The organism is Pseudomonas sp. Leaf59 (genome assembly GCF_920984685.1).
Classification (GTDB): Bacteria; Pseudomonadota; Gammaproteobacteria; order Pseudomonadales; family Pseudomonadaceae; genus Aquipseudomonas.
Genome location: NZ_CAKLBR010000007.1, coordinates 115,344 through 229,428, shown reverse-complemented (window position 1 = coordinate 229,428; position 114,085 = coordinate 115,344). Strand labels below are relative to the sequence as shown.

111 protein-coding genes, 1 other RNA gene and 1 riboswitch (2 of these 113 only partly in view) are annotated in these 114,085 nt (G+C 61.1%); of the genes, 38 read left to right on the top strand and 74 right to left on the bottom strand.

Annotation, left to right across the window (positions count from 1 at the left end; all coding sequences use genetic code 11):
* The 16 genes from ftsA to rsmI all read right to left on the bottom strand — a co-directional run.
* A protein-coding gene (ftsA, locus tag LUB09_RS10770; protein WP_057006830.1) for a cell division protein FtsA crosses the window boundary here: on the bottom strand, nt 1-618 show its 5' portion. Its footprint begins 645 nt before the window's first position; 618 of the gene's 1,263 nt are visible here — the first part of the coding sequence; its start codon is at nt 616-618; its stop codon lies off the left edge, out of view.
* A gap of 15 nt (nt 619-633) precedes the next feature.
* Nucleotides 634-1,503 carry a cell division protein FtsQ/DivIB gene (locus tag LUB09_RS10765; protein WP_231422546.1) on the bottom strand — a complete coding sequence of 290 codons (870 nt, stop codon included), beginning with the start codon at nt 1,501-1,503 and terminating at the stop codon, nt 634-636.
* 3 nt (nt 1,504-1,506) lie between these two features.
* Nucleotides 1,507-2,463, bottom strand: a complete 957-nt coding sequence (locus LUB09_RS10760) for a D-alanine--D-alanine ligase (RefSeq protein WP_231422545.1) — start codon at nt 2,461-2,463, stop codon at nt 1,507-1,509.
* A complete protein-coding gene (gene murC, locus LUB09_RS10755; RefSeq protein WP_209990680.1) occupies nt 2,460-3,884 on the bottom strand; it encodes a UDP-N-acetylmuramate--L-alanine ligase in 1,425 nt (474 codons plus the stop codon). The genes LUB09_RS10760 and murC overlap by 4 nt, the downstream gene beginning before the upstream one ends.
* Nucleotides 3,885-3,897: 13 nt before the next feature.
* Entirely contained in the window at nt 3,898-4,968 is a 1,071-nt protein-coding gene (gene murG / locus LUB09_RS10750; RefSeq protein WP_231422544.1) for an undecaprenyldiphospho-muramoylpentapeptide beta-N-acetylglucosaminyltransferase, read from the bottom strand.
* Nucleotides 4,958-6,181 carry a putative lipid II flippase FtsW gene (ftsW, locus tag LUB09_RS10745; protein ID WP_373460488.1) on the bottom strand — a complete coding sequence of 408 codons (1,224 nt, stop codon included), beginning with the start codon at nt 6,179-6,181 and terminating at the stop codon, nt 4,958-4,960. Before ftsW ends, murG begins: the two co-directional genes overlap by 11 nt.
* Entirely contained in the window at nt 6,178-7,524 is a 1,347-nt protein-coding gene (murD, locus tag LUB09_RS10740) for a UDP-N-acetylmuramoyl-L-alanine--D-glutamate ligase (protein WP_231422543.1), read from the bottom strand. Before murD ends, ftsW begins: the two co-directional genes overlap by 4 nt.
* Nucleotides 7,525-7,530: 6 nt before the next feature.
* On the bottom strand, nt 7,531-8,613 hold the full coding sequence (gene mraY / locus LUB09_RS10735) for a phospho-N-acetylmuramoyl-pentapeptide-transferase (protein WP_004371987.1): 1,083 nt from the start codon (nt 8,611-8,613) through the stop codon (nt 7,531-7,533).
* Nucleotides 8,613-9,983 carry a UDP-N-acetylmuramoyl-tripeptide--D-alanyl-D-alanine ligase gene (locus LUB09_RS10730; protein ID WP_231422542.1) on the bottom strand — a complete coding sequence of 457 codons (1,371 nt, stop codon included), beginning with the start codon at nt 9,981-9,983 and terminating at the stop codon, nt 8,613-8,615. Before LUB09_RS10730 ends, mraY begins: the two co-directional genes overlap by 1 nt.
* A complete protein-coding gene (locus LUB09_RS10725) occupies nt 9,976-11,439 on the bottom strand; it encodes a UDP-N-acetylmuramoyl-L-alanyl-D-glutamate--2,6-diaminopimelate ligase (protein ID WP_231422541.1) in 1,464 nt (487 codons plus the stop codon). The genes LUB09_RS10730 and LUB09_RS10725 overlap by 8 nt, the downstream gene beginning before the upstream one ends.
* Nucleotides 11,439-13,181: a peptidoglycan D,D-transpeptidase FtsI family protein gene (locus LUB09_RS10720; protein WP_231422549.1), complete on the bottom strand. Its 1,743-nt coding sequence runs from the start codon at nt 13,179-13,181 to the stop codon at nt 11,439-11,441. Before LUB09_RS10720 ends, LUB09_RS10725 begins: the two co-directional genes overlap by 1 nt.
* The gene (ftsL, locus tag LUB09_RS10715; protein WP_004371991.1) at nt 13,181-13,474 is read right to left on the bottom strand and encodes a cell division protein FtsL; all 294 of its coding nucleotides are present in this window, start codon (nt 13,472-13,474) and stop codon (nt 13,181-13,183) included. Before ftsL ends, LUB09_RS10720 begins: the two co-directional genes overlap by 1 nt.
* On the bottom strand, nt 13,471-14,418 hold the full coding sequence (rsmH, locus tag LUB09_RS10710; RefSeq protein WP_442964096.1) for a 16S rRNA (cytosine(1402)-N(4))-methyltransferase RsmH: 948 nt from the start codon (nt 14,416-14,418) through the stop codon (nt 13,471-13,473). Before rsmH ends, ftsL begins: the two co-directional genes overlap by 4 nt.
* Nucleotides 14,415-14,870, bottom strand: coding sequence for a division/cell wall cluster transcriptional repressor MraZ (gene mraZ / locus LUB09_RS10705; protein ID WP_004371993.1), 456 nt, complete (start codon nt 14,868-14,870; stop codon nt 14,415-14,417). The genes rsmH and mraZ overlap by 4 nt, the downstream gene beginning before the upstream one ends.
* A gap of 354 nt (nt 14,871-15,224) precedes the next feature.
* Nucleotides 15,225-15,578, bottom strand: an RNA gene (gene rnpB, locus LUB09_RS10700) — RNase P RNA component class A.
* 96 nt (nt 15,579-15,674) lie between these two features.
* The gene (gene rsmI / locus LUB09_RS10695; RefSeq protein WP_209990670.1) at nt 15,675-16,580 is read right to left on the bottom strand and encodes a 16S rRNA (cytidine(1402)-2'-O)-methyltransferase; all 906 of its coding nucleotides are present in this window, start codon (nt 16,578-16,580) and stop codon (nt 15,675-15,677) included.
* 175 nt (nt 16,581-16,755) lie between these two features.
* Here rsmI and LUB09_RS10690 point away from each other — a divergent pair, with 175 nt between their 5' ends.
* From LUB09_RS10690 to LUB09_RS10675, 4 genes are all read left to right on the top strand, one after another.
* The gene (locus tag LUB09_RS10690; RefSeq protein WP_209988749.1) at nt 16,756-18,567 is read left to right on the top strand and encodes a penicillin-binding protein activator; all 1,812 of its coding nucleotides are present in this window, start codon (nt 16,756-16,758) and stop codon (nt 18,565-18,567) included.
* Nucleotides 18,567-18,938, top strand: coding sequence for a YraN family protein (locus tag LUB09_RS10685; RefSeq protein WP_209988748.1), 372 nt, complete (start codon nt 18,567-18,569; stop codon nt 18,936-18,938). Before LUB09_RS10690 ends, LUB09_RS10685 begins: the two co-directional genes overlap by 1 nt.
* A gap of 92 nt (nt 18,939-19,030) precedes the next feature.
* On the top strand, nt 19,031-19,624 hold the full coding sequence (locus LUB09_RS10680; protein ID WP_007904374.1) for a phosphoheptose isomerase: 594 nt from the start codon (nt 19,031-19,033) through the stop codon (nt 19,622-19,624).
* Entirely contained in the window at nt 19,621-20,202 is a 582-nt protein-coding gene (locus LUB09_RS10675; RefSeq protein ID WP_004371998.1) for a BON domain-containing protein, read from the top strand. Before LUB09_RS10680 ends, LUB09_RS10675 begins: the two co-directional genes overlap by 4 nt.
* Before the next feature lie 69 nt (nt 20,203-20,271).
* Here the strand turns inward: LUB09_RS10675 and LUB09_RS10670 are convergent, their stop codons facing one another.
* The 6 genes from LUB09_RS10670 to LUB09_RS10645 form a co-directional block, all read right to left on the bottom strand.
* On the bottom strand, nt 20,272-21,045 hold the full coding sequence (locus LUB09_RS10670; protein ID WP_209988747.1) for an OmpA family protein: 774 nt from the start codon (nt 21,043-21,045) through the stop codon (nt 20,272-20,274).
* Between the two features lie 276 nt (nt 21,046-21,321).
* Entirely contained in the window at nt 21,322-24,051 is a 2,730-nt protein-coding gene (locus tag LUB09_RS10665; protein ID WP_209988745.1) for a LuxR C-terminal-related transcriptional regulator, read from the bottom strand.
* 223 nt (nt 24,052-24,274) lie between these two features.
* Entirely contained in the window at nt 24,275-25,639 is a 1,365-nt protein-coding gene (locus LUB09_RS10660; protein ID WP_209988739.1) for a DUF1329 domain-containing protein, read from the bottom strand.
* A gap of 42 nt (nt 25,640-25,681) precedes the next feature.
* Nucleotides 25,682-27,541, bottom strand: a complete 1,860-nt coding sequence (locus tag LUB09_RS10655; protein ID WP_209988735.1) for a DUF1302 domain-containing protein — start codon at nt 27,539-27,541, stop codon at nt 25,682-25,684.
* A gap of 331 nt (nt 27,542-27,872) precedes the next feature.
* Nucleotides 27,873-29,555 (bottom strand): fatty acid--CoA ligase, encoded by a 1,683-nt coding sequence (locus tag LUB09_RS10650; RefSeq protein WP_231422540.1) that lies wholly within the window; start codon nt 29,553-29,555, stop codon nt 27,873-27,875.
* Nucleotides 29,556-29,700: 145 nt separating this feature from the next.
* Nucleotides 29,701-30,333, bottom strand: a complete 633-nt coding sequence (locus LUB09_RS10645) for a LysE family translocator (protein WP_231422539.1) — start codon at nt 30,331-30,333, stop codon at nt 29,701-29,703.
* Nucleotides 30,334-30,421: 88 nt separating this feature from the next.
* Here LUB09_RS10645 and LUB09_RS10640 point away from each other — a divergent pair, with 88 nt between their 5' ends.
* The 3 genes from LUB09_RS10640 (at nt 30,422) to LUB09_RS10630 (ending at nt 33,257) form a co-directional block, all read left to right on the top strand.
* Nucleotides 30,422-31,384 carry a 2-hydroxyacid dehydrogenase gene (locus LUB09_RS10640; protein WP_231422538.1) on the top strand — a complete coding sequence of 321 codons (963 nt, stop codon included), beginning with the start codon at nt 30,422-30,424 and terminating at the stop codon, nt 31,382-31,384.
* A 31-nt stretch (nt 31,385-31,415) separates the two neighbouring features.
* The gene (locus tag LUB09_RS10635; protein ID WP_209988725.1) at nt 31,416-32,414 is read left to right on the top strand and encodes a class I SAM-dependent methyltransferase; all 999 of its coding nucleotides are present in this window, start codon (nt 31,416-31,418) and stop codon (nt 32,412-32,414) included.
* A 50-nt stretch (nt 32,415-32,464) separates the two neighbouring features.
* Nucleotides 32,465-32,585, top strand: a riboswitch (yybP-ykoY riboswitch).
* 87 nt (nt 32,586-32,672) lie between these two features.
* Entirely contained in the window at nt 32,673-33,257 is a 585-nt protein-coding gene (locus tag LUB09_RS10630) for a TMEM165/GDT1 family protein (protein WP_004372026.1), read from the top strand.
* 122 nt (nt 33,258-33,379) lie between these two features.
* Here the strand turns inward: LUB09_RS10630 and LUB09_RS10625 are convergent, their stop codons facing one another.
* From LUB09_RS10625 to LUB09_RS10610, 4 genes are all read right to left on the bottom strand, one after another.
* Entirely contained in the window at nt 33,380-34,198 is an 819-nt protein-coding gene (locus tag LUB09_RS10625) for a M48 family metallopeptidase (RefSeq protein WP_209988721.1), read from the bottom strand.
* Nucleotides 34,199-34,324: 126 nt separating this feature from the next.
* The gene (locus LUB09_RS10620) at nt 34,325-34,945 is read right to left on the bottom strand and encodes an SOS response-associated peptidase (protein ID WP_209988718.1); all 621 of its coding nucleotides are present in this window, start codon (nt 34,943-34,945) and stop codon (nt 34,325-34,327) included.
* A 37-nt stretch (nt 34,946-34,982) separates the two neighbouring features.
* Entirely contained in the window at nt 34,983-35,243 is a 261-nt protein-coding gene (locus LUB09_RS10615; protein ID WP_209988716.1) for a putative signal transducing protein, read from the bottom strand.
* 11 nt (nt 35,244-35,254) lie between these two features.
* Nucleotides 35,255-35,437, bottom strand: a complete 183-nt coding sequence (locus tag LUB09_RS10610) for a CPXCG motif-containing cysteine-rich protein (RefSeq protein WP_209988713.1) — start codon at nt 35,435-35,437, stop codon at nt 35,255-35,257.
* 133 nt (nt 35,438-35,570) lie between these two features.
* Between LUB09_RS10610 and LUB09_RS10605 the strand changes: the two genes are divergently transcribed.
* The gene (locus LUB09_RS10605) at nt 35,571-36,734 is read left to right on the top strand and encodes a 1-acyl-sn-glycerol-3-phosphate acyltransferase (RefSeq protein WP_209988710.1); all 1,164 of its coding nucleotides are present in this window, start codon (nt 35,571-35,573) and stop codon (nt 36,732-36,734) included.
* A 31-nt stretch (nt 36,735-36,765) separates the two neighbouring features.
* Here the strand turns inward: LUB09_RS10605 and LUB09_RS10600 are convergent, their stop codons facing one another.
* Nucleotides 36,766-37,023 carry a hypothetical protein gene (locus LUB09_RS10600; RefSeq protein WP_209988707.1) on the bottom strand — a complete coding sequence of 86 codons (258 nt, stop codon included), beginning with the start codon at nt 37,021-37,023 and terminating at the stop codon, nt 36,766-36,768.
* A gap of 179 nt (nt 37,024-37,202) precedes the next feature.
* Here LUB09_RS10600 and LUB09_RS10595 point away from each other — a divergent pair, with 179 nt between their 5' ends.
* Nucleotides 37,203-37,412, top strand: a complete 210-nt coding sequence (locus LUB09_RS10595) for a hypothetical protein (RefSeq protein WP_209988705.1) — start codon at nt 37,203-37,205, stop codon at nt 37,410-37,412.
* 60 nt (nt 37,413-37,472) lie between these two features.
* On the opposite strand, the gene LUB09_RS10590 is transcribed toward LUB09_RS10595, so the two are convergent.
* Nucleotides 37,473-38,060, bottom strand: coding sequence for a YajG family lipoprotein (locus LUB09_RS10590; RefSeq protein ID WP_209988702.1), 588 nt, complete (start codon nt 38,058-38,060; stop codon nt 37,473-37,475).
* Between the two features lie 181 nt (nt 38,061-38,241).
* Between LUB09_RS10590 and LUB09_RS10585 the strand changes: the two genes are divergently transcribed.
* Nucleotides 38,242-38,475 (top strand): hypothetical protein, encoded by a 234-nt coding sequence (locus LUB09_RS10585; protein WP_231422537.1) that lies wholly within the window; start codon nt 38,242-38,244, stop codon nt 38,473-38,475.
* 727 nt (nt 38,476-39,202) lie between these two features.
* Nucleotides 39,203-40,711 (top strand): malate dehydrogenase (quinone), encoded by a 1,509-nt coding sequence (gene mqo, locus LUB09_RS10580; RefSeq protein ID WP_231422536.1) that lies wholly within the window; start codon nt 39,203-39,205, stop codon nt 40,709-40,711.
* A 56-nt stretch (nt 40,712-40,767) separates the two neighbouring features.
* Here the strand turns inward: mqo and LUB09_RS10575 are convergent, their stop codons facing one another.
* The 3 genes from LUB09_RS10575 to LUB09_RS10565 all read right to left on the bottom strand — a co-directional run bounded on the left by LUB09_RS10575 (nt 40,768) and on the right by LUB09_RS10565 (nt 42,149).
* Nucleotides 40,768-41,055: a PA4642 family protein gene (locus tag LUB09_RS10575; RefSeq protein ID WP_209988692.1), complete on the bottom strand. Its 288-nt coding sequence runs from the start codon at nt 41,053-41,055 to the stop codon at nt 40,768-40,770.
* Between the two features lie 65 nt (nt 41,056-41,120).
* Nucleotides 41,121-41,588, bottom strand: coding sequence for a WbuC family cupin fold metalloprotein (locus LUB09_RS10570; protein WP_231422535.1), 468 nt, complete (start codon nt 41,586-41,588; stop codon nt 41,121-41,123).
* 3 nt (nt 41,589-41,591) lie between these two features.
* Nucleotides 41,592-42,149 carry a hypoxanthine-guanine phosphoribosyltransferase gene (locus LUB09_RS10565; protein WP_004372053.1) on the bottom strand — a complete coding sequence of 186 codons (558 nt, stop codon included), beginning with the start codon at nt 42,147-42,149 and terminating at the stop codon, nt 41,592-41,594.
* Between the two features lie 165 nt (nt 42,150-42,314).
* On the opposite strand from LUB09_RS10565, the gene upp reads away from it, so the two are divergent.
* Entirely contained in the window at nt 42,315-42,953 is a 639-nt protein-coding gene (upp, locus tag LUB09_RS10560) for a uracil phosphoribosyltransferase (protein ID WP_004372055.1), read from the top strand.
* Between the two features lie 2 nt (nt 42,954-42,955).
* Nucleotides 42,956-44,230, top strand: a complete 1,275-nt coding sequence (locus tag LUB09_RS10555; protein WP_004372057.1) for a uracil-xanthine permease family protein — start codon at nt 42,956-42,958, stop codon at nt 44,228-44,230.
* Nucleotides 44,231-44,355: 125 nt separating this feature from the next.
* On the opposite strand, the gene hisC is transcribed toward LUB09_RS10555, so the two are convergent.
* From hisC to LUB09_RS10505, 10 genes are all read right to left on the bottom strand, one after another.
* On the bottom strand, nt 44,356-45,408 hold the full coding sequence (gene hisC / locus LUB09_RS10550) for a histidinol-phosphate transaminase (protein WP_231422534.1): 1,053 nt from the start codon (nt 45,406-45,408) through the stop codon (nt 44,356-44,358).
* Nucleotides 45,409-45,411: 3 nt separating this feature from the next.
* On the bottom strand, nt 45,412-46,731 hold the full coding sequence (hisD, locus tag LUB09_RS10545; protein WP_057006862.1) for a histidinol dehydrogenase: 1,320 nt from the start codon (nt 46,729-46,731) through the stop codon (nt 45,412-45,414).
* A gap of 127 nt (nt 46,732-46,858) precedes the next feature.
* A complete protein-coding gene (gene hisG / locus LUB09_RS10540; protein WP_003188599.1) occupies nt 46,859-47,494 on the bottom strand; it encodes an ATP phosphoribosyltransferase in 636 nt (211 codons plus the stop codon).
* Between the two features lie 301 nt (nt 47,495-47,795).
* A complete protein-coding gene (gene murA, locus LUB09_RS10535; RefSeq protein ID WP_004372068.1) occupies nt 47,796-49,061 on the bottom strand; it encodes a UDP-N-acetylglucosamine 1-carboxyvinyltransferase in 1,266 nt (421 codons plus the stop codon).
* 23 nt (nt 49,062-49,084) lie between these two features.
* Complete coding sequence (locus tag LUB09_RS10530; protein ID WP_231422533.1) at nt 49,085-49,324, bottom strand: BolA family protein; 240 nt, start codon at nt 49,322-49,324, stop codon at nt 49,085-49,087.
* Between the two features lie 114 nt (nt 49,325-49,438).
* Nucleotides 49,439-49,744, bottom strand: a complete 306-nt coding sequence (locus LUB09_RS10525; protein ID WP_231422532.1) for an STAS domain-containing protein — start codon at nt 49,742-49,744, stop codon at nt 49,439-49,441.
* Nucleotides 49,741-50,388, bottom strand: a complete 648-nt coding sequence (locus LUB09_RS10520) for an MlaC/ttg2D family ABC transporter substrate-binding protein (protein WP_209988670.1) — start codon at nt 50,386-50,388, stop codon at nt 49,741-49,743. The genes LUB09_RS10525 and LUB09_RS10520 overlap by 4 nt, the downstream gene beginning before the upstream one ends.
* An 11-nt stretch (nt 50,389-50,399) precedes the next feature.
* Nucleotides 50,400-50,867, bottom strand: a complete 468-nt coding sequence (mlaD, locus tag LUB09_RS10515) for an outer membrane lipid asymmetry maintenance protein MlaD (RefSeq protein WP_003171814.1) — start codon at nt 50,865-50,867, stop codon at nt 50,400-50,402.
* Nucleotides 50,867-51,664 carry a lipid asymmetry maintenance ABC transporter permease subunit MlaE gene (mlaE, locus tag LUB09_RS10510; protein WP_231422531.1) on the bottom strand — a complete coding sequence of 266 codons (798 nt, stop codon included), beginning with the start codon at nt 51,662-51,664 and terminating at the stop codon, nt 50,867-50,869. The genes mlaD and mlaE overlap by 1 nt, the downstream gene beginning before the upstream one ends.
* Nucleotides 51,664-52,473 carry an ATP-binding cassette domain-containing protein gene (locus tag LUB09_RS10505; RefSeq protein ID WP_003216128.1) on the bottom strand — a complete coding sequence of 270 codons (810 nt, stop codon included), beginning with the start codon at nt 52,471-52,473 and terminating at the stop codon, nt 51,664-51,666. Before LUB09_RS10505 ends, mlaE begins: the two co-directional genes overlap by 1 nt.
* Nucleotides 52,474-52,778: 305 nt before the next feature.
* Here LUB09_RS10505 and LUB09_RS10500 point away from each other — a divergent pair, with 305 nt between their 5' ends.
* The 10 genes from LUB09_RS10500 to LUB09_RS10455 all read left to right on the top strand — a co-directional run bounded on the left by LUB09_RS10500 (nt 52,779) and on the right by LUB09_RS10455 (nt 59,778).
* Nucleotides 52,779-53,753 carry a KpsF/GutQ family sugar-phosphate isomerase gene (locus LUB09_RS10500; protein ID WP_209988666.1) on the top strand — a complete coding sequence of 325 codons (975 nt, stop codon included), beginning with the start codon at nt 52,779-52,781 and terminating at the stop codon, nt 53,751-53,753.
* Entirely contained in the window at nt 53,754-54,278 is a 525-nt protein-coding gene (locus LUB09_RS10495; RefSeq protein WP_057006865.1) for a KdsC family phosphatase, read from the top strand.
* Between the two features lie 8 nt (nt 54,279-54,286).
* Entirely contained in the window at nt 54,287-54,859 is a 573-nt protein-coding gene (gene lptC, locus LUB09_RS10490; RefSeq protein WP_004372088.1) for an LPS export ABC transporter periplasmic protein LptC, read from the top strand.
* Nucleotides 54,846-55,379 carry a lipopolysaccharide transport periplasmic protein LptA gene (lptA, locus tag LUB09_RS10485; protein ID WP_032870591.1) on the top strand — a complete coding sequence of 178 codons (534 nt, stop codon included), beginning with the start codon at nt 54,846-54,848 and terminating at the stop codon, nt 55,377-55,379. Before lptC ends, lptA begins: the two co-directional genes overlap by 14 nt.
* A complete protein-coding gene (gene lptB / locus LUB09_RS10480) occupies nt 55,379-56,104 on the top strand; it encodes an LPS export ABC transporter ATP-binding protein (protein ID WP_004372092.1) in 726 nt (241 codons plus the stop codon). The genes lptA and lptB overlap by 1 nt, the downstream gene beginning before the upstream one ends.
* Nucleotides 56,105-56,288: 184 nt before the next feature.
* A complete protein-coding gene (locus LUB09_RS10475; RefSeq protein WP_209988663.1) occupies nt 56,289-57,782 on the top strand; it encodes an RNA polymerase factor sigma-54 in 1,494 nt (497 codons plus the stop codon).
* A 76-nt stretch (nt 57,783-57,858) separates the two neighbouring features.
* A complete protein-coding gene (hpf, locus tag LUB09_RS10470) occupies nt 57,859-58,164 on the top strand; it encodes a ribosome hibernation-promoting factor, HPF/YfiA family (RefSeq protein WP_003171804.1) in 306 nt (101 codons plus the stop codon).
* 9 nt (nt 58,165-58,173) lie between these two features.
* A complete protein-coding gene (gene ptsN / locus LUB09_RS10465; RefSeq protein ID WP_004372099.1) occupies nt 58,174-58,629 on the top strand; it encodes a PTS IIA-like nitrogen regulatory protein PtsN in 456 nt (151 codons plus the stop codon).
* Nucleotides 58,630-58,631: 2 nt separating this feature from the next.
* The gene (gene rapZ / locus LUB09_RS10460) at nt 58,632-59,489 is read left to right on the top strand and encodes an RNase adapter RapZ (protein WP_209988657.1); all 858 of its coding nucleotides are present in this window, start codon (nt 58,632-58,634) and stop codon (nt 59,487-59,489) included.
* Nucleotides 59,490-59,505: 16 nt separating this feature from the next.
* Nucleotides 59,506-59,778, top strand: coding sequence for an HPr family phosphocarrier protein (locus LUB09_RS10455; RefSeq protein ID WP_231422530.1), 273 nt, complete (start codon nt 59,506-59,508; stop codon nt 59,776-59,778).
* Between the two features lie 25 nt (nt 59,779-59,803).
* Here the strand turns inward: LUB09_RS10455 and LUB09_RS10450 are convergent, their stop codons facing one another.
* The 6 genes from LUB09_RS10450 to pmbA form a co-directional block, all read right to left on the bottom strand.
* Nucleotides 59,804-60,697: a ZIP family metal transporter gene (locus LUB09_RS10450; RefSeq protein WP_231422529.1), complete on the bottom strand. Its 894-nt coding sequence runs from the start codon at nt 60,695-60,697 to the stop codon at nt 59,804-59,806.
* Between the two features lie 33 nt (nt 60,698-60,730).
* Nucleotides 60,731-61,342, bottom strand: a complete 612-nt coding sequence (locus tag LUB09_RS10445; RefSeq protein WP_209988648.1) for a superoxide dismutase — start codon at nt 61,340-61,342, stop codon at nt 60,731-60,733.
* A gap of 1 nt (nt 61,343) precedes the next feature.
* The gene (locus tag LUB09_RS10440) at nt 61,344-61,772 is read right to left on the bottom strand and encodes a hypothetical protein (RefSeq protein ID WP_209988645.1); all 429 of its coding nucleotides are present in this window, start codon (nt 61,770-61,772) and stop codon (nt 61,344-61,346) included.
* A 26-nt stretch (nt 61,773-61,798) separates the two neighbouring features.
* Nucleotides 61,799-63,175 carry a class II fumarate hydratase gene (locus LUB09_RS10435; protein ID WP_231422528.1) on the bottom strand — a complete coding sequence of 459 codons (1,377 nt, stop codon included), beginning with the start codon at nt 63,173-63,175 and terminating at the stop codon, nt 61,799-61,801.
* The gene (locus tag LUB09_RS10430) at nt 63,168-63,563 is read right to left on the bottom strand and encodes a FagA protein (RefSeq protein ID WP_209988639.1); all 396 of its coding nucleotides are present in this window, start codon (nt 63,561-63,563) and stop codon (nt 63,168-63,170) included. Before LUB09_RS10430 ends, LUB09_RS10435 begins: the two co-directional genes overlap by 8 nt.
* Nucleotides 63,564-63,714: 151 nt before the next feature.
* Nucleotides 63,715-65,061: a metalloprotease PmbA gene (gene pmbA / locus LUB09_RS10425; protein WP_231422527.1), complete on the bottom strand. Its 1,347-nt coding sequence runs from the start codon at nt 65,059-65,061 to the stop codon at nt 63,715-63,717.
* Nucleotides 65,062-65,169: 108 nt separating this feature from the next.
* On the opposite strand from pmbA, the gene yjgA reads away from it, so the two are divergent.
* Nucleotides 65,170-65,691, top strand: a complete 522-nt coding sequence (gene yjgA / locus LUB09_RS10420) for a ribosome biogenesis factor YjgA (protein ID WP_004372117.1) — start codon at nt 65,170-65,172, stop codon at nt 65,689-65,691.
* Between the two features lie 45 nt (nt 65,692-65,736).
* Here the strand turns inward: yjgA and tldD are convergent, their stop codons facing one another.
* From tldD to mreB, 8 genes are all read right to left on the bottom strand, one after another.
* Nucleotides 65,737-67,179 carry a metalloprotease TldD gene (gene tldD / locus LUB09_RS10415; protein WP_231422526.1) on the bottom strand — a complete coding sequence of 481 codons (1,443 nt, stop codon included), beginning with the start codon at nt 67,177-67,179 and terminating at the stop codon, nt 65,737-65,739.
* A 16-nt stretch (nt 67,180-67,195) separates the two neighbouring features.
* Entirely contained in the window at nt 67,196-68,044 is an 849-nt protein-coding gene (locus tag LUB09_RS10410; protein ID WP_209988630.1) for a carbon-nitrogen hydrolase family protein, read from the bottom strand.
* 46 nt (nt 68,045-68,090) lie between these two features.
* Nucleotides 68,091-71,906, bottom strand: a complete 3,816-nt coding sequence (locus LUB09_RS10405; RefSeq protein WP_231422525.1) for a YhdP family protein — start codon at nt 71,904-71,906, stop codon at nt 68,091-68,093.
* Nucleotides 71,907-71,982: 76 nt separating this feature from the next.
* Entirely contained in the window at nt 71,983-73,440 is a 1,458-nt protein-coding gene (gene rng / locus LUB09_RS10400; RefSeq protein ID WP_209988625.1) for a ribonuclease G, read from the bottom strand.
* Between the two features lie 70 nt (nt 73,441-73,510).
* Nucleotides 73,511-74,107, bottom strand: coding sequence for a Maf family protein (locus LUB09_RS10395; RefSeq protein ID WP_231422524.1), 597 nt, complete (start codon nt 74,105-74,107; stop codon nt 73,511-73,513).
* Between the two features lie 51 nt (nt 74,108-74,158).
* Nucleotides 74,159-74,647 carry a rod shape-determining protein MreD gene (gene mreD / locus LUB09_RS10390; protein ID WP_209988618.1) on the bottom strand — a complete coding sequence of 163 codons (489 nt, stop codon included), beginning with the start codon at nt 74,645-74,647 and terminating at the stop codon, nt 74,159-74,161.
* The gene (gene mreC, locus LUB09_RS10385; protein ID WP_209990667.1) at nt 74,647-75,738 is read right to left on the bottom strand and encodes a rod shape-determining protein MreC; all 1,092 of its coding nucleotides are present in this window, start codon (nt 75,736-75,738) and stop codon (nt 74,647-74,649) included. The genes mreD and mreC overlap by 1 nt, the downstream gene beginning before the upstream one ends.
* Nucleotides 75,739-75,877: 139 nt before the next feature.
* Nucleotides 75,878-76,915 (bottom strand): rod shape-determining protein MreB, encoded by a 1,038-nt coding sequence (gene mreB, locus LUB09_RS10380; RefSeq protein WP_002555108.1) that lies wholly within the window; start codon nt 76,913-76,915, stop codon nt 75,878-75,880.
* 210 nt (nt 76,916-77,125) lie between these two features.
* Here mreB and gatC point away from each other — a divergent pair, with 210 nt between their 5' ends.
* The 6 genes from gatC to LUB09_RS10350 all read left to right on the top strand — a co-directional run bounded on the left by gatC (nt 77,126) and on the right by LUB09_RS10350 (nt 82,388).
* Nucleotides 77,126-77,413 carry an Asp-tRNA(Asn)/Glu-tRNA(Gln) amidotransferase subunit GatC gene (gene gatC / locus LUB09_RS10375; RefSeq protein ID WP_057006884.1) on the top strand — a complete coding sequence of 96 codons (288 nt, stop codon included), beginning with the start codon at nt 77,126-77,128 and terminating at the stop codon, nt 77,411-77,413.
* A 16-nt stretch (nt 77,414-77,429) separates the two neighbouring features.
* Nucleotides 77,430-78,881, top strand: coding sequence for an Asp-tRNA(Asn)/Glu-tRNA(Gln) amidotransferase subunit GatA (gene gatA / locus LUB09_RS10370; protein WP_231422522.1), 1,452 nt, complete (start codon nt 77,430-77,432; stop codon nt 78,879-78,881).
* 10 nt (nt 78,882-78,891) lie between these two features.
* A complete protein-coding gene (gene gatB, locus LUB09_RS10365) occupies nt 78,892-80,337 on the top strand; it encodes an Asp-tRNA(Asn)/Glu-tRNA(Gln) amidotransferase subunit GatB (protein ID WP_209988612.1) in 1,446 nt (481 codons plus the stop codon).
* A 194-nt stretch (nt 80,338-80,531) separates the two neighbouring features.
* Nucleotides 80,532-80,903, top strand: a complete 372-nt coding sequence (locus tag LUB09_RS10360; protein ID WP_209988609.1) for a septal ring lytic transglycosylase RlpA family protein — start codon at nt 80,532-80,534, stop codon at nt 80,901-80,903.
* Between the two features lie 58 nt (nt 80,904-80,961).
* Entirely contained in the window at nt 80,962-82,008 is a 1,047-nt protein-coding gene (locus LUB09_RS10355; RefSeq protein ID WP_231422547.1) for a calcium/sodium antiporter, read from the top strand.
* Nucleotides 82,005-82,388, top strand: coding sequence for a carboxymuconolactone decarboxylase family protein (locus tag LUB09_RS10350; protein WP_209988606.1), 384 nt, complete (start codon nt 82,005-82,007; stop codon nt 82,386-82,388). The genes LUB09_RS10355 and LUB09_RS10350 overlap by 4 nt, the downstream gene beginning before the upstream one ends.
* A 111-nt stretch (nt 82,389-82,499) precedes the next feature.
* Here LUB09_RS10350 and LUB09_RS10345 read toward each other — a convergent pair whose 3' ends face one another.
* The 13 genes from LUB09_RS10345 to rplM form a co-directional block, all read right to left on the bottom strand.
* Nucleotides 82,500-83,441 (bottom strand): AEC family transporter, encoded by a 942-nt coding sequence (locus LUB09_RS10345; RefSeq protein WP_231422521.1) that lies wholly within the window; start codon nt 83,439-83,441, stop codon nt 82,500-82,502.
* Nucleotides 83,442-83,603: 162 nt separating this feature from the next.
* A complete protein-coding gene (garD, locus tag LUB09_RS10340; RefSeq protein WP_231422520.1) occupies nt 83,604-85,157 on the bottom strand; it encodes a galactarate dehydratase in 1,554 nt (517 codons plus the stop codon).
* A gap of 11 nt (nt 85,158-85,168) precedes the next feature.
* Nucleotides 85,169-86,533, bottom strand: coding sequence for an MFS transporter (locus tag LUB09_RS10335; RefSeq protein ID WP_231422519.1), 1,365 nt, complete (start codon nt 86,531-86,533; stop codon nt 85,169-85,171).
* 179 nt (nt 86,534-86,712) lie between these two features.
* Nucleotides 86,713-88,158: an aldehyde dehydrogenase family protein gene (locus tag LUB09_RS10330; RefSeq protein ID WP_209988595.1), complete on the bottom strand. Its 1,446-nt coding sequence runs from the start codon at nt 88,156-88,158 to the stop codon at nt 86,713-86,715.
* A 54-nt stretch (nt 88,159-88,212) separates the two neighbouring features.
* Nucleotides 88,213-89,124: a 5-dehydro-4-deoxyglucarate dehydratase gene (gene kdgD / locus LUB09_RS10325; RefSeq protein ID WP_209988592.1), complete on the bottom strand. Its 912-nt coding sequence runs from the start codon at nt 89,122-89,124 to the stop codon at nt 88,213-88,215.
* Nucleotides 89,125-89,695: 571 nt separating this feature from the next.
* Nucleotides 89,696-90,445, bottom strand: a complete 750-nt coding sequence (locus LUB09_RS10320) for a FadR/GntR family transcriptional regulator (RefSeq protein ID WP_209988589.1) — start codon at nt 90,443-90,445, stop codon at nt 89,696-89,698.
* A 158-nt stretch (nt 90,446-90,603) separates the two neighbouring features.
* On the bottom strand, nt 90,604-91,023 hold the full coding sequence (locus LUB09_RS10315; RefSeq protein ID WP_209988586.1) for a ClpXP protease specificity-enhancing factor: 420 nt from the start codon (nt 91,021-91,023) through the stop codon (nt 90,604-90,606).
* A gap of 17 nt (nt 91,024-91,040) precedes the next feature.
* Nucleotides 91,041-91,658, bottom strand: coding sequence for a glutathione S-transferase N-terminal domain-containing protein (locus tag LUB09_RS10310; protein ID WP_231422518.1), 618 nt, complete (start codon nt 91,656-91,658; stop codon nt 91,041-91,043).
* 149 nt (nt 91,659-91,807) lie between these two features.
* Entirely contained in the window at nt 91,808-92,587 is a 780-nt protein-coding gene (locus LUB09_RS10305) for a cytochrome c1 (protein WP_231422517.1), read from the bottom strand.
* Nucleotides 92,584-93,798, bottom strand: a complete 1,215-nt coding sequence (locus LUB09_RS10300; RefSeq protein ID WP_231422516.1) for a cytochrome b — start codon at nt 93,796-93,798, stop codon at nt 92,584-92,586. Before LUB09_RS10300 ends, LUB09_RS10305 begins: the two co-directional genes overlap by 4 nt.
* Nucleotides 93,798-94,391: a ubiquinol-cytochrome c reductase iron-sulfur subunit gene (gene petA / locus LUB09_RS10295; RefSeq protein ID WP_231422515.1), complete on the bottom strand. Its 594-nt coding sequence runs from the start codon at nt 94,389-94,391 to the stop codon at nt 93,798-93,800. The genes LUB09_RS10300 and petA overlap by 1 nt, the downstream gene beginning before the upstream one ends.
* Nucleotides 94,392-94,647: 256 nt before the next feature.
* Complete coding sequence (rpsI, locus tag LUB09_RS10290) at nt 94,648-95,040, bottom strand: 30S ribosomal protein S9 (RefSeq protein ID WP_003216038.1); 393 nt, start codon at nt 95,038-95,040, stop codon at nt 94,648-94,650.
* 14 nt (nt 95,041-95,054) lie between these two features.
* Nucleotides 95,055-95,483 carry a 50S ribosomal protein L13 gene (gene rplM, locus LUB09_RS10285; RefSeq protein WP_003171742.1) on the bottom strand — a complete coding sequence of 143 codons (429 nt, stop codon included), beginning with the start codon at nt 95,481-95,483 and terminating at the stop codon, nt 95,055-95,057.
* 249 nt (nt 95,484-95,732) lie between these two features.
* On the opposite strand from rplM, the gene LUB09_RS10280 reads away from it, so the two are divergent.
* Complete coding sequence (locus tag LUB09_RS10280; protein WP_209988573.1) at nt 95,733-96,773, top strand: NADP(H)-dependent aldo-keto reductase; 1,041 nt, start codon at nt 95,733-95,735, stop codon at nt 96,771-96,773.
* A 240-nt stretch (nt 96,774-97,013) separates the two neighbouring features.
* Nucleotides 97,014-97,934: a GlxA family transcriptional regulator gene (locus LUB09_RS10275; RefSeq protein WP_209990659.1), complete on the top strand. Its 921-nt coding sequence runs from the start codon at nt 97,014-97,016 to the stop codon at nt 97,932-97,934.
* Between the two features lie 138 nt (nt 97,935-98,072).
* Here LUB09_RS10275 and zapE read toward each other — a convergent pair whose 3' ends face one another.
* The 3 genes from zapE to LUB09_RS10260 all read right to left on the bottom strand — a co-directional run bounded on the left by zapE (nt 98,073) and on the right by LUB09_RS10260 (nt 101,253).
* Nucleotides 98,073-99,167, bottom strand: coding sequence for a cell division protein ZapE (gene zapE, locus LUB09_RS10270; RefSeq protein ID WP_231422514.1), 1,095 nt, complete (start codon nt 99,165-99,167; stop codon nt 98,073-98,075).
* A gap of 79 nt (nt 99,168-99,246) precedes the next feature.
* Nucleotides 99,247-100,599 (bottom strand): tryptophan--tRNA ligase, encoded by a 1,353-nt coding sequence (locus tag LUB09_RS10265; protein ID WP_231422513.1) that lies wholly within the window; start codon nt 100,597-100,599, stop codon nt 99,247-99,249.
* 24 nt (nt 100,600-100,623) lie between these two features.
* Complete coding sequence (locus tag LUB09_RS10260) at nt 100,624-101,253, bottom strand: alpha/beta hydrolase (RefSeq protein ID WP_231422512.1); 630 nt, start codon at nt 101,251-101,253, stop codon at nt 100,624-100,626.
* Between the two features lie 147 nt (nt 101,254-101,400).
* Here LUB09_RS10260 and LUB09_RS10255 point away from each other — a divergent pair, with 147 nt between their 5' ends.
* Entirely contained in the window at nt 101,401-101,838 is a 438-nt protein-coding gene (locus LUB09_RS10255) for a YhcB family protein (RefSeq protein WP_004372274.1), read from the top strand.
* Nucleotides 101,839-102,035: 197 nt separating this feature from the next.
* Here LUB09_RS10255 and LUB09_RS10250 read toward each other — a convergent pair whose 3' ends face one another.
* The 3 genes from LUB09_RS10250 to LUB09_RS10240 all read right to left on the bottom strand — a co-directional run bounded on the left by LUB09_RS10250 (nt 102,036) and on the right by LUB09_RS10240 (nt 105,674).
* The gene (locus tag LUB09_RS10250; RefSeq protein WP_231422511.1) at nt 102,036-103,760 is read right to left on the bottom strand and encodes an ABC transporter ATP-binding protein/permease; all 1,725 of its coding nucleotides are present in this window, start codon (nt 103,758-103,760) and stop codon (nt 102,036-102,038) included.
* A gap of 98 nt (nt 103,761-103,858) precedes the next feature.
* On the bottom strand, nt 103,859-104,419 hold the full coding sequence (locus LUB09_RS10245; RefSeq protein WP_004372278.1) for a response regulator transcription factor: 561 nt from the start codon (nt 104,417-104,419) through the stop codon (nt 103,859-103,861).
* Nucleotides 104,412-105,674, bottom strand: coding sequence for an ATP-binding protein (locus tag LUB09_RS10240; protein ID WP_209988561.1), 1,263 nt, complete (start codon nt 105,672-105,674; stop codon nt 104,412-104,414). Before LUB09_RS10240 ends, LUB09_RS10245 begins: the two co-directional genes overlap by 8 nt.
* A gap of 203 nt (nt 105,675-105,877) precedes the next feature.
* Between LUB09_RS10240 and LUB09_RS10235 the strand changes: the two genes are divergently transcribed.
* The 5 genes from LUB09_RS10235 to LUB09_RS10215 form a co-directional block, all read left to right on the top strand.
* Nucleotides 105,878-106,591 (top strand): SIMPL domain-containing protein, encoded by a 714-nt coding sequence (locus tag LUB09_RS10235; protein ID WP_209988559.1) that lies wholly within the window; start codon nt 105,878-105,880, stop codon nt 106,589-106,591.
* Between the two features lie 433 nt (nt 106,592-107,024).
* On the top strand, nt 107,025-109,439 hold the full coding sequence (locus LUB09_RS10230; RefSeq protein ID WP_231422510.1) for a hypothetical protein: 2,415 nt from the start codon (nt 107,025-107,027) through the stop codon (nt 109,437-109,439).
* 235 nt (nt 109,440-109,674) lie between these two features.
* Nucleotides 109,675-111,276, top strand: coding sequence for an ABC transporter substrate-binding protein (locus tag LUB09_RS10225; RefSeq protein WP_231422509.1), 1,602 nt, complete (start codon nt 109,675-109,677; stop codon nt 111,274-111,276).
* Between the two features lie 258 nt (nt 111,277-111,534).
* Nucleotides 111,535-113,163 (top strand): ABC transporter substrate-binding protein, encoded by a 1,629-nt coding sequence (locus LUB09_RS10220; RefSeq protein WP_209988550.1) that lies wholly within the window; start codon nt 111,535-111,537, stop codon nt 113,161-113,163.
* A 305-nt stretch (nt 113,164-113,468) separates the two neighbouring features.
* A protein-coding gene (locus tag LUB09_RS10215; protein WP_209988547.1) for an ABC transporter substrate-binding protein crosses the window boundary here: on the top strand, nt 113,469-114,085 show its start. Its footprint extends 988 nt past the window's final position; 617 of the gene's 1,605 nt are visible here — the first part of the coding sequence; it begins with the start codon at nt 113,469-113,471; its stop codon lies beyond the right edge, outside the window.

Genomic DNA, 114,085 nt, shown 5'->3' with positions numbered 1-114,085 from the left:
CACGCCCAGTTCTTTCTCGTCGTCGGTGAGTACCGAATACGCCGAAGCCAGTTGCTCCAGAATAATGTCGTCGATTTCCAGGCCGCAGCGACGCACACATTTTTCAATGTTCTGTGCGGCGTTGACGGCGCAGGTCACCACGTGGACCTTGGCTTCCAGACGCACGCCCGACATGCCCAGGGGCTCACGCACGCCTTCCTGGTTATCGATCACGTAGTCCTGCGGCAGGGTGTGCAGCACACGCTGGTCCGCCGGGATCGCCACGGCCTGGGCAGCGTCGAGTACGCGCTCAAGGTCGGCGGCGCTGACCTCACGGTCGCGGATCGCCACGATGCCGTGGGAGTTCAGGCTGCGGATATGGTTGCCGGCCACGCCGACGAACGCCGAGTGAATTCGGCAACCGGCCATCAGTTGCGCTTCTTCGATGGCGCGCTGGATCGACTGCACGGTGGACTCGATGTTCACCACCACGCCCTTCTTCAGGCCCCGGGACGGATGCGTGCCAATACCGACGATCTCGATCACGCCGTCTTCACCGACCTCACCGACCAGCGCCACCACCTTGGAGGTGCCGATATCGAGACCGACGATCATTTTGCCGCTTTGCACGTTTGCCATGGGTCCTGCCTCTTCTTAATTCTTCGCGACAGCGGGTTTGTCTGTCGTCGGCGCAGCCGGTTCACGCCAGCCGACGGCAAGGCCGTTGGCGTAACGCAGGTCGACGCTCGCAATGTTCGTAATCTGTTCTTTCAAGGTCTTGTCGTAGATGGCAATGAAACGGCGCATCTTCTCCACCAAGCGGTCGCGTCCCAGCAACAACTCGATACCCGGGCCGGAACTGCCTGCCCCGGTGGTCAAAAACCAGCTGCCCCGCTCACGCAGTTCCAGGCGTGCAATGGAGAAGCCCAGCGGCCGCAGCATCTGGCTCAAGGCCTGGTACTGCTGCATCACTTGCTGTTGCGCCCGCTGCGGCCCGAACAGCTGCGGCAGGTGCTCATAGTTGGCCAGCTCACGCGGGGTAAACGCCTGGCCCTGGTTGTTCAGCAGCGCCTCGTTGCCCCAACGCGCCACCGGCAATTGTTCTTCCAGGCGAATCGTCACCTGGTCCGGCCAGACACGGCGCACCTCGGCGTGGGCGATCCACGGCATCTGCTCCAGCTCCGAGCGCATCCCGGCCAGGTCGATGGTAAAGAAGCTCGCCGCCAGGTACGGGCCGATGCGCTGCTGTACCGCCTGCTGGCTGATGTAGCTCAAGTCACCCTGCACGCTGATTTTGGTGATCGGCCGGTCGGCATACGGCAGCAGCCGCTGTGCACCTTCATAAGTGCCAAAGCCCAGCACCACCAGCAGCACCGGCCAGAACAGCGCCTTGAGGAAAGCAAAATTGGCTTTCGGCAGGCGCGCCGACATCGGCTCTTTAGCCACCATGCGGCTGGCACCCCGTGGCACCGGCTTGCGGCTCGGTGCTTGGGAGGGCTGATGACGAAGCGATGCGCCTTTCATGTCTTAGCCTCTTGGCTCAATACTTTCGGCAAGGATCGCCAGCACCAACTGCTGGAAATCCAGACCGGCGGCACGGGCTGCCATGGGGACCAGGCTGTGGTCGGTCATGCCCGGCGCCGTGTTGACTTCCAGGAACCAGAAGTTGCCCTGGTCATCCTGCATCACGTCTGCCCGCGCCCAACCGGCGATACCCAGCGCCTCACAGGCTTTGGCCGTGAGGTCCATCAATTGCTGTTCTTTGTCTGCGTCAAGGCCGCACGGGATCCGGTACTGGGTATCGGAAGCCACGTACTTGGCGTCGTAGTCGTAAAAGGTGTGGGGCGTGCCCAATGCGATGGGCGGCAATACCTGGCCACGCAGGGTGGCGATGGTGTACTCGGGACCCTGGATCCACTGTTCAACCATCACTTGCGAATCGTAGGTACTGGCCGCTTTCCATGCGTCGATCAATTCGGCGGCCGAGTTCACTTTGGCCATGCCGATACTGGAGCCTTCATGGGCTGGTTTGACGATCAAAGGCAGGCCCAGTTCCTTGGCTGCAGAAATACAATCGTCTTCGCTGCACAGCACTCGGTGACGCGGCGTCGGAATGCCCAGGCTGTGCCACACCTGCTTGGTACGCAGCTTGTCCATCGCCAGTGCCGACGCGAGGATCCCGCTGCCGGTGTAAGGGATGCCGGCGCATTCCAGCAGGCCCTGCATGCTGCCGTCTTCACCGCCACGGCCGTGCAGGATGATGAAGGCACGGTCGATCTTTTCGGCCTGCAGACGCGCGAGAAAATCATCGCCGACGTCGATACCGAACGCATTCACACCGGCGCTCTGCAGCGCCTGGAGCACCGCGTTGCCGGACTTGAGCGACACTTCACGCTCGGCGCTCGTGCCGCCGAACAACACGGCCACGCGGCCGAAGTCGGCAGGCGTGATGGTGGAGAACAGGGAGGCGTAGTCGGTGATCATTTCGACGCCCCCTTGGCGGACGCAAACAGCGGGCTCGCGAGCAATTTCGGGGCAAGGCCACCGATGTCACCGGCACCCTGGCACAGCAGAATGTCGCCGGCACGCAGCAGCGGCTTGACGATCGGCGCCAGGTCCACGCCACGCTCGATGTAGATCGGGTCCAACTGCCCACGCTGGCGGATGCTGTTGCACAGTTTGCGGCTGTCGGCACCCGGGATCGGCTCTTCACCGGCCGGGTAGACTTCCATCAACAGCAGCACGTTGGCGTCGGCCAATACATTGACGAAATCGTCATACAGGTCGCGGGTGCGGCTGTAGCGATGCGGCTGGTAGACCATCACCAGGCGGCGCTCCGGCCAGCCACCGCGCACGGCCTTGATCACGGCTGCCACTTCGGTGGGGTGGTGACCGTAGTCATCCACCAGCATCACGTCGCCGCCTTCCACCGGCAGTTGGCCGTAGACCTGGAAGCGGCGGCCCACGCCGGCAAAGCGCGACAGGCCCTCGACGATGGCTTCATCGCTGACGCCCTCATCGGAGGCGATGCAGATGGTTGCCAGGGAGTTGAGCACGTTGTGGTTGCCCGGCATGTTGACCGATACATCCAACGGCTCGCGGTCGGGACGCAGCACGGTGAAGTAGGTCTGCATGCCTTCCTGGCGCACGTTGATCGCACGCACGTCGGCATCTTCGCTGAAGCCATAGGTCACGGTCGGACGTTTCACCTGCGGCAGGATTTCACGCACCACCGGATCATCCAGGCACAGCACCGCCAGCCCGTAGAACGGCAGGTTGTGCAGGAACTCGACGAAGGTTTTCTTCAACTTGTTGAAGTCACCGTCGTAGGTGGCCATGTGGTCTTCGTCGATATTGGTGACCACGGCGACCATCGGTTGCAAGTGCAGGAAGCTCGCATCGCTTTCATCGGCTTCGGCGATCAGGTAGCGGCTGGTGCCGAGCTGGGCATTGGTGCCGGCTGCATTCAGGCGGCCACCGATAACGAAGGTCGGGTCCAGGCCACCGGCAGCGAACACCGAGGCGATCAGGCTGGTGGTGGTGGTCTTGCCATGGGTGCCGGCCACGGCGATGCCGTGACGGTAGCGCATCAACTCGGCAAGCATCTCGGCACGCGGCACCACCGGGATGCGGCGCTCAAGGGCAGTGGCCACTTCCGGGTTGGACGTGTTCACGGCGCTGGACACCACCAGTACGTCAGCCTCGGCAGCGTTCTCGGCACGGTGGCCGATGAAGATCTGCGCGCCGAAGGTTTTCAGGCGATCAGTCACCGGCGACTCTTTCAAGTCCGAGCCGGACACCTGGTAGCCCAGGTTCAGCAACACTTCGGCAATACCACACATGCCCACACCGCCGATGCCGACGAAGTGGATACGACGGATGCGGCGCATTTCGGGTTGCGGCATGGCTTTCTGATTCTCAACCACGGGCCACCTCCAGGCAGATATCGACCACGGTGCGGGTTGCGTCAGGTTTGGCCAGGCGGCTTGCGGTGCTCGCCATGCTGTTGAGTCGTTCCGGTTGCATCAAAACCTCGGTCAGGCGTGCGGCCAAATCGGCGGCGCCAGTCGTTCTTTGCGGCAGCAGGAAGGCAGCGCCCTCCCCGGCCAAATATTCGGCGTTGCGGGTCTGGTGATCGTCGATGGCATGGGGCAAAGGCACCAGCAACGACGGCAGACCGGCGGCGGCCAGTTCACTGACGGTCAGCGCACCAGCGCGGCAGACCACCAGGTCGGCCCAGCCATAGGCATGGGCCATGTCTTTGATGAAGGGCTGCACATCAGCCTCCACACCCGCTTCGCGATAACGCTGGGCGGTGACTTCATCGTGATGTTTGCCGGCCTGATGAAACACTTCGGGACGCAGGTCCACGGGCAGTTGCGCCAGCGCTTCAGGCAGCAATTTGTTCAGCGGTTCAGCGCCCAGGCTGCCGCCAAGAATCAACAGGTGCGGCTTGCGCCCTGCGAGTGCCTGACGGGCAATGCCCATGAACAGTTCGGTGCGCACCGGGTTGCCGGTGGTGCGTAACTTGTCCGAGGCACCAAAGGTCTTCGGGAAGGCCTCGCACACACGCGCCGCCAGCGGCACCAGCAGGCGATTGGCGGTGCCGGCGACGGCATTCTGCTCGTGCACGATCACCGGCACGCCGGCGAGTTTTGCCGCCACGCCGCCGGGGCCGGTCACATAACCGCCAAAGCCGAGCACGCACACCGGCTGCAATTGACGGATGACCTTGCGTGCCTGCCACACCGCCTTGAGCAAGACGAACGGCGCTTTGAGCAGGGACAATTTGCCCTTGCCGCGCAGGCCGGTGACATTGATCAGGTGCAACGGCAAGCCGGCATTGGGCACCAGTTCGTTTTCGATGCCACGCGGTGTGCCGAGCCAGTGCACGCTGTAGCCACGGTTCTGGAACTCACGCGCACACGCCAGGGCCGGGAACACGTGGCCCCCGGTGCCGCCCGCCATGATCAGCACATTAGCGCCCATGGGTCGGCTCCTCGGCGAAGTCGCTTTCGCTGAACTCCATCTCTTCGCTGCCCAGGTGGGTTCGACTCTCCCACTCGATGCGCAGCAACAGGCCCAGGCACGCGCAGCAAATCACCAACGAACTGCCGCCGTAACTGAGGAACGGCAAGGTCAGGCCCTTGGTCGGCAGCAGGCCGACGTTCACGCCGATGTTGATCAGGAACTGGCCGATCCACAGGAACGACAGGCCGTACGCCACATAAGCGGCGAAATACTGTTTGGCCTTCTCGGCCCACAAGCCGATGTACATGCCGCGAACGCAGACGAACACGAACAGCGCGACGGTGCACAGCGAACCGACCACGCCGAGCTCTTCGGCGAGTACCGAGAACACGAAGTCGGTGTGGGCTTCCGGCAGGTAGAACTGTTTCTGCACACTGTTGCCCAGGCCCACGCCCAGCCACTCGCCGCGACCGAAGGCAATCAGCGCCTGGGTCAACTGGTAGCCGGAACCGAACTGATCGGACCAGGGATCGGTAAAGGTAATCAGACGGGCCATCCGGTAGGGTTGCGCCTGCACCAGCACGGTGACCGCAGCCACCGCCAGCACCACCATCAAGGTGAAGCGGAACAGACCGACGCCGCCAAGGAACAGCATCGCCGCCGCCGCCCCCATCATCACCACGGTGGCGCCGAAGTCGGGTTCCATCAGCAACAGGCCGGCCATCGGCAGCAGCACGATGAACGGCTTGAAGAAGCCCATCCAGCTTTCGCGCACTTCTTTCTGGCGACGCACCAGGTAGCCGGCGAGGTAGATCACCACGAACACCTTGGCGATTTCCGACGGTTGCACGTTGAACGCGCCGAAGCCGATCCAGCGCATCGAACCGTTCACCTCGCGCCCGATGCCGGGCAGGATCACCATGATCAGCAGGCCAAACGCGCCGATCAGCATCAGCCAGCCCAGGCGTTGCCAGGTGGCGATGGGGATCATCATGGTGACGATGCACGCGCCGAGGCCGATCACCAGGTACACCAGGTGACGGATCATCATGTACAGCGTGTTGCCCGACTGCACGGCGGCCACTTCGGACGACGCCGAGGTGATCATCACCAGGCCCAGGCCCAGCAGCGCGAGGCAGCCGGCGAGCATCGGGAAATCGAGGTCGATGCCGCGCCCGGTGATGATCGGCGACGGGTACGGCTTGATGATGTTTTTCAGGTTGAGGCTCATGCCAAAGCCTCCACGGCGCGGGCGAACAACTGGCCACGCTCTTCATAGTTCTTGAACATGTCGAAACTGGCGCACGCCGGCGATAGCAGCACCGCATCGCCCGGTTGGGCCAGCGCCTTGCACCGGGCAATCGCGTCGTCCAGGGAGGCGGCACGTACGTGCGGCACATCGTTGCCGAGGGCGGCGGCGATCAGGTCCGAATCCCGGCCCATCAACACCACGGCGCGGCAATGGGCGGCGACCGGCGCCTTGAGGTCCTTGAAGTCGGCGCCCTTGCCGTCGCCACCGGCGATCAGCACCAGCTTGCCATCGATGTCGGCGCCCAGGCCTTCGATGGCCGCCAGTGCCGCACCGACGTTAGTGGCCTTGGAATCGTTGTAATAGCCGACGCCGTCGAGGTCGCGCACCCATTGGCAGCGATGCTCGAGACCGCCGAAGGTGCGCAGGCTCGACAGCATGGCGTCGAACGGCAGGCCCACGGCATGCCCCAGCGCCAGGGCCGCGAGGGCGTTGGACTGGTTATGGGCGCCACGGATTTTCAGCTCGCGCACCGACATCAGGTTCTGGAATTCGAAGGCCAGGTATTTCTCGCCGTTCTCTTCACGAATGCCGAAGCCCTTGAAGTCGGGTTTGCCCAGGCCGAAGGTCCAGCACGGCAGGCCTTCGCCCATCAGTGGACGGCTCAGGGCATCCTGGCGGTTGACCACCACTTGCCGTGCACCGCGGAAGATCCGGTGCTTGGCCAGGTGATAGGCCGGCAGGCCGCTGTAGCGGTCCATGTGGTCTTCACTCACGTTCAACACAGTGGCGACTTCGGCGCCCAGGTCGTGGGTGGTTTCCAGCTGGAAGCTCGACAGTTCCATTACGTACAGCTCGACGTCGTCGCTGAGCAAATCCAGCGCCGGCACGCCAAGGTTACCGCCTACCGCCACGCGCTTGCCGGCCGCAGCGGCCATTTCGCCCACCAGGGTGGTCACGGTGCTTTTTGCGTTGGAACCGCTGATGGCCACGATCGGCGCTTTGGCGTTACGCGCAAACAGGTCGATATCGCCGGACAGCTTCACACCACGTGCCGCCGCCGCTTGCAGGGCGGGGGTCGCCAGGGCCAGGCCGGGGCTCACGTAGAGCTCATCGGCGCGGCACAGGAACTCGACGTCCAGTTCGCCACAACGCACTTCCACATGCGGGTAGTCACGGCGCAGCGTGACCAGCTCCGGTGGATTTTCCCGCGTGTCGGCCACGGCAAACGACGTGCCCCGGTTCGCCAGGAAGCGAACCAGGGACATGCCGCTCTTGCCGAGGCCGACAATGATGCGGAAGTGGTCTGAAGCGATCAGGGACACTCGTTTCTACCTCAGTTTCAGGGTGGCAAGGCCGACCAGGACCAGAATCACGGTGATGATCCAGAAACGGACGATCACGCGTGGCTCGGGCCAGCCCTTGAGTTCAAAGTGGTGGTGAATCGGCGCCATGCGAAACACGCGGCGCCCGGTCAACTTGAAGGACGCCACCTGGATGACCACCGACAGGGTTTCCATCACGAACACACCGCCCATGATGAACAGCACGATTTCCTGGCGCACGATCACGGCGATGGTGCCCAGGGCGGCGCCCAGCGCCAGTGCGCCGACATCGCCCATGAAGACCTGCGCCGGGTAGGTGTTGAACCAGAGGAACCCCAGGCCCGCGCCGATCAGCGCGCCACAGAATACGATCAGCTCACCCGCGCCCGGTACGTAGGGAATCAGCAGGTACTCAGCGAATTTCACGTTGCCCGACAGGTAGCAGAAGATGCCGAGCGCGCCGCCCACCATCACCGTTGGCATGATCGCCAGGCCGTCGAGGCCGTCGGTCAGGTTGACCGCGTTGCTGGAGCCGACGATCACGAAGTAGGTCAGCACCACGAAGCCAATGCCCAACGGGATGCTGGCGTCCTTGAGCATCGGGATGATCAGGGTGGTTTCCACGGCGCTTGGCGCAGTGGTGTACAGGAAGATCGCCGCGGCCAGGCCGAACACCGACTGCCAGAAGTACTTCCAGCGGCTCGGCAGGCCCTTGGAGTTTTTCTCGATCACCTTGCGGTAGTCATCGACCCAGCCGATGGCACCGAACAACAGGGTCACCAGCAGCACCACCCACACGTAGCGGTTGTGCAGGTCGGCCCAGAGCAAGGTGCTGATGCCGATGGACGACAGAATCAACGCGCCGCCCATGGTGGGCGTGCCGGATTTGGACAGGTGCGACTGCGGGCCGTCATTGCGCACCGATTGACCAATTTGCAGGTTCTGCAGGGTGCGGATCATCCACGGCCCCAGGAACAGCGACAAGCACAACGCGGTCAGCACACCGAGAATCCCGCGCAGGGTCAGGTACTGAAAGACCGCGAAGCCTTTGTGAAACTGTTGCAGATACTCAGCCAGCAGCAGCAGCATTAATGTTTCTCCGTACTGGAACCGCACAAGGCTGCGACGACGTTTTCCATCACCGCGCTGCGCGATCCCTTGATCAAAAGGGTTGTCTGTGGGTCTTGTTCAGCCGCCGTCAGCGCCTGGATCAACTCGCCCTGAGTCGTGAAATGCTGCGCGCCGGCACCAAAGGCTGCGACGGCGTGGGCCATATTCGGGCCCACGGCGTAGAGCGCGTCGACTTTGCCGGCGGCATACGCGCCGACTTCGCGATGGCCTTGCTCGGCCCAGTCGCCCAGCTCGCCGATATCCCCCAGCACCAGCACCTTGCGCCCGGCAAAGCCGTTGAGCAGGTCGACCGCCGCATTGATGGAAGACGGGTTGGCGTTGTAGGTGTCATCGATCACGCGCATGCCGTTGCCGGCCAATTGCGCGACCGTGCGGCCCTTGACCGGCTGCACCGCGCCCAGGCCGCTGGCAATACCGGCCAGCGAGACGCCCAGGGCATGGGCGGCGGCAGCGGCAGCCAGGGCGTTGGCGACGTTATGGTTGCCCAGCAGATTCAGTTGCACCTGCGCGCTGCCTTGTGGCGTGTGCAAGGTGAAGGACGGGCAGCCACGCGCATCGGCGGCGATGCTGGAGGCGTGAAAATCCGCTGCGGCGTTGAGCACCGCAAACGTCAGTACCTTGCGACCGTCGGCGCGGATGCGCCAGGTCTCGAAGGCCTTGTCGTCGAGGTTCAACACGGCCGTACCCGACGCGTCCAGGCCTTCAAGGATTTCACCCTTGGCCTCGACGATTTTTTCCGGGCCGCCGAACTCACCGACGTGGGCGGTGCCGGCGTTGTTGATCACGGCAACGTGGGGCTTGGTCAGCGCCACGGTGTAGGCGATTTCGCCGACGCGCGAGGCGCCCAGCTCGATCACGGCGGCGGTATGTTCCGGGGCCAGTTCGAGCAGGGTCAGGGGTGCGCCGAAATCATTGTTCAGGTTGCCACGGGTGGCGAGCACCGGGCCGCGCGTACGCAGCACGCCGGCGAGCAATTCCTTGACCGTGGTCTTGCCGCTGGAGCCGGTGATGGCCGCCACGGGTTTATCGAATGCGGCACGGTTCAGCGCACCCAACTGGCCCAGGGCCAGACGGGTGTCGGCGACCAGCAGTTGCGGCAAGGCAGCGTCAGTCACTTCGTGCTCGACCAGAGCGCCAACGGCACCTTTGGCGGCCACGTCGTTCAGGTAGTCGTGGCCGTCGAAACGCGGGCCGGTCAGGGCCACGAACAGTTGCCCGGGGCTGATGTTACGGCTGTCGATACTGACGCCGTCGAAACGGCAGTCGCCGGACAGTACTCGGGCCGACAGGGCCTGGGCCAGTTCGCGGAACGTCATGGCTTTAAGCATGGGCGGCCTCCCAGGCAGTCAGCGCGCGATCAGCCTCGACCAGATCGGAGAAGGCATGGCGCTCGCCGTTGATTTCCTGATAGTCCTCATGACCTTTGCCGGCCAGTACCACCACGTCGTCCGCGCTGGCGCTGGCGATCAGTTGGGCAATGGCGGCGCCCCGACCGGCGACGAACGTCACGTTCGCGGGGTCTTTGAAGCCTTGGCGAATATCATCGAAAATCCGCGCGGGGTCTTCGCTGCGCGGGTTGTCATCGGTCACCAGCACGCCGTCCGCCAGGCGCTCGACAATGCCGGCCATCAGCGGGCGCTTGCCGCGATCACGGTCACCGCCACAGCCGAACAGGCACAGCAGCTTGCCTTTGGCATGCGGGCGCAGGGCCAACAGGACTTTTTCCAGCGCATCGGGAGTGTGCGCGTAATCGACCACCACCAGCGGCTGCGTGCCGCCGCCCAGGCGCTGCATGCGTCCGGCCGGGCCTTCAAGCATTGGCAGCACGTTGAGAATTTCGTCGAGGGCGTAATCCAGTCCGAGCAAGGCGCCGACAGCCGCGAGTACGTTGCTCAGGTTGAAACGGCCGAGCAAGGTGCTGCGCAGGTGGTGCTCGCCTTGCGGCGTCACCAGGGTGGCGCGCACACCTTCGTCGTTGAATTGAGCCTGACGGCAATACAGGTACGCGCTGGAATCTTCCAGGCTGTAGGTGATCAGGCGCGCTTCGCTGTGCTGCGCAGCCAGTTGCCGGCCGAAGTCATCGTCCAGGTTGATCACCCGGCACTTGAGGTCGTTCCAGGCAAACAACCTGGCCTTGGCGGCACCGTACGCTTGCATGGTGCCGTGGTAGTCAAGATGGTCGCGGGACAGGTTGCTCATCACGGCCACATCAAAGGCCAGCGCGCTAACGCGACCCTGGTCGAGGCCGTGGGACGACACTTCCATGGCGACGGCCCTGGCCCCGGCCTTTTTCAGGTCGGCCAGGGTTGCCTGCACGGCAATCGGGTTCGGCGTGGTGTGCAGACCGCTTTGCAGCGCGCCATAAAAGCCGGTGCCCAGGGTGCCGACGATGCCGCAATGCTGACCCAGCAGGTCAAGGGCCTGGGCGACCAGTTGGGTCACGCTGGTCTTGCCGTTGGTGCCGGTGACGCCCACCAGATTGAGGTGACGACTTGGCTCACCGTAAAACCGCCCGGCGATATCCGACAGTTGTCGGGCCAGGCCCTTGACCGGAATCAGCGGCACGTCGGTGATCGGCAGCACGGTGGCACCTTCCACTTCATAGGCGACAGCTGCGGCGCCACGCTGCAAGGCATCGGCAATATGTTCACGACCATCGAACTTGCCACCCGGCACGGCCAGGAACAGGTCACCGGCACGGACATTACGGCTGTCCAGGGTCAGCTCGCGAATCAGCAGATCGCGGCCGGCGTGGGCAAAAATCTTGTTCAGGCTAAGAGACATCAGCCGCGCCCTCCATTGGCTTTGACAGCGGCGGCCGGAGGTGCGGCGTTGGCTTGCTGGGTCGGCGGCAGGTTGTCCGGGGTGATGTTCATCAGGCGCAGGGTGCCGGACATCACTTTGCTGAACACCGGCGCCGAAACCAGACCACCGAAGTAGCCAGCCTTGCTCGGCTCATCGATCACTACGACGATGGCGTAGCGAGGGTCACTCATCGGACCGAAGCCGGCGAACAGCGAGCGGTAGGAGTTCTCGGCGTAACCCTTGGTGCCCACCGACGTTTTACGCGCGGTACCGGACTTGCCGGCCACGTGATACGCCGGCACCTGGGCGCGGAATACACCGCGCGGCGCTTCGATCACCTGTTGCAGCATGCCCTGCATGGTCTTGGCAACTTTCTCCGGAATCACCTGGGTGGCTTTCGGTGCCTCATCGACGTGGATCAGGCTCAACGGAACCATGCGGCCGTTATTGGCCAATACAGAGAAAGCGTGAGCCAATTGGATCGCGGTCACCGACAGGCCGTAGCCGTAGGACAGCGTGGCGGTCTCGGCTTTTTTCCAGTCACGGTAGTTCGGCAGGTTGCCGACGCGCTCACCGGGGAAGTCGAGGCCGGTGGGTTGGCCCAGGCCGATCTTCTGTGCCAGGTGATAGATGGTTTCGCCGCCGATATCGAAGGCGACCTTGCTCATGCCGACGTTACTGGAGTTGATCAGGATACCGGTCAGGTCCAGCACCGGGCCTTCGGTGCGAGATACGTCGCGAATGGTGTATTTGCCCAACTGCAATGTGCCCGGGTACACCTCGACCTTGTCGCTGGGTTTCCAGCGTCCGGTTTCCAGGGCGGCACTCATGGAGATGGCTTTCATGGTCGAACCCGGCTCGAACACGTCGATCATCGCGCGGTTGCGCATCATCGCCGGTTGCAGGTTGCGACGGTTGTTGGGGTTGTAGGTGGGCTGGTTGACCATGGCAAGGATCTCGCCGGTCTTCACGTCCATGATCACCAGGCTGCCGGCCTTGGCGCCATTCTCGATGATCGCGTTGCGCAGCTCGCGGTTGGCCAGGTATTGCAGGCGCAGGTCAATCGACAAAGCCAGCGGCTTGCCGGCCTTGGCGTTCTTGGTGACCTGGACGTCCTTGATCAGCCGACCGCGACGGTCCTTGATGACCTGGCGCTTGCCGGGCACGCCCGCCAGCCACTCATCGTAGGCCAGCTCGACGCCTTCGCGGCCGTGGTCGTCGATGTCGGTAAAGCCGACCATGTGCGCGGTGGTTTCACCGGCCGGGTAGAAACGACGAAATTCCTCGATGCCGTAGACACCGGGGACTTTAAGATCGAGCACCTGCTGGCCCTGCTCGGGCGTGAGGCCGCGCACCAGATAGATGAATTCCTTATTGGCCTGGGCTTCAAGCCGTTCGGCCAGGGCTTTTGGGTCCTGCCCCAGGGCGGCGGCCAGTTGCGGCCATCGGTCCTTGGCTACCTGCAATTCCTTCGCGTTGGCCCACAGGGTGGTCACCGGCGTACTCACGGCCAGCGGCTCGCCGTTACGGTCGGTGATCAGCCCACGGTGCGCTGGAATCGGGATATGCCGCAGGCTGCGAGCGTCGCCCTGGCCGATCAGGAAGTCACGGTCGACCACCTGCAGGTCGATGATTCGCCAGGCGATGGCGCCCACCATCAAGGCCAGCAGGCCGAGCATCAGGCGAAAGCGCCATGGGTAGAGTGCACCCTCGAGCTTCATCATGGCGCCACCATGCGCACGTCAGCCGCGCCGGGGATGTGCATTTTCAATTGTTCGGTGGCCAGCACTTCGATACGGCTGTGGGCCGTCCAGGTGCTTTGTTCCAGGATCAAGCGACCCCATTCGGCCTGCGCCTTGTCACGCACGCTCAGCTCCCCGTAGAGGGTATTGAGCAATTGACGGTTGTAGTGCGCGCTGTAGGACACCGCAATGGCGGACACCAGCACGCCGACAAACAGCAGCAACATAAAGAAGCTGCCGCCCGGCAGGGGTTTGGCGAAAAGCTTGCTCACCGCAACTTCTCCGCGACGCGCATAACGGCGCTACGGGAACGTGGGTTGGCCTTGAGTTCGGCTTCGGAGGCGAACTGCGCTTTGCCATGGACTTTGATTTTCGGCACAAAGGCTTCGAACCGCACCGGCAGGTTGCGCGGCAGGTTGTCGGACTCGCCCTTGACCAGGCGGCGCATGAACAGTTTGACGATGCGGTCTTCCAGGGAGTGGAAGCTGATCACCACCAGGCGACCGCCCACTTCCAGCGCTTCCAGAGCGGCTTCGAGGCCTGCTTCCAGATCGCCCAATTCGTTGTTGACGTGAATACGCAAGCCCTGGAACGCACGGGTCGCCGGGTTCTTGCCCTTTTCCCACGCGGGGTTGGCGACTTTCAGCACTTCGGCGAGGTCTGCGGTGCGCTCGAACGGCTGGATCTCCCGACGCTCGACCACGGCACGCGCCATGCGGCCGGAGAAGCGTTCTTCACCGTATTCCTTGAATACGCGGGCGATTTCTTCCACCGGGGCAGTGGCGATGAACTGCGCAGCGCTGACGCCACGGGTAGGGTCCATGCGCATGTCGAGCGGGCCGTCATTCATGAAGCTGAAGCCGCGCTCCGGATCGTCGAGCTGCGGCGAAGACACGCCCAGGTCGAGCAAAACCCCGGCCACCTTGCCCGCCATGCCGCGCTCGGCCACTTCGGCACCCAACTCGGCAAAGCTGCGCTGCACAACGACAAAGCGGCCGTCTTCGGCCGCTAGCGCTTGCCCGGTGGCAATCGCTTGAGGGTCTTTGTCGAACCCGAGGAGTTTGCCATCGGGCCCGAGCTGGCTGAGTATCAGGCGGCTATGCCCGCCCCTGCCGAACGTGCCGTCCAGATAGCAGCCATCCGCGCGTACGGCGAGAGCCTCAACGGCTTCGTCAAGCAGTACGGTGATGTGGTTAAAGCCGCTATCAATAGTCACAGGATCAGATCACGCAGTTCGTCGGGCATGGCACCCGGTTGTTGAATAGCCGCCAGGTCAGCTGCGGAAACAGCATCCCAGGCATCTTCGTCCCACAATTGGAACTTGTTCAGTTGGCCGACCAGCATTGCGCGCTTGTCGAGCCTGGCGTATTCGCGCAAACGCGGAGGCACCAGGAAACGACCACTGCCATCGAGCTCGAGGTCGACGGCATTACCAATCAGCAAACGCTGCAGACGGCGGTTTTCTTCACGCAATGAAGGCAGGGCACGCAGCTTGGTTTCGATCAGCTCCCACTCATCGAGCGGGTAAACACACAAACAAGGGTCAACAGCGTCAATCGTGATGATTAACTGCCCTGAACTTCGCGAAATCAGCTCGTCACGATACCGGCTCGGCATAGCGAGACGGCCTTTTGCATCGAGACTGATTGCATTAGCTCCGCGAAACACAGGTGCGTTTCTCCAAATTTTAGCGTTTTACGTTCAAAAAACCCACTTTGCGCCACTTTCCGCCACTTGCGCACACTATAGGAATGCGCCCACCACACCGTCAAGGCGCGAATACGCGGAAAAGCCTTACAGAACGGAGATTTAGGAGCGTTAAAGGAGGAGAAATCAGAGTTCGACGGTGTTTTTGGCTAATCAAGCGTAAGTAGCTCAAAGAGCTAGAGCCAAAAGTTAAAGTGATTTATTAAGAGTAAGATTTTTTTGGTATTACGAAGACGCGTCTGCCAATGATTTGGCAGGGAGGGATTCTTGCGTTACTACCGGTTTTCTGCCCTGGAGTCGGACAGAAGGAAAAAGGTGGAGAGTCGATCTGTAAGCCGGGTTCTGTCTTGAACAGTCATTCGTCTACGATGGCCATCACTGGACATCTTTAGCAACCTACCCGGTCCCAGCGCGGGCCACGCCTTGGGACCCTATTTGGTCTTGCTCCAAGTGGGGTTTACCTAGCCACGAACTGTTGCCAGTCGTGCGGTGCGCTCTTACCGCACCTTTTCACCCTTACCGGCACCGAAGTGCTTAGGCGGTTATTTTCTGTGGCACTTTCCGTAGGCTCACGCCTCCCAGGCATTACCTGGCACTTCGCCCTATGGAGCCCGGACTTTCCTCCCCCCCCTAATTTTCATAGAGGGCAGCGACTGTCCAATCGACTCTCCGCCGAGAAGGTTAACGGCCCGGCGGCCTCAGGACAAGTATTAAAAGTGCAGCAATGCCATCACGTTCTGACGAAATGCCGGCTACCCCCCGGAACTATTCGGCTTTCTGTTTATCCAGCGCCACCTGATACAGAACATTCTTGCGCAGCCCGGTAATATCGGCCGCCAGAGCTGCCGCCCGCTTGAGCGGCATCTCCTTGAGCAGCAGGTCGAGGATGCGCATGGCTTCACTGCCGACAGCATCCTCGCTCTCCGGTGCGGTCCACCCCGCGACCAGAACCACGCACTCGCCGCGCTGCTGGTTGCTGTCGCCCTCAACGAAGGCGCGCAGCTCTTCGAGCGGCAAGCCCTTGAGGGTTTCGAACGTCTTGGTCAGTTCCCGCGCCAGCAGCGCCAGGCGATCACCGCCGAATACCAGCTCCATATCCTGCAGGCATTCAAGGATGCGGTGCGGCGCCTCATAGAAAATCAACGTGCGCGGCTCTTCCCTTACCGCCTGAAGACGCGCCCGACGCCCCACCGTCTTGGCCGGCAGGAAGCCCTCGAAGATGAAGCGGTCCGATGGCAGGCCTGCGGCAGATAATGCAGCAATCAGCGCGCACGCTCCGGGAACAGGCACTACAGTAATACCAGCGGCACGCGCCTGACGAACCAGGTGGTAACCCGGATCGGAAATCAGAGGCGTGCCCGCGTCGGAGATCAGTGCAACATCATCCCCAGCCAGCAGTCGGGTGATAAAACGGCTGCCCTCTTCCCGTTCGTTGTGTTCGTGGCACGCCGCCAAAGGCGTGCTGATACCAAAGTGCTGCATCAACCGCTGGGAGTGCCGCGTGTCTTCTGCCGCGATCAATTTAACCTCGCGCAGGATTTTCAGCGCCCGGGAACTGATGTCGTCCAGGTTGCCAATAGGCGTCGCCACCACAAAAAGCGAGCCGGCAGTGGAATTCAAAGGACCTGGAGCAGTCAAAACGCACACCTCGATGTTTGGCAAAAGCCGCATTGTAGCGCGTAGATGCCTTGAGAATGTGCCATCACGGCCTGCCCGTACTCGACAACGGGTGGTCATGAACACCTTTTGCACGACCTTATTCAACGCTTTAACGCCACTAACATCGCGCCTGGGCCAGTGCTTGGGTACACTTCCACGCTAATTTGATCGGTATCAGGACACTTACATGATCGCTTGCCTGCGGCTGCTCTCCGCCCTCTGCCTCGCCGCCTTATTGGCCGCGTGTGCCAGCTCGCCCTCGTCCAGCCTTGGCGACCTTCCACGGACCCCGGACGCCAGTATCGAGCAACTGCTCGAACAGGCGACTACCGCCAAAACGCCCGAACAGGCTGCGCTGCTGCGCCTGAGCGCGGCCGACCTGGCCTACAGGCAGAACAACCCCGGCCGCTCGGCGCAGATTCTTGCGCAGGTGCCCCTGGATGCCCTCAAACCGGCCCCGCAAGTCTTTGCCAGCACCCTGGCGGCCGAACTGGCGATGGCGCGCAACCAGCCAAAGGCTGCGTTGGCCGCGCTGAACCATCCAAGCCTGCAAAACCTGAATCAACTGCCCGCAGAGCAACAGGTGCGTACCGGCACCGTGCATGCACGTGCCTATGAAGCCGATGGCCAGACCCTGGCTGCTGCGCGCGAGCGCGTGGCAATAGCGCCATTGCTCAAAGGCGATGCCGCCAGCAGCAACCACGACGCGATCTGGGCCCTGATTGCCGCACTGCCGGCAGAGCAACTGCAAGCCAGTGGCAATCCGACGCTGGACGGCTGGATCAGCCTGGCCAAGGCGGTCAAGGGTGCTGGCACCCTGGAGCAACAACAGGCGGCAATCGACACCTGGCGCGCACAGAACCCTGGCCACCCAGCCGCCGTGCAGTTGCCGACGCCACTGACCAAGCTCAAGGAACTGGCCAGCCAGCCCCTGAACAAGATCGCCGTGCTGCTGCCCCAGGATGGCCCGCTGGCCGCCGTCGGCAAGGCGCTGCGTGAAGGCTTCATGGCTGCGCACTACCAGGCTGAACAGGCCGGGCAAAAAGCGCCGGTGATCGAGTTCTACGACAGTTCGCGCTTGACCTCCCTTGATGATTTCTATGCCAAGGCTCAGGCCGCCGGCGTGCAATTGGTGGTCGGTCCGCTGGAGAAGCCGCTGGTCAAGCAGCTCAGCGCGCGCCCTCAATTGCCAATCACCACCCTGGCGCTGAACTACAGCGAAGCCGATCAAAGCCCGGCGCAGTTGTTCCAGTTTGGTCTGGCGGCTGAGGACGAAGCCCGCGAAGTGTCGCGCCGCGCCCGCGCCGACGGCCTGCACCGCGCCGCTGCGATGGTGCCTCGCGGCGAATGGGGCGAGCGTGTCTACAAGGCCTTCCGTCAGGATTGGGAAGCCAACGGCGGCACCGTGCTGGGCGTCGAGTACGTCGATCAACCGGTCGCGCTCGCCCAGCAGATCGCCGAACTGTTCCAGTTGCGCAAAAGCGAAGGCCGCGCCAAGAGCCTGCAGAACACTGTAGGCACTGACGTCGCAGCCCAGCCTTCGCGTCGTCAGGACATCGAGTTCATTTTCCTGGCTGTGCCGCCGCAACTGGCCCAGCAGATCAAGCCGACCCTGAACTTCCAGTACGCCGGCGATGTGCCGGTGTATGCCACGTCCCACGTGTTCAGCGCCAGCGGTGACAAAAACCAGTACCTGGACATGACCAACGTGATGTTCTGCGAAACACCATGGCTGCTCAACACCACTGACCCGCTGCGCAACCAGGTGGCGGCACAATGGCCGCAAGCCAATGGCAGCCTTGGCCGTCTGTACGCGATGGGCGTCGATGCCTACCGCCTGGCGCCGCGCCTGGGCCAGCTCAAGGCACTGCCGGACAGCCGCATTGACGGCCTGTCGGGCAGCCTGGGCATCAGCACCAACCAACGCGTCGACCGTCAACTGCCATGGGCGAAGTTCGTCGGTGGCGAGGTCCAGCGCCTTCCCGATACCCCACGCTGATGCCCGAGCGGTCCAGCGCACAAAGCGGCAAGGATGCCGAACTGCAAGCTCTGAATTACCTGCAGCAACAGGGTCTGCGCCTGCTGGCGCAGAACTGGTTGTGTAAACGCGGAGAGCTTGATCTGGTCATGCTTGACGGCGATACAGTAGTATTCGTCGAAGTCCGCTACAGAAAACACGCACAATGGGGTGGCGCGCTCGCCAGTATCGACGGGCGCAAACGTCAGAAGCTGATACTCGCCGCGCAGTTTTTCCTGCTCAAGGAGCATCGCTGGTCAGACGCCCCCTGCCGTTTCGACGTGGTTGCCATAGAAAGCACACGGTCTGGCAAGGCTGATCTGAACTGGATCAAAAGTGCCTTCGACAGCTGATTCGCCCGGCATCTTCACCCCACATTTTTGCTCTTTGCTTTGCGGGCTGCACATTTCTGTGCCAAACAGCCGCGCTACTTAAGGTCACACAGATGGACATGCAATCCCGAATTCGCCAGCTTTTCCAGGCCAGCATCGACACCAAGCAACAGGCGATGGACGTACTTGCACCGCACATCGAGCAAGCCAGTCAGGTCATGGTCAACGCCTTGCTCAACGAGGGCAAAATGCTTTCGTGCGGCAACGGCGGTTCGGCCGGCGATGCCCAGCATTTCTCTTCCGAGCTGCTCAACCGCTTCGAGCGTGAGCGCCCGAGCCTGCCGGCCATTGCCTTGACCACCGATTCGTCGACGATCACCTCGATCGCCAACGACTACAGCTACAACGAAATCTTCTCCAAGCAGATCCGTGCTCTGGGCCAGCCGGGTGATGTGCTGCTGGCGATTTCCACCAGCGGCAACTCGGCGAACATTATTCAGGCGATCCAGGCCGCACATGATCGCGAAATGATTGTCGTAGCATTGACCGGACGCGACGGCGGCGGCATGGCCTCGCTACTGCTGCCCGAAGACGTGGAGATTCGCGTCCCGGCCAATGTCACCGCACGTATTCAAGAAGTCCACCTGTTGGCGATCCACTGCCTGTGCGATCTGATCGACAGTCAACTGTTCGGGAGTGAAGAATGACCGTTAAACGACTCAGCCTGGTGACTATTGCGCTGTGCCTCGGCATCAGCGGTTGCAGCACGGCCATCACCGCGACAAGGGATACCCCCATCCAGGACGACAGGGGCACGCGTACCTTCGGCAGCACCATTGATGACTCGCTGATCGAAACCAAGGTCAAGGTCAATGTGGCCAAAGCCGCGACCGACCTGGGCAATGGCGCCTCGCGCATTGTGGTGACCAGCTTCAACGGCGTTGTACTGCTGGCAGGACAAACGCCGCGCGCCGACCTCAAGGCCCAGGCCGAACAGGCCGCCTCGGCGGTGCAGCGGGTCAAGAAAGTGCACAATGAACTGCAGGTCATGGACCCGATCACGCTGCTGGCCATCAGCAACGACGCCCTGCTGACCACCAAGATCAAGGCGCAGATGCTCACCGACAATGCGGTGCCAGGCTCGCGGATCAAAGTGGTCACCGACAACGGCATCGTTTACCTGATGGGTCTGTTGACCCAGGCGGAAGCGACCCGCGCGTCCAACCTGGTACAGGGCGTGTCCGGCGTACAGAAGATCGTGAAGGTGTTCGAATACATCGACTGATATGAACCCGCCGCCATAAAAAAGGGCGCCGTGCATTGACTGCACGGCGCCCTTTTTAGTGGCCAGCGTTTATTGGTACTGCTGGTACGGATTGCCCTGGAACTGGTTGTTCTGTTGTGGCGCCTGCTGCTGACCGGCAGGTTGGCCGTATTGCTGACCTGGGATCGGGCCGAGGTTGACCTCGACGCGACGGTTTTGCGCCCGGCCATTCACGTCGGCGTTGCTGGCAATCGGGTTATCCGGGCCGGCACCGCGTGCGCTCAGGTTGGTCGGGCTGACGCCCTGGGAGGTCAGGTAGTTGGCCACGCTCTGGGCGCGACGCTGGGACAGGTCCATGTTCAACTGGCGACTGCCGGTACTGTCGGTGTAGCCGACGATCTGGATCGTGTTCTGGCTGAACTGCTTGAGCGAGTTGGCCAGGTTGTTCAGCGGCTGATAGAAGCTGCTGGCGATCGCGTCCGAGTTGGTGGCGAAGGTGATATTGCCCGGCATGATCAGCTTGATCTGGTCACCCTGGCGCTGCACTTCAACCCCGGTGTTGGCCATGCTTTCACGCAGTTTCTTTTCCTGCTGGTCGGCGTAGTAGCCATAACCGGCAGCGCCGGCACCGGCAACCGCCGCACCGATCAGCGCGCCCTTGCCACGATGGTTGTGGTCAATGGCGGCACCGGCCAGGGCACCGGCCAAGGCACCAAGGCCGCCGTATTTGGCGGTCTTGCTCATACCGCCCTCGGAACCACTGCTGGCCTGCCCCTGATTGCCGCTGTAGGGATTGGGAGAGGCGCAGCCGGACAAAAGGGCTACGGCGGTGGCGACAACAAGCAGACGACGCGGAGTGAACATGAAGAGAGCTCCTACTTTTGCATTCTGTGATGCAGAGGACATTGGCAACTGGCCTGTGCCGAGTTTGGATCGCGACAAATGGTAAAGATTCCGTTGCGGCTCACCGAGGTGCATCGAGGGCAACCCGTTCTTGTCGCTTTACAGACCGTAGCAGACCCAGGCTGAACGCGGCCTGCGGTTTTGCTGCAACGCTGCGCGCAAGGCGATACCGTTTTCGGACGAATGTCGCCAGAATAATTGCGCGATGAAACCGGTTGTCCCCCTCCCCCTTTTCCGCTAACCAATCAATCTTAACGCCTGCGCCCGCGCCACGGCCTGCGTCCTGCGCTCCACCCCCAGCTTGCTGTTGATATGGCTCGCATGGGTCTTGACCGTGTGCAGGGAAATAAACAGCCGGTTGCTGATCTCCTGGTTCGAGCAGCCCTGGGCGATCAATTGCAGCACCGCCAACTCTCGGCTGCTCAGGGTTTCATGAGCAGGCGTGGCGTCTGGCGCCAGCGTTGCCGGCAGCAGCGCCAGCAAGCTCTGATTGAGTACGCCGTGGGCGTCTTTGCCCAGTTGCTCGCGCATCCACTCCGGGTACGCGTCCAGCAGTCGCTGGAATGGCAGCAGCGCGCCGCCCGCCCCCGCTTCGAGCGCACGCGACAGTACCGGCCGCGCCTTGACTTCCTGGCCGCAGTCGAGCAGCAATTGCGCCTGCTGGGTCAGCGCCAGCAGGGCGATCATCTGCCGCCCGCTGTCGTGGGCGTGTTGCGCCAGATCGTCGAGACGTTGCAGTGCGGCATCGGGCTGATGGCGGATCGCATCGAGGGTGGCCTGCTGCAGCTCGATATGCTGCGCCAGGTGCGGATGAAATTCCGGCGCAGCGGCCGCCTGCTCGCCGCTGTAGGTTTGCGCGAGCCGCGCCAGCCAGGCTTCGGCCAGGTCAGTGCGGCCCTGGGCCAGCCACAGTTCGCATTTGATCAGGGTGATCATTGCCAGGTAGTAGATCGGCGGCACGTCCCAGATATGCATCAGGCGCTCGGCCTCGGCCAGCTCGGCAAAGGCCTTGGCGAAATCCGCGCGGCGCCCTTCGAAACTGGCGATCACACAATGACCGATCAGTACGCTGATATCGCGGCACGCCCGCGCCTCGGTCAGGCCGGCGCGCAGGCGCGCGATACCGGCGTCGGGCTGATTACGCATCAGCAGTAGATACCCTTCGTACAACGACAGCCGCGCACGCACCGCATACAACCGTTGCGGCGCAAGGCCGTTCAAGCGCTGCAGCCCCTGGTGCACTTCATCAAGGGCCCGCAGGACCTCGCCGCGCGCCTGCAATACCCGCGCGCGGTCGTAATGGGCCAGCGCTTCGAACAACGGGTTGCCGACGCGTTGCGCCAGCTCCAGGGACTCACGGTTCAGACCACGGGCACGCCACAGATCGGCGTCGACGATGGCCAGGTTGGACAGCGTCGACAGGCACATCAGACGCTGGCCATAACGCCGCTGCGGAAGGCTTTCCAACGCTTCGCTGCAATAACGCTGGGTCAACTCGCGGTCGCCCCGACCCCGAGCGATGATCCCGCTCAGCGCCAGCCACTGCGCCAGCATCGACCTTTGCGCCGTGGCCGACGGCGCCGGCAGAAAGCGGCTGAGGTAGCTGGACAATTCTTCCGCCGCATCCAGCTGGCAGGCCAGGCCCAATGCCCAGCTGTACAGCACGATCAGGCGCGGCGTGCTGATCAGCAGGCTGTCGGGCAGGTCCATTTTCCAGCGCAGCAACATGCCGATATTCTGCTCGGCCAATAGCTGTTCTTCGGACAGGTTCTGCACCAGATTGGCCGCTACATCCAGATGGCCCGCGCGCAGCGCCTGCTCCACGGCCTCGTCGATCAAGCCCTGGGCATTGAACCAGCGACAGGCACGCAGGTGCAGACTCGCCGCCGGCAGCACGGCGGCACTGGCACGCCGGGTGCGCAACAGGTCGGAGAACAAATGGTGATAGCGGTACCAGTGACCCTGATCGTCAAGCGGGACGAGAAACACCTGGTGCGATTGCAGGTAGCGCAGGATTTCCGCGCTGTCGTGGGCTTCGCGCACGGCGTCGCACAGTTCGCTGCAGAAGCGTTCCTGGGGGGCGGTATCGAACAAAAAGGCCTGCACTTCAGGCGGCAGGCAGTCGATCACCTCTTCGAGCAGGTAGTCGCGGATCAGTCCCTCGCCGCCGTGCAGACTCTGCGGCAACGCCTCTTCGCTACCGGCTTCGGACGCCGCCAGCAGCCAGAAACGCAGGCCGGCCACCCAGCCTTCGCTGCGGCGAATCAGGTTCTCCAGCGCCTCGCCGCGCAGTGAGCTGCTGTGGTGGTCCAGTACTGCCAGGGATTCGGCATGGGTCAGGCGCAGATCCTGCTCGTTGAGCTCCAGCAAGTGCCGGGACAAACGCAACCGCGCCAGGTGCCAGTCGGGACGCTGGCGACTGGTGACCAACACCACCAGGCCCTCGGGCAAGTGGTTGAGGAAAAATTGCAGACAGCGGTCCAGCACCGGGCCCTGGGCCAGATGGTAGTCATCCAGCACCAGCAACAGCGGCGCACCGGTGGACAGGTGCAGCGCAAGCTCATCGAGCAGGCCGTCGAGCCATTCTTCGAAGGCGAAGGGCTGATGACGCTGGCGCATTTTCAGCAGGCCAAGGGACTGGGCGCCAATGTGCGGGAAATAGTGCTGCAAACCTTCGAGTAGCCGTTCGAGGAATCGGCCCGGGTCACTGTCCCTCGCGCTCAATCCCAGCCACAGGCTCTGCCAATGGGGCGGCAACGCCTGGCAGAACTCCACCGCCAACGAACTCTTGCCAAACCCCGCAGGCGCGCTGACCAGCAGCAACCGCCCTTCGAGCCCCGCGCTCAGCCGTTCGCACAAGCGGGGTCGCGGCACGTAGCCGTCAGGCAGCGGAGGCCTGTAAAAGCGACCTTCCAGAGGCGGCATGACCGCATTGGCAGGCCCCTGGATTCGGGACAGATCAGTCATCGCCGGGCTCTTGTAGAAGGCTGTTGTCGGCATTGCAGATGTCCGCAGACTAGCGGTAAAAGCGCCTGCCTTGTATATCTTTGCAACATTTGCCTTAAAAAGAACTGCGACAAGAAATGTGAAAGGGGCTTGCTCCCAATGGCGGCGGATCAGTCAACCGATGTACCGACTGATCCAACGCCATCGGGAGCAAGCCCCCTCCCACAGTGGTTACCGTTACCGCTTAGCGAACACCATCCTGACGCAGAGCCGCCGGAGTGAAGTCGCTGGTGGTGGCGGTGAAGCCGAAGTCATAGGCCTGTTTCTCTTCGTTCTTCATGCCCAGCGCGAGGTAGCGGCCGGACTGCAGGTCGTAGAGGGTTTCCAGGGCGTACCACGGCACTTGCTTGTCGTAGTAGTTCTCGGCATGGGCCTCGGCGACGCGCCACAGTTGGCCACGCCCGTCGTAATGGTCGATCACCGCAGCCTGCCAGGTGTCTTCGTCGATGAAGAAGTCACGCTTGGCATAGATGTGGCGCTGGCCTTCCTTCAGGGTGGCGACCACGTGCCAGACACGGCGCAGTTCATAACGCGTCAGGTCCTGGTTGATGTGGCCGGCCTTGATGATGTCGGCGTACTTGAGCTTGGGGTCGTCGATCTTGTAGCTGTTGGAGGCGATGTAGATTTCTTTCTTGCCTTCCAGCTTCCAGTCGTAGCGATCCGGTGCGCCGTTGTACATGTCGAGGTTGTCGGAGGTACGCAGGCCGTCGGCGGCAGTGCCCGGCCCGTCATAGGACACTTGCGGCGCCCGGCGCACGCGGCGCTGACCGGCGTTATAGACCCACGCAGAACGCGGCTCCTTCACCTGATCCAGGGTTTCGTGCACCAACAGCACGCCACCGGCCAGACGCGCCGGCGCGGTCACTTGCTGCTTGAAGTAGAACAACACGTTGCCCGGGTTTTTCGGGTCGAAGTCCTTCATCTTGTCGCGGAACACGAACTGGTCGCGGAAGTACACCAGGCTGTAGGAACCGTTGGTTTGCGGCGTAGCCTGGGTGACCAGACGCGTCACGCTGCCACCGCGATAGCGGGTGATGTGGTTCCAGATCACCTCAACGCCGGTCTTCGGAATCGGGAACGGCACGGCCGTTGAGAAGTTCTCCAGGCCGTTGCCGCCGGACACCAGGTTGGTGGTGGTAGCGTTCTTCTTGATCGCGGCGAACACATCAGCCGGCACGGTGGCGCCACGATGGGTCGGGTAAACCGGCATTTTGAAGGTTTCCGGGTAGCGCTTGAACATCGCGTATTGCCCCGGCGCCAGCTTGTCCTTGTACTGCTCGACGTTCTGCGCGGTGATGGTGAATTGTGGTTGCTCACTGGCGTAGGGGTTGGCCAGGAAACCACGGGCATCGACCGCACCGGCGTTGGTTGGCATGGGCGACCATTTCGGAATGGTGCCGGCTGCGTTACCGGCCATTTCGGCGCCCATTGGCGTCAGGCTTGTGCCCAGCTTGGCGGCTTCATCCGCCGAGACGGCCGCCATGACGTGGCTCGCCATGATCGACAGCCCCAGCACCCCGATGTGCAACAGACTTTTGCTTATTTTCATGTTGTTGTTCTTCCTGAAAATGCATGCCGCTTGGAAAAGTGCTTAGAAGTTGGCACCGAAGCTCAAGGCCACGAAGTCGCGGTCATCCACGGTGCTGAACTTGCCACCAAAGAAGTTGGTGTAGGCCAGGCTCGCGGTGTAGGTGTTCTGGTACTCGGCATCCAGGCCCAGGCTGACCGCCTTGCGACCTTCTTCAAAGTTGCCGCCAGGGCCCGGGGAGTAACCCTTGACGTCATGGGACCAGGCCACGTTCGGCTTGAGGTTGACCCCGGCGAACACATCCGGGTATTCCCAGATGGCGCGTGCGCGGTAGCCCCACGAGGTGGCGGTGGTGTAGCCGTCGTTGCTGCAGTTGGTGTTCAGGCCGGCCGCATTGGGCAGACCGGCGCCGTTGGCGGTGGAAGCGTTGAGCGCATTGCAGAAGCCGCCCGGCAAGGTGCCCGGGCCGAAGACCGGATCACGGCCATAACGGGCCTGGGACTTGCTCTCCAGCCCGCCCACATGGGTTACACCGATTTCACCGACGGTGGTCAGACGGCTGGCGCCCATCACTTGGTCGAAGAAGTGCGTGAAGGTGGTCTGGAACTGCGTCACTTCCTTGCGGTTGTAACCGTGCAGGTCCTGGCCCGGGCTGCCCTTGAGCACGGACGCATTGCCAAAGCCCGGAATCGGCGTGACGCCGGCAAACAGGATATCGGTGGTGCTCAGTTGCACCGGTGCATTCGGACGGTAGCTCAGCTCACCGCTCCAGGCGGTGCCGGTAGGCAGCGTGGTGGAGAAGCTCAGGCCGTAGAGGCGGATATCTTCCGGGTATTCGACGAAGTAGTTGGAACTGCCCGCCACGATCAGCGGACGCAGTGCCGCCAGCGGCCCCAGTGGTCGAGTGAACGCCGACGCCGGCGCGCCCTGGGCGCTGAAGATCGGCGCACGGCTGTGGTAGTTCATGAAGTACGCGCCGAACTCGGTGTCCAGCGGCTCGAAGTTGTAGTGCATGGCCATGCCGAACTGGCCGCTGTCGCGCGCATCACGGTCCGGCCCACGGCGCACCAGCACGCCCTCGCCGTTGACGTCCACGCCCAGCGCATTCAGGGTCGGCAATGCTGCGCCCGGAATGGTCGAGCGCTTGTTCAGCACGCGCAGGTTATTGCTGCAGCCGTCGGAAATCACGTCAGGCTGGGAGAAGAAGGTGCCGCAGTTATCGGTAACGGTCTGGTCCCATTCCAGTTGGTAAAACGCTTCGGCCGACAGGTTGTCGGTGAGTGTCTGGGACACATAGAACATGTTGACCGGGATCAGGCCTTCCTTGATCTCGGCACCCGGACGACGGAACGCAGACACGTCGATCGGGTTGATGGAGTTGATGCCGCCGCCGATGAAGGTACTTTCACCCCAGCTCACCACCTGCTTGCCGAACCGCACGTTACCCGGCTGATCGGCAATGCTGTAGTTGTGGTAGATGAACGCATCGAGAATCTGCCCGCCCGAGGACTTGGCGCCCTCTTTGCGGTTGTTGTCACTGATGTCCTTGAATGGCCGGCTTTCGTCTTTGAGCTCGAAGTCATACCAGTATTTGCCACGCACAAACACGCCGGTATCGCCGTATTTCAGTTCCAGGTCGTGAATGCCCTTGAAGATCTTCGAGAAGGTCTCGCCGCGCTTGAAGTTCAGATGGCCGTCATCGGACGTCTGGGACAAACCCCGGCCGCCGTTGTTGGCGCCGATCAGGTCACGATTGGCCTTGGCAGTGGACCAACTGGCGCCCACGGACAGCGACGAGTCAAAGCTCCCTTCGATTTCACCGATATTGAAACTGACGCCGAATGCAGGCCCGGCGAGCGTAGAGGCGAGACTGACGGCCAGGGGCAGTTTTGCCCGGCGCCAGAACTGGTTTACTGAGGTCATCGACGCTACTCCATGTGCATTATTGTTATGGCAGTGAGTTTTTTCGCTGATGCGTGTAACGGCCGGAATACAACGATTCCAATGCCGCCCGGCAACCAGGCCCCCATGGCCTGAAGTGCAACATCCTTGAAAAACTCTGTGAGTGACTATAGCCAGCAGGGCATACCGCTTGATCCCTCTAAAGTGTGATTTGCATCACCACCCCGTCTGCCACAGTCCTTTCGCCACGTCGGCGAAGGCCGACGCGGGAAGGATGGCTGAAAATCGGCAAATCACAAGTAAAGCCGCAAGATAGAGCAGTGCCGTGCCCGAACGGGCACGGCGAACGCACTCAGAGGGTGGACAGGAACGTGCTGTTGTTGGCCTGCCATTCGATGATGTCGACGCGGATACGTTTTTTGTCGAGTTTGCCGACGCTGGTCTTGGGAATTTCCGTAACAACGGCGATCTGGCTCGGAATCGCCCACTTGCTCAGGTGGCCCAATTCCACGAACGGCTTGAGGTGTTCCTTGAGTTCGCGCGCGCCAATCTCATGGCCATCGCGCACCACCAGCAACGCAAACGGGCGCTCGCCCCACTGTGGATCGGCGATGCCCACCACGGCGACTTCGCGCACCGCCGGGTGACGGCTGACCAGGTCTTCGAGGGCCAGGGACGAGACCCACTCGCCGCCGGTCTTGATCACATCCTTGATGCGGTCGCGAATATCGATCACGCCAAACGCGTCCAGGGTGGCCACGTCGCCGGTGTGCATCCAGCCGCCGGCCCACAGCTCGGCGCCCTTTTGCGGCTCGTTGAAATAGCCTTCACTGAGCCACGGCGCACGCAGCACCAGTTCGCCCTGGGACTCGCCATCGGCGGGCAGAAAGTTGCCATCGGCGTCGACAATCGCCGCATCCACCAGTGGCCCCGGCACACCGGCCTTGATGCGATAGGTGGTGCGTTCATCTTCGCTGCCGGCCATCAACTCATCGTTGAGGTGGGCGCAGGACACCAGCGGCCCGGTCTCGGACATGCCATAGGCGGCAGTCAGCTGAATGCCCCGCGCCTTGGCCGCTTCATACAGGGTGCGGTTGAGGGCGCTGCCGCCGATGACGATTTTCCAGCCGCCAAAGTCCACGTCCTGGGCAGCCTTGGCGTTGAGCAGCATTTGCAGAATGGTCGGCACGCAATGGGAGAACGTAACGCGCTCCTTGTGCCATAGCTCCACCAGGTATTCCGGGTCGTAGCGGCCGGGGTATACCTGCTTCAAACCGAGCATGGTCGCCACGTATGGCAGGCCCCACGCATGCACATGGAACATCGGTGTGATCGGCATGTACACGTCGCTGGTGCCCAGCAGGCGCACGCTGTCGACGCTGCCCATGATGGTCGCCACGCCAATGGTGTGCAGCACCAGTTGGCGATGGGTGAAGTACACACCCTTGGGATTGCCGGTGGTGCCGGTGGTGTAGAAGGTGGTAGCGACCGAGTGTTCGTCGAAATCCTCGAAGGTGTACGTGGGGCTGGCAGCGGCCAGCAGGGTTTCGTACTCGCCTACCAGGTTGGGCAACTCGGCGGTGTGGGCGTCGCCGTCGGTGAGCAGCAGGGTCTTGTCCACCGTGGTGAGCTGCCCGGCGATGGCCTGGTAGAGCTCGACGAACTCGCTGTTGACCAGCACGAAGCGGTCCTCGGCATGGTTCATGGTGTAGAGGATCTGTTCCGGCGACAGGCGCACGTTGATGGTATGCACCACCGCGCCGATCATCGGGATGGCGAACATGCATTCCAGGTAGCGGTGGCTGTCCCAGTCCATCACTGCGACGGTGTCACCGGCCCTGACCCCGGCGTCGGTGAGCACATTGGCCAGCCGCGCGACGCGCTCGATCAGCGTCGGGTAGGTGTAGCGCAGTTTGTCGCGGTAGATGATTTCCCGGGTCTTTTCGTAGCGGGTGCCGGACATCAACAGGCGTTTGATCAACAACGGGTATTGGTAAGCGCCTTCGGCGGGCGGGATAACACGGGTCTGCAACATACGAATCCCTTTTTATGACTGCACGGTCTTGGCTTGAAGACTTGCACTGTAGAGACCTTGTGTTTCAACCAAATCAGCCAAAGGAATGATTTGTGGAGCGCTGCAAATGCTAGCTTTGCGCCAGCAGTTGAGGCGCTCAAGCGGGTTATTTCACGCTGGTAAACGCCAATTTCACCCCAATCGCAATCAACACCGCGCCCATCGTCCGATCAAACCAGTGGCCCATCCGCGCAAACCCCGCGCGCACGCGCTGCTGACTGAACAGCATCGCCACCAGGCAGAACCACAACGCGGTCGCCACGGCCAGGTACACGCCGTAACCGGCCTGGATCGCCAACGGTGTGTGCGGGTTGATCACCACGGTGAACAACGAGAGGAAAAACAACGTGGCCTTGGGGTTCAAGCCATTGGTCACGAACCCGGCGGTAAACGCTCCGCGCGGCGTGCGCTCGCCCACTTCTCGGTGCAACTCGCCCTCGGCGACGGGCTTGGCCGGCTGCGCGCGCAGGGCCTTGAAGCCGATGTACAGCAGGTAGGCCGCCGCCGCCCATTTGAGCGCGTTGAACAGCACGATGGACTGGGACACGATCAAGCCAATGCCGAGCAACGAGTAGCCCACGTGCAGGAAAATCGCCGAACCGACGCCCAGCGCAGTCCAGGTTCCGGCGCGACGGCCGTGGGTCACGCTTTCGCGCACCACCACGGCGAAATCCGGGCCGGGGCTGGCCACTGCCAACAGGTGAATCAGAGCCACGGTCAAAAACTCGGCGAGGTACATGTTCGCTCCCTTTACGTAACGGATTATTTCATCTGATAGTCTCGGCAGAGTACGCCTTCGAACTTCGTCGCAAAAGGTACAGTTGAGCATGAACAATCGCCGCGCCGTCTTCCTCGATCACCCTTCCCTCGACCTGGGCGACCTCGACCTCAGCGGTTTGCAGGCCTGCTTCAGCGACCTGCAGCTGTTCGAGCAGACCACCGCGCAGAATCTGATCGAGCGCCTGCAGGGTGCCCAGGTCGCCATCAGCAACAAGGTCGCGCTCGACGCCGACACGCTGGCCGCCTGCCCCGAGCTCAAGCTGATCCTCGTAGCGGCCACCGGCACCAACAACGTTGACCTTGCGGCCGCCCGCGCCCACGGCATCACCGTGAGCAACTGCCAGGGCTACGGCACGCCGTCGGTGGCGCAGCACACGCTGATGCTGCTGCTCAACCTGGCCACGCGCCTGCAGGACTATCAGCGCGACGTGGCTGCCGGCAAATGGCAGGCAGCCGCGCAGTTTTGCCTGCTGGACCATCCGATTGTCGAGCTGCAAGGCAAAACCCTCGGCTTGCTCGGCCATGGCGAACTGGGCGGCGCCGTTGCGCAACTGGCCGAAGCCTTTGGCATGCGCGTGCTGCTGGGCGCCATTCCTGGCCGCCCTGCCCGAGCCGATCGGGTGCCGCTGGATGAGTTGCTGGCGCAGGTCGACGCGCTGACCCTGCACTGCCCGCTCAACGAGCACACCCGCAACATGATCGGCGCTCGCGAGCTGGCGCTGCTCAAGCCCGGCGCGTTGGTGGTCAACACAGCGCGCGGCGGTTTGATCAATGAACAGGCGCTGGCCGACGCGTTGCGCAGCGGCCATCTAGGCGGTGCCGCCACGGATGTGCTGAGCGTGGAGCCGCCGGTCAATGGCAACCCGCTGCTGGCCGGCGATATTCCTCGGTTGATCGTCACGCCGCATAACGCCTGGGGCAGCCGCGAGGCGCGCCAGCGCATCGTCGGCCAACTGGCGGAAAACGCCCGAGGCTTTTTCGACGGCGCCCCGCTGCGGGTCGTCAGTTGATAGACTGCGCCCCTTTTTCAAGGAGCAGACCATGGATCCGCGCAGTGAAGTGCTGCTTCGCCAGCCCGAACTTTTTCAAGGCAACCTGCTGCTGGTCGGTTTGCCGGCCGACGACTTGCTCGGTCGTCTGCCCAATGCCCACGGCTGGTGCTGGCACGCCGGTGACCAGGCGGCGCTCGACGCACGCTTCCCGGAGCGCAGCGCGTTTGGCGTGAATGTGCCTGAACGCGCGTTCGACGCGGCGGTGATCTTCCTGCCCAAGTCCAAGGACCTCACCGATTACCTGCTCAATGCGGTGGCCGCACGCCTGCCCGGTGCCGAGCTGTTTCTGGTGGGAGAGAAAAAAGGCGGTATCGAAAGTGCCGCCAAGCAGTTGGCCCCATTCGGCAAACCGCGCAAGCTGGACAACGCGCGGCATTGCCAACTGTGGCAGATCACCGTGGTCAATGCGCCGCAGAGCGTAGAACTGGAAAGCCTGGCACAGGTGTTCGAGGTGCCGCTGGCCGAGGGCCCGCTGAAAGTGGTCAGCCTGCCAGGCGTGTTCAGCCACGGGCGCCTTGATCGCGGCACCGAGTTGCTGCTGGCGCATCTGGACAAGCTGCCGAGCGGCCATCTGCTGGACTTCGGTTGCGGCGCTGGTGTGCTGGGGGCTGCGGTCAAGCGTCGCTACCCGCACAACAGCGTGACGATGCTGGATGTAGACGCCTTCGCCACCGCCAGCAGCCGCCTCACCCTGGCGGCCAACGGCCTGGAAGCCGAGGTGCTGACCGGCAACGGAATCGACGCCGCGCCGATGGGTTTGAATGCGATCCTGAGCAACCCGCCGTTTCACGTCGGCGTGCACACCGATTATTTCGCCACCGAGAACTTGCTGCGAAAAGCGGCAAAACACCTGGCAAAAGGTGGCGAACTTCGCCTGGTCGCCAATAGCTTTCTCAAGTATCAGCCGCTGATCGAAGAGCACCTGGGCATCTGTGCGGTGAAGGCCGAGGGCAACGGTTTTCGCATTTACCGCGCCAAGCGCCCCTAACGGGCGTTTGAAAAAGAAGGCTTGCCGAATGTGTCCTGGCTAGGCAGAATCCGCTCCGTCCTAGGGGAGTAGTCTCCCACGAGTTCAATCTCGTCCGGCATACGTCAACATACTTGGTCAACAGACCATGGCGTATGCGACCCAGGAGTCCGCACAGACGGACCGGGGTTTGACAAGACCTATGACACGCACACCTTACCCGGGGCGGGAAGGCTGTTCGTGTCATAGCCGTGTCGACCCGCCCCTGGAACCTACCTGATGCTGGATTCTCTGCTCGTCCCCACCGCAATCGTTGCCTTGGCCGAAATTGGCGACAAGACGCAACTGCTCGCGCTCATCCTTGCCGCACGCTTTCGCAAACCCTGGCCGATCATCGCCGGCATCGTCGCCGCGACCCTGGCCAACCATGCGGCCGCCGGTGCCGTGGGCGCCTGGTTTGGCAGCTTTTTCTCGGACGCGGTGCTGCACTGGATTCTCGCCGCAAGCTTCTGTGCCACGGCCTTGTGGACGCTGGTACCGGACAAACTCGACGATGACGAGGCCAGCACCACGCGCAAGTTCGGACCGTTCCTGACCACGCTGATTGCGTTCTTCCTCGCGGAGATCGGTGACAAGACGCAGATCGCCACGGTGATGCTGGCGGCGCAGTACCCGGAGCTATGGCTGGTGATTATCGGCACGACCCTGGGCATGTTGATTGCCAACGTACCGGTGGTGCTGGCAGGGAATTTTGCCGCGGAGAAACTGCCACTGACCCTGATTCGCCGGTTGGCAGCGACGGCGTTTTTCATCCTGGCGATTGTGGCGGTGTACAAGGCCATGCAAAGCAGCGGGTGGATCTAGCGCCAAATGTGGGAGGGGGCTTGCTCCCGATTGCGGTGCGTCAGCCTGGTATTGCTTGGCTGATCCACTGCTACCGGGAGCAACCCCCCTCCCACACTCAGGTCTTCATCAGCGTTGGAACATCAGGATTTTTTGGCCTGTTGGTACAGCGGCATCACTTTCGGAATGGCCGCCTGCAGCGAGGCGATCCGGCTATCGGAGGCCGGGTGAGTGCTCATGAACTCGGGCGGTGAGCCTTCGGAAGCCTTGGCCATCTTGTTCCACAGCGTGATCGCCGCGTTCGGGTTGTAGCCGGCGCGGGCCGACAGCTCCAGGCCGATCAGGTCGGCTTCGTTTTCATTGCTGCGGCTGTTGGGCAAGGTCATGCCGTAGTTGGCCACGGTATCGGCCAGCGCCAGGCTGTCCTGGCCCAGGCCGAATATCGCACCGGCGCCTTGCTTGGCCATCTGGATGCCATAGGCCTTGGACATGGCTTCACGGCCATGCTCGCGCAAGGCGTGGGCAATTTCATGGCCCATTACTGCGGCCAGCTCGTCATCGGTGAGCTTGAGATTGTCGATCAATGCGCTGTACACGAAGATTTTGCCGCCAGGCCCGCAGTTGGCGTTCATCTCGTCGCTCTTGATCAGGTTCACTTCCCACTTCCACTGCGCCGCATCCGGACGGAAGGTGGGCGCCTGGGCGATCAGCCGATTGGCAATCGCCTGCACGCGTTTGGCGTTGGCACTGGTTTTGTCCACCAGGCCTTTGCCACTGGCTTCGCCCAAGGTCTGCTGGTAGGACTGGGCATACATCTGGTCGACTTCCTGACTCGACAGCATGCTGAACATGTATTGCTTGCGCTCAACCCCCACGGCGCCGCCGCTGGTGGTGTTGACCGACTGACACCCGGCCAGCAGCATGGCCGCCGCCAATACACTTACTGCCAATGACTTTTTCATGCGAGACGCTCCCTGAAAACATGGCGCGTATCGTAGGCCCTCGTGTGTATCCGCGCCAGATACACACGACGTTTAACTGCTGTATTTCCGATACATCCCACAAGAGGGTACCGACGGCAGCAACTGTCAGGCCGGGGTCAGGCACTCCGGGCCGTTGAGCTTGGGATCGTTGACCATATTGGCCAGGACCCTTTCGCGCAACGCGGTGGGCTCACTGGCCAGCAGCGCCTGCAATACGTGCAACGGGGTCTCGGGATCGAGCCACGCCGCCTGGCCCGCAGCATCCAGGATCAGCGGCCGGCGCTGGCTTTGCGCGGCCTGGGTGACCACCGCAGTGCTCAGCCACACCTGTTCCTGCACCGGGTAGGCTTCCCAGATCGCCGCGAAAAACAGCGTCGAGCCCTCCCCCGGCGTCAACCAGTACGGGCGTTTGCGCTGAGTACCGCGCCATTCGTAAAAACCGTTGGCCGGCAGCAGGCAGCGACGCTGGCGAAACGCCTCGCGGAACATCGGTTGCTCCGCCAGGGTTTCGGCGCGGGCATGGGCCGGCGTGCGGGAAAGATCAGTCAGCCACGGCGGGGTCAGGCCCCAGCGGGCACGCGCCAGGGTGCGCTGGCCTTCGCTCTGGCGCTGGATCAGCACTGAGTCATTCGGGGAAATGTTCCACTGGGCCTGCTGGTCCGCCGGAAAGCCCGGCAGGGCGGCAAAGCCGGGATTCCAGCGAAACAGGGCATAACGTCCACACATGGGGCAACACGACTCTTGGGGTAAACCGACCGACAGCCTAACAGACCAGCACGTCGGGAAAGCTGTCGGGTTCATCACCGGGCAGGGGCTGCGCGCCGATATAGGCGGTGATCAGCTCACGGGCATAGGCAGCGTGATCATTATCGACCTCCAGCCCCAGCAGGCCGAAAATCGGCAACTCGCCAGTGCCACCGAGCAGATGGCGCCCCACCAGATGTGCCTCGATACCCTCGCTGGCGAGCATCTGTTGCAGCAACTCGCCTTCCATGAGGTTTTCCGGTTCGTAGATTCGCTGCATGGGCGTGCCTGCTATTCGTTCTCGGCGTGGACTTCAAGCATCCATTCATGGCCATCCGTTTGCAGGATGAAATTGATCGGTCGGCAACAGACCGGGCAATCCTCGATATAGCACTGATCGCCACCGGAAAGATCCAGCACCGCCTCCGCCGGCTCACCACAATAAGGACAATCATACGGTTCAGTTTCCAGCATCGCAGTCTCCCAGGTGACTTGTGCGTATAATCGCCGGTCTATTGACAGGGCTATTGATCGGCCGGGCCAATTACCCGCGCCGCACCCTGGTATTTCCTCTACTTATCCTAGCCGTTTCCAACAAGAGAGCATGATGGGCGAATTCGATACCATCCGACCTTACAACGACAGCGAAGTCCCGGCAGTGCTGGCACGTCTGTTCAGCGACAAGGCCTTTCTGGACATCCTGACCCACTTCCGCTTCCCCCGCTTCGCCGGCACCCTGGGCTGGCTGCTCAAGCCGATGATTGCCCGCAAGCTGCGCCGTGAATTCGCCGGCGTCACCACCGTGGCCACGCTGCAGGACAAGGTCGAGTACTACGTCGACCACACCATCGACCGCGCGACCGACGGCGTGACCTACACCGGCGTCGAACAGCTCAAGTCCGGCACCGCGTACCTGTTCCTGGCCAACCACCGCGATATCGTGATGGACCCGGCGTTCGTCAACTATGCCGTGTACCACGCCGGTCTGCCGACGCCACGCATCGCCATCGGTGACAACCTGCTGCAAAAGCCGTTTGTCAGCGACCTGATGCGCCTGAACAAGAGCTTCATCGTGCACCGCTCGATCACCGGGCGAAAGGAAAAGATGGCGGCGTATCATTTGCTGTCGGCCTACATTAATCATTCGATCCGCAATGACTGCCAGTCCATCTGGATCGCCCAGGCCGAAGGCCGCGCCAAGGACGGGGATGATCGCACCGAATCGGCGATCCTCAAGATGTTCCACGTGAGCCGCAAGGATGAGCCGTTTGCCGAGGTCATCCAGTCGTTGAACCTGACGCCGGTATCCATCAGCTACGAGTACGACCCCTGCGATACCGCGAAGGCGCGCGAGCTGTATATCCGCGCCACCACCGGCACCTACAGCAAGGCGCCGGGCGAGGACGATGTGAGCATCGCGCTGGGTATCACCGGCTACAAGGGCCGCGTGCACATCAACTTCGCACCGCCGATCACCGAGCGCTTCGAGGACACCAAGCTGCTGGCCGTGGAAATGGACCGGCAGATTCTCGGCGGTTATCGGTTGTTCCCGGTGCATTACCTGGCGTATGCGCAGTGGGCCGATGCAGACCCGCAGTTGCAGGTGCCGACCGCGGCTGAAGTCTTCCCGGCCGATGAGCTGGCCAAGGCGAAAACGGAATGGGAAAGGCGTTTGAATGAGTGCCCAGCGGAACACCGGCCCTACCTGGTGACGCAGTACGCAACGCCGGTACGCAACCAGTACCGCGTCAAAGCCGGAATCCCTCTGTAAGCACCTTCACACAGGGGGTATTGCAGTGATCTTAAAAATGGGTGCTGAGCCAGGACAGGACCAGCGCCAGCCCGAGACCTGCAAACCCTATACGGTAAGCCAGGCGATGCGCCCGCTCGATGCGCACATCCAGAAACAGCATGGGTTGGTCGATCGCGCGCTCTTCGCTCTGGGCGGTGAGGTCGGCCATTGCGCGCTGCTCGCAAAAACGCGCAACGAACAGCAGCGCCGCCGCGAGGCCGGCCAGCAATAGAGCCATGACATTGATCAACAGTGCGGGCAGCGCCATCGCAAACCTCGGTGAACCCATACGCTGATATCCATTCGGACACACCTGAACGGTAGTGGCGCCCTGCGCCTGTAACGATCCCGTCCACTTGCGATTAATGTATCGAGTAATTTACAGCGTCACCTGAACGTCACCTTAACAAGCCATTCTGTTGCCCTTCGAACGCCCGGGAGCTTGTCATGTTGCATGCGCAGAACCAGGACCGGTTGTATCTGGTCGCCCAAAGTGATGAACAGGAGGCGCTGATCGGCAGCCTGGCGTTCAACGTTCAGGACCGCCACTGGCTGGTGTATTGCGCCCTGGGCGGGCATCAACATGCGGATTGGCCGGAGATGGATCTGCTCACGGGCGTGAGCATGCTGGACTTCCACGTCGACAGCGCCGCGTGAAGAAACGCCCGGCGAAAAAAAACCGGGCTCAGCGATGAGCCCGGTTTTTTTGTGAACGGCTTACTGCTGCGAGCTGAGCAACTGGCCGATGCTGGGGTCCTTGAACAGGCGGGTCAGCGCGTCGCTGAGCACGTCACTGACCAGCTTGGTGTTGGTTTCCTGGTTCGGCGACATGCCGAAGCGCTGGTTGAGCGACGCCGCGTAACGGCCGCTGTAGCGACGGGTACCGGCGCTGACATCGGACTTGAACGTGGCACCGATGGAGGCTTCAGTCACGTACAGGCCTTCCTTGGGCGACTGGTATTTCAGTTCGGCCAGGGTAACGGTCAGTTGGGGGGCACCCGGCGAAGTGGTCGGCGTGAACCCCAGCAGGCGCACGGCGGCTTCAGCCTGGGCCTGCAGCTTGGGCAGCACGTCCTGGCCGGTCACCGAAATCAATGCGGTCTCCGGGTACAGGCCGCCGCGCGAGCCCAGGGTTGGCGATGGACGACCGTCCACCACACGCACCGACACCGGCTGACCATGCCCCACCGGCGCCAGCTGCGTGGTGATCTTGGGTTGCGGGCTGAGTTGTTGCGGGCTGTTGGCGCAGCCAACCAGGGTCAAACTGGTCACAGTGATCAAACCGAACAACAGGCGTTGCAACATACTCATTTCTCCAGGACTAGATGCAAACAGGCCGCCAGTATAACGGTGCACGCGCGCCACTCACCAGCGATCCTGAACGGCAGCTGAAGCCACGGCGAAATTACAATTTCGCATAAATTCGTCATTCCAGTGTCATGGCAGACTGGCAACCTTCAAGCATGTAACACAACCGGTACACGCCATGCGCCTGCTCAAATCGTTGTTCATGTCACACACCCGCCATCGCCAGTTCGCGCTGCTCGACGCCAGGGGCCATTGCCTGGCCTTCAAGCAATGCAGCCTGCCACCTGTCGGCGAGGGCTGGGTGGAAGTCACCGAGACACGCCTGTGCTGGATGCACCGTCCACTGCCCGCCAGCGCTCGGGTTCGGCCGGGGGTCGCGCACGCACATTCGCGCCAGGCGTTGGCCTCCTGACCACAAGCCTAATAAAAGTCATAAAACACGCCCATTTCTGCGGCGTTCTTCGCTACAATCTCCCCCCGATTATAAGGACGTCTCCTGATCGGGCCTCGCAGCACCGTTAATGCCTCGGCATTAACCCAAGAATCGCCCACAGAGAGCCGCCCACACAGATCGAGTGAAGCTGGCGCGCTTGCTGTTTTCCTTGCAGACCACCCGCCTTTACCGCATCTGCCAGAGCTGCCATTGCGCTCGGCCACTTGAGTTGTTTGCCCGTTTTGCCGCGTGTCGGCAAAGGTGTTTCGGGCCAGGTGCCAGGCTGAGGCAGCCCTTTTTTGAGGTTCACGTCTTCAAAAGAGCGTGAAAAAACGGGTTTTCACAACTTCACAAGAGTGTGGCGAGCAAATGAATAGTTTGGCGTTTGTACAAGCACCATCAGCGTCTGGAACAGCCCACCCCCCCAGGACCGAGTACGCCTCAATAACCGGAGCTTGAGCCTGTCCGCGACGGATTGATTGCACGAATCGCACGCTTTGACCATAAGTCGAATTGCCACAGGCGCCCATGAATGCGTTCATAGGCAGATCAGCCCGGCAGCAAGCGTGCGCTGGAAGTTGCAAGGAATTGCGAAACGGACATGGCGATCCTGGCCATGGGTAACCTGGGGCAACACGTGAACCGCCCCGTCACTCCTGGCAGCCATGCCGTCAATTTGGTGCTGCAGATTTTGGAGACGCGTTAAATGGCGCATAACGAAGCAGTCGACGTAGTACTGGTAGGGGCCGGCATCATGAGTGCCACCCTGGCCGTGCTGCTCAAAGAGCTCGACCCCGGCCTCAAGCTGGAAGTCGTTGAGCTGATGGACTCGGGTGCCGCGGAGAGTTCCAACCCGTGGAACAACGCCGGTACCGGCCACGCCGGCCTGTGTGAGCTGAACTACACGCCGCAGGCTGCCGATGGTTCCATCGACATCAAGAAAGCCGTGCATATCAACACCCAGTTCGAGGTGTCGAAGCAGTTCTGGGCGTACCTGACCAAAAAGGGCACCTTTGGCTCGGCCAGATCCTTTATCAGCCCGGTGCCGCACCTGAGCTTCGTGCAGGGTGAAAGCGGCGTGTCGTTTCTCAGGAAGCGTTTTGAAACCCTCGTGCAGCACCATGCGTTTTCGGACATGCATTACACCGAAGACCGTGGCGAAATGGCCGAGTGGATGCCGCTGATGATGCCCGGCCGCCCGCTGGATGAAAAAATCGCGGCCACCCGTGTGATGAACGGCACCGACGTCAACTTCGGTGCCCTGACCAACCAGTTGCTCGGTCACCTCACCAGTACACCTGAGGCCCAGGTCAAGTACTGCAAGCGGGTCACCGGCCTCAAGCGCAACGGTGCCGGCTGGACGGTGAGCATCAAGGACGTGAACAGCGGCGAAAGCCGCGAAGTCGACGCCAGGTTCGTGTTCCTCGGCGCCGGTGGTGCGGCCCTGCCGCTGCTGCAAGCGTCGGGCATCGACGAAAGCAAAGGCTTCGGCGGTTTCCCGGTCAGCGGCCAGTGGCTGCGTTGCGACAACCCGGACGTGGTCAAGCATCACCAGGCCAAGGTGTACAGCCAGGCGGCGGTGGGCTCGCCACCGATGTCCGTGCCACACCTGGACACCCGGGTAGTGGATGGCAAAAAATCCCTGCTGTTCGGGCCATACGCCGGCTTTACCACCAAGTTTCTCAAGTACGGTTCATTCCTCGACCTGCCGATGTCGATTCGCGCCGGCAACATCGGCCCGATGCTGGCCGTGGCGCGCGACAACATGGACCTGACCAGGTACCTGGTCAGCGAAGTGCGCCAGTCCATGGAACAGCGCCTGGAATCCCTGCGCCGCTTCTATCCGCAAGCCAAAGCTGAAGACTGGCGCCTGGAAGTGGCCGGCCAACGGGTGCAGATCATCAAGAAAGACCCGAAGAAAGGCGGCGTGCTGCAATTTGGCACCGAGCTGGTCGCAGCCAAAGACGGCTCGCTGGCGGCACTGCTGGGTGCGTCTCCGGGAGCTTCAGTGACGGTTTCTATCATGCTGGAACTGATTGAGCGTTGCTTCCCGGAAAAAGCTGCCGGCGAATGGGCGGTCAAGCTGCACGAGATCTTCCCCGCACGCGAGAAAGTGCTGGAAACCGATGCCGAGCTGTATCGCAGGATCAACACGCAGAACAACATCAGCCTGGAGCTGGTTGAACAAGGCGACGAGGCTGAAAGCTACGCTTGAGGTCTGAACGCAATAAAAAACGCCCCTCGCAGGGGCGTTTTTTTTGGCCGGGGTCATCAGCCGCGGGCTTTTTCGATCAGCTCGATGTACTCGGGCGCGTGGCGCTGGTCCTTGATTACGTCGACGAAGGTCTGACCATGCTCGTCCTTGCCATCCAGATCCAGGCCGGCGGCCTTGAAAAAGCCAAGGAAGCGCTCGAAATCATCGATACGCAGGCCACGGTAGGCCTTGATCAGCTTGTGCAGAGACGGTGAAGTCGCGTCAACCGGCTCGAAATCCAGGAACAACTTGATCTGGTCGTCGCCGATCTCGTCACCAATCACCTGTTTCTTATCTTTACGCATTACCGACTCCAGCCTGCAGACATTTTCACGGGGTCTGAAGTCTACCTTTGGAAGCGATGAAGCGCCTAGTCGAACTGGGCCAGCATCCACGCTTGATAAGCCGCCACTTCGGCATCGCCTTCACGCGGCGCCCAACTGGCCAGCTCACCTTCGCCCACCGGACGATACGGTCCGGCCTTGCATTCGAACATCACCGTGTCGGGCTCCAGCACCACCAGCCCGTGGAAAACCCCCGGCGGCAAGTCAACACCTGCGCACTCGCCACCGGCCTGCATCACCCGCCTGGCGATCACCTCACCGGTGTCGTTGAAGATCAGCAAACCCAGGCGCCCCTTGAGCACCAGCAGGGTTTCCGCCTTATCGGCGCTCAAATGCCGATGGGGCGGCACGTAGGTGCTGGGCTGCAGGCCGACGGCCATGCGATGGCACGGCTCTTCCATCTGATGAAAGTTGTGATGGTGCCGGCCACGTGGGCTGGCGCCCGCCTTCTCGGCCAATTCGGCATACAGCGTCTGATCAAGAAAGCGGGTCATGACTTACATCCCTTTGACGGCGTAGATGCCATTGGCGTTGCGCCAATAACCTTTGTAGTCCATGCCGTAACCGAAGATGTAGCGGTCGATGCAGGGCAGGCCGACGTAATCGGCTTTCAGGTCCGGGCGTGCCTTGCGGTCGTGGTCTTTGTCGATCAGCACGGCGGTGTGCACTTTACGCGCACCGGCGTGTTTGCAGAAGTCGATGATTGCACCCAGGGTGTGACCCTCATCGAGGATGTCGTCGATGATCAGCACGTCGCGGTCGATGAACGACACTTCTGGCTTGGCCTTCCAGAACAGGTCGCCGCCGCTGGTTTCATTGCGATAGCGGGTGGCGTGCAGGTAGGACGCCTCCAGCGGGAACTGCAGATGGGTCAGCAGCTTGCCGGCGAAGATCAGGCCGCCGTTCATCACGCAGAACACTACCGGGTTGCTATCGGCCAGTTCGCGGCTGATATGCGCGCCAACCTTGGCGATCGCCTCTTCGACTTGCGCTTCGCTGTACAGGCAGTCAGCCTCGCGCATGATTTGACGGATATGCTCGAGATCAGCGGACATGGCGCTCTCCAAGGGGGTGCTGTGGCAAGAAAAGCGGGCAAAGGTACGCATGTGAGCGGCAACGTTCAAGCGTTTATGGACTAACGTACTTGATTGTCTATAGGACATCATCCTCGGATAGATTAATCTAGGCCGGTTTTTTTGCCCGCCGCCGGAGCCTTTCCCATGCCCACTCGCGAGATCCGCCACCCGCTGATCCAGCACAAGCTCGGCCTTATGCGCCGCGCCGACATCAGCACGAAGAACTTCCGTGAGCTTGCTCAGGAAGTCGGAGCGTTGCTGACTTACGAAGCCACCAAGGATTTGCCCCTGGAAACCTACGAGATCCCCGGTTGGGCCGGTCCCGTCCAGGTGGAGAAAATTGCCGGTAAGAAAATCACCGTAGTGCCGATCCTGCGCGCCGGTATCGGCATGCTCGAAGGCGTGCTCAGCCTGATCCCGGGCGCCAAGGTCAGTGCCGTGGGCGTGGCCCGCAATGAAGAAACCCTGCAGGCCCACACCTACCTGGAAAAACTCGTCCCGGAAATCGACGAGCGCCTGGCGATGATCATCGATCCGATGCTCGCCACCGGCAGCTCCATGGTTGCCACCATCGACCTGTTGAAAAAGGCCGGCTGCAAGGACATTCGCGCCATGGTGCTGGTTGCCGCGCCCGAAGGCATTGCCGCCGTCGAGAAAGCCCACCCGGACGTGCAGATCTACACCGCGTCCATCGACGAGCGCCTGAATGAACACGGCTACATCATCCCGGGCCTGGGCGATGCCGGTGACAAGATCTTCGGCACCAAGCAGAAGGACGCGTGAACATGCAGGATGAATTCAACGACCCGCTTTGGCGCCAGATCCTGTCCGGCGCACAGATGCTCTTCGTGGCATTTGGCGCGCTGGTGTTGATGCCACTGATCACCGGCCTTGATCCAAACGTTGCGCTGTTCACCGCAGGCCTGGGCACGCTGTTGTTCCAGGTGGTCACCGGGCGACAGGTGCCGGTGTTCCTGGCATCGAGCTTTGCGTTTATCACGCCGATCATTCTCGCCAAGGGCCAGTTCGGGCTCGCGGCGACCATGGGCGGGGTGATGGCGGCCGGTTTCGTGTATACCTTTCTCGGCCTGGCAGTGAAGATCAAAGGCACCGGCTTTATCGATCGCCTGCTGCCGCCGGTGGTGATTGGCCCGGTGATTATCTCCATCGGCCTGGCCATGGCGCCGATTGCGGCGAACATGGCGATGGGCAAGTCCGGCGACGGCGCCGAGCTGATTCATTACCAGACGGCGATGATGATCTCGATGCCGGCGCTGCTGACCACGTTGATCGTTGCAGTGTTCGGCAAGGGCATTTTCCGCCTGGTGCCGATCATTTCCGGCGTGCTGGTGGGCTTTGCCATGGCCTTCTACTTTGGTGTGGTCGACACGGCCAAAATCGCCGCCGCGCCCTGGTTCGCCCTGCCCCACTTCACCGCGCCGGAGTTCAACTGGCAGGCGATCCTGTTTATCGTCCCGGTGGCCCTGGCCCCGGCGATCGAGCATATTGGCGGTGTGATTGCGGTGGGCAGCGTGACCGGTCGCGACTACCTGAAAAAGCCCGGCCTGCATCGCACCCTGCTGGGTGACGGCATTGCCACCACGGCCGCCGGCCTGTTTGGCGGCCCGCCGAACACCACCTACGCCGAAGTGACCGGCGCGGTGATGCTGACCAAAAATTACAACCCGAAGATCATGACCTGGGCGGCAGTATTCGCTATCAGCCTGGCGTTTATCGGCAAGTTCGGCGCACTGCTGCAGAGCATTCCGGTGCCGGTGATGGGCGGGATCCTGTGCCTGCTGTTCGGCTCGATTGCAGCGGTGGGCATGAACACGCTGATCCGCCATCGGATCGACCTGGGCGAGGCGCGCAATCTGGTGATTGTGTCAGTGACCCTGGTGTTCGGCATTGGCGGCGTGCTGGTTGGCACCGGCACCGGCCCGGATGACTTCGGCCTCAAGGGCATCGCCCTGTGTGCGGTGGTGGCGATTGGTTTGAACCTGCTGCTGCCGGGCAATGATGGCTGGAAGCACAAGAAGCCGGATGAGCCGCTGCTCTAATTAACACCGCAAAACCAAATGTGGGAGGGGGCTTGCTCCCGATAGCGGAGTGTCAGTCGATGCATACTTGACTGGAACACCGCCATCGGGAGCAAGCCCCCTCCCACATGGTATTTCAGCGCCTGTCAGAGCTCGCCAAGCCCGTCGATCAACGCCTGGTTCTGCTCAGGCGTACCGATGCTGATCCGCAGGAACTGGGCAATCCGCGCCTGCTTGAAGTGCCGTACGATCACCCCTTGCTCACGCAGCTTCGCAGCCAAGCCTGCAGCATCATGGTGTGGGTGACGGGCAAAGATGAAGTTGGCCGCCGACGGCAGCACTTCAAAGCCCTTCCCTTCCAGTTGCGTCACCAGCGTCTCACGGCTGTCGATCACCAGTTGACAGGTCTTGGCGAAGTACTCGCGGTCCTCGAACGCCGCCGCCGCGCCGGCAATCGCCAGGCGATCCAGCGGGTAGGAGTTGAAGCTGTTCTTGACCCGCTCCAGCGCTTCGATCAAATCAGGGTGGCCCACGGCCAGGCCCACGCGCAAACCGGCGAGTGAGCGCGATTTGGACAGGGTCTGAGTGACCAACAGATTCGGGTAGCGATCCACCAGACTGATGGCGGTGTCGCCGCCAAAATCGATATAGGCTTCATCGACCACTACCACCGAGTCGGGGTTGGCCTTGAGGATCTGCTCCACGGCGTCCAGCGCCAGCACGCAGCCGGTCGGGGCATTCGGGTTGGGGAAGATGATCCCGCCGTTGGGCCTGGCGTAGTCCGCCGCACGAATCTGGAACTGATCGTCCAGCGGCACCGGTGCGGACGTGATGCCGTAGAGACCGCAGTACACCGGATAGAAGCTGTAGCTGATATCCGGGAACAACAACGGCAGGTCGTGCTGGAACAGGCCATGGAAGATGTGCGCCAGTACCTCGTCAGAGCCGTTGCCGAGGAACACCTTGCCGGTATCGATCCCATAATGGTTGGCCACGGCCTGCTTGAGCAGGTCGCTGTTGGGATCCGGGTACAGGCGCAGGTTGTCGTTCAACTCGGCCCGCATTGCTGCCAGCGCCTTGGGCGATGGGCCGTAGGGGTTTTCATTGGTGTTGAGCTTGACCAGTTTGGTCAGCTTGGGCTGCTCGCCAGGCACGTAAGGCACCAGGTCCTTGACGAAGGGGCTCCAGAATTTGCTCATGTGTCATTTCCCCTCTTCAAGGATGCGGTATTCGGCGCTGCGCGCGTGGGCGCTCAGGGATTCACCACGGGCCAGCACCGAGGCGGTCTTGCCCAGTTCGGAGGCGCCTTGTGGCGAGCAGAAAATGATCGACGAACGTTTCTGGAAGTCGTACACCCCCAGCGGCGACGAGAAACGCGCTGTGCCGGAGGTGGGCAGCACGTGGTTGGGACCCGCGCAGTAGTCGCCCAGCGCTTCGCTGGTGTGGCGCCCCATGAAGATCGCACCGGCGTGGCGAATAGACGGCAGCCAGGCTTGCGGATCGGCCACGGACAGCTCCAGGTGCTCCGGCGCGATGCGGTTGGCCACCTCGATGGCTTGCTCCATGTCGCGCACCAGGATCAGTGCGCCGCGACCATTGATCGACTTCTCGATGATCTCGGCGCGGTCCATGGTCGGCAGCAGCTTGTCGATGCTGGCGGCGACCTTGTCGAGGAACTCGGCGTCCGGGCAGACCAGAATCGCCTGGGCGTCTTCGTCGTGCTCGGCCTGGGAGAACAGGTCCATGGCGATCCAGTCAGGGTCGGTCTGGCCGTCGCACACCACCAGGATTTCCGAGGGGCCGGCGATCATGTCGATACCAACCTGACCGAACACATGGCGCTTGGCGGTGGCCACATAGATGTTGCCGGGGCCGACCACCTTGTCCACCTTCGGCACGCTCTCGGTGCCATAGGCCAGGGCTGCAACTGCCTGGGCGCCGCCGATGGTAAATACGCGGTCAACGCCGGCGATGCAGGCCGCCGCCAGCACCAGCTCATTGATTTCGCCGCGCGGAGTCGGCACCACCATGACCACTTCGGTCACGCCCGCCACCTTGGCCGGAATCGCGTTCATCAATACCGACGAGGGGTACGAGGCTTTACCGCCCGGCACGTACAGACCCGCACGGTCCAGTGGCGTGACCTTCTGGCCAAGCACGGTACCGTCGGCCTCGGTGTAGCTCCAGGAATCCTGTTTCTGCTTTTCGTGATAGCTGCGCACCCGCGCCGCCGCCACTTCCAGGGCTTCGCGCTGCGGGCCGGTGATGCGCGTCAGTGCGAGCTCCAGGCGCTCGCGCGGCAGGATCAGGTCAGCCATGGATTTGACGTCCAGGCCATCGAACTGGCGGGTGAAGTCCACCAGCGCCGCATCACCGCGCTCGCGCACGGCCTTGATGATGTCGAGCACTCGCCCGTTGACCGAGTCGTCGGACACGCTTTCCCAGCTCAGCAGATGATCCAGATGATGGGCGAAATCCGGGTCGGCAGCGTTGAGTCGGGCAATTGCAGTGGACGTGGTCATAGCGAGGGCCTCATAGGATTGGCAAAAATGCTCAGGCGCCGAACGTTAGCAGTCGATCCGCTTGGGCACCTGAGAATTCTGGCTATGAGGCGGATAGACGGGCGCGACCTAAGGCCGCGCGGGTGAGTCAACCGCGGTGTCGCGACTCCACTGCCTTGCGCAGGGTGTCGATCAACGCCTGGATACGGGCATGCTGCATCTTCATCGATGCTTTGTTGACGATCAGCCGGGAGCTGATATCGGCAATGAAATCCTGGGGTTCAAGCCCGTTGGCACGCAGGGTGTTGCCGGTGTCGACCACGTCGATGATCTTGTCGGCCAGGCCGATCAGCGGCGCCAGCTCCATCGAGCCATAGAGCTTGATGATATCGACCTGGCGGCCTTGTTCGGCGTAGTAACGCTTGGCAACGTTGACGAACTTGGTGGCCACCCGCAAGCGGCCTTTAGGCTCGACATCACCGACACGGCCGGCGGTCATCAGCTTGCACAGGGCAATACGCAGGTCCAGCGGCTCGTACAGGCCCTGGCCGCCGTATTCCATCAGCACGTCCTTGCCGGCGACGCCGAGGTCGGCCGCGCCATGCTCGACGTAGGTCGGCACATCGGTAGCCCGCACGATCAACAGGCGCACGTCGTCCTGGGTCGTGGGGATGATCAGCTTGCGGCTCTTGTCCGGATTCTCGGTCGGCACGATGCCCGCTTCAGCCAGCAGGGGCAACGTGTCGTCAAGGATGCGGCCCTTGGACAGTGCGATGGTCAACATGGGAACGTCAGTCCTTCATCAGGCAATTGCGGTCTGGTCGCAAACGGCGCCAGACACAGATCGAGGCCGTGACAGCCTCGACTTGAAACAAATTCAGCACACCGCTCACTTAACGGCAAGCACCTCACTGTAGCGAGCGGGCTTGCAACGCGCTGGGTTGCGTAGCGATCCCAAAAAGCGGGACTGCTGCGCAGTCCAACGCGGGGCAAGCCCGCTCGCCACAAAAGCCCGCTTGCCACAAAAGCTCGCTCACCGCAGGAGCCCACTTGCCGCAACAGCGGCGGTGTTTACGGCGCCAGGACTAGCCCGGTACGCGGCGGATCTTCGCGCCGAGCATCTGCAGTTTTTCTTCGATGCACTCGTAACCACGGTCGATGTGGTAGATGCGGTCGATGAGGGTGTCGCCGTCAGCGCACAGCGCCGAGATCACCAGACTGGCCGACGCCCGCAGGTCGGTAGCCATCACTGGCGCGCCCTTGAGCTTGTCGATACCGGTGACGATGGCGGTATTGCCTTCAACCTGGATCTTGGCGCCCATGCGGTGCAGTTCGTACACGTGCATGAAACGGTTTTCGAAGATGGTCTCGATCACCGCACCGGTGCCTTCGGCGATTGCGTTCAGGGAGATGAACTGCGCCTGCATGTCGGTCGGGAACGCCGGGTACGGAGCGGTGCGCACGTTAACGGCTTTTGGCCGCTTGCCGTGCATGTTCAGCTCGATCCAGTCTTCACCGGTGGTGATTTCAGCACCGGCTTCCTTGAGTTTTTCCAGAACGGCTTCAAGGATGGTCGGATCGGTGTCCTTGACCTTGACGCGGCCACCGGTAACGGCGGCGGCAACCAGGTAAGTGCCCGTCTCGATACGGTCCGGCATCACTTTGTAGGTGGCCGAGTGCAGACGCTTCACACCGTCGATGGTGATGGTGTCGGTGCCGGCGCCGCTGATATTGGCACCCATCGCGATCAGGAAGTTGGCCAGGTCGACCACTTCCGGCTCGCGCGCGGCGTTTTGCAGGACGCTGCGGCCGTTGGCCAGGGCCGCGGCCATCATGATGTTCTCGGTGCCGGTGACGCTGACGGTATCGAAGAAGAAATTGGCGCCACGCAGGCCGCCTTCTGGCGCCTTGGCCTTGATGTAGCCGCCTTCAACGTCGATGACCGCGCCCATGGCTTCAAGGCCACGGATGTGCAGGTCGACCGGACGCGAGCCAATGGCGCAACCGCCAGGCAGGGCCACTTCAGCCTCGCCGAAACGGGCAACCATGGGGCCCAGCACCAGGATCGACGCACGCATGGTCTTGACCAGTTCGTACGGGGCGATCAGGGTCTTGATGGTGCGGGGGTCGATTTCGACCGAGAGTTTCTCGTCGATCACCGGCTCGATGCCCATGCGACCGAACAGCTCGATCATGGTGGTGATGTCGTGCAGGTGCGGCAGGTTGGCCACGGTGACCGGGCCATCGCACAGCAGGGTCGCTGCCAGAATCGGCAAGGCGGAGTTTTTCGCACCGGAGATGCGGATCTCGCCATCAAGGCGGGCACCGCCGGTAATAATCAATTTATCCATAAGAATCTCGACGCCTTGGGGGCTCAGGTGCGCTCGGCCCAGGCCGCGCGGCTGAAAAATTTCATAGTGACCGCATGGATGCTGCCATCGGTGATCCATGGGTTCAAATGGGCATAGATCTGCTGCTGACGCTTGACCGGGCTCAATGCCGCCAGTTCATCGCTAATCACGTTCAGCTGGAAATTGCAGCCTTCGCCTTCAACTTCTACGGTCGTTCCCGGCAGCTTTCCTTCGAGAAAGCTCTTAACTTCTAGGGCCTGCATGTTCAACCTCTATCGGCGCCCAGTGCGCACGGGTCGCACATCATACAAAAAAGCCCCGCGCCTGCGAACCCCGCATAGCAGGACTCTGACGGGGGGCTCCTGTAATAACGTGTATTAAGGATGCGCCAGCAGCTCGGTCAGACCGGAAACCTCGGCGATCTCACGCATGTCCTCGGGCAGCGCACGAATGCTGAGCGGCTTGTTGGCCGCTTCGGCATCACGCATGAAGCACAGCAACAAGGACAAACCTACGCTGCTGGACTTGGTCACCGCCGAGCAATCGAGCACCAGCGCAGGTGCGCTGCTGGCCTGGATCAGCGCCTGGCCCTGCTTGCGCAGGTCAGGCCCGGTACGGTAATCCAGCACGCCACTGAGGAACAGCTCGCCGGCAGCGCCCATACGAACAGCCGACTCGGTCATTGCGCAGACTTCCCGGCTTCTTTGTCGGAGGTTTCCTTGGCCTTGGCCACTTCACCGGCCCAACCATTGATGGTCTTGTCCAGGTCGTTGCCATTGCGCTGCATCGCGTCGGCGAACTGGTCACGGAACAGTTTGCCGATGTTGATGCCGTTGATGATCACGTTGCGCAGCTTCCACTCGCCCTTGACCTTCTCCAGCGTGTACTGCACAGGGTACACCGCGCCATTGTTGCCTTTGACGCTCATGTTGACGCTGGTGCGGTCACCCGATTCGTCGCCGGCCGGGGCCACGGTAATGCCCTGGTTGTTGTACTCGAGCAAGGCGTTGCCGTAGAACTGGAACAGCCCGCGCTTGAAGTTTTCCTGGAAGGTCTGCATCTGCGCCGGCGTGGCCTTGCGCGAATACTTCACCGTCATGATGCTGCGGGAGATGCCTTCGGCATCCACGACCGGGCCCACGATGGTGTCGAGCGCGTTGTAGAACTGGCTCGGGTCCTGTTTGTACTTTTCTTTGTTGGCCGTCAGGTCAGCCAACATCTTGTTGGTCGTGTCCTGCACCAGGTCGTGGGCAGAACCTGCCGCGTTTGCCATCAGCGGCAACGCTGCAAGCAGTACCAGCAGGCCACGTCGCAAGGTAGAGATCATGAACAGATTCCTCATTTGGCGTCTTTATTGACCGTGTTGAGCAGGAACTTACCAATCAGGTCCTCAAGCACCAGCGACGACTGCGTGTCGTGGATGGTCGAACCATCCTTGAGCAGGGCTGTTTCCCCACCCACGCTGACACCGATGTACTTCTCACCGAGCAAACCCGCAGTGAGGATAGATGCTGTGGAGTCAGTCGGCAGGTTATCCACCTTCTTGTCCAGTTGCATCGTCACTCGCCCGGTGAAGCTGTCGCGATCCAGATCGATTGCCGTGACCTTGCCGATGGTGACACCGGCCATGGTCACTTTAGCTCTGACAGTCAAACCGGCGATATTGTCGAAGTACGCGTAAAGTTTATAGGTATCGGCGGTGGGGCTGGCCGAAAGACCGCTGACCCGCAGGGCCAGCAACAGTAAAGCCAGGATGCCAGCCAGCAAGAAAAGGCCGACACCGATTTCCACAGTGCGGTTTTGCATCAGAAGTCTCCAAACATCAAGGCGGTCAAAATGAAGTCAAGGCCCAGTACCGCCAGCGAGGCGTACACAACGGTCTTGGTGGTGGCACGGCTGATCCCCTCTGAAGTGGGCTCACAGTCATAGCCTTGGAATACGGCGATCCAGGTCACGACAAACGCGAAGACAATGCTCTTTATGATGCCGTTGAGCACATCACCCGTGAAGGTCACGCTGTTTTGCATGTTGGCCCAGTAGGAACCGTCATAGACGCCCAGCCAGTCCACGGCAACCCAAGAGCCGCCCCAGATGCCCACCACGCTGAAAATCATCGCCAGCAGCGGCAGGGAAATGAAGCCGGCCCACAGGCGTGGGGCAACGATGTACTTGAGCGGGTCCACACCGATCATTTCCAGGCTGGACAACTGCTCGGTGGATTTCATGTTGCCGATTTCGGCGGTCAGTGCAGAACCTGCGCGCCCGGCGAACAGCAGCGCGGTCACCACCGGCCCCAGCTCACGCAGCAGCGTCAGGGCAACCAACTGGCCTACCGCCTGTTCCGAGCCATAGCTCGAAAGGATGTTGAAGCCTTGCAGCGCCAGCACCATGCCGATGAAAACCCCGGACACCACGATGATCACCAGCGACATCACGCCCACAGCGTGCAATTGCTTGAGCAGCAGGCCAAAGCCACCGCCGATGCCACCGCGCCCCAGCAGGGCGTGGAACAGGAAAATGGTCGAACGACCCAGCACTTCGATGATATCGATGCCGGACCGACCGAAAAGGCGAACCTTCTCGATAAGAGATGTCTTGCGCATCAACGCTTCCCCAGAAGGTCTGAGCGGTAATCCGCTGCCGGAAAATGAAAGGGCACCGGACCATCGGGATCACCGGTCATGAATTGGCGAATGCGCGGGTTGTCGGCGTTCATCAGCTCTTCGGGCGTGCCCTGCCCCAGCACCTGGCCATCGCCGACGACATACAGGTAGTCGGCGATGCTCGCCGTTTCGGCCAGGTCGTGGGAGACCACGATACTGGTGATTCCCAGCGCATCGTTGAGCAGACGGATCAGGCGCACCAGGACACCCATGGCGATCGGGTCCTGGCCCACGAAGGGCTCGTCGTACATGAGGATCTGCGGATCCAGGGCAATGGCTCGCGCCAGCGCGACACGGCGCTTCATGCCGCCTGACAGTTCGTCCGGCATCAGGTCGATGGCTCCGCGAAGGCCGACGGCCTGCAGTTTCAACAACACGATGTCACGAATCATCTCGTCGGACAGCTGGGTATGCACCCGCAACGGGAAGGCCACGTTCTCGAACACGTCCAGGTCTGTGAACAGCGCGCCGCTCTGGAACAGCACACCCATGTGCTTGCGCGCGTCGAACAGATCACTGCGCGACAGCGTCGGCAGGTTCTGGCCATTGACCCACACTTCGCCGGCGCTGGGCCGCAACTGCATGCCCATCAGACGCAACAGGGTGGTCTTGCCGCAACCGGAAGGCCCCATGATGCCCGTGACCTTGCCGCGGGGAATGCGAATATCGACGTTATTGAAGATGCTGCGCGTCCCGCGCTTGAAGGAAAGGCCCTTCAGCTCGACCGCGTAGGCGTTATCGGCACTCATCTAAACTCCTTGGGATGCGGACTCACACTCAGACACCACGTGAACGACAAACGTTTACACGCTTGCGCAATATAAATAGCCGCGTGTGCTGGGCGGGCCGAACAAGCGGCGAACTATATCACCGCTGGTGCAGAGCCCCCAAGGCCGGAACATCGCTCGTTCAGAATCAGGACAGCGAAAAAACCGCGAGGATGTAACCGAGTGTAAATTTGCGCCTATCGAATAAACCCTGACGATCTAGCGTGAGGGAATTGTTCATTACCGCTATAATCGCCGACTTTTCGTCAGGCTATACGACTTCAGACATGAGCCAATCCAGCGACCTCATTCAATCCGCACAACGTACGATCCGCCTGGAGCTTGAAGCCGTAGAAGGCTTGCTGGCCCATATCGACGCGGATTTTGTACGCGCCTGTGAGCTGATTCTGGCCAGCAAGGGCCGCGTTGTGGTGGTCGGCATGGGCAAATCCGGCCATGTCGGCAATAAGATTGCCGCCACCCTGGCGAGCACCGGTACCACCGCTTTTTTCGTGCACCCGGCTGAAGCCAGTCATGGCGACATGGGCATGATCACCCGCGACGACGTGATCCTGGCCCTGTCCAACTCCGGTACCACCAACGAAATCGTGACCCTGCTGCCGCTGATCAAGCGCCTGGGTATCCAGATGATCAGTGTCACCGGCAACCCGGAGTCGACGCTGGCCAAGGCCGCCGACGTCAATCTGAACGTACACGTGACCCACGAAGCCTGCCCGCTTAACCTGGCGCCGACCTCCTCCACCACCGCCACCCTGGTGATGGGCGATGCGCTCGCCGTGGCGCTGCTCGAAGCGCGCGGGTTCACCGCTGAAGACTTTGCGTTTTCCCACCCCGGTGGTGCCCTGGGCCGCCGCCTGCTGCTCAAGGTGGAACATGTGATGCATTCGGGCGATGAACTGCCTCACGTCCAGCGCGGTACCCTGCTCAAGGATGCGCTGATGGAAATGACGCGCAAGGGCCTGGGCATGACCGTTATTCTGGAAGCGGACGGGCGACTGGCCGGCGTGTTCACGGACGGCGACCTGCGTCGCACCCTGGACCGCACCATCGATATCCACACGGCCACCATTGATGCGGTGATGACGCCCCACGGCAAGACGGCACGCCCCGAGATGCTGGCAGCCGAAGCGCTGAAGATCATGGAAGACCACAAGATCGGCGCGCTGGTGGTGGTCAATGCCGACGACCGCCCGATTGGCGCCCTGAACATGCACGACTTGCTGCGTGCGGGAGTGATGTAAATGAGCGACGACCTGCTGCAACGCGGCAAACACATCAAATTGGCGATTTTCGACGTGGACGGCGTATTGACTGATGGCCGCCTTTACTTCCTCGAAGATGGCAGCGAATTCAAGACGTTCAACACCCTCGATGGCCAGGGCATCAAGATGTTGATGGCCGCAGGCGTGCAAACGGCCATTATCAGTGGTCGAAAAACACCCGTTGTGGAACGCCGCGCACAAAACCTGGGTATTCCTCACCTGTATCAGGGCCGTGAGGATAAACTGGTGGTGCTCGACGAGCTTCTTGGCCAACTCAACCTAAGCTATGAGCAGGTCGCCTACCTGGGTGACGACTTGCCGGACTTGCCGGTGATTCGCCGCGTGGGCCTGGGCATGGCCGTCGCCAATGCTGCTGCGTTCGTGCGTGAACACGCCCATGGCGTCACGACCGCCCGCGGCGGCGAAGGCGCCGCCCGCGAGTTCTGCGAGCTGATCCTGCGTGCCCAGGGCCGCCTTGAAGCGGCCCACGCCGCCTACCTATAGAGCGTTTTATGCTGAGCAAAAAGATTCGCAACTTCCTGTTATTCGGGGTCATTGCCGCGCTGTTCCTCGCGGTAGGCTACTGGAATATCAGCCCGGAGCGCTTTCTCGACCAGCCTGTTGCGCAGGTTGACGAAGGGGTTATCGACTATTACGCAACCAACGCCTACAGCGTGCAGTTTCTGCCCGATGGCAAGGTGCAGTACGAGATGACATCGGACAAGGTCGAGCATTTGAAGGCTTCCGAAGTCACGCTGCTGACCAACCCGGACCTGAATCTGTACCGTGGCACCGAGTTCCCGTGGCACGTGACCAGCAAGCGTGGCGAGGTCAACCCGGACGGCACCGAGGTGGAACTGATCGACTCGGTGCGCGTCGCACGAACTGACGCGCAGAACCGCGACACCATCATTACCAGCAGTCGCATGACCGTATTCCCACAAAGGCAATATGCGCAGACCGAGCAAGACGTTAGAATCGACGGCGCTGGCGGTGTATCGACTGGCAAGGGAATGAAAGCGTATTTGAAAGAAAGCAGGATACACCTGCTATCGAACGTAAGAGGACAGTATGAGGCTCGTTAAAACTCTCCCTATTTTGCTCGGTCTGGGCGCAGCACTGGGAAGCGTGAGCGCCTGGGCTCTGCCGAACGATAGCCAGCAACCGATCCACATCTCGGCTGACGATGCTCAGCTCGATGACAAGCAAGGCGTCGCAACCTACACCGGCGGCGTCATCATCACCCAGGGCTCGATGAAGATCACCGGCAACACGGTGACCCTCACCCGCACCCCGGCTGGCGACATCGACGTGGTGACGTCGGTGGGTAACCTGGCCTACTTCGAGCAGAAGCAGGCCCCTGCCGATACCGGCCCGATGAAGGGCTACGGCAAGACCATCCAGTATCACGCCCAGCAGAATCGCATCGTGCTGATCGACCAGGCCAAGGTGCTGAGCCCCGATGGCAACTCCACGGAAGGTGAAAAAATCACCTATGACACCGTGAAGCAGATCGCCAACGCCGGTCGCGCCAATGGCTCCAAGGTCACTGCACCCCGTCCGCGAATCGACATGGTTATCCAGCCGAAGAAGAAGGCCGAGTAATGGCAACCCTGAAAGCCCAGCATCTGGCCAAGGCCTACAAAAGCCGTCAGGTCGTGCGCGACGTCAGCCTGTCGATCGACAGCGGCCAGATCGTCGGCTTGCTCGGCCCCAACGGCGCCGGCAAGACCACCTGCTTCTACATGATCGTGGGCCTCGTCCAGGCCGACCAGGGGCGTGTGCTGATCGACGACCTCGACGTCAGCCACCAGCCCATGCACGGTCGTGCACGCGCCGGTATCGGCTATCTGCCACAGGAAGCGTCGATTTTCCGCAAGCTGTCGGTTGCCGACAACATCATGGCGATCCTCGAGACCCGCAAGGAACTCGACCGCGACGGCCGCCGTCAGGAGCTGGAAAGCCTGCTGCAGGAATTCCACATCAACCACATTCGCGACAACCTCGGCATGAGTCTGTCCGGTGGTGAGCGTCGCCGCGTGGAAATCGCCCGCGCCCTGGCGACGGCACCCAAGTTCATCCTGCTGGACGAACCGTTTGCCGGCGTCGACCCGATTTCGGTCGGCGACATCAAGCAGATCATCCATCATCTCAAGGCCAAGGGTATCGGTGTGCTGATCACCGACCACAACGTCCGTGAGACCCTCGATATCTGCGAGACCGCCTATATCGTCAACGATGGCCAACTGATCGCCGAAGGCGATTCGGCGACTATCCTGGCCAACGAACTGGTCAAGGAAGTGTACCTGGGTCACGAGTTCCGCCTGTAGACACGGTGGTATCAGGGCGTTCGCCGACGAGCGCGCGAGTCAATGAAAACTTCAGTATTTTTATTGTCATCGCGCTCTAGGCAAAGCACCTGATATCAGGCATATAATTTGCTTATGTTTGGCGCTCGCGCGCCCTGTCGTGGATGGCGCATTGCGCCGGCGAATAAGGTGTTAAGCCCCTGCCATGAAACCATCGCTAGTCCTGAGAATGGGCCAGCAGCTGACGATGACACCGCAGCTGCAACAGGCCATCCGCCTGCTCCAATTGTCGACCCTGGACCTGCAACAGGAAATCCAGGAGGCCCTGGAGTCCAATCCGATGCTCGAACGCCAGGAAGAAGGCGACGACTTCGATAATGCAGACCCACTGGCCGACAACATCGAGCAAAAACCCAACCCGGACGTGCAGGAACCCTCCTATCAGGAAACTGCCCCCACGGTGGACAACCTCGAGGAAGGCGACTGGAACGAACGCATTCCCAACGAACTGCCCGTGGACACCGCCTGGGAAGATGTCTACCAGACCAGCGCGAGCAGCTTGCCCAGCAATGATGATGACGAGTGGGACTTCACCACCCGCACCTCCGTCGGCGAGAGCCTGCAAAGCCACCTGCTGTGGCAGCTGAACCTGGCGCCGATGTCCGACACTGATCGCCTGATCGCCGTCACCCTGATCGACTGCATCAACAACCAGGGCTATCTGGACGAGACGCTCGACGAAATTCTGGAGGCTTTCGACCCCGAACTGGATATCGAACTGGACGAGATTGAAGCCGTGCTGCACCGTATCCAGCAGTTCGAGCCCGCCGGTATCGGTGCGCGCAACCTCAGTGAATGCCTGCTGCTGCAATTGCGTCAATTGCCCGCCAGGACGCCATGGCTCGCTGAAGCCCAGCGCCTGGTTACCGACTACATCGATCTGTTGGGCAGCCGTGACTACAGCCAGCTGATGCGTCGCATGAAGCTCAAGGAAGATGAACTGCGCCAGGTCATCGAGCTGGTGCAGAGCCTCAACCCGAGGCCGGGCTCGCAGATCGAATCCAGCGAAGCCGAATACGTGGTCCCCGACGTGATCGTCCGCAAGGACAACGAGCGCTGGCTGGTGGAGTTGAACCAGGAATCCGTGCCGCGCCTGCGGGTCAACCCGCAGTACGCCGGCTTTGTGCGCCGCGCCGACACCAGTGCCGACAACACCTTCATGCGCAACCAGTTGCAGGAAGCCCGCTGGTTCATCAAGAGCCTGCAAAGCCGCAACGAAACCCTGATGAAAGTGGCCACCCAGATCGTCGAGCATCAGCGCGGCTTCCTGGAGTACGGCGACGAAGCGATGAAACCGCTGGTGCTGCACGATATCGCGGAAGCGGTGGGCATGCACGAATCGACGATTTCGCGGGTCACCACACAGAAATTCATGCATACCCCGCGGGGTATATATGAGCTGAAATACTTTTTCTCCAGCCACGTCAGCACCTCCGAAGGCGGCGAATGCTCGTCCACGGCGATTCGCGCAATCATCAAAAAACTGGTTGCCGCGGAAAATCAGAAAAAGCCATTGAGTGACAGTAAGATCGCTGGTTTACTGGAGGCACAAGGCATTCAGGTCGCCCGTCGAACCGTCGCCAAGTATCGCGAATCCCTTGGGATTGCGCCTTCCAGCGAGCGTAAGCGGTTGATGTGACGGGCGGGCCACAGCGTTCCAGTGGCAGGCGCTTTTCGCCTGTCGCTTTATGCACTGGCAACGAAGGAGAAGCTGTATGCAAGTCAACATCAGTGGACACCAGCTGGAAGTCACCAAGCCCCTGCGTGAATACACCGAGAGCAAGCTGAACAAGCTTGCGGGGCATTTCGACAAGATCACCAATGTGCAGGTCATCATGGAGGTCGACAAGCTCAAGCAGAAAATCGAAGCCACCCTGCACGTACCGAATGCCAAGCTCGTCGCCAATGCGGAACACGAAGACATGTACGCGGCGATTGACTCGCTCTACGACAAGCTCGACCGCCAACTCATAAAGCATAAGGAAAAGAATCTGCACCTGATGCAAGGTACAGGTCGTTAACTCCCCCCCATGATCCGACTTGAAACCATCCTGACCCCCGGCCGTTCCCTGGTGAACGCGCCGGGTGGCAGTAAGAAAAAAGCCCTCGAACACATTGCCAACCTGATCAGCCGGGAAGTGCCCGAGCTGGATGAGCAGGTCGTGTTCAAGGCCCTGATCGACCGTGAAAAACTGGGCTCCACCGGTTTTGGCAACGGCATCGCGATTCCTCACTGCCGACTCAAAGGCTGCGACACACCGGTCAGCGCCTTGCTGCACCTGGAAAGACCCATTGATTTCGATGCCATCGACGGCGCTCCGGTCGACCTGCTCTTCGTTTTGCTGGTCCCGGAAGCGGCCACCGATGCTCACCTGGAACTGCTTCGGCAGATCGCCAGCATGCTCGACCGCAAGGAAGTACGTCATAAACTGCGCAACGCCAGCAGCAATGAGGCGTTGTATCAGGTTGTGCTGGACGAGCAATAACCATGCGCCTGATCATTGTCAGTGGCCGCTCCGGCTCGGGTAAAAGCACCGCACTCAATGTGCTTGAAGACAGCGGTTTTTATTGCATCGATAATTTGCCCGCCGGCCTGCTGCCGGAACTGGCCGAACGCGCGCTTATCCATACCGAATTGGCGCAACCGCTGGTCGCCGTTTCGATTGATGCACGCAACCTGCCCAGCCACCTCTCGCGGTTCCCTGAACTGCTCGAAGAAGTGCGCGGCAAGCATATTCATTGTGATGTGCTGTACCTGGACGCCGACGAAGAGACGCTGCTCAAGCGTTTCTCCGAAACCCGCCGGCGCCACCCGCTGAGCAGCCCGAACCGCTCGCTGGCCGAGGCCATCGAAGACGAGACCACGCTGCTGGGGCCGATCATTGATCTGGCCGACCTCAAGATCAACACCACCAACCTGAACCTGTACCAGCTGCGCGACGCCATCAAGCTGCGTCTGCTCAATCAGCCTGAGCCCGGTACGGCCTTTCTGGTCGAGTCATTTGGCTTCAAACGCGGCATGCCGGTGGATGCCGACCTGGTGTTCGACGTGCGCTGCCTGCCCAATCCTTACTGGAAACCGGAGCTACGCGAACAATCCGGACTGGATCAGCCGGTGATCGATTACCTGGCCGCGCAACCGGATGTGGAGGATATGTTCCAGGACATCTCCACCTACCTGCTCAAATGGCTGCCGCGCTTTGCCGCGAGCAATCGCGCTTATGTCACCATAGCCATCGGCTGCACCGGCGGTCACCACCGCTCCGTCTACCTGACCGAACGTCTTGGCCTGGTGCTGCAGCAAACCCTCAAGAACGTTCAGGTCCGCCACCGCGACCTAAGCTGAAAGGAACACCTCCGCGATGCCCGCTCTGGAAATTCAAATTATCAACAAGCTGGGCCTCCACGCCCGGGCTTCGGCCAAATTCGTCGGCGTTGCCGGGAAGTTTCCTTGCCAGATCCGCGCCGGGCGTACACCGGAGTCGATGGTCGATGGCAAAAGCATCATGGCAATGATGATGCTGGCTGCGGGCAAGGGCACCACGATTCATCTGAAAACCGAAGGTGAGCAGGAGGATGAAGCGATGGCAGCCTTGGTGGAGTTGATCAACAACAAGTTTGACGAAGGTGAATAACCGCCAACCTGAGTAGCAGCGCGGCCTAACCCAGGGCAGTGTCCATCACCATCATCAAGCAAAACCCCAGGCACAACCCAAGGCTGGCAAGCTTGTCGTGACCATTGCGCCGCGACTCGGGGATCACTTCGTGAGTCACCACCAGCAGCATCGCGCCCGCAGCCAATGCCAGGCCCAATGGCAACAGCACTTCTGCAAGGGTGACCAGCCAGGCACAGAGCACGGCGAACACCGGCTCCACCAGGCCTGAAGCGGCGCCGATCAGGAACGCCTTGACCCGCGACATACCTGCTCCCGCCAGTACCAGCGCGATCACCAGTCCTTCCGGCACATCCTGCAGCGCGATGCCCATCGCCAGGCTGTCGGCATCCGGCATGCCGCCGCCGGCGGACACCCCCACCGCCATGCCTTCCGGAATGTTGTGGGCGATGATGGCAAATACAAACAACCAGATTCGAGGCGGGATGACCGGTTTATCCGGTGTGCCCACCAACATCTCCGGACTGGTGCCGGAAACCTTGCGATCCACCAAATACAGCCCGAATGCGCCCAGCATGATGCCGAAACTGATCAGGCCACTGGCGGCCCAAGACGAAAGCCCCAGGCTTTCGGCGGCGGAAATACCCGGCACCACCAGCGAAAAGGCGGTCGCAGCCAGCATCACCCCCGCCCCGAAGCCCAATAGCGTATCGCTCAACGCCACCGGCATGCGCCGGATTACCAGTACGGGCACCGCGCCCAAAGCTGTGCCGAGCGCACAGAGCGCACCGCCCTGCAGGGCACGCAGGATGCGCGGTTCCAGGTCCAGCCAGGCCAGCCCGTGGGCCACCAGCAATGCAGTGCCTGCCAGCAGCAGCAGCGAGCCAAACGCATAGCGAAACAATCGCACGCTGCTGATCGCCAGTGTTCCAGTACCCATAGTCGGCCTTAGGTCTTGTTATGGAGATAAATATCAGGCCACGGCGGCCTGATAGCGTGCAGACACTTCGGGCCAGTTGATAACGCTGTAGAAGGCGTTGATGTATTCCGGGCGGCGGTTCTGGTACAGCAGGTAATACGCATGCTCCCAAACGTCCAGACCCAGGATCGGGGTATTGCCGTTCATCAGCGGGCTGTCCTGATTACCGCTGCTTTCCACCACCAGGGTCTTTTGCGGAGTAACGCTCAGCCAGGCCCAACCGCTGCCGAAGCGGGTCAGCGCGGCTTTGGTGAATGCCTCCTTGAAGCTTTCGAAGCCGCCCAATTGCTGATCAATCGCCTTGCCCAGTGCGCCTTCGGGCTTGCCGCCACCTTTGGGCGACATGACGGCCCAGAACAACGAGTGGTTGGCATGGCCCCCGCCCTGATTGATCACCGCAGCGCGCAACTTCTCGGGCAACTGCTGGACGCTGGACACCAGCTTTTCAATCGGCCAGTCGGCAAACTCAGTACCATCAACCGCAGCGTTCAAGTTGTTGATGTAGGTCTGATGGTGCCTGGTGTAGTGGATTTCCATGGTTTGCGCATCGATGTGCGGTTCCAGGGCATCGTAGGCGTAGGGCAAGGCAGGCAAGGTGTAACTCATATCAATGTGCTCCGTATTGAGACGGGGTCGGTTGCACCGCGGCACCGCCCAGCAGGCGATGAGTGCGTGGGTATTCACCGTGATCGCTGATGAAATTCAGCAGTTCGACGTAGGTTTTGCTGCTTTGGCGCAATGCCGCCTCACGCAGTTGCGGCGGCAGACGCGGGTCCTGCATGGTCTGCAACAAGCGCTGATGGACCGCGCAGAGGTATTCGGCGCTTTCCTCAGGCTGGTTCAGGCGCAGGTGCAGGTCCGCCAGGTTGTGATGGGAAATGACGCAGGCCGCCACCGCTTCGTCGGCATCCGCCCAGCGTTCGAACAACACTTGCGCGAGGGCCAGGGCTTGCAGGTAGGCCTCGCGAGCGTCAACCAGTTCACCGGCCATAAAACAGCGATTGGCCCGTTCGATCGTGCGTTTCCAGTGCTCCATGGTGAGCCTCCAAAGCAGGTCGGTGATTACACGCCGCCGGCCGTGAGCTTTTCCGGGTCCAGCAGGACCTCCAGTTGGCTACGCGGCAAGTCAGTGTGTTCAAGGGCGACATCGATCACCGGGCGACCCTGCTGATAGGCCTTTTTGGCGATTTCAGCCGCCTTCTGGTAACCAATGATCGGGTTGAGTGCCGTCACCAGGATCGGGTTGCGCGACAACGCTTCCTTGAGCCGGGTTTCGTTGACCTTGAAGCTAGCAATCGCCTTGTCCGCCAGCAGACGGCTGGAATTGCCCAGCAGTTCGAGGCTGCTGAGCAGGTTCTGGGCGATGATCGGCAGCATCACGTTGAGTTCGAAGTTGCCCGACTGGCCGGCGATGGTGATCACCGTGTCATTGCCGATCACCTGCGCGGCGACCATGGCGGTCGCCTCGGGGATTACCGGGTTGACCTTGCCGGGCATGATCGACGAACCCGGCTGCAAAGCCTGCAGTTCGATTTCGCCCAGGCCGGCCAATGGGCCCGAGTTCATCCAGCGCAGGTCATTGGCGATTTTCATCAGCGACACGGCGGTCGCCTTCAGTTGGCCCGACACCGCAACGGCGGTGTCCTGGGAGCCGATCAGCGCGAACAGGTTCTTGCCCGGGGTGAATTTCACGCCGGTCAGGCTGCTCAGTTGCTGACTGAAGCGCGCGGCGAATTCGGGATGTGCGTTGATGCCCGTGCCCACGGCGGTGCCGCCCTGGGCCAGGGCCTGCAGACTGGGCAGCAGGTCCTGCAGATGCCCGATGTTGGCCTTGAGCTGCTGCGCCCAGCCGTTGAGCACCTGACTCATGCGTACCGGCATGGCGTCCATCAGATGGGTGCGGCCGGTCTTGATGAACGGATGCACCTGCTCGGCTTTCTGCTCGATAACCTGCACCAGATGCAGCAGCGCCGGTAACGTTTGCTCATGCAACACCATTGCTGCGCTGACGTGAATGGTGGTGGGGATGATGTCGTTGCTGCTTTGCCCGCAGTTGACGTGATCGTTGGGGTTGACCCCCTCGCCCAGCAGGCGGCTGGCGAGGGTGGCGATCACTTCGTTGGCGTTCATGTTGGAGCTGGTGCCGGAACCGGTCTGGAAGATATCCACCGGGAAGTGGCGCATGAAGTCGCCTTCGAGCAAACCCTGGGCGGCGTCGACGATAGCCTTGCCCTGCCCTTCGCTGATCTGTTTGAGCTCGACATTGGCCTTGGCGGCGGCGGCCTTGGCCAGGATCAGCGCGCGAATGAAGGGCGCCGGCATGCGCTGATGGCTGATCGGGAAGTTGTCCACGGCGCGCTGGGTCTGGGCGCCGTACAGAGCCTCGGCCGGTACGTGCAGTTCGCCCATGCTGTCGCGTTCGATACGGGTGTTACTCATCGGAGGATCCTTGCACCAGGTCAGAAACAGAAAGGGAGGGCTGCAATTGGCACGTCGCCAATTGCCAGGCAAACGCCTGCCAGCGCTTGAGGCGACAGGCACAGCTGGAAAGTTTTTCCAGGTCGCGCAGCGGGCGCCAGGCCTGATCCAGGCACAGCGATCGCCAGTGCCACGGCAGGGCAATATCGCTGGCGGTGTCGATCAGCAAGCGGAATGAGGTTTCAGCAATTGTCCACGGGTGAGTCGCCGTACAGCACGCGAGGTAACGACCCTCGTTGAGGTAATGCTCGATCAGGCGCGGCTCGTTGGGATCGAGGCCGCAGCGAATCTGACGGCTCATCCAGCGCCAGCTTTCGAGGTAGGGATCTTCATGCAGGACGCGACTCATAACCCACTCTCATTCGGTAATGATATTTATTATTAAATGATAATCAGAATCAACGCAATGGCGGCAGCGTGATCCGTCGACAATCCAGGCATAAAAAAAAACGCGCTATCCGTGTGGAATAGCGCGCTTTTTATTTGAGACGAAGGGTGGGTCAGCTGCCCGCCACTGTCATCCGCTCGATCAGTACCGAACCTGTGCGAATGTTGCTGCGCAGTTCCAGATCATTTCCGACCGCTACGATCTGCTTGAACATATCGCGCATGTTGCCAGCGATGGTGACTTCCTGGACCGCGAACTGAATCTCGCCGTTCTCCACCCAGAAACCCGCGGCGCCGCGCGAGTAATCCCCGGTGACCATGTTCAGGCCGTGCCCCATCAGTTCGGTTACCAGCAGGCCACGCCCCATACGACGCAACAGCGCGGCCTGGTCTTCATCGCCATGGCTCACGAACAGGTTATGCACGCCGCCAGCGTTGGCGGTGCTGGGCAGGCCGAGCTTGCGACCGGCGTAGGTACCCAGCACATAGGACACCAACTCACCCTGCTCGACGAACGGCTTGGCATAGGTGGCCAGGCCATCACCGTCGAACGATGAACTGCCCATCGCGCGCATCAGGTGCGGACGCTCATCGATGGTCATCCACTCCGGAAACAGCGTCTGACCGATAGCCCCCTCAAGGAAAGAGGATTTGCGGTACAGGTTGCCACCGGAAATCGCCCCCAGGAAACTGCCGAACAAGCCCCCGGCCAGCTCTGCGGAAAACAGCACCGGCACCTCACAGGTTGGCACCGGGCGCGCACCGAGGCGGCTCGCGGCGCGCTGTGCTGCGCGCTGGCCGATGCTGACCGGGTCGGCCAGCAACTCGCCCTGGCGATTTACGTCGTACCAGTAGTCACGCTGCATCTGGCCATTGGCTTCGGCAATCATGACGCAGCTCAAACTGTGACGAGTCGACGCATAACCACCGATAAACCCATGGCTGTTGCCATACACACGGCAACCCTGGTGAGTGCTCAACGTGGTGCCATCGGCGTTCTTGATGCGGGCATCTGCGTCGAACGCCGCGGCCTCACACGTCAGCGCCTGTTCGATCGCCTGCTCAGGCGTGATGTCCCAGGCGTGGAACAGATCGAAGTCCTGCACGTCCCTGGCCATCAGCGCCTTGTCGGCCAGGCCCGAGCTTTCGTCCTCGGAAGTGTGCCTGGCAATTGCCAGTGCGGCGGCGACGGTTTCGCGTATCGCGTCCGGGCCGCTGGCCGAGGTGCTCGCCGAGCCTTTGCGCTGACCGACGTACAGGGTGATGCCAAACCCCTGGTCACGGTTGAACTCGACAGTTTCCACTTCCCGCTGACGCACCGAAGTCGACAGCCCCTGCTCCAGCGACACCGCCACTTCACAGGCAGCGGCCCCCTGGCGCTTGGCCTCGGCAAGGATCTGCTCGACTTGTTCCTGCAGTGCCGGTAACGCTTGCGGACCGACGCTTTGGGCTGCACTCATGGTTTTCTCCACTCAAAATCTGCTTTCGGTTAAGGCCATCGAGCGACCGGGCCGGACAAGCGGCCCCCGACTGGTTATCATGGCGGCGTTTCTTTGCGGACTGCCACCATGGTTGATTCTTACGACGACTCCCTCGATGGGGAGAAAAGCAAAACCCAGGTCAAACGCGAGCTGCATGCGCTGGTTGACCTCGGCGAGCGCCTTACAACGCTCAAGAAAGATTTGATTGCCAAACTGCCACTGACCGACGAAATGCGCCGGGCGCTGGCCGATGCGCCCAAGCACAGCGCGAATATCGCGCGTAAACGGCACATCATGTTTATCGGCAAATTGATGCGCGATCAGGACATTGACGCCATCCTGGCCCTGCTTGATCAAACCGATGCCTCCACTCGCCAGTACAACGAACGCTTCCACAACCTGGAACGTTGGCGTGACCGCCTGATTGCGGGCGATGACGCCGTGCTGGAGAAATTCGTGCTGGACTACCCGGACGCGGACCGCCAGCAACTGCGCTCCCTGATCCGTCAGGCCCAGCACGAGCAGGCGCATAACAAGGCGCCAGCCACCAGCCGTAAAATCTTCAAGTACATCCGTGAGCTGGACGAGACTCAACGCGGCCTGCGCTGATCCTCTTCCCCGGGTGGCGGTCTGCGCCACCCGAAGCTCCATCTCTTACGACCCCGTGCCACCCACGGTGATCGCATCAATCTTCAGCGTTGGCTGGCCGACACCCACCGGCACCGACTGCCCATCCTTGCCGCATGTGCCCACGCCGCTGTCCAGCGACAGGTCGTTACCGACCATCGACACCTTGCTCATCGCTTCCGGACCGTTGCCAATCAAGGTCGCCCCTTTGACCGGCGCAGTAATCCTGCCGTCTTCGATCAGATACGCCTCGCTGGTGGAAAACACGAACTTGCCGCTGGTGATATCAACCTGGCCGCCGCCGAGGTTGGCGCAATAGATCCCGCGCTTGACCGACGCAATGATTTCCGCCGGGTCGCTTTCGCCGCCGAGCATGTAGGTGTTGGTCATGCGCGGCATCGGCAGGTGCGCGTAGGACTCGCGACGACCGTTACCGGTACGCGCCACGCCCATCAGGCGGGCATTGAGCTTGTCCTGCATGTAGCCCTTGAGCACGCCGTTCTCGATCAGGGTGGTGCACTCGGTCGGCGTGCCTTCATCGTCCACCGTCAACGAGCCACGACGGCCGGCCAGCGTGCCGTCATCAACAATCGTGCACAGTTTGGACGCAACCATTTCGCCCATGCGCCCGCTATAGGCCGAACTGCCCTTGCGGTTGAAGTCACCTTCCAGGCCATGACCCACCGCTTCGTGAAGCAGCACACCGGACCAACCGGACCCCAGCACCACCGGCAACGTGCCCGCTGGCGCCGGAATGGCTTCCAGATTGACCAGCGCCTGGCGCAGCGCTTCGCGGGCGTACCCCATGGCGCGGTCGTCGGCGAGGAAATACCGGTAGTCGGTGCGCCCGCCGCCGCCATGCCCACCGCGTTCGCGGCGGCCGTTCTGTTCGACGATCACGCTGACATTGAAACGCACCAGTGGGCGCACATCCGCTGCCAGGCTGCCGTCAGTGGACGCCACCAGGATGCGCTCCCACACCCCGGCCATGCTTACGGTGACTCGCTGGATTCGCGGGTCCAGCGCACGGGTGGCGGCGTCGATGCGCTTGAGCAGCTCGACCTTTTCCGCACGGCTGATCACTTCGAGCGGGTTATCCGGGCCGTACAACTGGGCGACATCCTGGGTGCTGAACGCCTGCACTGTGCCATTCTGGCCGGCGCGGGAGATCGAACGCGCGGCACGCGCAGCCTGGCCCAGCGCTTCGAGGGTGATCGCGTTGCTGTAGGCAAACCCGGTCTTTTCGCCCGATTGCGCACGCACGCCCACGCCCTGGTCGAGGTTGAAACTGCCTTCCTTGACGATGCCGTCTTCCAGCGACCAGGACTCGGAAATCTGCCCCTGAAAATACAGGTCGGCCGCATCGATACCTGGCCCGGCCAGGTCACCGAGCACGGTTTGCAAGCTTTCGATGGTCACGCCACCGGGTGCCAGGAGGTGTTCACTGACTGAGGACAACAACTCGCTCATAGGTTTGGCCTTAAATTCATCGTTCTGAAGCAGGTCGCTGCGCGCCCTGCGAGAAAAAGCGCCGGTGATTCACCACCGGCATGCGCGCCCGTATCGACGCCTGTTCCGTGCTGTCGCGTGCGGCCAGCAACACCGCTTCGCCTTGGTCCTGTTGCGCCAGCACGCGGCCCCAAGGGTCAACGATGGCGGCATGTCCGTGAGTGTCCCTTGGGCCCGGGTGCACGCCGCCCTGAGCCGCCGCCAGCACATAGCACTGGGTTTCGATGGCCCGCGCGCGGATCAGCACGTCCCAATGCGCAGCGCCGGTGACCGCCGTAAAGGCCGAGGGCGCGCTGATCAGCTCAGCGCCCGCCGCACGCAACTCGCTGTACAACTCCGGGAAGCGCAGGTCGTAACACACCGTCAGGCCCAATCGTCCGACGGGGGTGTCCGCCACTATTACAGTGCTGCCAAAAGCATAGTCGTCGGATTCACGATAGCGACCCCGGGCATCCGCCACGTCGACGTCGAACAGGTGCAGTTTGTCGTAACGGGCAACCACCTCACCGCGATCATCGATCAGCAGCGAGCAGGCAGTGGACTTGGCATTCGGTTGATCCCTGGGCGGCAACGGCAATGTGCCGGCCACTATCCATAAGGTGAGGTCGCGGGCGGCCTGTTTCAACCATGGCAGGATCGGGCCTTCGCCCAAGGCTTCGGCTCGGCCGATATCGGCCACGTCGCGGCGGCCCATGGCGGCGAAGTTTTCCGGCAGCACCGCCAGCCGGGCACCGCCTTGGGCGGCCTGCTCCAGCAGGCGCCGGGCCTCGGCCAGGTTGGCCAGCACGTCGCTCTGGCTGACCATCTGAATTACCGCAAACGTCATGGCCGATACTCCATAAAAGAATAGCCACAGGCTACTCCATCAAGTCTCACTTGGCCTTTTCGAAAGGCTTGTCGAAGGTAATCTTCGGATCCTTCCACGGCCCTTGCACGGTGTATTGCACGCTGGCGAAGCGCGAAACGCGGTCACCGATCAGCTTGTCGATCAGAAACAGCGCACCACCGATGGCCGGCGCGCCGACAATCAGTGCCGCAATCGGCAGGTTGTTGGTCACCGGCAGGGTCACCAGCAGCTTGGCATCCACGCGGTCGGCCACCAGGTCCAGGGTGCCATTGAGTTCAAGGTTGGTCGAAGGCCCGGTCATGGTGATCGGCTCTCGCGTTACAAACACGCCATCACTGGCCGCCAGCAGGCCTTTGACCCGGTCATAGCTCAAGCCCTTGCCGAGCAGGTCGGAGAAGTCCAGCCGCAGGCGACGACCGATGGAGTTGAAGTTGAGCAGCCCAAACACGCGCAACGCCTGGGCGCCGCCCTCGACTTCGACAAATTGCCCCTGGCGGAAATCGGCATCGAGCATGCCGGAGAAGCGCTTTGGCCCGACCCACGCCGGCGAACCCGGCCAGCGGCCGTCCACATCGAGGTGAAACTCCTGACTGGTCACGGTAGGCGCAAAGCCCCAGCCCTTGAGCACATCGGCGATATTCTTGCCGTCCAGGCGCCCTTTGTACCAACTGCTGCTGTCGCCGGCCGTGCCTTCCCAACCGCCCGCGCCCTTGAGCTGCAAGCCCTTGAGGCCCAGGTCCAGGCTGTTGAAGGCCAGGCCCTTGGCCGTCGGCCGAATTTTCAGCGACCACGCACCGATCAGGTCCGGGCCCTGGAACAACTGCTCGATGTTGATATCCAGCGCGGGAATGTCCTTGGGGTCGATGTCGGCCAGCGGGTCCGGCGCGTTTTCATCCGCCTGCACGGTCGGGTCAACCGCAGGCAGTTTTACGTACTGCAGGTTGATCGCGATGGGCGCGCCCTTCGCATCCGGCAGGTTCACCGAGCCTTTGGCCTGCTGGCTGTCGAGTTGCAGGCCCCAGGCCGCCGGTTTGCGGTCCAGCAGCAGGCTGACCTGATCGAACTGCTTGCCAAAGCCTGTCAGCTTGCCGACCTTGAAATCCGCGCCACTGAGCAGTTGCTTGGCGCTGCCACCCGGGTCATTACCGGCGTAACGGCCAACCAGTTTCTTCCACGGATCGATATCCAGCTCCGACAGCACGCCGCGAATGCGCAGGCCTTTCGCACCCGGCAGCACTGCATCGCCATCACCGAGGAACAACTCGCCGCGCCCCTCATTGAAGTTGTCCGGTGGTGCGGCAAAGGTGAAGTTCGCCAGCTCCCCGTAATCAAACCAGTAACGCCGTTCGGCGCCCTGCAGGGTCATGCGGAACGTGCTGTCTCGGCCCTGGCTCGCTGGCATGCCAAACGGCGCCGGCAGATCCACCGCCACACCCTTGAGGTCGGAATTGACCATCAACTGACTGTCTGCGCCATTAAGGATGACTTGTAACTGGTAGGGGATATCGCCGGATACTGGCAGCGGCTGGGTAACGTTCAGCCAGTCAGTCAGCCGCTTGACCGTGACCTGACCCTTGGCGACCACGCGGGTGCTGATAGCACCCGGCCTGCCTTCGGCGAAGATCTGCGCACTGATGGGCCGATCGAACGCCTGGGCGCTGATTTGATCGCCGCTCAAGCCCTTGGCACTGTCGAAACGGAAATTCCCCTTCAGTTGGTTGAGGTCCAGGGTCGGATCGGCCAACTGCAGGCGGGCCTTGTCGGTCTGGAAGTCCACCACGATCTTCGGCTCGGTGCCTTTGGCCAGCGGCACATCCAGGTCCAGCTTGCCTTGCAGATCGCCCTCGCCTTTCCATCCGGCAAAGGTCGACGCCGTACCAATCGGCGCTTCCTGCAAAATTTTCAGGCCATCGCCCAGGCCGCCGGAAAAACCACCGGTCAACAGCAGGTGGCTGTCCTTGCCCGCAGGGGCATGGGGAATATTGACGTAGACGTCCTTGACCTTTGTGTCGAGCAACTGGCCCTTGCTGGCCAGAATGCGCACGCCGCTTTCCTCGACGAACACTTCGCCGTTGACCTTGCTGACATGAGGCCAGCCCGGCTGGAACGCCAGCTCGGCGTCATGCACCTTGAAAAACAGACTGATGTTGCGCGAAGCCGGCAACGCGTTATGGTTCAACGACCCCTGATACTGGAAGAAACCCTGGTCGACCGCGCCTTTGAGAATCGCAGTGCGCAGCCACTCATCCAGAGCCGGGCTCAGCACCGCCGGCAAGTACTTGGGCGTAAAGCGCCCATCGCCATCGACCATGCCCACCCGCAGGTCCATGTAGTCTTCCTGGCTATGATCGAAATGCAGGCGAATCAGGAAGTCGGCGGCCACCTTGCCCTCTTCGCCCAGCACCTTGATATACGGGGCGATCAGGGTGAAGCCTTGTTTATCCAGCTTCCAGGTCAGCCGCGCATTGGCCTGGATGTATTGCCAGGGCTTGGCGAAGATCGGGTCCAGGTGCAGGGAAAAATCCTTGCTGTCCATGCGCAACTCGCCCTGGCCCAGGTCGCCGCTGATGCTGCCGGACACGTTGCGCGCCGCCGGCGCGCCGGAATAGGCATCGAAACCCACGCGCTCAAGATTGGCGGCGAAGCTGAGTTTTTGGTCGGTGCTGTCCTCCGGGCGGAAATCCACCAGCACATTGCGCAGCAGGCCGGTGGCCTTGAGGTGTGCGATGGTTTTGGCGAAGCCTTCAGGCAGCGGCGCCAGGGCATTCAACAGGGGAGTAATCGGGGTCAGGTCCACGCGATCGGCCTGCAACTTCCAGGTTTCCGGAGCCTTGTCGGTCGCCAGCGCCTGCTGCAATTGCAGGCGCGATTCCCAGCGGTTGTCGCCGAGGTTCATCGCCAGCGAATCAAACAGCACCTTAAGGCCTGTGTCACTGCGCTGCAGGTACGCCGTCAGGGCAAAATTCTCGATATGCACCGGCTTGCGCCCGGCATAACTGCCTTTTATCTCGGGAGCGTTGAGACGCGCCGCAGCGCTTTGCACGGTGCCCTTGGCCCAGGTCAGCCAAAATTCTCCGCCGGACTTGAACTCGCTGAGTGTCCATTGCTGAGTGAGGCGGGCGGGAATCCACTTGGCCCAATCGCTCTGGGGCAGGCTCAGGTAAGCCTGGACTTCGCCGTCCTGCCATTGGCTGGCACGGATGCGCGTGCGCAGGTTGAGGGCCAGCGGCTGGCCATCGGGAAGGGTCAGGCGCGCATCCAGGCGTTGGCGATCGGTGCCGGTGTGCAGGCTCAGGCCAACGTAGGTGAGGGTCGCCGGCGCCTGATCGAAGGGTTGCAGGGTGACCTGGCTGTCGAGCACCGACACCCGCTTGACCCGCTGCATGCGCTCGAGCAACTGCTGCGGGTCCAGCGGCTGGTCATCCGGCAGCGGCAAGCCCTGCAGGGCCCAGTGGCCATCCTTGTCTTCCTTGACGCTCAATTGCAGGCCGCTGACTTGCAGGTGGGCAAGGCGCACTTCACGGGCAATCAGGCTGGCCCAGATATCCGGCACCACTTCGACCTGGTCCAGGCGCAAGGCGCTGTTGCCCTCGCCGACCATCACATCGTGAGCCAGCAACACGGGAGCAAAGCCGCTCCAGCGCCCTTCCAGGCTGCCGATACGCAGGTGCATGCCCACCGCCGACTGGGCCTTGGCCTCGATCTCGGCACGGTATTCAGCCACCAACGGGGTCAATTCACGCCCCAGGCTCACGTACACCGCCGCCAAGACCAGCAGCAGCGCGCACAGGCCCAGGCCCCAGCGGGTCAAAGCGGCAAAAAAGCGTATCAGACGCTCCATGTCAGGCGACCCTCAACTCGGTGGGCGGACGGCAGATCAAGGTCTGCCGGGCTCGAAGAAAACAAGCGATTGGGGATCAGAGCAGCACCACGTCGTATTGTTCCTGGGAATACATGGTTTCGACCTGGAAGCGAATCGTGCGCCCGATAAACACCTCCAGCTCAGCGACGTTGCCGGACTCTTCGTCCAGCAGCCGATCGACCACTTTCTGGTTAGCCAGCACTCTATAACCTTCAGCCTGGTAGGCCCGTGCCTCGCGCAGGATTTCCCGGAAAATCTCGTAGCAAACCGTTTCCGGGGTTTTCAATTTTCCGCGCCCCTGGCAACTGCTGCAGGGTTCGCACAACACCTGTTCGAGACTTTCGCGGGTGCGTTTGCGGGTCATCTGCACCAGGCCCAGCACGGTGATGCCGATGATATTGGTCTTGGCGTGATCACGCTCCAATTGCTTCTCAAGGGTGCGCAACACCTGGCGTTGGTGCTCTTCATCTTCCATGTCGATGAAGTCGATGATGATGATCCCGCCCAGGTTGCGCAGGCGCAGTTGGCGGGCAATCGCGGTGGCCGCTTCAAGGTTGGTCTTGAAGATGGTCTCTTCCAGGTTGCGATGGCCGACAAATGCCCCCGTGTTGACGTCGATGGTGGTCATGGCTTCCGCCGGGTCCACCACCAGATAGCCGCCGGACTTGAGCGGCACCTTGCGCTCAAGGGCTTTCTGGATCTCGTCTTCGACGCCATACAGGTCGAAGATTGGCCGCTCGCCAGGGTAATGCTCCAGGCGGTCGGCAATTTCCGGCATCAGTTCGGCGACAAATTGGGTGGTGCGCTGGAAGGTTTCGCGCGAGTCGATGCGAATTTTTTCGATTTTCGGGCTGACCAGGTCGCGCAGGGTACGCAGCGCCAGGCCGAGATCTTCATAGATGACGCTGGGCGCGCCAATGGTCTTGATCTGCTCGCCGATCTGGTCCCACAGACGCCGCAGGTAGCGGATGTCCATGAGGATTTCATCGGCACCGGCGCCCTCGGCGGCGGTGCGCAGGATGAAGCCGCCGGCTTCCTTGATGCCTTCGGCCGCCACGCAGTCGCTGACCACTTTTTTCAGGCGTTCGCGCTCGCCTTCGTCTTCGATCTTCAAGGAAATGCCGACATGGGCGGTACGCGGCATGTACACCAGATAACGCGAAGGAATCGACAGCTGTGTCGTCAGCCGCGCGCCTTTGGAGCCGATGGGGTCCTTGGTGACTTGCACCACCAGGCTCTGCCCTTCATGCACCAGGGCACTGATGCTCTCCACCGCGGGCCCTTCGCGCAGAGAGATCTCCGACGCGTGAATAAATGCCGCACGGTCCAGGCCGATGTCGATAAACGCCGCCTGCATCCCCGGCAGCACGCGCACCACCTTGCCTTTATAGATGTTGCCGACGATCCCGCGCTTCTGGGTGCGCTCGACATGCACTTCTTGCAGAACACCGTTCTCTACCACTGCCACGCGCGATTCCATCGGCGTGATATTGATCAGAATCTCTTCACTCATGGCTGGGTCTCGTTCTGGCGTTTTCACAATAGTGACCGATCGCTCAAGGCTTGGCGCTGTAATACGGCGTTCAGCGCACGGTAAGGTTTTGCCAACAGGGTATGCCGAATCGGCTAAGCAGTTGCGCGGTTTCGCACACCGGCAGCCCGACCACGGCGGAATAGCTGCCATTGAGCCCGGCAACAAACACCGACCCCAGCCCCTGGATAGCATAGCCACCCGCCTTGTCCCGGGGTTCGCCACTGTGCCAGTAGGCGGTCGCCTCTTCGACGCCAATCTCGCGAAAACGTACACGGCTGCTGACGCATAGGGTTTCGCAGCGCTGACCCTCCGTCAGGGCAACGGCGGTCAGCACCTCGTGTTCATTTCCCGCGAGGGCCATCAACATCGCCAGGGCATCGGCCTGGTCCACGGGTTTGCCGAGAATCCGGCCATCGACAATCACCGCCGTGTCAGCCCCCAGCACACAGGCATTGAAGGGTGTTTCAAGCACGGCGAAACCCGCCGTTGCCTTGCCGCGCGCAAGACGCTCGACGTAGGAAACGGGTGATTCATTGGTAAGAGGTGTTTCGTCAATGGCGGCGCTGACCACAGTGAAGGGCACACCGATCTGGGTCAGCAGTTCACGCCGCCGGGGAGAACCCGAGGCCAGATAAAGCGAATTCATTGCAGACTCTCCCTGTGGGGTTCGATAACCAGGCAGAGCCTCGCAATCCATTCAATTGATTTTGTAGCGGCGACGCAGACCACGCAGGCCAAAACTGACCCAGGGCCACAACAGCGCACTGACCAGGGCCGGCAATACCAGCGCCAGCGTTGGCTGGCGGTTGCCGGTCAAGGCGCTGAGCCAGAGTTGCACCAACTGCGCCAGGCCGAAGATCACCAGGATCACCAGGCACTGCTGCCACATCGGGAACATGCGCAAACGCTGCTGCAACGACAGCACCAGAAAAGTAATCAGGGTCAGGATCAGCGCGTTCTGGCCAAGCAAGGTGCCATAGAGCACATCTTCCGCCAAGCCCAGGAACATCGCAGTGACCATGCCCACCCTGTGCGGCAGGTGCAACGCCCAGAACGCCATCAGCAAGGCCAGCCACAACGGGCGCAGGATCTCCATGAACTGCGGCAGCGGCGATACGCTGAGCAGCAAGCCGACGGCGAACGTCAGCCACACCACCCAACCATTGCGCGAATGAGTACTGGCCATTATTCCTCCCTCTGTCGCGTAGTGGTCGCAGCGCCGGCAGGCGGCTTCGCGGCAGGCGTGGTGCTGGCTGCCGGTTTGGCCGGACGAGTGCTGTGCGTGGCGGGCTTGGCGGGTGTCGCCACAGGCGCCGCTGCAGGAAGATTTGCCGGCGCCGGTGGCCCTACAAAGGCCGGTTTGGGCACGATGGCGGGCGTGACCGGCAGGGTGCCGTTGCGCTTGTCTTCCGCTTCCTGGGCCTGCGCGGCATCGTTGGCGCGCTCTTCCGGGGTGCGGTTATCGCTGAACACCAGCAGCAGGTAACGGCTGCGGTTCAGGGCGGCAGTCGGCACGGCACGCACAATGGCGAACGGCTGACCGGAATCGTGGATCACTTCCTTGACCGTCGCCACCGGGTAACCCGCCGGGAACCGCTGGCCAAGACCGGAGCTGACCAGCAGGTCGCCCTCCTTGATATCGGCGGTGTCAGCCACGTGACGCAACTCCAGGCGCTCGGGATTGCCGGTGCCGCTGGCAATCGCACGCAGGCCGTTGCGGTTGACCTGCACCGGAATACTGTGGGTGGTGTCGGTGAGCAACAGGACGCGGGAGGTGTAGGGCATCAACTCGACCACCTGCCCCATCAGGCCACGGGCATCGAGCACCGGCTGGCCGAGCACCACACCGTCGCGCTCACCCTTGTTGATGATGATGCGATGGGTGAAGGGGTTGGGGTCCATGCCGATCAGCTCGGCCACTTCGACCTTCTCGTTGACCAACGCGGAAGAATTGAGCAACTCGCGCAGCCGAACGTTCTGCTCGGTGAGGGCCGCCAGCTTTTGCATGCGTCCCTGCAGCAGCAGGTTTTCAGTCTTGAGTTTTTCGTTTTCGGCGACAAGCTCGGTGCGGCTGCCGAACTGGCTTGCCACACCCTGATAAAGCCGTTGCGGCAGGTCGGTGATCCAGTAGGTCTGCATCAACACCAGCGACATTTGACTGCGCACGGGCTTGAGCAGCGCAAAGCGGGCGTCGACCACCATCAGCGCGACCGAAAGCACGACCAGCACCAGCAAGCGCACGCCCAATGAGGGGCCTTTGGCGAAAAGCGGTTTAATAGGCCGCTCCTCCCGGGCAAATGTTCTCTTTATTCATACGGCATCAAACCGGCCTGGATGCAGATTGAAGAAGATAAACGCCGACAGGCAGCACTGCAAAGTGCTGCCTGCGGGCGAAGCATGGCGCAACCAGCCGATCTTATTCGCTGGAGAGCAGGTCCATGGTGTGTTTATCCATCATTTCCAGTGCACGACCACCGCCACGGGCAACGCAGGTCAGCGGGTCTTCGGCGACGATCACCGGCAGACCGGTTTCCTGGGCCAGCAGCTTGTCGAGGTCACGCAGCAAGGCGCCACCACCGGTCAGTACCAGGCCGCGCTCGGCGATATCGGAAGCCAGCTCCGGTGGCGATTGCTCCAGCGCACTTTTCACTGCCTGAACGATGGTGGCCAGGGACTCTTGCAGAGCTTCCAGCACTTCATTGGAGTTCAGGGTGAAGGCACGTGGCACGCCTTCGGCCAGGTTGCGACCGCGAACATCGACTTCGCGCACTTCGCCGCCTGGGTAGGCCGTACCGATTTCCTGCTTGATACGCTCGGCGGTGGATTCGCCGATCAGGCTGCCGTAGTTACGACGCACATAAGTGATGATCGCTTCGTCGAAGCGGTCGCCGCCCACGCGCACGGATTCGGCATATACCACACCGTTCAGGGAGATGAGGGCGATTTCGGTGGTACCGCCACCGATATCCACCACCATCGAACCGCGTGCTTCCTCCACCGGCAGGCCGGCACCGATTGCAGCGGCCATCGGCTCTTCGATCAGGAACACTTCGCGGGCGCCGGCACCCAGGGCCGATTCACGGATGGCACGACGCTCCACCTGCGTGGATTTGCACGGAACGCAGATCAGCACACGAGGGCTGGGCTGCAGGAAACTGTTTTCGTGAACCTTGTTGATGAAGTACTGCAGCATCTTCTCGCAGACGCTGAAGTCGGCAATCACGCCGTCCTTCATCGGACGAATGGCAGCAATATTGCCAGGTGTTCGGCCGAGCATGCGCTTGGCCTCGGTGCCGACGGCAACGACACTTTTCTGATTACCATGGGTCCGAATGGCCACAACTGATGGCTCATTCAGAACGATACCGCGCTCGCGCACGTAAATAAGGGTGTTGGCAGTGCCCAGGTCAATGGAAAGATCGCTGGAAAACATGCCACGCAGTTTCTTGAACATGGGGAAAGGACCCTAGGCAACGCGTGGGTAAAAAAGTGCGGCAAACTCTAACAACGACAGGGATTTTGGGCAAGGCGCCAATGTGCTAAATTGGCCGACTTTCTGTGCACCAACCCCCACAATCGCGGCCTTATGACCGTAGAAATGCGGTAGTGTTCCGACAATCTAACACACGGATGCCCTCCGTTCTGTTTTCCACTGGAGAAACCCATGGCGCTTGAACGCTCCGACGTGGAAAAAATCGCGCATCTGGCCTCGCTTGGCCTGAATGACGCCGATCTTCCACAGACCACCGCAGCCCTGAACAGCATTCTCGGGCTGGTCGACCAGATGCAGGCCGTCAATACCGACGGCATCGAGCCCCTGGCTCACCCGCTGGAAGCCAGCCAGCGCCTGCGCGCAGACGTCGTGACCGAGCGCGATAATCGCGAGGCCTACCAGTCCATCGCGCCAGCGGTCGAAAACGGCCTGTATCTGGTTCCGAAAGTCATCGACTAAAGGGAAAGAGCCTTTCATGCATCACATGACTCTGGCCGAGATCGCCCGCGGTCTCGCCGAAAAAAAGTTTTCTTCTGAAGAATTGACCAAAACCCTGCTGGCGCGCATCGCCGAGCTCGACCCCAAGGTCAACAGCTTCATCAGCCTCACCGAGGAACTGGCCCTGAGCCAGGCCAAGGCTGCCGACGTGCGTCGCGCCAACGGTGAAAACGGCGCACTGCTGGGCGCTCCAATCGCCCACAAAGACCTGTTCTGCACCCAGGGCATACGCACCAGTTGCGGCTCGAAGATGCTCGACAACTTTAAAGCCCCCTACGACGCCACTGTGGTGTCCAAACTCGCCGCCGCCGGGGCCGTGACCCTGGGCAAGACCAACATGGACGAATTCGCCATGGGTTCGGCCAACGAGTCGAGCTACTACGGGGCAGTGAAAAACCCGTGGAACCTGGAACACGTGCCCGGCGGCTCGTCCGGTGGTTCGGCCGCTGCCGTTGCCGCGCGCCTGCTGCCGGCCGCCACGGCCACCGACACCGGCGGTTCGATCCGCCAGCCCGCCGCCTTCACCAACCTTACCGGCCTGAAGCCGACCTACGGTCGCGTGTCGCGCTGGGGCATGATCGCCTACGCGTCGAGTCTCGATCAGGGCGGCCCGTTGGCCCGCACTGCAGAAGACTGCGCAATATTGTTGCAAGGTATGGCCGGCTTCGATGCACAAGACTCCACCAGCATCGATGAACCGGTGCCGGACTACAGCGCCAGCCTCAACACCTCGCTCAAGGGCCTGCGCATCGGCGTGCCGAAGGAATACTTCAGCGCCGGCCTCGACCCGCGTATCGCCGAACGTGTGCACAACAGCGTCAAGACGCTGGAAGGCCTCGGCGCCGTGATCAAGGAAATCAGCCTGCCGAACAACCAGCATGCGATTCCCGCCTACTACGTGATCGCGCCGGCCGAAGCGTCCTCCAACCTGTCGCGCTTCGACGGCGTGCGCTTCGGCTACCGCTGCGAAAACCCCAAAGATCTTTCCGATTTGTACAAACGCTCCCGTGGCGAAGGCTTCGGCGCCGAAGTACAGCGGCGCATCATGGTCGGCGCCTACGCGCTGTCGGCCGGCTACTACGACGCGTACTACCTCAAGGCGCAAAAAATCCGTCGCCTGATCAAGAACGACTTCATGGCGGCCTTTGAAGAAGTCGACGTGATCCTCGGCCCTACCACGCCGAACCCGGCGTGGAAGATCGGTGCCAAGACCGGCGATCCGATTGCCGAGTACCTCGAAGACCTCTACACCATCACCGCCAACCTCGCAGGCCTGCCGGGCTTGTCCATGCCGGCCGGTTTCGTTGACGGTCTGCCGGTGGGCGTGCAATTGCTCGCGCCGTATTTCCAGGAAGGCCGCCTGCTCAATGTGGCGCACCAGTACCAGTTGAACACTGACTGGCACACTCGCACCCCAACCGGCTTCTGAGGAGAACACTATGCAATGGGAAGTCGTGATCGGGCTGGAGATTCATACCCAGCTCGCCACCCAATCGAAGATTTTCTCCGGCAGCGCCACCACGTTCGGCGCAGGGCCCAATACCCAGGCCAGCCTCGTCGACCTGGGCATGCCCGGCGTGCTGCCAGTGCTGAACCAGGAAGCGGTGCGCATGGCGGTAATGTTCGGCCTGGCGATTGACGCCGAAATCGGCCAGCACAACGTGTTCGCGCGCAAGAACTACTTCTACCCGGACCTGCCCAAGGGCTACCAGATCAGCCAGATGGAATTGCCGATCGTCGGCAAGGGCTACCTGGACATCCCGCTGGAAGACGGCACCATCAAGCGCGTCGGCGTGACCCGTGCGCACCTGGAAGAAGATGCCGGCAAGAGCTTGCATGAAGAATTCAACGGCGCCACCGGCATCGACCTGAACCGCGCTGGCACGCCGTTGCTGGAGATCGTGTCCGAGCCGGACATGCGCAGTGCCAAGGAAGCGGTGGCCTACGTCAAGACCATCCATGCACTGGTGCGCTACCTGGGCATTTGCGACGGCAACATGGCCGAAGGCTCCCTGCGTTGCGACTGCAACGTGTCGGTGCGTCCTAAAGGCCAGGTTGAGTACGGCACACGCTGCGAGATCAAGAACGTCAACTCGTTCCGCTTCATCGAAAAGGCGATCAACACCGAAGTGCGTCGCCAGATCGAACTGATCGAAGACGGCGGCAAGGTCATCCAGCAAACCCGCCTGTACGACCCGAACAAAGACGAGACCCGCGCCATGCGCAGCAAGGAGGAAGCCAACGACTACCGTTACTTCCCCGACCCGGACCTGTTGCCGGTAGTGCTTGAGGATTCGTTCCTCAATGACATCCGCGCCACCCTGCCGGAATTGCCACCGCAAAAACGCGAGCGCTTCCAGGCGCAGTTCGGCCTGTCGGTCTACGATGCCAGCGTGCTGGCGTCGAGCCGCGAGCAGGCTGACTACTTTGAAAAGGTCGTGAGCATTGCCGGTGACGCCAAGCTTGCGGCCAACTGGGTCATGGTCGAGCTGGGCAGCCTGCTGAACAAACAAGGCCTGGAAATCGACGAAGCGCCGGTCTCGGCCGCGCAACTGGGCGGCATGCTCCTGCGCATCAAGGACAACACCATCTCCGGCAAGATTGCCAAGACGGTGTTCGAAGCGATGGCGGCAGGCGAAGGCAACGCTGACGAGATCATCGAGAAGCGCGGCCTCAAGCAAGTCACCGACAGCGGCGCCATCTCCGCCGTGCTCGATGAAATGCTCGCGGCCAATGCCGAACAGGTCGAACAATACCGCGCGGCCGATGAAGCCAAGCGCGGCAAGATGTTCGGCTTCTTTGTCGGCCAGGCGATGAAAGCGTCAAAAGGCAAGGCCAACCCGCAACAGGTGAACGAGCTGCTCAAAAGCAAGCTCGAAGGCTGATAGCGGTGACGGGGCCGGGCGGGATTTCACACCCCACCCGGACCCTTTGTGGAATGGGCCCCATGTGGGAGGGGGCTTGCTCCCGATAGCGGTGTATTAGCTTGCACACCTGTGTCTGACACACCGCTATCGGGAGCAAGCCCCTCCCACACCAGCCCTCTTTTTCCACAGTTGATACGGGGGTAACGTCGAACATGAAGCGTCTACTCGGTCTCCTGGCCCTGTCCTCCCTGCTGGGCGGTTGCGCCAGCGGTCTCATCGACCCCAATGGCTACGACGAAACCGGCACCGCCTCCTATTACGGCGCCAAACACCATGGCAACCGCACCGCCAGCGGTGAACCCTTCAACCAGAACGCCCTGACTGCCGCCCATCGGCGCCTGCCCTTCGGCACGCAGGTCAAGGTGACCAATCTCGACAATAACCGCTCCGTGATCGTGCGCATCAATGATCGCGGTCCGCATTCACGTGGGCGCCTGATCGACCTTTCACGCCAGGCGGCCGCACAATTGGGCATGCTGAGCCGCGGCACTGCGCCGGTTCGCGTTCAGGCCATGAGCAACTGAAGAAGGAGCACAGGCCATTTTCGCACTAAAAGCCCTCTCGCCCTGGAGCCTGCTCGAACTGTTCAGCGGCCTGCTACTGCTGATCGTCGGCGCCGAAGTCCTGGTGCGCGCCGCCGTGCGCCTGGCCGCCAGCCTCAAGGTGCGACCGCTGATCATCGGCCTGACCATCGTCGCCTTCGGCAGCAGCGCGCCGCAGATGACCGTCAGCCTGCAGGCCACCCTCGCCGGCAATACCGATATCGCCGTGGGCAGCGTGATCGGCAGCAGCATCTTCAACGTCCTCGTCACCCTGGGCCTCGCGGCCCTGATCATTCCGCTGCGGGTGTCGCGCCAGTTGGTACGCCTGGACATCCCAGTGATGATCATCGCCGCGCTGCTGGTGTTTACCCTGGCGGCCAATGAGGAACTGACACCACTCGACGGCCTGCTATTGCTGATCGCGCTGCTGGCCTACCTCGGCGTGCTGCATTACCAGACGCGCCATTCACGGCGCCCGCGCACTCTCGACACGGTGGCCCGGGCGCCATGGCTGAGCAGTGTGATACGCATCGTTGGCGGGCTGCTGGTGCTGGTACTGGCCGGGCACCTGCTGCTTGGCGCGGCAGTGGACGTGGCGAGCGACCTGGGCCTGTCGGAGCGTATCGTCGGGCTGACGCTGATTGGCGTCGGCACTTCCCTGCCGTGCCTGGCGACGTCACTGATTGCCGCCCTGCGCGGCGAGCGCGAGATTGCCGTGGGCAACGTGATCGGCAGCAACCTGTTCAACCTGCTCGGGGTGCTGGGGCTCACCGCCCTGCTCGCGCCGATGCCACTGTCGGTGTCGCCCAATGCCGTGGACTTCGACCTGCCGGTGATGCTCGGCGTGGTGGTGCTGTGCCTGCCAGTGTTCTACAGCGGCTACCGCGTGACCCGCGCCGAAGGCCTGGTGATGCTGGGCCTGTACCTGGCGTATGGGCTGCATGTGATGGCGTTTACTACGGGCATGCCCCTGGCCGGCAAGCTTGAACACCTGATGCTGTATTACGTCCTGCCGGCGCTGGTGGCTTTTCTGTTGTTCAGCACGCTGCGCGCCTGGCGCCGCCAACACAAGAGGGAACCGCAATGACCGATCAGAAGAAACCCGGCGTAGCCATGCGTCGCCAGGTGATGGGCGATGTGTTCGTCGACCGCGCCCTGGGCAATGCCACTGAATTCACCCAGCCGTTGCAGGACTTCGTCAACGACCATGCCTGGGGCAGTGTATGGAACCGCGAGGGGTTACCGCTCAAGACCCGCAGCCTGATTACCCTCGCCGCCCTCACCGCGCTCAAGTGCCCGCAGGAACTCAAGGGTCACGTGCGCGGGGCGTTGAACAATGGCTGTACGGTGGAAGAGATTCGCGAGGCGCTGCTGCATTGCGCGGTGTATGCGGGGGTGCCGGCGGCGATTGATGCATTCCGGGCGGCGCAGGAGGTGATTGAGGTGTATCAGGCAGAGCAGCGGTGATCTTCAGATAGCTATCGCAGGCAAGCCAGCTGCCACAGTTTGACGGTATTCACACATCAAACCTGTGGCAGCTGGCTTGCCTGCGATGGCGCTTTCAAACCCACCGCAACCTTAGATCCACCCACCCGCCTGCAACACGAAAATCCCGATATTGGTGGTCACCGCCGCCATCAGCGTGGTGATCACGATAATCGCCGCCGCCAGCTCGTGATTACCCTCGGCCGCGCGGGCCATCACATAACTGGCTGCGGCGGTGGGCGCACCGAAGTACAGAAACAGAATCCCCAGTTCGGGCCCGCGAAAGCCCAGCAGCCAGGCCCCCAGGGTGGCGACGATCGGCAGCCAGACCATCTTCATCAGGCTCGCACTGAGCGCCATGTTGCCACTCTTGCGCAGCGCCGCCAGGGACAAGGTGCCACCGATGCAGATCAGCGCCAACGGCAGCGTGGTGTCGGCCAGGTACTGCATGGACTTTTCCAGCCAACCGGGCACGCCGAGCTGGAAGTAGGCGAACGGCGCGGCGACGAACACGCTGATGATCAGCGGATTGGCCAGCACACTCTTGCAGATGCTCCACGGGTCGGACTTGATCACCGGGCTGTACACCGCCAGCACGATGGTCGACAGCGTGTTGTAGAGCAGGATCACCAGCGCCGCGAGGACGGCGCCCAGGGAGATGCCGTAGTCGCCGTACATGCTGGCGGCCAGCGCCAGGCCGATCACCCCGTTGTTGCCGCGAAACGCGCCTTGGGCATAGATACCCCGGTCTGCCGACTTGCAGCGAAAAATCGCCCAGCCCCAGGCCACGGCAAAACTCAGCACGGTGGCGACCGCAAAATAGATCAGCAAGCCCGGTTGGAGCGCCGCATGCAGGTCGGCGTGCAGGATGCCGAGAAACAGCAGCGCCGGCATGGTGACGTTGAACACCAGGGAGGAAGCGGTATGGATAAAGTTGTCGTTGATCCAGTTGATGCGCTTGAGCAGCACACCGAGAAACAGCATGGCAAACACCGGCGCGGTGATGGTAAGAGTGGTGAGGAAGATAGCCAGCATGCCGGGGAGAACCTTTGAGCGTCGTCAGAAGGTCAATGATAAGCCATGCGGCGCGGTGGCGTCTGGTAGGCCGCCTTCGCGGGCAAGCCCGCTCCCACATGTTGAACTGTGAATGCAGTCAAATGTGGGAGGGGGCTTGCTCCCGATGCAGGCGACGCGGTCTCAGGTAATCGGTGCCGGGTTGAACAAGGTGATGTCGTTATGCAGCTTGTGATGCTCGGCCCAGGTCTGTTTCTTGCCGCTGGCGACGTCCAGGTAGAAGTGGAACAACTCCCAGCCCAGTTCCTCGATGCTCGCACGCCCGGTGGCGATGCGCCCGGCGTCGATGTCGATCAGGTCCGGCCAGCGCTGCGCCAGCTCCGTGCGCGTCGACACCTTGACCACCGGCGCCATCGCCAGCCCGTAGGGCGTGCCGCGTCCGGTGGTGAACACGTGCAGGTTCATGCCCGCTGCCAGTTGCAAGGTGCCACACACAAAGTCGCTGGCCGGCGTCGCGCAAAAGATCAGGCCCTTGCTCTTGAAGCGCTCGCCGGGGCCCAGCACGCCGTTGATCGCGCTGCTGCCGGACTTGACGATGGAGCCCAGGGACTTCTCGACAATGTTCGACAACCCGCCCTTCTTGTTGCCCGGCGTGGTGTTGGCACTGCGGTCGGCCTCGCCCTTGGCCAGGTAACGGTCGTACCAGTCCATTTCCCGCACAAGCTCCTGGGCAATTTCCTTCGTTTGCGCGCGCGACGTGAGCAGGTAGATGGCATCACGGACTTCGGTCACTTCGGAAAACATCACCGTGGCGCCGGCCCGCAACAGCAGGTCCGAGGCATAGCCCAGCGCCGGGTTGGCGGTGATGCCGGAGAACGCATCGCTGCCGCCGCACTGCATACCCAGGATCAGCTCGGACGCCGGCACGGTTTCGCGGCGGCGCTGGTCGAGTTTTTTCAGGCGGGTTTCGGCCAGCGCCATGATCTGCTCGATCATTTCGGTGAACCCGTGACTGGAATCCTGTAGCCGATACAGCCACGGCTCGCTCAGGTCGACCGAGCTGTCGTTCTCATGCATCACCTGCCCGGCCTGCAGTTTCTCGCAGCCCAGGCTGATCACCAGCGCTTCGCCGCCCAGGTTCGGGTTGCGCGCCAGGTTGCGCACGGTGCGGATCGGGATGTAGGCATCCGTCGCCGTGATCGCCACACCGCAGCCGTAGCTATGGGTCAGCGCCACCACATCATCGACATGAGGATACTTGGGCAGCAGTTCGTCCTTGATGCGCTTGACCGCGTGGTCGAGTACACCGGTGACGCACTGCACCGTGGTGGTGATGCCGAGGATATTACGCGTGCCCACGGTACCGTCGGCGTTGCGATAGCCCTCGAACGTGAACCCTTGCAAAGGCGCCTGGGCTTCGGGCACCTCGGTGGACAGTGGCAGGCTGTCCAATGGCGGCGCGGTGGGCATGCGCAGTTGGTCTTCCTGCACCCAACTGCCGCGCGGGATCGGCGCCAGGGCGTAACCGATGGTCTGGCCATAGCGAATGATCTGACCGCCTTCGGGAATATCTTCCAGGGTCACCTTGTGGCTCTGGGGGATGAAATCCACGGTGACCAGGCCGTCCGGGAACTCGGTCCCGGCCGGGACGCCCTGGTCATTGACCACGATCACCACGTTGTCGCGCTCGTGCAAACGGATCGAGCGCGGCGAGTCGGCATGTTCAATCAATTGCATCACGGGGCCTCTCAGGAATGCGCTTCGGTTAGGTTGGTCAACGCTGGCCCCTTGCTTGGGGGCTCTTTGAGGACTACACGCTTGATCGGACCGACGATGACCAGGTAGCTGAACACCGCCACCAGTGCGTTGGCACCGACGAACACCAGCGCCCATTTGAACGAGCCGGTGGTGCTGATGATGTAGCCGATCACGATGGGCGTGGTGATCGACGCCAGGTTACCGAAGGTGTTGAACAAGCCGCCACTGAGGCCGGCGATCTGTTTGGGCGAGGTGTCGGACACCACCGCCCAACCCAGTGCGCCAACGCCTTTGCCGAAGAAGGCCAGGGCCATGAAGCCCACCACCATCCATTCGATATCCACGTAGTTGCACGCCACGATGCTGCTGGAAATCAGCAGGCCGCCAATGATCGGCGCCTTGCGCGCGAAGGTCAGCGAGTGGCCCTTGCGCAGCAGGTAGTCGGAAATCACCCCGCCCAGCACACCGCCGATAAAGCCGCAGATGGCCGGCAACGAGGCGATGAAACCGGCCTTGAGGATGGTCATGCCACGGTCCTGCACCAGGTACACCGGAAACCATGTCAGGAAGAAGTAGGTGATGCCGTTGATGCAGTACTGGCCCAGGTACACGCCGAGCATCATGCGGTTGGTCAGCAACTGGCGGATGTAGTCCCACTTCGGACCGTCGGTTTTCTTGCCTTTGCCCTTGTCCTGATCCAGGTCGACCATCGCGCCATTGGCCGCAATGTAATCGAGCTCGGCGGCGTTGATCATCGGGTGCTGGCGCGGGCTGTGGATCACTTTCAGCCAGACCAGCGAGAAGACGATGCCGATCACGCCCATCACGATAAACACGTGCTGCCAGCCGAAGCTGTAGACGATCCAGCCCATCAGCGGCGCGAACAACACCGTGGCAAAGTACTGCGCCGAGTTGAAGATCGCCGAGGCCGTGCCGCGCTCGGCCGTGGGAAACCACGCCGCCACGATACGGGCATTGCCGGGGAACGAAGGCGCTTCGGCCAGCCCCACCATGAAACGCAGCATGAACAGCGCGACCACGGCGGTGGAGATACCGAATTCACCGACATAGCCTTGCAGCACCGTGAACAGCGACCAGGTGAAGATGCTCAAGGCATAGACTTTCTTCGAGCCAAACCGGTCGAGCAACCAGCCACCGGGAATTTGCCCGGCCACGTAGGCCCAACCGAATGCAGAGAAGATATAACCGAGGGTGACCGCGTCGATGCCGAGGTCTTTTTGCAGGCTGGAGCCGGCGATGGCGATGGTGGCCCGGTCGGCGTAGTTGATCGTGGTCACCAGGAACAGCATGAGCAGGATCAAATAGCGGACATGGGTCGGCTTGGTCGCTTGCATGTAGAAGTACTCCCACTAATTATTTTTTTTGCGGGTAATCAAGTTGTGCTGCGCACACCGCTTCATGTGGGAGCTGGCTTGCCTGCGATACAGGCACCGCGGTGTGTCAGGCACACTCCGGTAATGCTATCGCAGGCAAGCCAGCTCCCACACCAGGCAGGCGCCACAGGTGTTGCGTATTACGAACCGATGTAGCTGGTCTTCACCACGGTGTAGAACTCTTGTGCATAGCGGCCCTGCTCGCGTGAACCATAGGATGAGCCTTTACGGCCACCGAACGGCACGTGATAGTCCACGCCGGCAGTTGGCAGGTTGACCATCACCATCCCGGCCTGGGAGTGGCGCTTGAAGTGGTTGGCGTACTTCAGGGACGTGGTCGCAATGCCCGCCGACAGACCGAACTCGGTGTCGTTGGCCATCGCCAGCGCCGCTTCGTAGTCCGCCACACGTACCACGTTGGCGACTGGGCCGAAGATTTCTTCACGGCTGATGCGCATGGCGGCTTCGCTGTCGGCAAACAGCGTCGGCGCCAGGTAGTAGCCTTCAGTGTCGCAGGTCACCAGACCGCCACCGCTCACCAGCCGCGCACCTTCGCTCTGGCCGATGTCGATGTATTTCAGGTCCTGGTCAAGTTGGGCCTGAGACACAACCGGGCCGATGTCGGTGCCGCTTTTGAGAGCGTGGCCGACCTTGATCGACTTCATGCGCTCGGCCATCGCCGCGACGAACTGGTCGTGAATACCGGCGGTGACGATCAGGCGGCTCGATGCGGTGCAGCGCTGGCCGGTGGAGTAAAACGCGCTCTGCACGGACAGCTCGACGGCCTGCTTGAGGTCGGCGTCATCGAGAATGATCTGCGGGTTCTTGCCGCCCATTTCCAATTGCACCTTGGCCTGGCGCGACACGCAACTGACGGCGATCTGGCGCCCGACACCCACGGAGCCGGTGAAGCTGATGCCATCGACTTTCGGGCTGTTGACCAGCACGTCACCGACCACGCGACCGCTGCCCATCACCAGGTTGAACACACCGGCAGGGAAGCCCGCGCGCGAGATGATCTCGGCCAGGGCCCAGGCGCAGCCGGGTACCAGTTCAGCCGGTTTGATCACCACGCAGTTGCCGTAGGCCAGGGCCGGGGCAATTTTCCAGGCGGGGATGGCAATCGGGAAATTCCACGGGGTGATCAGGCCAACCACGCCCAGGGCTTCGCGGGTCACTTCAACGTTGACGCCCGGGCGTACCGACGGCACGTAGTCGCCGGACAGGCGCAGGCATTCACCGGCAAAGAACTTGAAGATATTGCCGGCGCGGGTCACTTCACCGATGGCCTCGGGCAGGGTCTTGCCCTCTTCCCGGGCCAGCAGGGTACCGAGTTCTTCACGGCGTGCAAGGATTTCGCTGCCGACTTTATCCAGCGCATCATGGCGCGCCTGGATGCCGGAGGTGGACCACGCCGGGAACGCAGCGCGGGCGGCGTCGATGGCCGCATTGACCTGAGCGACATCGGCCTTGGCGTATTCACCAATGACATCGGACAACTCCGACGGGTTGAGGTTGGTGCAATAGTCGGCACCGGCTACCCATTGGCCATTAATGTAGTTTTCAAAACGCTTTGCTTGGGACACGAATCTTCTCCTGACGCAAAAGGCCGCTGATTGCTCAGCGGCCTTGTTGATAAGTTATTGCGGGCCTTGCTTGTCGATCAGCGCGGCCAGGGCTTCGTATTCTTCCGGCAGCAGGTCGGTCAGCGGCGTGCGCACCGGGCCTGCGTCGTAGCCGGCGATCTTCGCACCCGCCTTGACGATGCTCACGGCGTAGCCGGCCTTGCGGTTACGGATATCAAGGTACGGCAGGAAGAAGTCGTCGATGATTTTGCCAACGGTGGCGTGGTCGTCTTTGGCAATCGCGTGGTAGAAGTCCATCGCGGTTTTCGGGATGAAGTTGAACACCGCCGAGGAGTACACCGGCACGCCCAGGGCCTTGTAGGCAGCGGCGTAAACCTCTGCAGTCGGCAGGCCGCCGAGGTAGCTGAAACGGTCGCCCAAACGACGGCGGATCGACACCATCAACTCGATGTCACCCAGGCCGTCCTTGTAGCCGATCAGGTTCGGGCAGCGCTCGGCCAGGCGTTCCAGCAGCGGCGCAGTCAGGCGGCAGACGTTGCGGTTGTACACCACGACGCCGATCTTGACCGATTTGCACACGGCCTCAACGTGGGCGGCAACCCCGTCCTGGCTGGCTTCGGTGAGGTAATGCGGCAGCAGCAGCAGGCCTTTGGCACCGAGGCGCTCGGCCTCCTGGGCGTATTCGATGGCCTGGCGCGTCGCACCGCCCACACCGGCGAGAATCGGCACGCTGGAGGCGCAGGTATCGACTGCGGTTTTCACCACCTGGGAGTATTCGCTGGCGGCCAGGGAAAAAAACTCACCGGTGCCGCCGGCGGCGAACAGGGCCGTGGCGCCGTAGGGGGCCAGCCACTCGAGACGCTTGATGTAACCCGCCTGGTGGAAATCACCCTGGGCGTTGAAATCGGTCACCGGGAAAGACAGCAGACCGTGGGAGAGGATGGACTTCAGTTCTTGTGGATTCATTATTCGAACACCCTGGGCGAAGACTTTCTGTCGAAAGGTTATTGTTGGTTGTGATGATGTCGTACGTCATCGTACAACTATAAAAGGATTCGTCAACTGCAATTCATCGCAACGGGGGTGCAGCGGGATTTTCCAGACAATGGAAGTCAATGAGGGAGGGGGCTTGCTCTGATGCCAGTCAGTTAAGCGCGGATCCCCTGTGGGAGCGGCGGTGCGACTTGCCCGCGAAAGCGGTGGGTCAATCAACGTCAATGTTTGCTGGGCCGACGCCTTCGCGGGCAAGCCCGCTCCCACATTTTGTGCAGCGTTCGGCAGACAATCCCGGTCGGCTCTCAGGCCGCCTCGCTCTTGATCTTGATCTGAGGCGCCCCGTCAAACACGCTGGCCGAACCTAAGCGAGGTGCCGAGTGTTGGGGCAAGAGCGTTTTGCTTACTTTTGCGCTTTTCAAAAGTGAGCCGCCGTAAGGGCGGAACCCTAAGTCGTCTTTACCGCAGCACCGGATATGCACACCGAAAAATCGCCATCGCAGGCAAGCCAGCTCCCACATTTTGACCGCATGCAACCTCTGCTTCAGTTGCGCTGCGCCTCTGCCTCTTCATGGGCATGGCGCAGGCGTTCGCGGCTGTTGGTCAGGTGCAGGCGCATCGCGGCGCGTGCTGCGTCCGAATCCTGGCGGGCGATGGCGTCGTAGATTTCTTCGTGTTCGCGGCTCAGGCGGACCATGTAATGCTGCTGGTCGTCATGGGCCAGACGCGCCGAATTCAGGCGGGTGCGCGGAATGATGCTGGTACCCAGGTGGGTCATGATGTCGGTGAAGTAACGGTTGCCGGTGGACAGGGCGATTTCCAGGTGAAAAGCAAAGTCCGAAGCAACCGCATCGCCAGCGTGGGCAGCGCTCTCGTTGAGCGCGTCGAGGGCAGCGCGCATGGCCGCCAGTTGCTCATCGCTACGGCGCAAGGCCGCCAGGCCCGCCGACTCCACTTCCAGGCTGATACGCAACTCGAGGATCGCCAGTACGTCACGCAAGGTCACCACGGTGGCCGGGTCAATGCGAAAGCCGCTGGGGCTTGGCGTATCCAGCACAAACGTGCCGATGCCGTGGCGGGTCTCCACCTGCCCCGCCGCCTGCAGGCGCGAGATGGCTTCGCGCACCACCGTGCGGCTGACACCATGGGCGTCCATGATCGCCGACTCGGTGGGCAACTTGTCACCGCGCTTGAGCTGGCCGTCACGGATCTGCTCGGACAACACCGTGACCAATTCCTGGGCAAGGCTGCGGCGCTTGCGGGGAAGACGAGGGGCGGCGCTGGCGTTTTCCATGATGAATCATCTTTCTCGGTGAGCTTGAGCACGCATCATAGCCCATGGTGGTTGTACGATCACCGTCCAGGCGCGACTTTCACCCCTATCCTGCGCGCAAAAAAATGCCCCGACACACGCCGGGGCATTGATTCAGTGCGTCCGCAAGGACAAACCTTTTACTTCACCACTTTCAAGCTCGGCCGGCCGCTGGGGCGCGGGGGTTCCGAATCCGGCGGCGGTAGATCACTACCGCCCTCGCCTTCGATGGACGGCTCGTCCTCGAAAGGCGATTCCAGATCGAAGACCATGCCCTGGCCATTTTCCCGGGCGTAGATGCCGAGGATGGCGCCAATCGGCACGAACAGCGTGTGCGGCACACCGCCGAAACGCCCTTCGAAGCTGACGGCTTCGTTGTCCATGTGCAGGTGGCGCACGGCACTGGGTGATACGTTCAGCACAATTTGTCCATCACTGGCAAAACCCTGCGGCACATCCACCTTGGGGAATTCGGAATTGACCAGCATGTGCGGGGTGCAATCATTGTCCACAATCCACTCGTAGAGCGCGCGGACCAAATAGGGTCGACTGGAGTTCATCAACGGCTCCTTAGGCCTTAGCGCATGTCGCGTTCGACACCAGACAGACTCGCCTGGAAAGCCTCACGCGCAAATTGGCGCTCCATGTAATCAAGCAACGGCTTGGCCGGCCGTGGCAGTTCAATGCCCAGAATCGGCAAGCGCCAGAGTATGGGTAATAGGCAGCAATCCACCAAACTTTGTTCCTCGCTGAGGAAAAAAGGTTTATCCGCGAACAACGGCGAAACGCCTGTCAGGCTCTCGCGCAATTCCTTGCGCGCCATGACACGGGCGGCCTCTTTGCTGCGCGAATCGAGGATCACATCCACCAGCCCGCACCAATCGCGCTGGATCCGATGAATCAGCAGGCGGCTGTTGGCACGCGCCACCGGATACACCGGCAGCAAAGGCGGATGCGGGTAACGCTCATCCAGGTATTCCATCACCACGGTCGACTCCCACAACGCCAGGTCACGATCGACCAGGGTGGGCAAGCTGCCGTAAGGGTTCACTTCGATCAGCTTCGGCGGATGACGACCCGCTTCCACACTGATGATCTCGGCGCTGACACCCTTCTCTGCGAGCACGATGCGTACTCGGTGGGAATAGTGGTCGGCGGGGTCGGAGTAACAGGCCAACCGGTTGGTCACGCCCATGGCGGTCCTCCTCGCTTGTTGAAATTATCGAAAGCTCAAAAACGAGCGCGCCCAGGGGGATTCTCTGCAGCACCCGGTTCAACCGGGTCGCCGTGTAGTCAGAGAAGCCGCTGGGCGCGCAAGATTAACAGCAATTGCTCACGGTTGGATCAATGCACATCCTTCCAGTATTCACGTTTGAGCAGATAGGCGAATACAAAGAAGAAAGCCAGGTAAAGCAAGACGTACGTACCGATGCGCTGGTGCTGCAATTTGACCGGGTTGGCCGAGTAGGCCAGGAAGGTCACCAGGTTTCTGACCTTCTCGTCAAACTGCGCTTCACTCAGCTTACCGGTGTTGGGCACGATGGTCAGTTGATCACACGCTTGGTGGGTCAGCGGCGTGCCGGTCAACGGATCATAGTGCTTCTTGCCGTCTTCAACGACCTGAACCTGCGTGCATCCTAACACCTGGCGACCCTGCAGGCCGACCAGAACGTTCGGCATGCCCACATTCGGGGAGACCTTGTTGTTCACGCCCCATGGCCGGGCCGTGTCTTCGTAGAACGACGTGAGGTAGCCGTACAGCCAATCGGTGCCACGAACCCGGGCCACCAGGGTCAGGTCGGGCGGTGCCGCGCCAAACCAGGCCTTGGCGTCCGCAGGCTGCATGCCGATGTCCATGTGGTCGCCGATCCTGGCGCCGGTGAACACCAGCTTCTCCAGCATCAGTGCGTGAGGGATGCCCAAGTCGTCGGCCACGCGCTCATAGCGCTGGTACTTGGCGCTGTGGCAGCCCATGCAATAGTTGACGAAGGTGCGCGCGCCGTCCTGCATGGCGGCCTTGTCGGACACGTCGATGTCGACGTGCTCCAACGGCGCGCCTTGCTCGGTGGCGCAGGCCAGCAGCGGCAGCGCCGCCACCATCAATGCCACGAATAGTTTTTTCATCGGCCCGTCACCCTTTCCGGTACCGGTTTGGTTTTCTCGAACCGGGTGTAGAACGGCATCAGCATGAAGTAGGCGAAGTACAGAAAGGTGCAGACCTGTGCCAGCACCGTGCGCCCAGGCGTCGGCGCCAGTAGCCCCAGCACGCCCAGGGTCACGAACGAAATGCAGAACAGCCACAGCCAGATCCTGCTCAGCCAGCCCTTGTAGCGCATGGACTTGACTGCACTGCGGTCAAGCCAGGGCAGCACGAACAACGCGGCGATGGCCGCGCCCATGGCGATCACGCCCATGAGTTTGTCGGGGATGGCGCGCAGGATCGCGTAGAACGGCGTGAAGTACCACACCGGAGCAATGTGCTCAGGCGTCTTGAACGCGTTGGCAGGCTCGAAGTTGGGCTTCTCGAGGAAATAACCACCCATTTCCGGGAAAAAGAACACGATCGAGCAGAACACGAACAGGAATACCACCACGCCCACAAGGTCTTTCACGGTGTAGTACGGGTGAAACGCAATGCCGTCCAGTGGGATGCCGTTCTCGTCCTTGTGCTGCTGGATGTCCACACCATCCGGGTTGTTGGACCCCACTTCATGCAGCGCCAGAATGTGCAGCACCACCAGACCCAGGATCACGATCGGCAGGGCCACTACGTGCAGGGCGAAGAAACGGTTCAGGGTGATGCCGGAGACCAGGTAGTCGCCCCGGATCCACTGGGCCAGGTCGCTGCCAATCACCGGGATCGCGCCGAACAGCGAGATGATCACCTGGGCGCCCCAGTACGACATCTGCCCCCATGGCAGCAGGTAACCCATAAAGGCTTCGGCCATGAGCGCCAGGTAGATCAGCATGCCAAACACCCACACCAGCTCGCGGGGCTTCTGGTAGGAACCGTAGAGCAGGCCACGGAACATGTGCAGGTAGATGACGATAAAGAACATCGAAGCGCCCACGGCGTGCAGCAGGCGAATGATGGCTCCGTGGTTGACGTCACGCATGATGCCTTCAACGGAGGCGAATGCCTCTTCAGCCGTGGGTGTGTAGCTCATCGTCAGCCAGACGCCGGTGATGATCTGATTGAACAGCACCAGCAGCGCCAGGGAGCCGAAGAAGTAAAAGAAGTTGAAGTTTTTCGGCGCGTAATACTTGCTGAGGTGGTCTTCCCACATTTTGGTGGCGGGGAAGCGCGCGTCGATCCAGTCCATGAACTTGCTCATCACCCATTCTCCCTGTCGAGGCCAATGACAATAAGGTCGTCCGTTTCGTAGGAATGCGGCGGTACGGGCAGGTTCAGCGGCGCAGGCTGGGACTTGTAGACGCGCCCGGCGAGGTCGTAGTGGGAACCGTGACACGGACAGAAGTAGCCGCCGACCCAGTCCTTGCCCAGGTCGATCGGTGCTACTTCAGGGCGAAAGGAAGGTGAGCAACCCAGGTGAGTACACAGACCGACCAGCAGCAGAATCTCGGGCTTGATCGAACGCACTTCATTCCTGGCGTAGGCGGGCTGGTCGGAATGCTCGGAGGTGGGGTCAGACAGCCGGCCGTCCAGGGTTTTCAGGTTCCTCAGGATTTCCTCGGTACGGCGCACAATGAATACCGGCTGGCCGCGCCACTCGGCAATCATCTGCTGCCCCGGCTCGATCTTGCTGACATTCACCTTCACCGGCGCGCCCGCAGCTTTCGCCTTGGCACTGGGGAACCATGACCCCACGAACGGAACCGCAGCACCGACCGCTCCTGCAGCGCCCACCACGGAGGTGGCTGCTACCAGGAAGCGGCGCCGGCCTGCATTCACGCCGTCATTGCTCATTCAGTCCTCTCCCCATCGGCTCTATAGCCTGCTAAATCAGGCACCTGCTCAGTGTTGAATGTCTGTCTGTAAAAATGTTGTCGGATGGTAGTTAAAAGCCAGACTGATGAATAGGGAATGTCCCTGACCCCAGCCAGCAGCCCTTGAAGTATAAGGACGCGGCATGTTGTCACGGCAAAAAATACGAAAACTCCGGGCAATAAAAAACGCCCAGCTCCGTGAGGAGACTGGGCGTTTTTGTGGAACGTAAAGCGAATTAACGCTTCGAGTACTGCGGACGCTTACGCGCTTTACGCAGACCGACTTTCTTACGTTCAACTTCACGGGCATCGCGAGTCACGAAGCCAGCTTTGCGCAGAGCGCCACGCAGGGTTTCGTCGTACTGCATCAGAGCGCGAGTGATACCGTGGCGGATTGCGCCAGCCTGACCACTTACACCGCCACCGATAACAGTGACGTAGATGTCGAACTTTTCAACGGTCTCGGTCAGTTCCAGCGGCTGACGAACTACCATGCGGGCAGTTTCGCGACCGAAGAAGTTTTCCAGAGTGCGGTTGTTGATCGAGATGTTACCAGTGCCCGGACGCAGGAAAACGCGTGCGGTTGCGGTTTTGCGACGGCCAGTGCCGTAATTTTGAGTCGCCGACATAATGAACTATTCCGTTAAAACTTCAGTTCTTGGGGCTGCTGAGCAGCATGAGGGTGTACAGCGCCCGCATAGACTTTCAGCTTGCGAAACATATCGCGACCCAGTGGGCCCTTCGGCAGCATGCCTTTGACCGCGATTTCGATCGGGGCTTCAGGCTTCTTGGAGATCAGGCCTTCAAAGTTGGAAGACTTGATACCGCCTGGGAAACCGGAGTGACGGTAGTACATTTTGTCTTGCGCTTTGTTGCCGGTAACACGTACCTGCTCAGCGTTGATGATCACGATGTAGTCACCGGTATCAACGTGAGGGGTGTACTCAGGCTTGTGCTTGCCACGCAGACGGCTGGCGACTTCAGTGGCCAGACGACCCAGGGTCTGACCAGCGGCGTCGACGACAAACCAGTCGCGCTGAACTGTTTCCGGTTTTGCAGTAAAAGTTGTCATTCTTTAATAGCCTCAGGGGCCGCCCTGTAAATTAGACGGCGGATCTTACTGAATAGTGCGTACTTTGACAAGTCAAAGGCAGCCGGATACAGACGCTATCGGGGGCTCGGGTCGGCGCGTCCGTTCAACGGCAAGATTCTTCGGCAGACGGCGCATCACTTCCACTGCAGAAAGAGGTGGGCAATTATGCAGATTGCGAAAAAAAATTCAACCTGCTTTTATGATTGTTTTCCCTGCAAGGAGTACCCGATGGATTATCGACAGCTGGGCCGTACGGATCTGAACGTGAGCGCGATAGCCCTGGGCACCATGACCTGGGGTGAGCAGAACAGCGAGGCAGAGGCTTTCGCACAGATCGAGCGGGCCAAGGCGGCCGGGATCAACTTCCTCGATACCGCCGAAATGTACCCGGTGCCGCCCAAGGCCGACACCTATGCCACCACCGAGCGGTATATCGGCAACTACTTCAAAAGCCGCGGCGACCGGGCCGACTGGATCCTCGCCAGCAAGATCGCCGGCCCCGGCAACGGTATCGACTATATCCGCGACCGTAACCTCAAACACAACCGCACCCACATCGTCCAGGCGCTGGACGCCAGCCTCAAGCGCCTGCAAACCGACTGGATCGATCTGTATCAACTGCACTGGCCGGAGCGCAACACCAACTTCTTCGGCAAGCTGAGCTACCAGCACGAGGATCAGCCGGACATCACCCCACTGGAGGAAACCCTCGAAGCGCTGGACGAGCAGGTCAAGGCCGGCAAGATCCGCCACATCGGCCTGTCCAACGAAACCCCATGGGGCACCATGAAATTCCTGGCCCTGGCCGAAGCCCGCGGCTGGCCGCGCGCGGTGTCGATCCAGAACCCCTACAACCTGCTCAACCGCAGCTTTGAAGTAGGCTTGGCGGAAGTGGCGATTCGCGAACAGTGCGGCTTGCTGGCCTACTCGCCGCTGGCGTTCGGCATGCTCAGCGGCAAATATGAAAACGGCGCGCGCCCGGCCAAGGCGCGGCTGACGGAATACAGCCGCTTCAGCCGCTATTTCAACCCGCAGTCGGAAGCGGCATGCAGCCGCTATGTGGCGCTGGCACGGGAACACGGCCTGGACCCGGCGCAGATGGCCCTGGCGTTCGTCACGCAACAGCCGTTCGTGACCAGCAATATCATTGGCGCCACAAGCCTTGCACAACTGGACAGTAACATTGCCAGTGCCGGGCTGACGCTGTCGAAGGAAGTGCTGGAAGGGATTGAGGCGATTCAGAAGGAGCACCCTAACCCTGCACCCTGATTGATCAGTAGACCGCCATCGGGAGCAAGCCCCTTCCACACTTGATGTGTGAACACGCAGGGGAGCTGCTTTCGATGGCGTCACGGGGCACTGGACACACACGACGAAAAATAAGACGATCCAGCCGTCTGGTGACCACTTTCCCCTATAAGAATAAATGAAATCATGTCCAACCAAGCCTCCACGCCGTTGCGGCGCGTCAGCATCCTGGCCATTGACCGGGTGTTCGCGTCCACGCTCATGCAAGCCAAGGATTTCTTTCACCTCGCCAGCCTGCGCTACGGCAAACAGCAGGGTCTGGGCCTGACCCCGGGCTTCGAAACCCGCCTGGTCAGCCCCGACGGCCAACCGGTGCGCAGCTTCAGCGATGTGATCATGCCGGTGGACGGCGGCCTGGAAGACGCCGACATCATCGTGTTGCCAGCCTTCTGGGACGACTTCGAGACCCTGTGCACCCGCTACCCGCAAGTGCTGCCGTGGCTGCGCGAACAACACGCACGCGGTGCCGTACTCTGCGGCGAGGCCACCGGGGTGTTCTGGCTGGCCGAAGCCGGTCTGCTCGATGGCAAGGAGGCGACCACCTACTGGCGCTTCTTCACGGCCTTCAGCGAGCGCTTTCCCCAGGTGCACCTCAATCAGGACAAGCACCTGACCGACGCCGACAACCTGTATTGCGCCGGCGGCACCACCTCGGCCTGCGACCTCTACATCTACCTGATAGAACGCTTCTGCGGCGCCAATATCGCCCAGGCCGTGGCCCGCGACATCCTCTATGAGGTGCAGCGCAATTATTCGCCGGGACGCATTGGCTTTGGCGGGCAGAAGCTGCACCAGGACGTGATCATCCTGCAGATCCAGCACTGGCTCGAAGAGCATTTCGCCGACAAGTTTCGCTTCGAAGACGTGGCCCGCGAACACGGTATGAGCATTCGCAACTTCATGCGCCGCTTCCAGACCGCCACCGGCGACAAGCCGCTGCACTACCTGCAACGCCTGCGAATCGAGACGGCCAAGGGCCTGCTCTCGGGCAGCCGCAAGAGCATCAAGACCATCAGCTATGAGGTGGGGTATGACGATGCGAGCTTCTTCGCGCGGTTGTTCAGGCAGCACACCGAACTTTCACCGAACCAATACCGCCAGCAATTCCAGCAAGCGGCTTAATTGGGGATAGACACAAAACCAATGTGGGAGGGGGCTTGCTCCCGATAGCAGTCTGTCAGCCAATGATGCACTGACTGATTCACCGCTATCGGGGGCAAGCCCCCTCCCACATTAAAACTCCACAGCCCTAGAAACTGCTTACGGCTTGTGCCCGCGCGACAGGAACTCGTGGGACTGCATCTCGAGCAAACGGCTCAGGGTGCGCTGGAACTCGAAATTAAGGCGACCGCCGGTGTAGAGATCCTTGAGCTCGACTTCCGCCGAGATGATCAGCTTGACGTTACGGTCGTAGAACTCATCGACCATGTTGATGAACCGCCGCGCAATATCGTCGGTGGTCACGCTCATCTGTTCCACGCCGCTGAGGATCACCGCGTGGAAGATCTTGCCCAGTTCGATGTAGTCGTTCTGGCTGCGGGGGCCGTCGCACAGTTGGCGGAATTCGAACCAGGCCACGTCGTCGCAGGTACGCAAGGCGATGATTTCGCGGTTCTCGATCATCAGCTTGTCGTTTTCCACCGCCTGGGTGCATTCCGGCGTCAGCGCGCGGAAGCTTTTCTTCAGGCTTTCGTGGGCCGCTTCGTTCAACGGGAAGTGGAACAACTCCGCTTGCTCGAGATGACGCAGGCGGTAGTCGACGCCGCTGTCGACGTTGACGATTTCGGTGTTCTGCTTGATCAGCGCAATGGCCGGCAGGAAGCGCGCTCGTTGCAGGCCGTCCTTGTACAAGCCGTCGGGCACGATGTTCGAGGTAGCAACCAGGGTCACGCCGTTCTTGAACAGCTCTTCCATCAAAGTGCCGAGGATCATGGCGTCGGTGATGTCGGAGACGAAAAACTCATCGAAGCAGATCACCTTGGCTTCGTCGGAAAAGCGCTTGGCAATAATGGTCAGCGGGTTTTTCTCGCCCGGCAGGGTTTTCATCTCTTCGTGCACGCGCTTCATGAAGCGGTGAAAGTGCGTGCGCACCTTTTCCTTGAACGGCAGCGCTTCGAAGAAGGTGTCCACCAGGTAAGTCTTGCCCCGGCCGACGCCGCCCCAGAAGTACAGGCCCTTGACCGGCGTCTGGTCTTTCTTGCCAAACAGCTTGCTGAACATCCCGGGCTTGTTCTGCGAAGCCGCGACGAGGTCGTCGTACAGGCGCTGCAAATGACGCACGGCATTTTCCTGCGCCGCATCATGGAAGAATTCAGGGCGTTTCAGATCAGCTTGATATCGTTCTAGGGGCGTCATAATTTCGTTAGCAAGGCAACAAAAACGGGCCGTCACTGTAACGACGGCCCTGAATAATGGCAATCAACCCTTGGTCGGGTTAATCCTCGAAGGGGGTCAACGCAATGCGCAAGGCGGCGATGGCGGCATCGCGTGACGCTTCGTCGGCGAACTCGGCACTGTCGGCCACCGGGTTGCCGTCCAGCCATACGCTGAAGGCCAAGCCTTCATTGCGCACCTCCAGCGCGTCGCCGCTGTGCAATTGCTTGGTTACCGCGCCCGCCGCTTTGCCATCGGCGAAGTTGCGCGACAACAGCAACTGCTCGCCATCGGCGGCCAGGAGACGAAAGCGGAAACTGTCGTCTTCGCGGAAGCTTACAAAACGCGCGGTTTTCGCGGCTTTCTTTTTCGTGGCGACCGGTGCTGCAGCCTGCTCGACGAACGAACGCAGGCCAACGGCCTCGCGCAGTTCAGCCAGAAACGGTGCGGCCACGGCACGGGCCTTCTTCGCGCCCACCAGCAGCAGGTCTTCCATGTCCGACGGGCGCGACATCAACGTGTGATAACGCTCGCGGGCTTCGCCAAGCTGGCCGTCGAGCAGTTGGAACAGGCGGTTCTTCGCCTCGCCCCAGCCCAGGCCCTGTAATAACTCAGCGCGGAACTGTTCTTCCTCGGCCTTGCTGGCAAACGCCTGGTACAGGGTGAACAGGTGTGAATTGTCCGGATCCTTGGCTTCGCCCGGTGCGCGGGAATCGGTGACGATGCGCGAGATCGCGTCCTTCATGTCCTTGGCGCTGGTGAACAACGGGATGGTGTTGTCGTAGCTCTTGGACATCTTGCGGCCATCCAGGCCCGGCAAGGTGGCAACGCTTTCTTCGATCAGCGCCTCGGGCATGGTAAAAAACTCCTTGCCCTTGCCGAACAGGTGGTTGAAACGCTGGCCGATATCCCGGGCCATCTCCACGTGCTGGATCTGGTCGCGACCGACCGGCACCTTGTGCGCGTTGAACATCAGGATGTCCGCTGCCATCAGCACCGGGTAGCTGTACAGGCCCATGCTGATGCCCGCATCCGGGTCTTCGCCGGCCTCCACGTTCTTGTCCACCGAAGCCTTGTACGCGTGGGCGCGATTGAGCAGGCCCTTGGCCGCCACGCAGGTCAGCAGCCAGGTCAGCTCGGGGATTTCCGGGATGTCGGACTGGCGATAGAACGTCACCCGGTTCACATCCAGGCCACCGGCCAGCCAGGTCGCGGCGATTTCCATGCGCGAGCGCTGAATGCGCTGCGGGTCATCGCACTTGATCAGGGCGTGGTAGTCGGCCAGGAAATAGAAGGAGTCGGCATTGGCGTCCTGGCTGGCGAGGATCGCCGGGCGAATCGCACCGGCGTAGTTGCCCAGGTGCGGCGTGCCGGTGGTGGTAATGCCGGTGAGGATACGGGTACGAGTCGTCATGGGTAATCGCTTATCAGACTGCTGTCAATTCGAGAGGCGCGGCAGCACCAGATCCTTCAGATCGGTGAGCTTGCCATGAAAAAAGTGCCCGCATTCTGCCACTTTCAGCAGCTCATGGGGGCGATTCAAGGCAGCGGACCAGTCGTAGACGAGTTGCGGGTCGACCACTTCGTCGGTTTCCGGCTGGATCACGGTCAGCGGGCAACCCAGCGGCAGCACATCGTTATCGCGCAGGCGCATCACCGCAGCGGCGACCATGAACAAATGCGCGAGTTGTTCACCCCTGGCTTCCAGGCGCCCGCCGAGGCTGGCGGCCACATAACCGCCGAACGAAAAGCCGAGCAGGGTGATCGGCAGGTCAGGGTGTTTTTCCCGCAGCCAGGTGGCAGCCGCTTCGGCATCGTCGACTTCACCGGAGGCCATGTCATGGGTGCCAGCACTGGCGCCGACGCCACGGTAATTAAAACGCAGCGTAATCAAACCAGCATCGCGTGCGGTGCGCTGCAGGGTCGAAACGACTTTATTGAGCATGGTCCCGCCCTGCACCGGGTTGGGATGGCAGATCAGCGCCAGGCCGCGTGGCTCGGGGTGATCCAGGTACAGGGCTTCCAATTGGCCCACCGGGCCATCGATCAAAACGGGGGTTTCACGCATGAGCAAGAGATGAACTCCGTGACCTCTCAAAGGGTCGACTCGTCTAGCTAAAAGTCTGTGCATGGCATCATTGCGAGCTTAATCGCGGTATACAGCGCAGGTCCGAGCCGTTAACGTAAAGCAAAGCCGTTTATAGAGGAAGGACTCGTGGAACACTCGCTCTTAGTTTGGTTGTTGCCGACTCTTGCCCTGGTTGCCGGTGTCGCCATTGGATTCCTGGTTGCTCGCCTGCTGCCGAATGCCGCGCCTAACCGCACGCAGCGTCAGCTGGATGACATTCAGGAACGTTTTGACAGTTATCAGAACGAGGTTGTTACCCACTTCAACAGCACCGCGACCCTGGTCAAGAAACTCACCCAGAGCTACCAGGATGTACAGGATCATCTGGCCGATGGCGCCAACCGCCTGGCCCTGGATGACATCACCCGCCAGCGTCTGCTGGCCGCGCTGCATTCCGATGCACCGCAAGCGCCACGGGAACGCCTGACCCCACCCCGGGAAAACCAGGAGCCACCACGGGACTACGCGCCAAAAACGCCGAACGCCCCCGGCATGCTGGATGAGCATTACGGCTTGAAGAAGTAAGTCTTTTCAGGCACGACAAAAAGCCCGGTTGATCGATGATCAGCCGGGCTTTTTGTTTGAGACTCGCTTCTCCAACACAACAAAAATCAAATGTGGGAGGGGGCTCGCTCCCGATAGCAATGCATCAGTCAGCTCAGCTGTAACTGACACCCCGCTATCGGGAGCAAGCCCCCTCCCACGCTGACCGCAGCCAAGGTTCAGGAAACGGGTTGCTCCTGCAACCAGCCACCCTCGATCCGCACATGCCGCCCATGGAAGCGCTTGAGGCTGCTGCGATGGCCGACGCTGACGATGCTCAGCCCCGGAAGTTCATCGATCAAGGCTTGATACAGGCTGGCCTCATCCTCCTCATCCATGGCCGATGTCGCCTCGTCCATGTACAGCCACTGCGGCGCGAACAACAAGGCGCGGGCAAAAGCCAGACGCTGCTGCTCGCCGGGCGAAAGCATGCGCTGCCAATGGTTGGCCTCGTCCAGGCGCGCAACCAGCTGCGGCAGGCGGCAGGTTTCCAGCACCTGTGCATAACGTTCGGCCGTATAGGCGCTGTCGTCCTGTGGATAACTCAACACCGCCTTCAACGTGCCGATCGGCAGGTAAGGCTTTTGCGGCAGGAACAGATAACGTGCCGCTGGCAGGCGAATACTGCCGTGACCCGCCGGCCACAAGCGGCCCATGGCACGCAGCAGGGTGCTCTTGCCGCTGCCGGAGCGACCGCTGAGCATCAGGCGCTGGCCCGGCTCGACAATCATGTTCGCATCGGTGAGCAAGTGACGGCCATCGGCCAGGTTCATGCCCAGGCCCTGCACCATCAGACGTTCGCCTTCGGCATTCACCTCGATAGCGGCCGGACGCTGCTCGTTTTCGGTCATGGCTTGCTGGAAGCTCAACAAACGGTCGCTGGTGGCGCGCCAGGCGGCGAGGTCGGTGTAGGCACTGATAAACCAGCTGAAGTTGCCCTGCACGTTGCCGAACGCCGAGTTGATCTGCATCAGCTCGCCCAGCTCGATCTTGCCGGCGAAGTAACGCGGGGCCGCCACGATAAACGCGAACACGATAGCGATCTGCTCATAACCGGCGGTAAAAAAGGTCAGGCGCTTGGACACTTTCATGATGTCCCAGTAGTTGTGCCATACCCTGCCGAAGCGCGTCTTCAGGCGCTGGTTCTCGTTGGGCCCGCCGTTGTACAAGGCGATGCTCTCGGCATTCTCGCGCACCCGCACCATGGAGAAACGCAAGTCGGCTTCGAAGCGTTGCTGCTGGTTGCTCAAGCCGATCAAGCGACGCCCGATCAGGTGGGTCAACCAGCTGCCGACACCGGCGTAGACCAGCGCACACCAGAACATGTACCCGGGGATGGTGAAACCGAACACTTCAATGCTGCCCGACACGCCCCACAGGATCACGGAAAACGACACCAGGCTGACGACGTTGCGCAGCAGTCCCAGACCCAGGCTCAAGGTGTTGGACGTGAAGCTGTTGAGGTCTTCGGAAATCCGCTGGTCGGGGTTGTCGGTGTAACCGCCCTGCTCCAGTTGGTAATAATTCTTGTGCGCCAGCCAGCGCGCGAAGTGTTTTTCGGTCAGCCAGGCGCGCCAGCGGATGGTCAGCATCTGCGTCAGGTACAAGCGGTAGACCGCACCGAGAATGGCCACCGTCGCGATCCCGCAAAAATAGCCGATCAGTTGCCAGAACGCGGCGGTGTCCTTCTTCTCCAGTGCGTTGTAGAAATCCTTGTACCAGTGGTTGATCCACACGGAGATCGCCACGCTGAACAGCGACAGCGCGATCACTGCCGCCAGCAACAACCACGCCCTGCCCTTCTCCTCACTGCGCCAATACGGCGTGATCATCGCCCAGGTTCGACGGAAGAATTGCCCATGCACGGCGTCATTGACCGCGGAATACTCTGCGTTCTGGTTCATCGTTCAGGCTCTGTAGGAAAAATGGCAGGCGTTTGAACCGATCATAAGGGATCGGTTCAAGGCTCCGTGCGGCCTGAGACGGGTCGTTCAGCTTAGGTTCAGCGGCGCACCGGACGCTTTTGCAACTTGCGTTGCAAGGTACGGCGATGCATGCCGAGGGCGCGGGCGGTGGCCGAGATATTGCCTTCGTGCTCGGTCAGTACACGCTGGATATGCTCCCACTGCAGGCGGTCCACCGACATCGGGTTTTCCGGCACCAGGGTGTCGAGGTCGGCGTGCTCGGAGAGCAGCGCGGCCAGCACGTCGTCGGCGTCGGCCGGCTTGCACAGGTAGTTGCAGGCGCCGCGTTTGATGGCCTCGACGGCGGTGGCGATGCTGGAGTACCCGGTGAGGATCACTACGCGCATTTCCGGGTCGAGTTCCAGCAGCTTGGGCAACAGCACCAGACCCGAGTCGCCGTCCATTTTCAGGTCGAGCGCGGCGTAGTCCGGCAGATCGGCCTGGGCGATGCTCAAGCCTTCTTCGGCGGAACCTGCGGTGCTCACGCGAAAGCCGCGACGGCTCATAGCACGCGCCATCACGCGGGTAAAGGTGGCGTCGTCGTCTACCAGCAACAGGTGCGGCAGTTCTTCGCCTTCGACTTGAATCTCGTCACTCATCGCTATCTCCTCGTGCGACACGGGGCAGGCGCAGCTCGGTGAGCGTGCCACCTTCCTCATGACTGTAGAGTTTCACTGAGCCGCCCGCGCGGGTCACGCTGGCCTTGCTCAAAAACAGGCCCAGGCCGAAGCCTTTGCCCTTGGTGGTAAAGAAGGGTTTGCCGATCTGCTCGGCAATGGCCAGCGGCACGCCGGCGCCGTGGTCACGGATGCTGATGGTGACGTGTTCCGCGTCCCAGTCCAACTGCACGCCCAGGCCTTCGGGGCAGGCGTCGGCGGCGTTGTTCAACAGGTTGAGCAACGCCTGGGTGAGGTCAGGCGGCGGCGCCATGCGCGGCACGCTGCCCTGGCCCAGCAGGGTGAAGCGGTAACTGGCTTCGGGGCGCATCAGGTGCCAGCGGTTCAGGGCTTCGTCGAGCCATTGGGTGACGTCCTGCATCTGCACCGCCAGGCGGCGATTGGCTTCGGCGGCGCGCACCAGTTGCTGCAAGGTCAGCTTGCACTGCTTGACCTGCTCCTGCAGCACGCCGAGGTCGTCCTGCAAGGCCGGGTCATGATGATCCTGGGTCATTTCCTTGAGCAATACGCTCATGGTCGCCAACGGCGTACCCAGCTCATGGGCAGCGCCGGCGGCCTGGGTGGCGACGGCGAGCAGTTGCTGGTCGCGCAGGCCCTCTTCGCGGCGAATGGCACGCAATTCTTCCTGGCGGCGCAGTTCTTCAGCCATGCGTGCGGCAAAAAAGGTGATGACCGCCGCCGACAGCGCAAAGCTCAACCACATCCCGTAGATCTGCAGGTTTTCCCGCGCGATGGGGAAGGTTTGCAACGGATAGAACTGGGCCAGCAGCAGGGTGTAGAGGGTCAGCGCAATCCCCGACAGCACCACCGAATAGCGCCATGGCAAGGTCACGGCGGCGATGGTCAGCGGCACCAGGTAATAGGAAACGAACGGGTTGGTGGAACCGCCGGAGAAATAAAGCAACACACTGTGGATAAACAGGTCGCAGGCCAACTGCAGCGCATACTCCAGCTCGGTGACCGGCCAGGTGGTACGCAACCGGATCACGGTAAACACGCACAACACCGTGGAGAACCCCAGCGTCACACCCAGCGGCAGCCAGGGCAGCGGCAGCAGATCGAACCAATAGGCGAGCCCCACGGAGCCGGCCTGTGCGGCCAGTACCAGGGTGCGGATAAACGTCAGGCGCCAGAGGTTCTGGCGGGTGGCGGAAGTCAGTTTTACGGCGGCGAGCATGGGCTCTCCCGATGAGCGCTGCAGGCGGATCGCCAGGAGTATAAACGAAGCAGCAGCGCAGACAGGGCGCGTGTGGCTCTTTGACGCAGGCCGCACAGACCGCCGTTCGTCGGCATGCGCCGCATTGTAGGTAATGTGTAAACCCGAAGAACCCGACACCAACGTCTACAGTCATACCAACACCACTGTCCCAAGGAGCTTCCATGTCTCGTTTCACTCGCAGCGCAGCCCTGCTCACCCTCGGCGCCAGCACCCTGGCCAGCCTGCCGGCGCTGGCCGCCGACGAACTGCATTACAACCAGATTTCCCTGCGCGCCGAAGTCAGCCAGGAAGTCGCCCGCGACAAGATGATCGTCACCCTCTACACCGAATCGCAGAACAGCGACCCGGCCAAGCTCGCCGCCGACATCACCAACACCATGAACACCGCGCTCGGCCAGGCCCGTGAAGTCAAGGCCGTGACCCTGCGCCAGGGCAGCCGCAACAGCTACCCGATCTACGACAACAAGAACCAGAAGATCACCGGCTGGCGTGAACGCGCCGAACTGCGCCTGGAAAGCGCGGACTTCCCGGCGCTGTCCAAGCTCACCGGCGAGCTGCTGAATACCCTGAAAATGCAGAACATGGACTTCGCCATCGCCGACACCACGCGCAAGACCAGCGAAGATGCGTTGCTCAAGGACGCAGTGGCTGCGTTCAAGGCCCGTGCGCAATTGGCGACCGATGCCTTGGGTGGCAAGGGCTACAAGATCGTCAACCTCAACTTCAACACCAATGGCTACCCGATGCCCTACGCACGCAATGGCGCGATGATGATGAAGGCGGCCATGGCTGATTCAGCGCCGACGCCGGAAGTCGAAGCCGGCACCAGCCAGGTAAGCATGAGTGCTGATGGAGTGATTGAAGTTCTGCAGTAAGCCTCTCAATTCAAAAAAACGGCGCAGCCTTGAAGGCTGGCGCCGTTTTTTTGATCATCGGGTCTCTAATGCCCATAGCGGTAAGTTTTACCCACACGCTGTAGGCCTCTTCTTATGCACGTTTTTTTCCATACAGGGCACAGGCATAACGTGGAACCTTGCGCACGCATTTAGCCACCCAATGATAAATAACTCCATGCGCAAGGTTCCAAACTGTAGCAGGCAGGCCAGCATCAACAGATGCACCAGAAAGATGAGTAATCCCCCGTGGCTTATATAAATTACGAAGCCGAAAACATGAGTTAATCAGTGGCGAAAGAACACTGACCCGCTTCTCTTAATATCATGACATGACGCGGCGCACGCACTGCCAGCGGTGCTATCACGCGCCCGGAAAATGTTGTTAATCACTGATAAGTAGATAGGTCCGACAATGAATATACGCTCGTCTGTGCTACAGCTCCCTGTTACAACGCCTGCTCAACACAGTCGCCCAACGCATGCAATTAACACTGCGCTGCCCTTGGAAAATACACTTCCGGGCACGCCGACCCGCTCAGAAGCTGAAGCGTTGGGTCTGGGACAAAAACCGAACCCCGCCCCAACCCCCAATCATGAATTTGATGTCGCCAAGGGGATCATTTATGGGTCAGTCAGCGTTTCCCCGCCCACGGCAAGCTATACGCAACAGGAGCGTCTACAACGGATCGACGCCTACGCCGGTCGTGTAGTAACGCAAATCAAGAACATAGAAAGTGGCGAGGAAGGCGAAAGTAATATCCGGTTCCAGAAGACTCGCCAGTTTCTGGAGCCTGCCGGCTACTTCAGCGGTGGATTGTTAGCCGCGGGATTCGATCCCCATGAAAAAATCACCGTAACGTTCAATTCATACGTTGGGAAATGGAAACCGGAAGTCAAGACCGACACTGAGAAGCGCACGTATTTTGCCTGGGAAATTGCAGCCGGAGCCCTGAAGCACGATAGACCAGCGGGCGGCGGCCTGCTCAACTTTCAAACTCTGGAAATCAAGCCACAGGACCGGAGCAAGATAAACGATCTGGAAGCGCTGGGTGCGAAGCTGCAAGATCATTGGAAAGATGAAATAGCCAAGCCCATGAGCGACGCGTCAGGCGCATTGGCAAAACGCTCGGGAAAAGCCGATGCCTATGTCGTGAAGGGTGTCTTGCAAGGTCTGCGTAACGACAAAGACACTTATAAGACGTTAACACCTGAGGCGCGCGAGGCAATCGATCGCACGCTGGACAAGAATGGAAATGTGGTCATCCCGAATATATACGGCTATCCGCTGTCGGGGTATGCGTTTATCCCTTACGTCAATTATCACGGCAATTATGACACCCGGCCCAATCAAGGCGTGATGTTTGATCTGAAGAACGGCACGGTCGCTGAAATAAAAGGCGATGACGATTTTGCCCAATGGGCTAAAAACAACCGTGAAGCGTTGCAACGTAGCTTCAACGCCCGAGACCGGCAAGGTGGAAACGATGCTCACTGGCCCTCAGCGACAAGTGTGCTCGATAATTTGATTTCAGGTAACCAAGCCACCTACCCCGGACGTCGAAACCTGCTCAGTGACAAGCAAGTACCGGTCAGAGAGGCCTTTAATTACACCCAATCTCGCAAGCATCCTTACCACTTGAGATTCGGAGACTTAAAGTCTGGTATTGCCGCCAGTTACCAGGAGGTAAACGTCAACAATGCAACGTGGGCTGACCAAACTGAAGTATTTGGTTCCTCACAGCAAATGTGGAAGCAGGCCAAAGAGTTGTGGGGGCGTACCTTCGGGTACGTACCCATCGTGGGCAACGCAGGCAATATTGTCTTCGGTGTCCATGATTCCATATATGGCATGACCGCCAATGATCGCATGGGCGGTACGGCCGCAGCCATCATAGCCAGCCTGCAACTGGTACACGAAATTGCGCCATCGGCAGCGGAGGCTGGGCTGGGTGAAGCACAAATCAAACCTAATACCATAAACCGCGAACAATACGGCTGGACATACGATGAGCGCACCCGAAGTCATCAGTTCGTGCGAAAAGTAGAAGCCTCGAACCAGAGCGACATGCCGCACACCGCCAATACCCTGCAAAACGAACAAGGTACGCCATCGGCCGGTGAAGTGGAGCGCACTCATCCGACCGGCGAAATACCCGATAATAAACCTTCAATTCTAACCTCTATAGAAGGTTTGCCGACTGGCGAAGCGCTTTTCTCCACGCCTGAAAAAAACGTAATCCTGAGTGGAGAACTCAACGAACTAAACACCCTAGATAAAAAACTTTATACCTTTACCGACTTCAACAAAAAAGGCACTCAAGAAAGACTCAACATATTGGTACACGGCAGTGTCGACCCTGAGACGGGCATTGCAAAAGTTTCATATAACGAAAAACTCCATACGCCGGCAGAGTTACTTCAGACACTTCACGACGCAGACATTCATCCGGAAACGTTCGACAATGTGCGGCTGTTGTCATGTGACTCTGCAAGCGGTGGAGACGCCTCCTTTGCGGCTCAATTTCAGAAACTCATCGGGCGTCCTGTCAAAGGCTACAGTGGTACCCTGACAACGAACCTCGCGCCGGAAAATATAAACGCGGCCATTCTTAAAGTGGAAGCTGTCTATCTGGAAGCCCTGAAAAACAACCATAGTACCCCACTGACTGCAGCCGATAAGGCGCTGGTCAGATCAGAAGCTGAACAATATGTCTCGCGAGAATTGGCTAAAACCGTAAAACTCAAACCGTCAAAGAAAAACCCCTACTGGCATCCTGTTAAATGGTGGGCCTTTGCGTATAAACCCGTGACCTTCCCCGCACCGTAATATCGAGAGCCCGCTCACGGACGTCCACTGAGCACTACAACGACCTGTGTCAGCCTGGCCCTGAAGCGAAGGCTGCATGAATTTTGCGGCCTCCAGCCTATAGAACGCTGCGAAAAACCAGGATTCTGTGCCCAAGTGCGCCTCAGTCTCTACCTGACAACCCTGAACGGCGGTAACCTCGGTGACCGTCGTTTTCGTTTGGGCCGCTTTTAAGCCTGCCACTTCAGGGGACTCCATGGAAAGAATCGCTTTTAAACCACTGCTCCTTGCCGCCAGCCTCATGGCCTGCATGCCCATGGCCCAGGCGGCGACAACGCTGGTCTACTGCTCCGAAGCCAGCCCCGCCGGTTTCGACCCCAGCCAGTACACCAGCGGCACCGACTTCGACGCCTCGGCCGAAACCGTGTTCAACCGCCTGACCCAGTTCAAGCGCGGCGGCACCGAAGTCGAACCCGGCCTTTCAACCCGCTGGGATATCTCCAAAGACGGTCTGGCGTACACCTTCCATCTGCGCGATGGCGTGAAGTTCCACACCACTGATTTCTTCACGCCGACTCGCGACTTCAATGCCGATGACGTGCTGTTCACCTTCAATCGCCTGCTCGACGCCGACAGCCCGTTTCGCAAGGCCTACCCGTCCGAATCGCCGTACTTCACCGACATGGGCCTGAACACCACGATCAGGAACGTCGAGAAAATCGACGCGCATACCGTGCGTTTCAACCTGAACAACGTCGATGCCTCGTTCGTGCAGAACCTGGCCATGAGCTTCGCCTCGATCCAGTCCGCCGAATACGCCGCGCAGTTGCTCAAGCAAGGCAAGGCCGAAGACATCAACCAGAAACCCGTCGGCACCGGGCCGTTTGTGTTCAAGCGTTACCAGAAGGACTCGCAGATTCGCTACGTGGCCAATAAACAGTATTGGAAGCCCGAGGATGTGAAACTCGACAACCTGGTGTTCGCGATCACCCCGGATGCGGCCTCACGCCTGCAAAAGCTCAAGGCCGGTGAATGCCAGGTGAGCGGCTACCCTCGCCCGCAGGACATTGAAGTGATCAAGCAGGACCCCAACCTGCGCGTGCAGCAGCAGGCCGGGTTCAACCTGGGTTTTCTCGCCTACAACGTGACCCACCCGCCGCTGGATCAGCTCAAGGTGCGCCAGGCGCTGGACATGGCCATCGACAAGCCGGCAATCATCAAAGCCGTGTATCAGGGCGCCGGACAATTGGCGCAGAACGCCCTGCCGCCGGCGCAGTGGTCTTATGACCCGACGATCAAGGACGCCCCGTATGACCCGACCAGGGCCAAGGCGCTACTGAAAGAAGCAGGTATTGCCCCCGGCACTACGATCAACCTGTGGGCGATGACCGTTCAGCGTGCGTCCAACCCCAACGCGCGCATGTCGGCGCAGATGATCCAGCAGGACTGGGCCAAGGTCGGCATCAAGGCCAATATCGTCAGCTATGAGTGGGGCGAATACATCAAACGCGCTAAAAACGGCGAACACGACGCCATGATCTACGGCTGGACCGGCGACAACGGTGACCCGGATAACTGGCTGGGCGTGCTCTACAGTTGTGCCGCGGTCAAGGGCAGCAACTACGCCAAGTGGTGTAACCCGGCCTACGACAAGCTGGTGCAGCAGGCCAAGGTCAGCAATGACCGCGAGCAGCGCATCAAGTGGTATCAACAGGCACAAAAAATCCTTAAGGAACAGGTGCCTATAACGCCTATTGCAAACTCGACGGTTTTCCAGCCGCTGCGTAAGGAAGTGCAGGACTTCAAGATCAGTCCGTTTGGGCTGACACCGTTCTACGGCGTGAGTCTGGAGAAGTAACACAACCGCCCCAACCGGGTGCGCCAGGCGCCTCGGCTGGGCGTTTCTGGTGCGCCCGATGCACCGAAAAAACGCTCTAAATATATGCATTTATGTCAAAACTTTCATAAATGCGACATTCCTGTACGTTCGTACCACACTTTGAGCCCTGCAGCGGTTCAGCATCTTGCAATGGGTATGGCGCCTGCATAAGTATCCGCAGGCCGACTCACGAGGTCGCCCTCACCACCAAAAATGACAACAAATCATGAGGCCAACATGCTCAAACACGCAGTCCTTCCGTTATTAGTGAGCGCGGGCCTAATGGCCGCCGCCCCTGCAGCCCTTGCGGCAACTAACCTGGTGTTCTGCTCCGAAGGGAGCCCGGCCGGTTTCGATCCAGGCCAGTACACCACCGGAACAGACTTCGATGCTTCGGCCGAAACCATGTTCAACCGTCTGAGCCAGTTCGAACGTGGCGGCACCGCCGTGGTTCCTGGCCTGGCCACCAGCTGGGACGTGTCCCCGGATGGCCTGACGTACACCTTCCACCTGCGCGAAGGCGTCAAGTTCCACACCACCCCGTACTTCAAGCCGACTCGTGAATTCTCGGCCGACGACGTACTGTTCACCTTCAACCGGATGATCAACAAAGACGATCCATTCCGTAAGGCCTACCCCACCGAGTTCCCGTACTTCACGGACATGGGGATGGACACCAACATCAAGAACATCGAGAAAGTCGATGACCACACCGTCAAGTTCACCCTTGGCACCGTGGACGCGGCGTTCATCCAGAACCTGGCCATGAGCTTCGCCTCGATCCAGTCCGCCGAATACGCTGCCCAACTGTTGAAGGAAGGCAAACCTGCCGACATCAACCAGAAGCCGATCGGCACCGGCCCGTTCGTGTTCAAGAGCTACCAGAAAGACTCGAACATTCGCTACACCGGCAACAAGGACTACTGGAAACCTGAAGACGTGAAGATCGACAACCTGATCTTCGCCATCACCACCGACCCGTCGGTGCGTATCCAGAAGCTCAAGAAAAACGAATGCCAGATCACCCTGTTCCCGCGTCCGGCCGACCTCAAGGCGCTGGGCGAAGACAAGGACCTGAAACTGCCGCACCAGGCCGGTTTCAACCTGGGCTACATCGCCTACAACGTCATGCCGGTACTCAAGGGCCAGACCGCAGCCAACCCGCTGTCCGACCTGCGCGTACGTGAAGCACTGGACATGTCGGTGAACAAGCAGCAGATCATCGACTCCGTGTACCAGGGCGCCGGCCAACTGGCCGTCAACGCCATGCCACCGACCCAGTGGTCCTACGACACCACCATCAAGGATGCCAAGTACGATCCTGCCAAGGCCAAGGAACTGCTCAAGGAAGCCGGCGTCAAGGAAGGCACCGAGATCACCCTGTGGGCCATGCCGGTACAGCGTCCGTATAACCCCAACGCCAAGCTGATGGCCGAGATGCTGCAGAACGACTGGAAACAGATCGGCCTGAAGGTCAACATCGTCAGCTACGAGTGGGGCGAGTACATCAAGCGCTCCAAAGGCGGCGAGAACCAGGCCATGATCATTGGCTGGAGCGGCGACAATGGTGACCCGGACAACTGGCTGAACGTGCTGTTCGGCTGCGACTCCCTGGCCGGCAACAACTTCTCCAAATGGTGCGACAAGAAATTCGACGGCATCGTAAAAGAAGCCAAGGCTACATCGGATGTCGCCAAACGCACCGAGCTGTACAAGCAGGCGCAACATATCCTCAAAGATGCAGTACCGATGACACCCATCGCGCACTCGACGGTGTATCAACCCATGCGCAACACCGTGCAGGACTTCAAGATCAGCCCGTTTGGCTTGAACTCCTTCTACGGCGTCAGCGTAAGCGGCAAGTAAACATCACTGGCGGCGACGTTTCATAACGTCGCCGTTATTGTTTCTGCCTGGATCGTAGGCAAAAGACTACATATGCATCCATTGCGTCCTACAGCAATGGACTGCGATATGTGCTTCCGCTGCCTACACGGTCCATCCGTCTTTGCGCATTTACTGCAAAGTCCGCGACCCCTAACGTCGTACGACAGCAGAGATGCCACGTTCGGAAAGGCACTTGCTGTGTGTGGGATCAGTAATGTCTTCCTGGCAGGACGCCCGGTTGATTGCTTGCTGATCGATAACTACAAACAAGGATTGGGATCGTCATGCGCCATACCACCGTTCTATCCGCGATTTTCGGCACCAGCCTGCTGGCTGTGGCCACGCTGGGCCAGGCCGCCGACAAGAAGAGCCTGGTGTTCTGCTCCGAGGGCAGCCCGGCAGGCTTCGACACTGCGCAATACACCACCGCCACCGACAACGATGCGGCCGAGCCGCTGTACAACCGTCTGGTCGAGTTTGAAAAAGGTGAGACCAATGTTGTGCCGGGCCTGGCGACCAAGTGGGATATTTCCGAAGACGGCCTGACCTATACCTTTCACCTGCGTGAAGGGGTGAAATTCCACAGCAACAAGGAATTCAAGCCGACGCGGGACTTCAATGCCGACGACGTTCTGTTCACCTTCAACCGCATGCTTGACCCCGACCACCCGTTTCGCAAGGCCTACCCCACCGAGTTTCCATACTTCAACGGGATGAGCCTGAACAAGAACATCGCCAAGGTCGAGAAAACCGGCCCCTACACCGTGGTGATGACCCTGAACACGGTGGACGCCGCGTTCGTGCAGAACATTGCCATGAGCTTTGCCGCCATCCTCTCGGCCGAATACGCCGAGCAGTTGCAGAAGGACGGCAAGCCCAGCGACATCAACCAGAAGCCGAT

Coding starts and splice junctions, on each gene's coding strand:
- LUB09_RS10525 (WP_231422532.1), bottom strand. CDS start 49,744: ATGACCGAGTCGGCTGTTCGTATGGGCGCTGCCGGCGAGCTGTTCCTC.
- LUB09_RS10345 (WP_231422521.1), bottom strand. CDS start 83,441: ATGCTGGCTATCTTCCTCACCACTCTTACCATCACCGCGCCGGTGTTT.
- LUB09_RS10660 (WP_209988739.1), bottom strand. CDS start 25,639: ATGAAAATAAGCAAAAGTCTGTTGCACATCGGGGTGCTGGGGCTGTCG.
- LUB09_RS10605 (WP_209988710.1), top strand. CDS start 35,571: ATGGGCGAATTCGATACCATCCGACCTTACAACGACAGCGAAGTCCCG.
- LUB09_RS10725 (WP_231422541.1), bottom strand. CDS start 11,439: ATGTCTCTTAGCCTGAACAAGATTTTTGCCCACGCCGGCCGCGATCTG.
- gatA (WP_231422522.1), top strand. CDS start 77,430: ATGCATCACATGACTCTGGCCGAGATCGCCCGCGGTCTCGCCGAAAAA.
- LUB09_RS10590 (WP_209988702.1), bottom strand. CDS start 38,060: ATGTTGCAACGCCTGTTGTTCGGTTTGATCACTGTGACCAGTTTGACC.
- tldD (WP_231422526.1), bottom strand. CDS start 67,179: ATGAGCGAGTTGTTGTCCTCAGTCAGTGAACACCTCCTGGCACCCGGT.
- LUB09_RS10220 (WP_209988550.1), top strand. CDS start 111,535: ATGCTCAAACACGCAGTCCTTCCGTTATTAGTGAGCGCGGGCCTAATG.
- LUB09_RS10260 (WP_231422512.1), bottom strand. CDS start 101,253: ATGCGTGAAACCCCCGTTTTGATCGATGGCCCGGTGGGCCAATTGGAA.
- LUB09_RS10310 (WP_231422518.1), bottom strand. CDS start 91,658: ATGGGCGTGACCAACCGGTTGGCCTGTTACTCCGACCCCGCCGACCAC.
- hpf (WP_003171804.1), top strand. CDS start 57,859: ATGCAAGTCAACATCAGTGGACACCAGCTGGAAGTCACCAAGCCCCTG.
- LUB09_RS10530 (WP_231422533.1), bottom strand. CDS start 49,324: ATGCAGGCCCTAGAAGTTAAGAGCTTTCTCGAAGGAAAGCTGCCGGGA.
- rpsI (WP_003216038.1), bottom strand. CDS start 95,040: ATGTCGGCGACTCAAAATTACGGCACTGGCCGTCGCAAAACCGCAACC.
- LUB09_RS10395 (WP_231422524.1), bottom strand. CDS start 74,107: ATGAATTCGCTTTATCTGGCCTCGGGTTCTCCCCGGCGGCGTGAACTG.
- ftsW (WP_373460488.1), bottom strand. CDS start 6,181: ATGAGCCTCAACCTGAAAAACATCATCAAGCCGTACCCGTCGCCGATC.
- LUB09_RS10575 (WP_209988692.1), bottom strand. CDS start 41,055: ATGCGTAAAGATAAGAAACAGGTGATTGGTGACGAGATCGGCGACGAC.
- pmbA (WP_231422527.1), bottom strand. CDS start 65,061: ATGAGTGCAGCCCAAAGCGTCGGTCCGCAAGCGTTACCGGCACTGCAG.
- LUB09_RS10635 (WP_209988725.1), top strand. CDS start 31,416: ATGGATCCGCGCAGTGAAGTGCTGCTTCGCCAGCCCGAACTTTTTCAA.
- LUB09_RS10315 (WP_209988586.1), bottom strand. CDS start 91,023: ATGAACTCCAGTCGACCCTATTTGGTCCGCGCGCTCTACGAGTGGATT.
- LUB09_RS10225 (WP_231422509.1), top strand. CDS start 109,675: ATGGAAAGAATCGCTTTTAAACCACTGCTCCTTGCCGCCAGCCTCATG.
- LUB09_RS10665 (WP_209988745.1), bottom strand. CDS start 24,051: ATGACTGATCTGTCCCGAATCCAGGGGCCTGCCAATGCGGTCATGCCG.
- murC (WP_209990680.1), bottom strand. CDS start 3,884: ATGCCGCAACCCGAAATGCGCCGCATCCGTCGTATCCACTTCGTCGGC.
- lptA (WP_032870591.1), top strand. CDS start 54,846: ATGAGGCTCGTTAAAACTCTCCCTATTTTGCTCGGTCTGGGCGCAGCA.
- mreD (WP_209988618.1), bottom strand. CDS start 74,647: ATGGCCAGTACTCATTCGCGCAATGGTTGGGTGGTGTGGCTGACGTTC.
- mlaD (WP_003171814.1), bottom strand. CDS start 50,867: ATGCAAAACCGCACTGTGGAAATCGGTGTCGGCCTTTTCTTGCTGGCT.
- LUB09_RS10235 (WP_209988559.1), top strand. CDS start 105,878: ATGTCTCGTTTCACTCGCAGCGCAGCCCTGCTCACCCTCGGCGCCAGC.
- LUB09_RS10690 (WP_209988749.1), top strand. CDS start 16,756: ATGATCGCTTGCCTGCGGCTGCTCTCCGCCCTCTGCCTCGCCGCCTTA.
- LUB09_RS10335 (WP_231422519.1), bottom strand. CDS start 86,533: ATGCAAGCGACCAAGCCGACCCATGTCCGCTATTTGATCCTGCTCATG.
- LUB09_RS10505 (WP_003216128.1), bottom strand. CDS start 52,473: ATGAGTGCCGATAACGCCTACGCGGTCGAGCTGAAGGGCCTTTCCTTC.
- LUB09_RS10565 (WP_004372053.1), bottom strand. CDS start 42,149: ATGTCCGCTGATCTCGAGCATATCCGTCAAATCATGCGCGAGGCTGAC.
- LUB09_RS10685 (WP_209988748.1), top strand. CDS start 18,567: ATGCCCGAGCGGTCCAGCGCACAAAGCGGCAAGGATGCCGAACTGCAA.
- mraY (WP_004371987.1), bottom strand. CDS start 8,613: ATGCTGCTGCTGCTGGCTGAGTATCTGCAACAGTTTCACAAAGGCTTC.
- LUB09_RS10620 (WP_209988718.1), bottom strand. CDS start 34,945: ATGTGTGGACGTTATGCCCTGTTTCGCTGGAATCCCGGCTTTGCCGCC.
- LUB09_RS10320 (WP_209988589.1), bottom strand. CDS start 90,445: ATGGAAAACGCCAGCGCCGCCCCTCGTCTTCCCCGCAAGCGCCGCAGC.
- LUB09_RS10645 (WP_231422539.1), bottom strand. CDS start 30,333: ATGTACCTCGCCGAGTTTTTGACCGTGGCTCTGATTCACCTGTTGGCA.
- LUB09_RS10760 (WP_231422545.1), bottom strand. CDS start 2,463: ATGATCACCGACTACGCCTCCCTGTTCTCCACCATCACGCCTGCCGAC.
- LUB09_RS10595 (WP_209988705.1), top strand. CDS start 37,203: ATGTTGCATGCGCAGAACCAGGACCGGTTGTATCTGGTCGCCCAAAGT.
- LUB09_RS10405 (WP_231422525.1), bottom strand. CDS start 71,906: ATGGAGCGTCTGATACGCTTTTTTGCCGCTTTGACCCGCTGGGGCCTG.
- rsmI (WP_209990670.1), bottom strand. CDS start 16,580: ATGCGGCTTTTGCCAAACATCGAGGTGTGCGTTTTGACTGCTCCAGGT.
- lptB (WP_004372092.1), top strand. CDS start 55,379: ATGGCAACCCTGAAAGCCCAGCATCTGGCCAAGGCCTACAAAAGCCGT.
- ptsN (WP_004372099.1), top strand. CDS start 58,174: ATGATCCGACTTGAAACCATCCTGACCCCCGGCCGTTCCCTGGTGAAC.
- LUB09_RS10610 (WP_209988713.1), bottom strand. CDS start 35,437: ATGCTGGAAACTGAACCGTATGATTGTCCTTATTGTGGTGAGCCGGCG.
- LUB09_RS10585 (WP_231422537.1), top strand. CDS start 38,242: ATGCGCCTGCTCAAATCGTTGTTCATGTCACACACCCGCCATCGCCAG.
- rapZ (WP_209988657.1), top strand. CDS start 58,632: ATGCGCCTGATCATTGTCAGTGGCCGCTCCGGCTCGGGTAAAAGCACC.
- mreB (WP_002555108.1), bottom strand. CDS start 76,915: ATGTTCAAGAAACTGCGTGGCATGTTTTCCAGCGATCTTTCCATTGAC.
- LUB09_RS10455 (WP_231422530.1), top strand. CDS start 59,506: ATGCCCGCTCTGGAAATTCAAATTATCAACAAGCTGGGCCTCCACGCC.
- LUB09_RS10570 (WP_231422535.1), bottom strand. CDS start 41,588: ATGACCCGCTTTCTTGATCAGACGCTGTATGCCGAATTGGCCGAGAAG.
- LUB09_RS10495 (WP_057006865.1), top strand. CDS start 53,754: ATGAGCGACGACCTGCTGCAACGCGGCAAACACATCAAATTGGCGATT.
- gatC (WP_057006884.1), top strand. CDS start 77,126: ATGGCGCTTGAACGCTCCGACGTGGAAAAAATCGCGCATCTGGCCTCG.
- lptC (WP_004372088.1), top strand. CDS start 54,287: ATGCTGAGCAAAAAGATTCGCAACTTCCTGTTATTCGGGGTCATTGCC.
- LUB09_RS10655 (WP_209988735.1), bottom strand. CDS start 27,541: ATGACCTCAGTAAACCAGTTCTGGCGCCGGGCAAAACTGCCCCTGGCC.
- LUB09_RS10305 (WP_231422517.1), bottom strand. CDS start 92,587: ATGAAAAAACTATTCGTGGCATTGATGGTGGCGGCGCTGCCGCTGCTG.
- hisG (WP_003188599.1), bottom strand. CDS start 47,494: ATGTTGACCATCGCACTGTCCAAGGGCCGCATCCTTGACGACACGTTG.
- murA (WP_004372068.1), bottom strand. CDS start 49,061: ATGGATAAATTGATTATTACCGGCGGTGCCCGCCTTGATGGCGAGATC.
- LUB09_RS10280 (WP_209988573.1), top strand. CDS start 95,733: ATGGATTATCGACAGCTGGGCCGTACGGATCTGAACGTGAGCGCGATA.
- LUB09_RS10615 (WP_209988716.1), bottom strand. CDS start 35,243: ATGCAGCGAATCTACGAACCGGAAAACCTCATGGAAGGCGAGTTGCTG.
- mqo (WP_231422536.1), top strand. CDS start 39,203: ATGGCGCATAACGAAGCAGTCGACGTAGTACTGGTAGGGGCCGGCATC.
- LUB09_RS10245 (WP_004372278.1), bottom strand. CDS start 104,419: ATGAGTGACGAGATTCAAGTCGAAGGCGAAGAACTGCCGCACCTGTTG.
- rng (WP_209988625.1), bottom strand. CDS start 73,440: ATGAGTGAAGAGATTCTGATCAATATCACGCCGATGGAATCGCGCGTG.
- LUB09_RS10500 (WP_209988666.1), top strand. CDS start 52,779: ATGAGCCAATCCAGCGACCTCATTCAATCCGCACAACGTACGATCCGC.
- petA (WP_231422515.1), bottom strand. CDS start 94,391: ATGAGCAATGACGGCGTGAATGCAGGCCGGCGCCGCTTCCTGGTAGCA.
- mlaE (WP_231422531.1), bottom strand. CDS start 51,664: ATGCGCAAGACATCTCTTATCGAGAAGGTTCGCCTTTTCGGTCGGTCC.
- zapE (WP_231422514.1), bottom strand. CDS start 99,167: ATGACGCCCCTAGAACGATATCAAGCTGATCTGAAACGCCCTGAATTC.
- LUB09_RS10445 (WP_209988648.1), bottom strand. CDS start 61,342: ATGAGTTACACCTTGCCTGCCTTGCCCTACGCCTACGATGCCCTGGAA.
- hisD (WP_057006862.1), bottom strand. CDS start 46,731: ATGACCACGTCCACTGCAATTGCCCGACTCAACGCTGCCGACCCGGAT.
- LUB09_RS10520 (WP_209988670.1), bottom strand. CDS start 50,388: ATGATCTCTACCTTGCGACGTGGCCTGCTGGTACTGCTTGCAGCGTTG.
- LUB09_RS10670 (WP_209988747.1), bottom strand. CDS start 21,045: ATGTTCACTCCGCGTCGTCTGCTTGTTGTCGCCACCGCCGTAGCCCTT.
- LUB09_RS10720 (WP_231422549.1), bottom strand. CDS start 13,181: ATGAAGCTCGAGGGTGCACTCTACCCATGGCGCTTTCGCCTGATGCTC.
- LUB09_RS10765 (WP_231422546.1), bottom strand. CDS start 1,503: ATGAAAGGCGCATCGCTTCGTCATCAGCCCTCCCAAGCACCGAGCCGC.
- LUB09_RS10430 (WP_209988639.1), bottom strand. CDS start 63,563: ATGAGTCGCGTCCTGCATGAAGATCCCTACCTCGAAAGCTGGCGCTGG.
- LUB09_RS10250 (WP_231422511.1), bottom strand. CDS start 103,760: ATGAACCAGAACGCAGAGTATTCCGCGGTCAATGACGCCGTGCATGGG.
- LUB09_RS10240 (WP_209988561.1), bottom strand. CDS start 105,674: ATGCTCGCCGCCGTAAAACTGACTTCCGCCACCCGCCAGAACCTCTGG.
- kdgD (WP_209988592.1), bottom strand. CDS start 89,124: ATGAATCCACAAGAACTGAAGTCCATCCTCTCCCACGGTCTGCTGTCT.
- LUB09_RS10555 (WP_004372057.1), top strand. CDS start 42,956: ATGCAGGATGAATTCAACGACCCGCTTTGGCGCCAGATCCTGTCCGGC.
- LUB09_RS10640 (WP_231422538.1), top strand. CDS start 30,422: ATGAACAATCGCCGCGCCGTCTTCCTCGATCACCCTTCCCTCGACCTG.
- LUB09_RS10410 (WP_209988630.1), bottom strand. CDS start 68,044: ATGACGTTTGCGGTAATTCAGATGGTCAGCCAGAGCGACGTGCTGGCC.
- LUB09_RS10360 (WP_209988609.1), top strand. CDS start 80,532: ATGAAGCGTCTACTCGGTCTCCTGGCCCTGTCCTCCCTGCTGGGCGGT.
- hisC (WP_231422534.1), bottom strand. CDS start 45,408: ATGAGCAAATTCTGGAGCCCCTTCGTCAAGGACCTGGTGCCTTACGTG.
- LUB09_RS10650 (WP_231422540.1), bottom strand. CDS start 29,555: ATGTTGCAGACCCGTGTTATCCCGCCCGCCGAAGGCGCTTACCAATAC.
- LUB09_RS10230 (WP_231422510.1), top strand. CDS start 107,025: ATGAATATACGCTCGTCTGTGCTACAGCTCCCTGTTACAACGCCTGCT.
- LUB09_RS10675 (WP_004371998.1), top strand. CDS start 19,621: ATGACCGTTAAACGACTCAGCCTGGTGACTATTGCGCTGTGCCTCGGC.
- LUB09_RS10625 (WP_209988721.1), bottom strand. CDS start 34,198: ATGAAAAAGTCATTGGCAGTAAGTGTATTGGCGGCGGCCATGCTGCTG.
- upp (WP_004372055.1), top strand. CDS start 42,315: ATGCCCACTCGCGAGATCCGCCACCCGCTGATCCAGCACAAGCTCGGC.
- LUB09_RS10440 (WP_209988645.1), bottom strand. CDS start 61,772: ATGGAGCACTGGAAACGCACGATCGAACGGGCCAATCGCTGTTTTATG.
- LUB09_RS10275 (WP_209990659.1), top strand. CDS start 97,014: ATGCAAGCCAAGGATTTCTTTCACCTCGCCAGCCTGCGCTACGGCAAA.
- LUB09_RS10300 (WP_231422516.1), bottom strand. CDS start 93,798: ATGAGCAAGTTCATGGACTGGATCGACGCGCGCTTCCCCGCCACCAAA.
- yjgA (WP_004372117.1), top strand. CDS start 65,170: ATGGTTGATTCTTACGACGACTCCCTCGATGGGGAGAAAAGCAAAACC.
- LUB09_RS10265 (WP_231422513.1), bottom strand. CDS start 100,599: ATGACGACTCGTACCCGTATCCTCACCGGCATTACCACCACCGGCACG.
- LUB09_RS10730 (WP_231422542.1), bottom strand. CDS start 9,983: ATGCTTAAAGCCATGACGTTCCGCGAACTGGCCCAGGCCCTGTCGGCC.
- LUB09_RS10350 (WP_209988606.1), top strand. CDS start 82,005: ATGACCGATCAGAAGAAACCCGGCGTAGCCATGCGTCGCCAGGTGATG.
- rplM (WP_003171742.1), bottom strand. CDS start 95,483: ATGACAACTTTTACTGCAAAACCGGAAACAGTTCAGCGCGACTGGTTT.
- LUB09_RS10600 (WP_209988707.1), bottom strand. CDS start 37,023: ATGGCGCTGCCCGCACTGTTGATCAATGTCATGGCTCTATTGCTGGCC.
- LUB09_RS10450 (WP_231422529.1), bottom strand. CDS start 60,697: ATGGGTACTGGAACACTGGCGATCAGCAGCGTGCGATTGTTTCGCTAT.
- LUB09_RS10475 (WP_209988663.1), top strand. CDS start 56,289: ATGAAACCATCGCTAGTCCTGAGAATGGGCCAGCAGCTGACGATGACA.
- LUB09_RS10435 (WP_231422528.1), bottom strand. CDS start 63,175: ATGAGTAACACCCGTATCGAACGCGACAGCATGGGCGAACTGCACGTA.
- garD (WP_231422520.1), bottom strand. CDS start 85,157: ATGCAATTGATTGAACATGCCGACTCGCCGCGCTCGATCCGTTTGCAC.
- gatB (WP_209988612.1), top strand. CDS start 78,892: ATGCAATGGGAAGTCGTGATCGGGCTGGAGATTCATACCCAGCTCGCC.
- LUB09_RS10630 (WP_004372026.1), top strand. CDS start 32,673: ATGCTGGATTCTCTGCTCGTCCCCACCGCAATCGTTGCCTTGGCCGAA.
- murG (WP_231422544.1), bottom strand. CDS start 4,968: ATGGGCGCTAATGTGCTGATCATGGCGGGCGGCACCGGGGGCCACGTG.
- LUB09_RS10680 (WP_007904374.1), top strand. CDS start 19,031: ATGGACATGCAATCCCGAATTCGCCAGCTTTTCCAGGCCAGCATCGAC.